Source organism: Candidatus Binatus sp. (assembly GCF_030646925.1).
In the GTDB taxonomy this organism is placed as follows: domain Bacteria; phylum Desulfobacterota; class Binatia; order Binatales; family Binataceae; genus Binatus.
Genome location: NZ_JAUSKL010000102.1, coordinates 1 through 82,287, shown reverse-complemented (window position 1 = coordinate 82,287; position 82,287 = coordinate 1). Strand labels below are relative to the sequence as shown.

Here is an 82,287-nt window from a genome sequence, read left to right as displayed (position 1 = left end):
CGATATCCTCCGATTTGGCAGGCTTTGTCATGCGCTGATTATTATCGGAGCGATCGATCCGGCGAAAGCCCCGCTCCGCCGCCTGATCCGATCCGCTTTCTGTCACTCGCCAGCATTTTCATCCGCGCTGCATGGCAAGAGCGCGCATTCTTTTTCCTCATCCTTTTACTAACAGCGCGTAGCGCGCATCTTTAATCCTAATACGATTCGGCCCTGCGGCCCGAAGTCGGCTTCGCGTCGCCCCAGGAAGTCCGAAACCCGTGAGGGTTTCGCGGGTTGCCTCCTCTCTTTCTACGCGCGCGACAGCGCGGTGATAATCGCGTCGGTGAACTCGCCGGTCGAGGCCTTGCCGCCGACCTCGCGCGTCAGCACCTTGCCCGCGCGCAGCACCGCTCCAGTCGCCGCGCGAATCCGATCGCCTTCACGTTGATAGCCGAGGTAGTCGAGCATCATCGCCGCCGACAAAATCGCCGCGGTCGGATTCGCGACATTCTTGCCCGCGATATCCGGCGCCGTGCCGTGGACCGCCTCGAAGATCGCGCCCTTGTCGCCGTAGTTCGCGCCCGGCACCAGGCCCAATCCGCCGACCAGTCCCGCGCACAAATCGGAAACGATATCGCCGTAGAGATTTTCCAGCAGCAGGATATCGAACGAACCCGGATCGGTGACCAGGCGCATGCACGCCGCATCGACGATTTGCTCGGTGTAGCGAATCTCCGGATAGCCGCGCGCCACCGCTCGCGCGCATTTGAGAAACAGCCCGTCCGATAGCTTCATGATATTCGCTTTGTGGATCGCCGTGATCGATTTCCGGCGATGCGCCCGCGCGTACTCGAACGCGAATTTCGCGATCCGCCGTGACGCGCGCGCCGTGATCACCTTGACGCCTTCGACCACCCCCGGCGCGATTTCATGCTCGATTCCCGAGTACAGATCCTCCGTATTCTCGCGCACCACGACCAGGTTCACGTCGCGAAAGGGCGTCGGCACGCCCGCGAAACTCATCGTCGGCCGAATATTCGCGTACAGGTCGAAGGTGCGCCGGAGATAAACGTTGATCGAGCGCCAGCCCTCTGCCACCTGCGTTTCGAGCGGTCCCTTGAGCGCGATTCGCGTCCGGCGGAGCGAGCGCAGGGTCGGCTCCGGCACCGGCGTCCCGTAGCGCTTGAATGCCGCGGCGCCGGCCTCTTGCCGATCCCAATCGATCGTCACGCCTGACGCCTCGATCACCGCGACCGCCGCCGCGATGACCTCGGGACCGACGCCGTCGCCCGGAATCAGCGTGACCCGCCGCGCCGACGCCGGTTTCACGCGCTTCTTCGACGCCGCCGCCGCTTTTGACCCCTTTCTGCTCATCCTTTCATTGAACAGCGTGTAGCTGCTTATCTTATCGCCATTTTGTCATTCTGAGCGCAGCGAAGAGTCCCGGATCTTCCCTCGCCCGTAAAGCAAGGGCGAGGTATTTTTTTCGATCAATAATTCACCAACCCTATGAAAACGTCGCTGACGTTGGTGCCGCTCGGTCCGGTGAGAAACAAATCGCCAGTCGTCCTGAAAAAATTGTATGCGTCGTTGCGCGCGAGCGAGACGTCGGCGCTGGCGCCCCCGCGCTTTCCGCGCTCGACCGCCGCCGGCGACGCGAACGCGCCGGCAGAGTCGGTCGGCCCGTCGATTCCGTCGGTACCGGCAAAGAGCGCCGCGATTCTGCGATCGCGCGCGACCTTAGCAAGCTCGATACTCATCGCGAGCGCGCACTGCTGCGCGCGTCCGCCCCGTCCGCCGCCGCGCACCGTCACCACCGGCTCGCCGCCCGCGATCACGCAGATACGTTCATCGGTGATCCCGCGCAGATGCTCGGCCAGCTTGCGCCCAACATCGTCGGCCTCGCCCTGCAACTCTTTCCATCGATGAACATGATATCCGAGCCCCGCAGCGGCCTGCTCCGCGCCTTCCAGCGCGAGGCCGTTATCTCCGATGATCACGTTGATCACGCGCTCGCACGCGGGGTCATCGCTTTTGAGCGTTTCTGCCACTTCGCCCGCGGCCGCGCGCTCGAGATAATCGCGCACCGACTCGGGCGCGCGTCCCCAGAGAGCGCGCCGCTTCAGCACCGCGATCGCGTCGCCGAACGTGCTCCAATCGGCCGCCGTCAAACCCGAGCCGATCGTCGCGAGTTCGTTGCCTGGCACGTCTGACAGGATCAGGCCGAGCACGCGCGCACCGTTGCTGAGACCGATAATCCGCCCGCCCTTCAGCGCCGACAGATGCTTGCGCACGACGTTCAGTTCGCGAATCGACGCACCCGCTCGCAGCAGCCCTTGCACGATCGCGATTTTGTCTTCGAGCGCGATGTTCGGCGGCGGCATCGTGCACATCGCCGACGCGCCGCCGCTGAGCGCGACAATCAGCAGGTCGTCCGCGGCGATCGTGCGGAGCATCCCGAGCACCGCGCGCGCCGCCGCCATCGACGATTCGTCGGGCAGCGGATGCGCCCCCGCAACGAATCGAATCCGCGAGCCCGGATTCGCGCCGGATCGGATGGCGGCGTCTGTTTGCGGTACCACCGCCAGCGCATCGACGATACTGGCGCCGATGCGCCGCTCGATCTCGAGCGCCATCGCCGCCGACGCTTTGCCGATCGCGAGCAAAAATACTCGCGGCGCATTGTCGATCAATTGTGGGACAGTACCGTCGATCGCGCCGTCAAGCGCCCGCGCGACGAGGCGCGCAGGATCGACCGCGTCAATCGCCGCGCGATAAATCTTGGCAAGGTCGGCGCGCGCGCCGCGTTCATGCGACGATTCTTCGTTCTTGGATAGTTTTTCCGAAACCACTAACGACGCTGCCCCATCCGTCATCCCGCGCGGAGGCTGCCGGAGTCGAGGGATCTCAATGCTCGCAAGTCCCGTCGCTGGCGTACCGTATTAAACTTCAGCTCATCTCTTCTTTTTCTTGCCCCAACGACGCCTCGACATCCTGCCCTTTCGATTTTCCTTCCCCTGAACCAAAATTCCACCGAAACTTTCCGACGTTTCACGTGAAACATTTTTTCAGCCATCTCGTCCGAAACCAAATATTCCGGGCTTCGCGACGACTCCAGCTTTCGACGCCGGTTTTGACCCTCATCCGCATTCCACGACATTTCACGTGAAACATCCCAGGGGCCTGGATAGCTGCGGATCTAGCGCTTGCGAACGGCGATCTTGCCCGATTTCTCCGCGATCAGCACCGTATCCGCCATCCCGAGGAACAGCCCCGTGCCGACCACGCCCGGAATCGCGTGCAACTCGCGCTCCAGCCGCGCCGGATTGGCGAGCGGTTTCAGCCCGCAATCGAGAATCAGATTGCCGTTGTCGGTCACGAACTCGTTGCCATCTTTTTCGCGGAGCCGCGGCTTCATCCCGAGCGCCTTGATTTTCTTCGTCACCAGCGCGAGTCCGAACGGCACCACCTCGACCGGCAGGCTCCCGCGATGACCCAACTTGGGCACTAACTTCTCCGCGCCGACCAGCACGATAAACCGCCGCGATGACGCCGCCACGATCTTCTCGCGCACCAGCGCACCGCCGTAGCCTTTTATCAGGTTGAGGCGCGAGTCGACTTCGTCGGCGCCGTCGAAATCGATATCGATTTTTTCGGCCTCTGCCAGCGTCACGATCGGTATCCCCACCGACCGCCCGAGATCCTCAGCAAGCCCCGAGGTCGGCACGCCGCGCACCTTGATGTTGCTCGCGCCGAGCGCGCGAATAAAGGCACTCGCCGCGCGGCCGGTGCCAAGCCCGATCGTATGCCCCGGCTTGACGTACCGCAGCGCATACTGGCCGAGCCGGTCGAGCGAATCTTCTTCGTCCGCCATCAATTGCTTTGCCGAGTGCGCGATCAGAGATTGCTCTTGCGCAGCAACTGCATGAACTCCTGGCGGGTTTCCTGATTGGTCCGAAAAACGCCGAGCATCGCCGACGTCGTGACGTAGGAATTCTGCTTTTCGACGCCGCGCATCCGCATGCACATGTGCTCGGCCTCGAGCACCACCGCGACTCCGAGCGGATCGATCTCCGACATGATCGTCTGTGCGATCTGGGTGGTCATCCGCTCCTGCACTTGCAGCCGCCGCGCGAAGATTTCGACCAACCGCGCCAGCTTCGACAGTCCGACGATCTTGCGGTTCGGCAGATACGCGACGTGCGCCTTGCCCATGAACGGCAGCAGATGATGCTCGCACAAGGAGTAGAAATCCAAATCCTTGCACAGGATCATTTCCTGGTAGTCTTCTTCGGTGAAGAGCGCACCGTTGATCGCGTCCTTGGGTTCCTTGCCATAGCCGCTGGTCATGAATTCGTACGCCTTGGCGACCCGCGCCGGCGTGTTGCGCAACCCTTCGCGATTCGGATCCTCGCCGATGTGGCGCAGGATCACGCGCACCGCGCCTTCGAGCGTCGCGCGATCCTTTTCTTTCGCGGGTTCAATCGCCGCGGCCTTACCCGCGCCAGTTTCCGCTTTAGCCGGTTTTTCGGTCTTCTCGGCAGACCTCAGTTTCGCGCCGTTCGAATGAGTCCGGTTCATGAGCGATGCTCCTTACGCCAGTGGCTGAACTGCAGCGCGAGTTCGATCGCGAGCGACGGCCCCCCGCCACTCATTATGTTAAAGCCCGCCACTTCGCCAGCCAACTCTGCCATCAGCGCCATATTCTCTCTGATCGAAAACGCGCGCACTTCCTCTTCACCCATTCCAGCGTAGCGATCGAGATGAGGCCGCGCCCCGCTCAAATCCTTCACCCGTTCGATCAGATAGTTGGCCATCGCTTCCCGTTTGACCGGCAGTATCCCGAGCACTGTCTTGATACCAAACTGGTTGGCCCTGGCAATGAAACGGCGCGCGGTTTCAGGCTCGAAGACCGGCTGCGTGATCACGAATTTCGCACCCGCCGCGGCCTTGCGCTCGAGCAACTCGTATTCGCGCTCGATATTCTTGCGATTCGGATTGGCGACCGCACCCGCCACGATCGAGGGTATCGTCTTGAGCGGCGCCTTGCCTTCGCCGGTGTCACCGCGATTCAACGCCGCGATAATCTTCAGCAGCCCGAATGCGTCGAGGTCATGCGCCGGGATCGTGCGCCCGTTCTCTTCAGGCGGGATCTTGTCGCCAGTGAGCGCCGTGATCGCGTCGATTCCAAGCGCCGCCGCGCCCAGCAAATCCGACGTCAGCGCGAATCGATTGCGATCGCGGCAAGACATGTTGAGCACGACCGGAATTTTGAGTTGCTGCTTGATCGCGGCGCCGAACACCAGCCCCGACATCTTGATCTTGCCGAGCGCGTTGTCGGTCAGGTTGATCGCATCGACATGACCCGATAGCGCCGCCAGCCGCTTCAGCAGCGCCGACGAACTTATTCCGCGCGGCGGCGAAACCTCGAGCCACAGCGACGGCGAGTTCGCATTCAATAGATCGATTAGCGGCGACAAGTGCGCTCCGTGATGCTCTTGGGAACGCGCCCGAATAACGCGCGCTCTCCTGGCTCGGATTGGGGGGCCATCGCGATGACCGTCGCGCGCGATACCGGCGGCTTAAGCCTGGCGGCGCTCGGTCGCCTTCACTTTCTGGTATTTGCGGTAGTCGTAGCCAGTCGCCATCGCCATCAGCAGCGGCTCCATCCCGCCCTCGCGTTCGCGCCTGAGCACCCGCAGGCGATCGAAGAATTCGCGGAAGTCCTTGTTGACCCGCGCCCGCGCATCGACCGGCTGCAGGAAGAAATCATGCAACCGCGTCACCGTGAAGCGCAGCGACGAAAACCGCAACTCGTTGGGAAAGGCGTCCCACTCCGCCAGCGACAGCGTCCGCACCGACTCGTACCCCGACAGCAGATAGCGGAATCGATCGAGCGAGTACGCGCCATCGACAAAGCACAGGGCGTTGACCGCGGTCGCGATATCGAAAATGAATTTGCCGCGGCAGGCCGCCTCGAAATCGAGCATCGCGGTCAGCTTCTCGCCACGAAACAAAAGATTGTCGGCGAAGATATCGCCGTGGATCACGCCCTTGGGCAGCTTGCCCTCGAGATAGCGCGTCAGGTATTCGACTTCGTCGTCGAGCGTCCGGCAAATCTTGCGGAAATAGTTCGGCAGCCGGCTCCGCACCGTCAGATACAAATCCGCGATTCGCTCGAAGCTGAAGCGATTGTCGATTCCCTTCTTGTAGGCCTTGCCGATCACGTGCAAATCGCCGAGCGTGCGCCCGATCGTCTCGAGTTGGCTCGGCCGGATTCGCAGCGGCAACAGCGTCTTGCCCTCGTGATACTTGAACAGCGAGACGCAGCGGCTGTTGAAGCTGCGATAGAAGCGTCCCATCCGATCCTGCATCGGATGCGGGCATGGAAAAGCATGCTTGCGCAAGAACGACAGCAGATCGATCTCGCGCTTGAGTTCGTTCTCGCCCTTCACCTCGTCGATCCGCAGCAGGAATTTTCCCTTGGCCGTCTCGAGCACGTAGTTGCTGTTGACCGACCCCTCCGGGATTCCGACGCTGCTGCTGACCCGGCCCAGACCGTAGTCGTCGGCGAGTTCCTTCAGGAACGGTTTACTTAGCTCGGTATATACGGCCATGGATACGCAATCGGCTGGGAGACTGTCGCGCGCAAGTCTAAGGCGTGCCTGACGCTTCGTCAACTGGGCGGCTCGCATCACCGCAGTTTTTCGCCGCGAGTTGCCTCTGAGCGGATGCGCGGCTAAATCAGTCGCTATGCCTACGACCAAAAAAATTACTCCAAAAGCACCGCTCAAGACTTCCAAAGCATCAAGCGCGTCGATCAAGCCGGCGGCTGCCGCCGGCAATGACAGCCTCGCGCTCGAAGGAAAAAAGGCGCCCAATTTCCAACTCGCCGACGCCGACGGCAAATCCATTGCGCTCAAGGATCTGATCGGGAAGCGCAACCTGGTGCTCTATTTCTATCCCAAGGACATGACGCCCGGATGCACGATCGAGGCGTGCAGCTTCCGCGACAACGACGCGAGCATCCGCGCGATGGGCGCGCAAATCGTGGGCATCAGCGCCGATTCGAGCGCGTCGCACGTCAAGTTCCGCGACAAGCACTCGCTGAACTTCCCGCTGCTCAGCGACCCCGACAATAAAGTCACGCGCGCCTACGGGGTCTATAAAAAGAAAAAGCTCTACGGCCGCGAGTTCATGGGGATCGAACGCACCACCGTCGTGATCGACAAATCGGGAGTCGTGCGCAAGGTCTTTCCGAAGGTCAAGGTCAAGGGCCACACCGACGAAGTGATCGCGGCGCTGAAATCGCTTAGCTGAGATAGAGACTAGGACGCGGCGCGGGCCGCGCCGATCAGATTGTCGCGCAGGAACGCGCGCAACTCCGGCTCGACCCGTTTGCCAAGATCGTGCGACGCCCTCGGGAAATAGCAGGTCGATACCCGCGCGCCGCGCGCCCGCAGCGCCTCGGCCAGCTTCACCGCCTGCGTCACAGGCATCCGATTGTCGCGCTCGCCGTGCATGATCAACACGCTGCAATCGAGCCGCGGCGGCAGGTTCTCGATCACGCTCCGCTGCTTGAGCGCGCGCTTGCTCGGCCACACCTCGCGCAAGATCGCGAGCTTGGTGCGAAGCGGCGCCTGCGGCCACAGGGTCAGCATGTCGTATGCGCCCGATTGCAGGATCAGCGCCCGCGGGCGCGAGTCGTAATCCATCAGGAGGCCCGCCGCGACCGCGCCTTGCCCGAGTCCCCAGACCGCCAGCCGGGACGCATCGACGTCGGGCCGCGCGACCAGCAAATCCAGTCCGCGCCGCGCCGCCAGCACCGACGGCTGCCCGACGAAGCGGCTCGGCCCGGACGACGCGCCGTAGCCGGGGATATCCACGCACGCGACTTGGATTCCCATCGCCGTCACGTGCTGGCTCATCTGCACGCATCGCTCGACGCTCCCGCCTCCGTCGTTCAGCACCAGCAAGGCCGGCAGCTTGCCCGCGTTGGAGCTTCGCGTGAGATAGCCGTCGATATGGAATTGCTTAGGCCCGAGCGCGATATCGAAATTGAACGGCTCGACGTTCTCATAGCGCGACGCCACCGATTTGCCCGGCATCCGGCACGCCGCGAGCGTCCCGACCGTAGCGACCACCGCGAGCATCGCCGCGAGTGCGCGTATCACGAAGCGAAGCGGATTGTGCGTCGAGGCGGGTTCAGGCTCCGAGTCCGATTCAATCGAGCCTTCAGTCATCGCATCGCGATTCATAGCGTCCGTAATTTACACGTCTTTGCAGGGATCGCATACAGCTTGATCACGCGATTGTAAACTCGTGGCGCGGGGTATCGCGTTGAATCCGCTCTGGCTTTGGCCGATACTGGTTGGCTCTCAACTCAACTTTACCCTGGTACCGACATGTCCAACCCAACAGCGGCGGCGGCCTCAGCATTGATCGACTTCGACAAACAGGGCGGCGTAGTGCCTGCGATCGCCGTCGATCACCGGAGCCATCGCGTGCTGACCGTCGCCTTCATGAATCGCGACGCGCTCGATGAAACGATCGCCACCGGGCGCGCCTGCTATTTCTCGCGCTCGCGGAGCAAGCTCTGGCGCAAGGGCGAGGAGTCCGGCAACTTCCAGATCGTTCACGAGATCAGAATCGATTGCGACGCCGATGCGATCGTGATCGCCGTCGAGGCGCGCGGCGACGCCGCCGCCTGCCATCTCGGCTACGAGTCGTGCTTCTTCCGCAAGCTCGACAACGGCGAATGGCAGATCACCGACGATCGCAAAGTCGATCCGACCAAGTATGGACCCGGCTACGGCCATCAGAAAAAATCCGCCGGCTGATGCAGGAGGCGATCTAAATGCCGGCAGACAAGGTCCTGAAATTCGGGATTCCCAAGGGCAGCCTCGAGCAGCAGACCCTCGAGCTGATGCGCAAATCCGGGTGGCGCATCTCGGTCGGCTCGCGCTCCTATATCCCGACCGTCGATGACGCCGCGCTCAGTTGCCGCATCCTGCGCCCGCAGGAGATGCCCCGTTATATCGCCGACGGCTCGCTCGACGCCGGCATCACCGGCAGCGACTGGATCGTCGAGAACAACGTGCAGCTCGAGCAGGTCGAAAGTTTCATTTACGCCAAGGCCACGCTGACGCCCTCGCGATGGGTGCTGTGCGTGCGCGAAAATTCGCCCATCAAGCGGCTCGAAGATCTCGAAGGAAAGCGCGTCGCCACCGAGATCGTCGAGTTCGTCAAGCGCATCCTGGCGGAACGAAAAGTTAAAGCAGAAGTTGAATTTTCGTGGGGCGCCACCGAGGCCAAGGTCGCCGAAGGGATCATCGACGCTGCCGTTGACGTCACCGAAACCGGCTCCTCGATTCGCGCCAATGGGCTCCGCATCGTCGAGGAATTGCTCGTCTCGAATCCGGTCCTGGTCGCCAATCTCACGGCATGGACCGACCCCTGGAAGCAGGCCAAGATTCGCCAGATCGGCGTGCTGATTCGTGGCGCACTCGATGCCGAGAGCCGCGTCGGCATCAAGATGAACGTCGCCAAAGAGAACCTCGAAAAAGTGATCGCACTGTTGCCCTCGATCACCGCGCCGACCGTTTCGCATCTGTACGCCTCGGCCGCGCTCAAGGGCAAGGAATGGCTCGCCGTCGAGACCGTGATCGACGAACACACTGTGCGCGAACTGTTTCCGAGATTGCTCGAAGCGGGCGCGGTCGGAATCGTCGAGTTCCCGCTCAACAAAATAATCGGCTAGCGCACGTTTTCGGCGGGTCGAAATATTCGCGACTTCGTGCTATGTAACAATCTCACGACGCCGCGCGTACGGAGGTAACGAACCATGGGTCTCGCCAACGGAGTTCATCATCTCGCGATTTGCACCAAGGACATCAAGGCGCAGATCGAGTTCTTCACCCAGGTCGTGGGCGCCGAGCTCGAGGCGCTCTACTGGATGCATGGCGTCGATAACACCTTCCACGGATTCATCAAGCTGAGCGACAGTTCGTCGATCGCATTCGTGCAGCATCCGGACATCGCGAAGATCGCTCCGATCAAAGGCGTGTCGCACGCCGGCACCACCGCTGGCAACGTCGCGCCGGGCGTGATGCAGCATCTCGCGCTCAACGTCGATACCGAGGCCGACCTGCTGGCGATTCGCGATCGCGTGCGCTCGCACGGCCACTGGATCATGGGGCCGCTCGATCATGGCTTTTGCAAATCGATTTATCTCGCGGCGCCCGAAGGCATCATGCTCGAGTTCTCGACTTCCGAGGGCAATGCGATCGACGCGGAAGCTTGGATCGATCCCGAAGTGATGGCGCTCGCGGGCATCAGCGTTGAAGAAGTCGAGCGCTTCAAGCATCCGGCGTCATTCGAATCGAAGGGCGGCAAGGTTGCGCAGCCCAAGCCCGATCCGACCAAGCCGCTGATGCAGTTTCCGGCCGACGCCAGGATCTGGACGATGCCCGACGAGGAGGTCACGCGCACCATGAGCGAGACGACCCCGCCGGTGCAGACCAAGAAGAGCAAAGCCGCCTAGGCAGGTTCTTAGACCTCGCCCGCTTCTCTATACCTCTACCGCTTAGTTGCGGGAGAGGTCGCCGACACCGAATACCTCTACCGCTTAGTTGCGGGAGAGGTCGCCGACACCGAACGGAGTGAGGGATCGGCGGGTGAGGGTGCCGGGTCGCCCGTCGGAGCAAAAGACCCGGGATTCTTCGCCTGCGCAGCCTTCGGCTCAGAATGACATCGGTGGTGAAATCGATCATCCGACTAAATCTTCACAACTCTGCGGAGGCTGCCGGAGCCATTGAGCCCGAATCTTTTCCGATCCTGTCTGCGCTGTTGATACCTCACCCACCAGCTCTTCTGTCGTTCCTGAGGATGGACGACGCGGCGATTCGCGCGTAGATAATCAGGCATGCCGGTTCCATCTTCGCTCGTCGGATGCCGTTCCGAAAAAGCCACGACGGAAGTAACGCCGCGATGGTCGATGGCTTACGCGGCGGCGCTCGACGACTCGACGCCCTGCTACTTCGACACGCGCGTCAAAGTCAGTTTCGTCGCGCATCCGATGTTCCCGGTATGCTTCGAGTGGCCCGTGATCGTCGGAATGCGCGATCAGATGGAGCGCGCGGGCCTCAAACTCAGCGAAGCGATGCGCGGCGTACACGCCTCGCACGACCTGGTAATTCATCGCGCGATTCACCCACCCGAACGCTTGACCACCATCGCCGAGATCGTTTCCGCGGAACGCCGCAGCCCCGGCGCGTTTCTCGTTACCCGCCTCGACACAGTTGACGAGAGCAGCGCGCCGGTATGCTCATCGTGGTACGGCTCGCTCTATCGCGGAGTCGATCTGAGCGGTCCCGACTGCTCGCTCTCCGCGGCGCCTGCCCTACCCTCGTCGAAAACTTCGCCGCCATCGCGATCCACGAGCGTCGTGCACGTCAGCGCCGGCCTGGCCCACGTCTATACCGAATGCGCGCAGATCTTTAATCCGATTCATACCGACGCCAGCGTCGCCGAAGCTGCCGGCCTGCCGGCGATCATCCTGCACGGCACCGCAACGCTCGCGCTTGCAGTTTCGCGGATAGTCGCATCGGAGGCGGGCGGTGATCCGCGCCGCGTCGCGCGCGTCGCCGGGCAGTTCCGCGCGATGGTGCCGATGCCCTCCGATATCGCGGTGCGCATCGACGCGCGCGATCGTTCCGGCGACGGCGAGGCGATCTTTTTCGACGTGCTGAACGATCGAGCCGCGCCCGCGATCTCCAATGGCGCGATCGTGCTTCGCTGATAGCCGTCCGCGCGCGGCGCAAATGCGAGCAGGAGCGCTAACCGAAATGGACACGATACTGATGCCGACCACCGTCGTGGGCAGCTACCCGCAGCCCGACTGGCTGATCAATCGCGAGAGCCTCGGCAAGCAGGTGCCGCGGATGCGCGCGCCCGAGCTGTGGCGAATCGCAGAGCCGTGGCTTGAGCAGGCGCAGGACGACGCCACGATCGTCGCGATTCACGAGATGGAAGCCGCCGGAATCGATATCGTCACCGACGGCGAGATGCGCCGCGAGAGTTACTCGAACCGCTTCGCCAACTCGCTGGACGGCATCGATACCACTCGCGCGGGCAAAGGCGCGGGACGCCTCGGCAGCATGACGTTCCCGGTGCCGCTCGTGACGGGACGAATCCGGCGTCCGGGCCCGGTCGAGGTACGCGATCTCAAATTTCTTCGCGCGCACACCGCGCGAAAAATAAAAATCACGCTGCCCGGCCCGTTCACGATGGCGCATCAGAACGACAACCAGTTCTATCCCGACCGGGAACAACTCGCGATGGACCTCGCGCTCGCGGTCAACGAGGAGATCAAGGATTTGTTCGCGGCCGGCGCCGACGTCGTCCAGATCGACGAGCCGTGGATGGAAGCGCGCGCCGAGCAGGCGAAGCAATACGGCGTCAGCGTCGTGAATCGCGCGCTCGAAGGCGTCCGCGGAACGACCGCGCTTCACATGTGTTTCGGCTACGCGCACGTGATGCCCGCGAAGCCATCGGCCTATTCGTTCCTGAGCGAACTCGAAGGCAGCATCGTGCAGCAGATCTCGATTGAAACCGCGCAACCGAAAATCGATCTCGCAGTTCTCAAAGACCTGCCATCGAAAACCATCATCCTCGGCGTGATCGATCTCAAGGACCTCCAGATCGAAACGCCGGAGACGGTCGCCGGCCGAATCGAGAAAGCGCTCAAGTTCGTGGCGCCCGAGCGGCTGGTGATCGCACCCGATTGCGGGATGAAGTATCTGCCGCGCGAGCGCGCATTCGGAAAACTTAAAGCGATGGTTGAAGGCGCGCGCCTGGTGCGCTCCACGTTGTAACGACAGCAAGCACATCGCGATCGCCGTCGCTTGCGGATAGATGTGCCGGCTCTCGCTGGACGCTCCCACCGCTCTGGCATATCGTTTTCTGACCGTGAAGAACGATATCGAGCAGGTTGCAATGCGCGCCGCGCGCGCGGCGGGCAAAATCCATCTCAAGCGGCTCAGCCGAATCACCGTCAATCGCAAGTCGAGCTCGATCGACCTGGTGACCGAGGCCGATCGCGAAGCCGAAGCCGCCGTGATCGAGATCATTCATCGCAGCTTTCCGACCCACGCGATCCTGGCCGAGGAAAGCGGCGCCAGTACGCATCGGAGCGACCATCGCTGGATCGTCGATCCGCTCGACGGCACCACCAACTTCGCGCACGGCTATCCGCAATTCTGCGTATCGATCGCCTACGAACTGCGCGGACGCGTGCAATTCGGCGTGGTGTTCGACGCGCTCAAAAAAGAGTGCTTCGTTGCGCAGCGCGGCAAGGGTGCGCAGCTCAACGGCAAGCCGATTCGCGTCAGCACCACGCCGAGCCTCGGCGCGTCGCTGCTATGCACCGGCTTCCCGTACGATCGGCGCGAGCGGCGGCGGTTCTATCTGAGCTTCTGGGAGGAGTTCATGACCCGCGTGCAGGGCGTCAGGCGGACCGGCTCCGCCGCGCTCGATCTGGTTTACGTCGCGGCGGGGCGCATCGACGGTTTCTGGGAATTCGGCCTCAAGGCGTGGGACGTCGCCGCCGGAGCGCTGATCGTCGAGGAGGCGCGCGGACGCGTGAGCAACATGGACAGCAGCGCGCTGGATCTGAACGGCGCCAACATCCTCGCGACCAACGGACGCGTGCACAACGAGATGGTCGAAGTGATCGCCGGCGTGCGTCCGGAAGCCGAGCGCCGCCACGCCGAGATGCTGCGCACGGAGAAGGCATCCGCGTAGCAGATTTTTGCGGCGTCGAAGGAGCCTCGCATGAAAGTACAGATTCGTCCCGCGACGCAAAACGACGTGACCATCTGCGGGAAGATCGCTTACCTGGCATTCAAATCGATCGCCGATCAGCACAACTTCCCGCCCGATTTTCCATCCGTCGAGGATGCCGTCGGCGTCGTCTCCGCGATGGTTGCGAGCCCGCGCATCTATGGAATCGTCGCCGAGGCGGGCGCTCGCGTGCTCGGCAGCAATTTCATGGACGAACGCGCATCGATCGCGGGCATCGGTCCAATCAGCGTCGATCCCGAAGTTCAGAACAGCGGCGCCGGCCGCCAGATGATGGAACACATGCTCGCCAAAGTCGCGGCCGAGCGGCGGCCGGGTGTCAGGCTGGTGCAGACCGCCTATCACAACCGATCGCTCAGCCTGTACGCGAAACTCGGCTTCGAAATCCGCGAGCCGCTCTCCGTGATGCAGGGCGACGCGCTCGCGGAATCGTTCGCTGGCTATCGAGTACGAGCCGCGACCAGGGACGACGTCGGCGCGTGCAATCGGCTCTGCTTCGACGTGCACGGCTTCGATCGCGGCGGCGAACTGCTCGCGGCAATCGGCTACGGCTCTGCGACCGTCGTCGAGCATCTCGGGCGCATCACGGGATACGCCACGATGCTCGGCATCGGCGGTCACGCCGTCGGCGAATCGAACCACGAATTGAAGGCGCTGATCGCGGCGGCGCGTTCGTTCGGCGGTCCGGGCGTTCTGGTGCCGTCGCGCAACGGTGAGTTGCTCCGATGGTGCTTCAGCAAGGGGCTGCGCCTGACGCAGCAGATGACGCTGATGAGCGTCGGGCTTTACAACGAACCGAAGGCTCCGTTCCTGCCGTCGATTCTGCTGTAGTTGCACCGCATCGATATCGATCCGATTCGGCCTCTATCCAGGTCAGAGTTTGTGAATTTTTAGTAGCGGCGATCCGACGATTTTTGTCATTCTAAGGCGAAGGCTGCGCGGGCGAACAATCCCTGATCCTCTCTTTCCCTCGCCCGCTTGGTTGCGGGAGAGGTCGCCGAAACCGAACGAAGGGAGGGATCGGCGGGTGAGGGTGCCGGATCGCGCGCCAGAGAAGGAGTCTCGATGATCTTTCGACTGCGGCAGCCTGCCCGTTCGACTTCGCTCAGGGCTTCGGCTCAAGATGACGGGAAGGGCAACCACATATTCAGGATGAGAGAAAGAGCGGAGCGGTTCCGTGTCATCCGGAGCAAGCGAAGCGACGAGGCGTGAAACCCGGATCCGGGATTTCTCGCTGCGCTCGAAATGACCCGGAGATAGATCACTCATCGACAAGAAATTCTCAAACTCTCAGTGAAGCGACACGTCGAGCCCACGCGACGGAGCGCGGATCAGACGAAGCTCTCTGGCGCGATGCGAATTTAGCTGCTCTCGAAGCGCGTTCGATTCGTCGATCCTTTCTTGTTCCGCCGGATTGCTTGATATAGTTCTGGTTCTCTACTCGCGCCCCGGTAGTGAAAAGGACATCACGGAGGTCTCCGGAACCTCAAGTCCGGGTTCGATTCCCGGCCGGGGCAGTTTAAGCCCGCCAATGCTACGGTATTTTGCGTTTTCGCCTTGCGATACGGCTTACCTACGGCTATCCGCGCGGCGCCCTCGACGCTCGAGGCCATCACCTGCTCGAAAAAATCGCCGAGATCGAGCCGCGCATTCGCCGGCGTATTCACCCAGCGCCCGTACACCTCATCGATTTTCCGCCCTCCGACATGCCCGAGCTGCGATGCAATCCACTGGATCGGCTTGCCCGCCGCCAGCATGAATGACGTGTAGGTGTGGCGCAGATTCGACAGCTTGCGAAACGGCACCTCGGCGCGCAACAGCGTGCGCCGCCACGGGTCGTCATTCTGCCATCGGATGTTGAACGGCGATCCGTCCCGATTCGCAAATACCAACTCGCCCGCCATCATCGTCGCGGCACGCAAGCCGGCGAGCGCCGCGCTTACCGGCGCGAACATCTCGACTTCCCGCCGCGACCGCCGCGTCTTCAGCCGCTCCGTCAGATGCCCGCTTTCGAGCATCTGCTGGCGCACCGCGATCGCGCCCGTCTCGAAACTCACGTTGGTCCACGCAAGGCCTATCGCCTCGCCCACGCGCATCCCGCCGAGGCCCTGCACCAGGTAGAACCCGCGATGCGCCTCGGTCGCCGCCGCCCGTATCAGCCGGATAAACTCCGCCGGCGCGTCTGCCGCCTGCTCCCGCACGATTTGAAGTACCGCGCTCATACTGCCCTTCCAGTTAGCCTCGCGCCGCGATATGAAATGCCGATGCTAGCAATCGGCGTAGTCTTGTTGCTCTTCTGTGTGCTGCTGATAGTCGCGCTGTCGTCAAAGCGGGAGAGCGCCGCGCCGTCTCTTGCGGAACCATTCCGCAAGATAGACACAGCGCTTGAGCAAATCGAAGAGACCGCCGCGCAACTAGAGAAAGCAATCGCGGAAACCGAACCCTCCGCAGTCGCATCCGCAATCGCCGACCTAGAGCGAGATGGTATCCATGTAACGAGCACGGGAATTGAAATCGACGACCTCGAGCGAGCCGGTATCCACATAAGTAGTGAAGGCTTTATTGGCGACCGTCCATACGAACACCGGCCCACGCACACCATCGAAGTTCGAGCCGGTTGCCCGCCTGGCATGGGCCGCAAGCTTGCGCGGCAAGTAGCTGTCGCTGGCATCTCGCGCCGGCAAGCCTTCGCGGACGGGTTCGTCAGAGGTTTCAAGCAGGGTCTGGTCCTGGCACGCGAACCCGGAAATGTATTTGACCGCAGCGCAATCGCCGTCATCGGCACCTGGGTGGATCGCACGACGGGTGCGCAGTGCCGCGAGCAGCTCGGATACGTTCCCCGCGACACAGCGGCAGAAATCGCTTCAAAGACCTCAGCCGAAGAACCAATCGCCGCCGCATTGCAGGCGGTGTTCATACCTGTACCCGGCAGAGAAACTCCGGGCCTGCGCTTCGACATCTGGGCGCCGAAACGCCCGCGCAAGAAAAAAGCTATCTGAATCACCGCGCTCATCTCACAATCGCCGCGCCTGGAACTTTTCCGCGAACACGATCGCGTCGATTCGCGGCGAGGGCCAGCCTTCCCGCTTGACCAGTCCGTTCGCCTCATTCAGCCGATGATCGTCAACCCATCGATTCAACGTGCTCACCGCGACTCCAGTTGCCGATTCGAATTCCTCGAACGTTAAAACTGTACCAAATCGGCGATTGTTTGCTGAGCGCGGCGTAGTTTCTGCCCGCGCCGTTTGAACTCGACGAAGAATACTTGACCATCTTTAACGGCGATTCGGTCGCAAACGACGGTAGGCGAGAATACCTCGAAGCCACGCGCGCGCATCTCTTGGGCTTGGGATTCCTCGGCAGCGAGTTGGTTTATTCGCCGCCGCGATTGGTTCGCGGATGAGAAAAACCCGGCAGCCACTTTCGCTTGTCCGGATTTTCGACCGTTCAAGCGCATCGTAGTGAGTTGCTTCTCGGTCATGATGTTTTATGAGCCAGGCGAGCTACCCCTGCTCCATCCCGCTGAAAATCTTGTGGCTTACTTGCGGCTAAACGCGCCGCAAAACAGGGCGAAACTATCCCAACGGCGGCAATCATCGCTTGCCACCTCGCACCGATGCGCGTTGGGGTTTATCGCTTTGATTAGCTTGACGTAGCTTGGATAATAAGTCCGGGTTCGATTCCCGGCCGGGGCATTTGATTGCGCGATCACGCCAAGGCGGAGGATAATCGCGGGGGGGGCGAATCCTACTTCTTTCCGCGCGCGATCAGCGCGACAAAGTCGCCCTCCGTGAGGATGCCGACCAGGCGTCCGTGCTCGACCACCGGCAGGCATCCGATCTTCCGCTCCGTCAGGATTCGCGCCGCCTCGACCAGTGACGTATCGGGGCTGGTAGTGATCACGTCGCTGCTCATCACTTCCTTGACCGACAACGTACCGAGGACCGCGCGCTGCGCATGGCGTCCATAGCCGAGCGCATGCGCGAGCGCGTCGCGAAAGAGGTCGCGCTGGCTGACGACGCCGACCAGCGTCTGGCCGTCGTCATCGACCACCGGCAGATGGCGGATTCGCCCCAGGCGCATGATGTCGTCGGCGAGCGTGAGCTTGTCGTTGCGACCGAGGGTAGTGGCGTCCGCAGTCATTACGTCGCGAACTTTCAGATTTTCCATGCCGATTTTCTCCAGCGTCAAAGTTATCACATCGAGCTATTTCAGCGGCAACTGGATGATATCTGCGTGATCGAGGAGTTTCTCGCTGACTGGTGCAAAACTGAATGAGTTTCGAAGAGATCGTTTCGCCTGATCGACCGTGGCGTTGATTATGGTCGCGGATTGATACCACGCGCATCAGCAATGGCAGCGTTTCGATACACTCGGGCGGACGTTTGGCGTGGTTTTACAGTCGAGATCGCTGGTCCGCAGATTGCTCTTTGGCCGGGGCGGACAAGACGAAGGTGCGACGCCAGAAGGTTCGGCGGCGAGCCGTTGGAGGAAACGAGGATGCAGGCCTTTCAAAGGATCCTATGTCCGATTGACTTTGCAGAGCATTCGATGGCGGCTCTCGAGGTGGCGCTGAAGCTCGCGCGGCAAAACGATGCGTCCCTGCATCTGCTGAACGTGGCGCCATTTCCAGCCAATAAGGACGGCTTTCAGCACGGGCCGAAGCTGCCTTTTCCATGCGTCGAGACGGAAAGGTGGGAGCAACTGGCGAGGATTGCGCGCGAGCGGATCCCTCCTCCGATGCGCTACGACACGCTGGTGATGGCCGGCGATCCGGCCCAGCAAGTGCTCGACGCGGCGCGCGACCTCCGCGCCGATCTGATCGTCATGGGCACCCACGGACGTCGAGGCCTCAGTCGTCTGATCATGGGTAGTGTCGCCGAACGGGTCGTGCGCGAATCACCAATCCCGGTACTCACCGCGCATTCGACTGCCCGCGTTCGAAAGGTCACGTGACCGGATGCTCATTCGACGGTGGTTGCTTTGAGCAGATCGCTGGTCGTGATCATTCCGACCAGGCGGCCATCCTCGACCACTGGAAGCCCGTCGATTTTCCGCTCGCGCATGATACGTGCGGCTTCGCGAACGGTGGTGTCGGGTCCGACCGTCACGAGCGCGTGGGTGACGGCTTTGCTGGCCGGTGTATCGTCCAAATGCCCTGCCTGCGCGCGAATGTCTCCCTCGGTGAGTATCGCGACGACGCGATCGTCCTGGACAAGCGGGATGCTCCGAAACGCGCCTTCGACCATCTTTGCGTGAATCGCCGAGAGCATTTCGTCGAGTCGTCCGGTCACTGGATTACGGGTCATCCAGGCGCCCACCTGGTCTTTCTTCGGCGCGAGGCGGCGAACCGTCAGCACCGGACATCGGGCTTCGCGCAGCACAAGTTCGGCCACGCTGCCGAGAAAGAAGCGCGAGAAGCCACGCCGTCCATGCGTGGACATCACCAGCAGGTCCGCGCCGATCCCGCGCTCCGCTTTGAGAATCGAGCCAGCCGGCTCGCCCATATTGACCATGATTTCGTACTTGATTCCGGCCAGATACTTGCGCGCGAGTTCCTGCAGATTCTTGACCGCCGTCTGCTCCTGGCCCTGGTAGAGATCGACATACACCGGCATCGAGGTGGGCGGCACGATCATCGGCACTGTGTGGAGGACGTATAGGGTGGCATCATGATGCCGCGCGAGTTCAGCCGCAGCCTCCAGAGCAGCGATCGAGTTGTCGTCGAAGTCCACGGGGCAGAGAATTTTGCGATACGGCAAAGACATGAGTACTCCTCTACGTGAGCGGACAGCCGCGCCCAAGCCTACTCTTCATTGAGCGTGACTTCGCGGCGCCATTCAAGGTCATCGACGACAATACCTCGATCGCGTATCTCGGCGGTCATCTGAGCTTGTGCCGGCGTTTTCATCGAGACTATCCATTATTGCGTGAACCGCTTTTTGAAATAGAGCGGTATCGTTATGAATTGCCGCCTTATGACCCAAGTCAAATCGCCTTGTAGGCCAAACAGGTATCGTCGGCAAGGGTCAGACCGGCCACGACGCCTGCGTCCACGCCATCTCCCAGAACAGATATTCGTAGCGGCTGCTGGTCAGAAAAAGCGTCTCGAGCAGCGCCAACTCGCGCGCGGGCAATCCCGCGGTGAGATCGTCGAGCAGAGTCCCAAGTTTTTCTGCCCCCGCAAGGAATTCCGGCGAGGAGTACATATCGATCCATTCTGAGTAGTTCGCGTTTTCGCGGCCGCAATTTTCGCGCGCGAGCGCAGTCCCGATTTCCGCGTAGCCAAGCTGGCACGGGATCACCGCCGCCACGATTTCCACGAGCGAGCCGCTGTACGCGACGGTCAGCAGATGCCGCGTGTAAGCGTGAGTGATTGGCGCCGGCGTAGTCGCCTCGAGCTCGGCTTCCGCGATTCCGAGGCGTCGGCAGTAATCGCGATGCAATCGCATCTCGGTGTTCAGCGTCTCGTCGAGCAGCTTCGCAAAAAATCCAATCGTGCCGAGGTCGCGCGCCTTGGCCGCCGCCAGCGCGAACACGCGGCCGTATTCGATCAGGAAGACGTAATCCTGCGCCAGGTAGAAGCGAAATCGATCGAGCGAGAGCGTCCCGTCGCCGAGGCCGCGTACGAACGGGTGCTGCAGTTCGCGATCCCAAATCGGTTGCGCCTTAGCGCGGATCGCCTGCGTGAATGAATTTCGCGTCGTCATCGATCGAGTCCTCACTCCTTCTCTGAATCGATCAACGAGGCTGCCACCGAATGATTGAGCGGACGCGCACCGTGACCGATCCGCGGCGCATTTTCGAGCGCGAGCGTTACGTAGCGCTTGGCGGCGTCAATCGCATTTTCGAGCGACGCACCTCTGGCGAGCGACGCCGCGATCGCCGCCGACAGCGTGCATCCTGCGCCATGCGCGCGTTCGATCGGCACTCGCTTCGCGCTGAATTCGCGGAAGTTGCGCCCGTCGTAAAGAATGTCGATTGCGTCACGATGCTGGGAATCGCGATCGTGCGCGGCATCAGCAAGCCGTCCGCTCTTCACCAGCGCCGCGCGAGCGCCCATCGCCACCAGCGTCCGCGCGGCTTCGCGCATCTCGTCGCGATTCGACACCTCGCGCCCGGTCAGGATGCTCGCCTCGCGCAGATTCGGCGTGACGACGGTCGCCAGCGGGAGCATCGCTTCGCGCATCAGCGCGATCGCGTCGGGCTCGAGCAGGATGTCGCCGCTGGCCGCGACGATCACCGGATCGACGACGAGGTTTGGGATTTTGCGGATGCGGATTCGATCCGCGACGGCGCTGATTATTTCGGCGCGGGAGAGCATCCCGGTTTTCGCCGCCGCGATTGTGAAGTCATCCGCGACCGCGTCGATTTGCGCCGCCACGAATGCCGGTTCCAGGTTCGCGATCGCGCTCACGCCGCGAGTATTCTGCGCGGTGATCGCGGTGATCGCGCTGGCGCCGAAAACCTTGAATGCGGCAAACGTCTTCAAGTCCGCTTGGATGCCCGCGCCGCCGCTCGAATCGGAGCCCGCGATCGTGAGCGCAACTCGATCCATCGAATCGTTCGCGCTCACTTCTTTTTGGCGCGCTCCGCGGTGCGATAGTCCTCGAATTTCGAGTCGCGTTCGTCGAGTGCGCTCTTGACGTCCTGCGCCATCTTCTTCAGGTACTCGCGCGATGAAGGCTGATGGAAGCATAGCGCCTGGATTTCGGTGGCCGAGCGGATTGCAGCGCGCGCACCCATGATTTCCATCGCGCGATGCACCACGCGCTTGTTCAGCGCCTGCAGGTCGCGCGGAATCTTTGCCACGCGCCGCGCGACGTTCAGCACCTCGGCTTCGAGCCGGCCGGCTGGGAACGCGCGATTAGCGAAACCCATCTGCGCCGCCTCGATACCGCTAATCGAATCGCCAGTCAGCATCATTTCCATCGCATTGCGCATTCCCATCAGCCACGGATGGAAGGCACAGTCAGGCGTGGACATCGCGCGCACCGGCGGATAGCCGATTTGCGCATCCTCGGCGCAATACACCAGGTCGCAGGCCGTCGCGAGCTCGCTGCCGCCGGCCAGGCAATAGCCGTGAACCTGCGCGATCACCGGCGTCGCCATGTCCCACATCTCGAACCATCCATCGACCAGATGGCGCGGCCAGATTCCTTCGCCCGGCGAGACGTGACGCGGCAGCGGCGTCCCCGGCGGCTGCGCGAGATCGTAGCCGGCGCTGAAGCATTTGCCGTTGCCCTTGATGATGACAGCACCGATCGCGGGGTCGAGGTCCGCCTTGCGCAGAGCCGCGAACAACTCGCTGCGGAGTGGATTGGAAAGTGCGTTGCGCTTCTCGGGCCGGTTGAGCGCGATGCGGCAGACGCCGGGCTCGACTGCCTCAACCTGGATGAATTGGTATTCGCTCATCGATTTTCTCCTGCGGTCATGAAAGGGAATCGGACGCAGCTACGATACTGCGATGACCGGCAGATCGGCTAGTTGAATGCCGATGGAATCGCGAGCGATGCTTCGAGGAGTCGGCTCAGGTAAAGCTGCCGAGGATCGCGCAGAATACGCCGGCCACTAGCAGGCACGCATCCGAGGAAGATCGCTGCAAGCCGGGCGACTGATCGTCTGCGACGTACACCGACAGCGCGAATATCAAAGTCGCCGCGAAGAGAATGGTGTGCAGGATACTCATTTCAGGATGCCACAGTTGGTGAGCGCCAACGTCATCAGCGTGATCGCGAGCGCGATGCTGAATGCGATCAGGTCGCGCCGGGCATCGTTCGGTGAATAGAGGATGTCCCAATGCGGCTCGGCAGCTTGCCCGACCGGGGCGTTGCGTAGTTCTGTCGTGCAGCGCTTTCCGATCAGGCGTTGGACGATCGTTCCTCTGGCGTAGTGATGCCGCTCGATGACCGAAGGTTTCGCGTTCATGGCTGCTCCCCTGCCGATGAGAGAGCATCTTCCGGGCCACGAACATTTCCGCGCAACCTAGCTAGTATCGAGTCGCGCAGAGTACCGTTCGGCGCCTCAGCAGGGAGCCAATTCTCTTGATATTTCAGCGGCTTCGCGATTGCCGCGATTATTCGCGAGACGCGTTCCGGTGCCCGTCGCGATGTGTGAATTGGTGACTCTGGTTCCGCAAGTGAGCGATCCTGACACAATCCGACCGCGAGGTTTTGCGCTCGCGAAACGAATTACGGCGGCGCGCATCGCCGCTCGCGGCACTGCCGGATTGATGCGATCGGCGCTATAGTCGCGAAGTTCTTAAATCGACAATCGCAGCAATAACTCAAAAGAAGGATTCCCGATGAGACTCAAAGACAAGGTCGCACTGATTTCCGGCTCCGGCTCTGGAATAGGCGAAGCCACCGCCAAACGGCTCGCGGCGGAGGGCGCCGCGGTGGTCGTGGTCGATCTGAATGAGGAGGGCGCGACCCGCGTCGCCGGCGAGATTCGCAGCGCCGGCGGTACCGCCGAAGCGCTGGTGGCGAATGTCGGCAATCCGCCGGAAGTCGAGCACATGATCAAGTTCGCGACCGACAAGTTCGGCCAACTCGACATCCTGCACAACAACGCGATTCGCCTCTACACTGGACGCGTCGGCGAGATGACGCTCGAGCACTTTCGCAAGGCCGTCGAAATCGGGCTGACGGCGTATTGGTACGCGACGCGATGCGCGCTCGGCGTGATGGTGCCGCGGCGCAAGGGCGCGATCATCAATACTGGCTCGGTGTCGGGCCTCGCCGGCGACTACGGCCTCGGCGCTTACAACGCAATCAAGGCAGGGGTGATCAATCTGACGCGCGCGACGGCGATCGAATCCGCGCGCAAGGGACTCCGATGCCACGCGGTGTGTCCGGGAATCATCCTGACGCCGCCGATCCTCAAGTCGCGCCGCGCGTTGCCCGAGATGGCGCAGCGATCGGAGCAGGCCGTCCCGATGGGCCGTTGCGGCGAGCCGATCGAAATCGCCAACGTGGTGTTGTTTCTGGCGTCCGATGAAGCTTCCTATGTCACCGGCACTTGTATCGTCGCGGACGGCGGCCTGATGGCGCACACTGGGATGCCGAGCATTACCGGCGGCGGCGCGGATTGGTGACATCGACTCGGCTGAATCCAGCATCGTGATGCGAAGGGAGATCGTCATGGAATATCGGATAGTGCCGGGCAGGCTCGAAATCGGGAAGTTCTCGCTCTACTACGAACGCGTTGGCAGCGGCCCTGCGCTAGTATTTCTGCACGGCCTCGGCGGCGATCATCTCTCGTGGTGGCAGCAGGCGCCCTACTTCATGCGATCGTATGAATGCATCACGCTCGACCAGCGGAGCTTCGGCCTGTCGCCCGATCCCGACGGCCTTTTCAATCGCGCCCACGCGAGTGATCTCGGCGCGCTGCTCGATCATCTGAAAATCGACAAGGCAGTCCTGGTCGGACAATCGATGGGCGGCTGGACGATCGTCGGCTACGCACTCGAGCATCCCGAGCGCGTGGCTGGGATGGTGCTGGCCGATACGCCGGGCGGAATCTTCACGCCTGACATGAAGTTCGAGTTTGTGGGGCCAATGCCGATCGACGCGACGCCGCCGATTGGGTCGCTGCCGACGTATGCCGCGGATTATTTTGCGCGGCGGCCCGAGCTCGCGTTTCTGTACGACGAGATCCGGATTCTCGGAGCGCGGCCTCCTGCCGACGCAGGCGCGCAAATCTTGGGCCAGAGCTACGATTTGGCCGCGGTTCGCGAACGCTTGCGGATGCCGGTGCTGTGCATGGTGGGTGAGCAGGACACTTTGATTCGGCCCGAGATCGTCAAGTCACTGGCGAACGCGCTGCCCGATGCGCGGCTTCGCACGGTGCCCGATTGCGGGCATTCGATCTATTTCGAGCAGCCGGGTGCCTTCAATCAACTGGTGCGGGATTTCATGCTGGAAATCGGCTACTGAGCATCGCGAGCGAGGCCGCCTGCGCGTTGAAAAACCCGCAATTGTAGGGCGAGTCACGCAGGCATATAATCCATGGCATGAGAAAAGTCCCATCAGCATTGGCCAGCATCGCATTGGCCCTCGCACTGGGATTGGCCGCCTGCGCGCCGATACAAAGTTCGCCGACTACCGGCGGCGTCGATCGATCGTCCTCGGTTGGCGGTTCGGGCGCGTACGGAACGACCTCGCATCCGGCCGCGCCGTCGAGCGCCGGCACCGTCGTCGGCGGGACGATCGATTCGTCGCAAAGCCAGGCATTGTCCGACTATTTGAAGCATCATAGTTTGCCACTGGTGGGGGCGCAGGTCGTGAGCAGTCCGTCGGGTGGCAGACAGGCGATTCTGTTCGGCTTCGTCGCGACCGACTTCGGCAAATCCGACGCCGAGCAGAAGGCGCGCAATTATCTGAAAGATCCCACGCTGGTGGTCGATAACCGAATCAAGGTCAGCCCGGAACTGGCGAACTCAAAGGGCGGATCGACGCCAAATCCCGCGCCTTCCTATCAATCGCCCGACGGCACGGATCCGTACGGCTCGACCGGTTCGGTGCAGGATTATCAAAACAATCTGCCTCCCGACGCCTACGCCTATCAGCAGCAGGGAGCGGGACAGTATCCGTCGTATGGCAGCGCCTACGGTGGTACGGCCGGCTCATCGAGCGGCCTCCTGATGATGATGGGCCTGCTCGGGATGATGGGCGGCGGCGGTATGAGCATGGGTAGCGGCGGTTTCGGTGGCGGCAGCTACGGCGGCTTCAGCTCGGGATATCGGACGTACGGCGGATATCCAAGCTATCCGAGCTATCCTTCCTATCCGCCTCCTTCGTCTTACCGTCCGTAGGCCGAAGCGCTCTTCTTCAACGCATTTCGAATCGTTCGCCAAGAAAGACCTGGCGCACCTGATCGCTCGCGACGATTTCGCGCGGCTTGCCTTCGAACAGGATCTTGCCGGCGTGGATGATATACGCGCGATCGATAATTGAAAGTGTTGCTTGAACATTGTGATCGGACATCAGCACGCCGATTCCGCGCTCCTTCAAGTACGAGACGACGCGCTGAATCTCGACCACGGTGATCGGATCGATTCCCGCGAACGGCTCGTCGAGGCATAGGTAGGTCGGATCGAGCACCAAGGCGCGAGTGATCTCGACGCGGCGGCGCTCGCCGCCAGAAAGCACCCCGGCCTTGGCCTTCGCGAGCTTCGCGATTCCCAACTCGTCGAGCAGCGATTGCAGCCGCGCATGGCGCTCCTCTTCGCTAAGCGGCAGCGTCTCGAGCACCGCGAGCAGATTCTGCTCGACAGTCAGCTTGCGAAATACGCTCGGCTCCTGCGGCAGATAGGAGATTCCGCGCCGCGCTCGCTGATAGAGCGGAAGGCGCGTGATGTCCTCGTCGCCGAACACGATTCGGCCCGAATCGGGCTTGAGCAATCCGACCAGCATGTAGAACGTGGTGGTCTTGCCGGCGCCGTTCGGTCCGAGAAATCCGACGACTTCGCCCGGCTTCACCGTAACGTCCACGTGATCGACGACGGCGCGGCCGCCATACACCTTGGTGAGGCCCAGGCCGCGGAGCGCGAGCGATGGCGCGGGTGCGCCTCCGTTGTTGGCGGATTCGGTCATCTCATTTGACGATCGCGCGGTCGGTCGCCGTCCGCGATCAGGCAAACTCTATCGGCTTTGATGCGCTTGTGAAACGTCAGCGATCAGTGGCGGCTGCGAGATTGCGATCGTCGCTCCGCGCCGCCATCGTGCGTTCCAGCCTGGATACTCGCTCGTCGAAGGAAGCTCGCATTGCCGCCTCCCGCTCCTTACTCGCTTTCAATTGGAGCTTCATTTCGGCGACTTCGCTGGTCTGCTTCTGTAGTTCGTTCAGCAGCATCGAGCTTAGCATCGAGTAGCGCACCGACTCGACCTTACCTTCGGCATTGTGAACCACCAGCTCGGGATAGACTTGCTCTACTTCTTCCGCGACGAGGCCATATTGCTTGGTTGCTTGCGGATCGTCTTTGTAGCGGAATGTTACAGGCCGAAGCTTCATCAACTCGTTCGTAGTAGCACCCATGTCGTTGATGTCGCGCTTGTAGCGCGCAGACGACACTACGACTCCTAGCCGCCCGGCGCCATTAACCACTACGTCGCTACCCGAGACCGCACTACCAGTGATACCGGCGATGTAGGTGGCGGTCTGGGTCCCTTGCACGCCGATGCGAGTAGTATTGGCTTCGGCCGCGAGACCGCGATTGCCGATATCGATGTTGTTGTTGCCGGTGGTTAGAAAAAAGCCTGCCTGGAAACCGATAACAGTATTGTATTGGCCGGTCGTGTTCTTGTACAGGGCTTGGAGGCCGTCCGCCGTGTTGTAATTACCCGTGCTGTTGCTGTACAGCGCTTGCGCGCCGCTCGCGGTATTGAAAATGCCGGCGGTGTTGCTGAAAAGAGTATTGGCTCCCTGAGCGGTATTGTTCCTGCCTGTGGTGTTGTTTAGGAGCGAAAATACTCCGCTGGCGGTGTTGTCGAACCCGGTGGTGTTGAAGGCGAGCGCGTCCAGCCCGGTGCCGGTGTTGTCGTAGCCCGTGGTGTTTTTGTACAGGGCTTGCAATCCAGTAGCCGTATTGTCGTGGCCGGTGGTGTTGTACTTGAGTGCATTCAGTCCGTCAGCGGTATTGTAGTTGCCCGTGGTGTTGCTGAAGAGCGAAAATACTCCGGTGGCGGTGTTGTCGAACCCTGAGCTATTGGAGTAGAGCGCGTACAGCCCGGTGCCGGTGTTGTAATAGCCCGTACTGTTGCTCATGAGAGCTCGGAATCCGGCGGCGGTATTGTCATGTCCCGTGCTGTTAAAGTAGAGGGCATTCTCTCCGGTAGCGGTATTGCTGGAGCCAGTGGTGTTCGAGAAGAGGGCTCTGTATCCGGTAGCGGTATTTGCTTGACCCGAGTTGCTGTTTGACAGCGCAAAGTAACCGAGCCCGGTATTGAAGAAGCCGGTGTTGCTGCTAAGCGCGCCGTCCCCGAGGCCGGTGTTGTTTCCGCCGGATGCGCTGGTCGCGAGCGATAGCGCGAAAACCAAAACCGCCGAGATCGAAAAGAGAAGATTCGTCGCCGTTTTTTTCATGGACTCGCCCTCTTGAAAGTCGGTAGAATCGTTCATCGAGAGTTTGATCCCACACGGCGATCGCCGCGAACGCTATGCGACAACTCTGCTGCGCGATGATGACGCAAGGGTGCGCCGTCGCGCAAACCGGATAGATTGTTACAATCATCGTCTGGGGAGCTAAGAAGGGCCGACTGGCGATCAGAGAATTGGACGGGCCCAGTGGATATGCCCCACTTTTGCGCGGAGCCGAGGAATGGTATTCGATCAACGTGGCCGATGAATACGACAGCGAACGCTTTCCCGGAAATTTCTATCAAGGCATGATCCTGAAGCTCGACCGCTCACGCGGCCGCGGCGTCGTGCGTTCTCATAGCGGCAAGGAGGTTCCTTTTGAATTTCCCTTCGTCACGGTGATAGGCGCGGGGATTGGCGGCTCGATGCCGGGAATCGAGCTGATCAGCGAAGGCGACATCGTCGGCTTCGACGTGGGATGGACGTCGAAGGGGCTGCGCGTGACGACGATCCATCCGCGCGGCGCCAGCAGGATGGAGTAGTAAAGCTCCTTCGCGGTTCAGCGTTTGCGCTGGAACATCCGCCACATTCTCACGCCCAGCGGAAAGATCTCACTTAGCACTTCATAGCCCTTGCCGCTGTAGTAGGCGACGTTGGCCTCGGTCGCGGTCTCGAGATAGACGCCCGCGATGTCAGGCCTCATCGCCGCTTCAAGCTTGAGCCGATCGAGCAGCGCGCCGCCGAAGCGCTTGCCCTGGTACGCCGGATCGACGCCTAGCAACTGCAGATACAGGTGAGGCTCCTTGGGATGGTTCTCCGCGAGCACGCCGAACATCTGCATCGCGCGCACAATTCCACTCCATCCAATCGCGCGCACGAGCCGCGGCATCTCCGGAATCCCGGCCAGCATGAATCCAACCGTCGTCGGATGCGCGATACCTTCGGTCACCGCCGCACCCATCACGCGCCCGCCCTCGATCACGCCGAACGTCGGTTGCCCGTGGCGGCGCTCGATTGCCAGCATCACGCGGAACAGGTCCGCCAGATGCTCGGCGCGCGCGACCGGTTCGTTGATATCCGGCAGAATCGGCTTGAAGGTGGGATCGTCGATGAAGGCGCGCCCGAGCGCGACCGCGGCCTGCTCGTATTGCTCGGGATAAAGCACCGTCACGATGGGCTTACGGTCGTCAGGCATGTGATTCCTCGATTGCGCGCGCATTCGTCGTCAGCACGCGCGAGACCGCATCGTGCCATCCGGCGAGCAATTGCTCGCGTTCCGCGGCTTGCATTTTCGGTTTGAATAGCGCGCTGCCACGATGCAGACGCGTGAGTTGCTGCTGTGATTGCCATATCCCGGCAGCTAGCCCCGCCAGCATCGCCGCACCCATCGCGGTGGTCTCGATCACCTTCGCGCGCCGCACGCGCTTGCCCAGGATGTCAGCTTGAAACTGCATCAGGTAGCGATTCTCGGTCGCGCCGCCGGCGGCGCGTAGTTCGCTCAGCGGATGCCCCGTGTCGGATTCCATCGCGACGATCACGTCGCGCACCTGGTAGGCGATACTGTCGAGCGTCGCGCGCACGATATCCGCGCGTGTCGTGCCGCGAGTGATGCCGAGAATCGCGCCCTTCGCTCCGCTGTCCCAATGCGGCGCGCCGAGCCCGACGAACGCTGGCACTACGTATGGCGTCGAGCGATCCCTGCTGAGGCGCGCGGCGCGTTCGCTATCGGCGGCGTTCCGAATCAGCTTGAGTCCGTCGCGGAGCCATTGCACGGCGGCGCCGGCGATGAAAACCGACCCCTCGAGCGCGTAGCAGGGTTCTCCCTCCGGTCCGAGCGCGGCGGTGGTCAGCAGGCGATTTCTCGAACGCACGATCTTGTCGCCGGTGTTCATCAGCAGGAATGCGCCGGTGCCGTACGTGGCTTTGGAATCGCCGGCGTCAACTGCACCCTGCCCGAACAACGCCGATTGCTGATCGCCGATGACCGCGCCGATCGGGATCGCGCGCGCCGCGATCATGCCGGGCAATGTCTCGGCCAGCGGACCGCGCGAACTAACCGCCGCCGGCAGCATCTCGCGCGGCACCTCGAGCATCGCGAGCATCTCGTCGTCCCATTCCATCCGCGCCAGATTGAACATCATCGTGCGCGACGCGTTGGTGTAGTCGGTGACGAACCCGGCGCCGCGCGTGAGCTTATAGATGAGCCAGGTGTCGATCGTGCCGAAGCATAGCTCGCCGCGCGCGGCGCGCCTGCGCAGTTCAGGCTTTTCGTCGAGCAGCCATTTGAGCTTGGTGCCTGAGAAATAAGGATCGACGATCAGTCCCGTGCGCTCGATCACCTCGGATTCGCGATCGCGAAGCACGTCGCAGATAGCCGCGCTTCGGCGGCATTGCCACACGATCGCGCGATGGATCGGCTTGCCGCTGCGCCGATCCCACACTACGAATGTCTCGCGCTGATTCGTGATGCCGACGGCCTTGATCGCATCAGCTCCGACTTTCGATTGCGCGATCGCTTTTTTCGATAGCGCGATCACTGAGCGGTAGATTTCCTCGGGATCGTGCTCGACCCATCCAGGCTTCGGATAGAACTGGCGAACCTCGGCGTAAGCGCGGCCTCGAATCCGTCCGCGGCCATCGACCACGAACACCGTGGTGCCGGTAGTTCCCTGGTCGATCGCAAGTACGACTTGAGGCATCGATTCCTCCCCTGCTCCTGCCTGCCGAACGCGGCGCGCGCATCGCGCAAGAATCCGGCTCGCGCAGAATCCTATGACGCTGGCGGCGATCGAACAATCGAACAATCGCACCTGGATCGATCGCTAAGTTCAGTTTCGCCGCGGCGCTATCCTCCTGATAGACGACCATTCGCGGCCGCAGCGCACACCTGCTTGCCTCGGATAGCGTCTGGGGCCATGATAGGCGCGCTTGGGGGCGGGCCGCTTAGTCAGGAGCCGCAATTGATGAGCGATCTGCTTGAAAAGAAAGAGGATTTGATCCGCTACTTCGAGGCTGGCGCGAAGCCGCGCGACCAGTGGCGAGTCGGTACCGAATACGAGAAGGTCGCTGTTCGCACTGCCGACGGCAGTGCGTTGCCATTTTCGGGCCCCGGCGGCGTCGAGGAATTACTGCGCCGGATGGCCGACGATTACGGCTTCGAACCCGAGGACGAGCACGGCCGAATCCTCGCGCTGAAGAGCAAACGCGCGGCGATCACGATCGAACCCGGCGGGCAAATCGAGTTGTCCGGCGAGCAGTGCGACACGATCCACTGCGCGCATCACGAGTTCGCCGAGCACGTCGATCAACTGGTCGAAGTAACCGGCAAGATCGGCGCGACGCTGCTAGGTCTTGGGATGCAACCGGTCAGCCGAATCGATCAGATCGAGCTGTTGCCGAAGGCGCGCTATCACATCATGTATCCTTACATGGCGCGCAAGGGCCGGCTCGGCCAGCGGATGATGAAGCAGACCGCCGGCGTGCAGGCCAACCTCGACTACTCCGGCGAGCGCGACGCGATGCGCAAGCTGCGCGTCAGCATGGGAATCGTGCCGATCCTGTACGCGATTTTCGCCAACTCGCCGCTCAGCGACGGCAGCCTCAACGGCTATCAGAGCTTCCGCGGGCACATCTGGACGGACACCGATAACGATCGCAGCGGCACGCTCGAATTTGCGCTGGGCGAGGATTGTTCGTTCGAGGAATACGCCGAGTATGCGCTCGACGTGCCGATGTATTTCCTGGTCCGCAATCACGAATACGTCGATCTGACGCGCCGGCCGGGAATCACGTTTCGCAAATATCTCGAGCAGGGCTTCGGCAAGGAACGCGCGACGGTCGAGGACTGGACCAATCATCTGACGACGATTTTCACCGAGGTCCGCCTGAAGCGATATATCGAAATCCGCACCCCAGACAGCCAGCCGCCCGGCTACATGCTCGCGCTGCCCGCGCTGCTGAAGGGCATCCTCTACTCCGACGATTGTCTCGCGGCGGCGTGGGACCTGGTCAAACGCTGGAGCTTTGGCGAGCGCCTTGAACTGACCGACCAGGCGCACAAGATTGGGCTTGAGGCGCGCGCCGGCCGCATCCGGATGCAGGAACTCGGGACGGAGTTGCTCGCGATCGCGGCGCAAGGACTCGAACGCCAGAAAGCATTGAACAAGCGCGGCGACGATGAGAGCATCTATTTGCTGCGCCTGATGGACCTCGTGCGCAGCGGGCATAGCCAGGCGAGTCTTGTGATCAGCCGATGGAAGGGCGAGTGGAACTACGATGTGAGCCGGCTCGTCGCAGGATGCGCCTATGACGCTGAACCATTCGTCTGACCGGGAGATCCTTTAGCCGATGGAACTCCGATTCACGCAGCATCATGTTACCGCGCTGAATTTCCTGCTGATCGCGGGGCTGGCCTACTTCGCGGCGCAATGCGTCAATGACGTGATCGCACGTCGCGTTATGTCCGACAAAATCGTTGCGCCCGCAGCGATCGCTCAACCGCGTCTCCCGTCCGGACTCAGGCCTCGCCCCTTTTACGAATCGATCGTCAAGCGCGACGTCTTCAACCTCGTGCCGCAGGAAGCTGCGGCTCCGCCGCCAGTGGTGGTCGAGGATCTTCATCTGAAATTGCTCGGCACGTCGATGCTCTCGAAGTCGAAGCCGTACGCCGTGATCGAAGACCAGAACGGCGAGCAGTCGCTCTACAAGGTTGGCGACGATATCCCCGACGCGGGCAAGCTGGTGAGCGTCGAGCGGACGCGCGCGATCGTCGATCATGACGGACGCCGCGTCGCACTCGAGATGCCGGTTAGTGAAATGCCGGCGGTCGAGCCGTCGCAGCTTGGGGGACCGTCGATGCCGGTGCCGCATATGCGACACGGCCCGCGTCCTCCATTCGCGCCGAACGGCGAGGCGACTGAGCCGGAACCCGACGACAACGATGACGACAACACCAGCAGCAAGCTGAACATCAAGAAACTGAGTCCCGGCAATTTCGCGGCCAGCCGCGCCGAAGTCGCCAAGACAATGCAGAACCCGGCGATGCTCTTCACTCAGATGCGCGCGGTTCCGCACGTCGAAAACGGCAAGACCGATGGCTTTGCGATCTCTGAAGTGAAACCCGGCTCGGTGTTCGAACAAATCGGCATGCAGAATGGCGACCTCGTCACCTCGATCGATGGACAGCCGGTGACCAATCCGATGCAGGCGATGAGCTTGATGGGCTCAGTGCAGAACAAACCGTCGATCGACCTGACGGTGAGCCGCGGCGGCAGCCCGATGAACCTGCACCTGGACCTGCACTGAAACGATGGAAGTACGCGCGGCGTATCGCAGCGAGCGCGATGAAGTGCTCGACTTGCTGTCGCTCTGGTACAACGACCGCGAATTTTTCGCCCGCTACAATCAAATCGATCCGGCGTTTCGCGATGAGTTGTGCCTCGTCGCGCGCGATGGCAATCGCCTCGTCTCGACCGTCCAGATTTTCGATCGCGCCATCAATCTCGACCGACAAGCGGCGCCGATGGGCGGCATCGGATCGGTGTTCACGCTCGAGGAGTATCGGCACAAAGGCGTCGCGTCGGCGCTGATGCGGCTCGCGGTCGATACGATGACGCGCGAGGGCTTCGAGGTTTCGCTGCTGTTTGCGGAGCGGCTGACATTCTACAATCAGTTCGGCTGGCGCGAAGTCGAGCGCAAGTTCAGCATCCTGTCGGCCGCCGCAGCAATAAAAGTTCGCGGCAAGTTCACGATCGATGCGTTCGAGCCGTCGCGCGATCTCGGTGCGGTCGCGGAGATTCATCGCGCGTATAGCGGACGCTTCAACGTCACCGCAATCCGCGACGAGGCCGCATGGCGCGCCAATCTCGAATTCGCCGGCAACCAGCCGATGCATCCCGGCGAAGGCTCGAAGGAATATTTCATCCTGTGCCGCGAGGCCGGCCGGATTGCCGCCTACGCGCGCGTCGCGCGCTTTCACGGCGTTTCGATGGTGATGGAGTTCGGCTATCTGCCGGATGCTCCCGACGCGATGCTCGCGTCGTTCAAATATCTCGGCGAGGTTGCGTCGCGTGCTCCGATTTCTTTTCAGCGCGAAGGAGATCATCGCCGCGCCGCGCTTCTCGGCGGCGAAGATGCTCAAGCCGCGGGATTGCTGATAACCCATACCGCGCACGACGCTGAACTCGAGCGCCGCCTGAGCGACGCCGGATGCCCGGTCGCTCACCATATCGATAACAACTACATGTGGCGGATTCTCGCGCCCGGCAAACTTGCGCGTCGATTCGAGACGACCGCCGATGCCGCGTCGGCGTGCGCGTTCGAGGCCTTCCAGGATTCGCGCTCGCTCTTCTGGACCGCCGACCGTTTCTGATTTCCCGCTCGATTGTGCACAGCTTTGTCTTGCCGCGAGATTCATCTTGGCGGATCGTAGTTGGTGGGTAGGCGCGATGCTGTTGGGAGGATGTTTACGATGGATACCCTTTCACGATCGGGCGTTTGTCTCGCCCCGAATTTGATCACTCGATACGTTGGAGCTTTTGTCGCGCTCGCGATGCTGCTTGCGATGCTCGCGCCGCCGAATGCCGACGCCGCGCGTCATCGCCGCGCCAAAGCTGCGCCGGCGGCAAAATCCGCCGCGCCATCTGATGAAGAAGGCGCGACTGACGCCAAAAAAAGCGGATTGATGGGTCCATACGCCGAAGCCGTCGTGATGGAACCGGTCACCGGCACCGTCATTTTCGAGGCCAACGATCATCAGCCGTGGCCAACCGCGTCGCTGGCGAAGATGATGCTGATGCTGATCGTCGCGGAAAAACTTCACGACGGCTCGCTCAAGCCCACCGATCAGGTCACCACCTCGCGCAGCGCCGCGCAGATGGGCGGCTCGCAGGTTTATCTCAAAGAGGGCGAAACCTTCTCGCTCGACGACATGATGAAGGCGATCGTCGTGCACTCCGCCAACGACGCGTCGGCGGCAGTCGCAGAATACATCGGCGGTTCGACCGACGCGTTCGTGATGCTCATGAATCAGAAAGCCGCGGCGCTCGGCATGAAGGACAGCCACTACTACAATGTGCATGGATTGCCGCCGGCGCCGGGCGAACAGGCCGACGTCGCAAGCGCCTACGACCAGGCGTTGCTCGCGCGCGAACTGCTCAAGTATCCCGACGTGCTCAGATGGTCGGCGATCGACACCGCGCCGTTTCGCGGCGGCAGTTTCGTGCTGCGCAACACCAATCACCTGGTGCGCACCTATCAAGGATGCGACGGGCTCAAGACCGGTTTCTACGACAAGGCCGGATTCAACGTCGTCGCAACGGCGAAGCGCGGCGATCTGCGCCTGGTCGCGGTGGTGCTCGGTACTCCGCATAAGCTGACCAATTTCAAGATGGCATCCGAACTGCTGTCGCAGGGCTTCGTCAATTACCAAATTCATTCGGTGGCGAAGAAGGGCTCTCCGATCGCGCAGGTCGTCGCGGTGAGCGGCGGCGAGACGGACGTGATCAAGCCGGTGTGGGGCAGCGACGCGGGCGTGTTTCAGAAACGCGGCGATGCGAAGACCGATCTCAAGGTCGATTACAATTTGCCGCCGTCGGTCGCTGCGCCGGTCAAGGCCGGGCAGCAAATCGGCACCGCGAACGTGCTCGCTGGCGGCAAGCCGGTCGCGACGATCGCATTGCTCGCGCCGGCCGACATTCCGAAGAAAACCTCGATGATCAAACGATTGTTAGGCCGTCTGTAGGCTGATCTCTCGTGCCCTGCAAAATGAAATAATGTACCCGTATCACCAAACCGATTAGGACTTTGCGCGGGATACTGCTAGCCTTTTCGTATCCAGCATGATTCCCAAAGAAAAGTTTTATCGCGCGTACATGGATTTCTTCGAGACCGCGGAGCGCAAGCGCCGCTGGAACATTTTCGAAGACATTCCGTGGGACAAACTCTCGCCCGAAACCAACACCGAGGAACGCGCGATCAGGATCGAGACTTACTGCGCCGAGGAAATGTATCTGCCGGACTACAATCTGGCGGGCGTCGAGATGACGCGCTCGGTGTTCGGCCTGGCGTGGTTTCAAACCTGCTGGAGCCACGAGGAATCGCGCCACGGTCTCGCCTTTCGCGAGTATCTGCTCCGGTCGGGAATGCGCACCGAGGAGCAGTTCAGCAAGTTCGAGGCTGATACGTTTTCGCGCTCGTGGAAGATGCCGTTCAAGACTCTCCGCCAGATGGCCTGCTACGGCGCCCTCCAGGAAACCGCGACTTATCTCGCCTATAAGGCGCAGAAGGATCGCGCCGAACTCGAGAACGACAAAACACTCGAGGCGATTTTCTTCTTCATCGGCCGCGACGAAGCGGCGCACGCCGGCTTTTATCGCGAGATGCTCGCGCTCGAGATAGCCGACGATCGCAGCGGCACGATCGCAGACCTGGCTATGGTGATCGCGAACTTCAGCATGCCCGGCGACGGACTGATTCCCGACTACCAGGAGCATCTCAGGATTGGCGGCGGCGGCATCAGCCCGCGCAAGTTCTTCACGCGCGCCGTACTGCCGACGCTAAAGCAACTCGGCACCAGCCGCGATGAACTGAAAAGCGTCACTGCGCTCGCACTCGGCGCAGCATCCTGACTGCGCATCTCGCTTCAGCAATCTTCGGCCGTGACATAAGATTTCGGCGTGACGAGAAATCGACTCCTGATCATCGGCGGCGCGATCGTCGCGTTGTGGATCGCGCTTAACCTTGCGCTTCACTTCGGCCAGATTCGCCACAACCAGCTCGATTACGATATCGCGGAGCATTTTCCTCCGGGCAAGCCGACGGCGCCCGGCGAGATTTTCGCCTCGACGCTGGCGGCGATCGTCGATCACGAATTGCACACCGCCTTCGGATGGCGTCCCAACGATTTCTTTTTATGGGGTCCGAAGGTTGGCCCCGACAACAACGCCGATCGCCAACTCGGAATTATCCAGGCGGTGCGCGAGACCACGCGCATCTTCAAGGACAACCTGACCAAGGTTTCGTCGAACCAGTACGATCAGAACCTCGTGATTGCCGACACCGATTTTCGCAACGACGCGCTCAAGTGGATTCTGCCCGCGCCCGAAGGCAAGTACGCCGACGGCGTCGCGCATCTGCGGCTATACGTCACCGGGCTGCGTGACAATCCGCCGACCTCGCGCGAGCTTAACGTTCGCGCCGTCGAGTTGATTCGCCTCGTGCAGGCGTGGACCGACCTGCTCGGCGATGCGCACGCGAACCTCTACCGCAGCAAAAAAGATGACGGCAGCGCCGTCCACACCTGGGATTGCGATCACTATTTTTATCACGCCCAAGGTTACGCGCACGTGATGTTTCACATGATCGAGGCGATCGAGCGCGAGTATGTTGTGACTTTCAAAGACGACCCAATCTTGAAGACGATGTTCGACGAAACCGAGGATGCGCTCGGCAAAGCGGCGGTGCTGAAGCCTCTCGTTGTGATGAATGGTTCGCCCGCGGGCCTGTTCGCGAATCATCGCCGCAATCTCGACGCCTACATCAGCGAAGCGCGCCAGAAGATGTACTCGATTCGCGAGGAGCTACAGCGCTCGCCGCTGTAGCGCCGAATTTTAGAGCTCGAGGAACGGACAAAGCAGCATCGCGCCGCCGCGCATCATCATCTCGAGCATCGCCGGCATCCACCTCGCAGGGATTCCCAATGCGCTCGCCGCGGCGCGAATCGCCCACGTCGTCGATACGTCGGGATTGCTCGGCCTGAGTCCCCAGAATCGCGCCGGCGAATGATACCGCACGAGCTGATGCTGCTCATTTTCTTTTATGTGCGCGCGGCTCCGCGCGATTTCGATCGCTTTTGTGAGCCCGCCGATTTCATCGACCAGTCCGCGCTCCTTCGCCGCAAGCCCGCTCCACACGCGCCCGCGCGCAACCTCTTCCGTTTCGGCGGGGCCGAGCCGTCTGCCCTCCGCGACCTTGGCGGTGAAGTTCGCGTACAGATGCCCGATCGTATCGTTCATCTGCGCGAGTTCCGCTTCGGTCATCGCGCGCGAGAACGAAGTTGCGTCCGCGACCGGCGCACTCTTCACGTAATCGAACCGCACGCCTAGATCGCTGAGCAGGCTGCCGAGATTGAACTTCGCATACACCACCCCGATCGAGCCGGTGATCGTCGCCGCCTCCGCCACGATCGCGTCGGCGCCCGCCGCGACGTAATAGCCGCCCGAGCCGGCCACGTCGCCCATCGAAACGACGACGGGCTTGCCGCGTCCCTGCGCCTCGCGAACCGCGCGCCAAACCAGATCGGAGCCGACCGCCGAGCCGCCCGGCGAATTGACGCGAAACACGATTGCGCGCACTCGCTCGTCGCGCGACGCGCGATCGATTTCCGCCGCCGTCGCGATCCCGCTGATATATTCCCCCGCCGCTGACGCGTCGCCCGAGACCACCGGCCCGGTACCGTGGATCAGCGCGATTCGCGCACGGCGTCCGTGCTCGCGAACGTAAACCGCGTGCCGCCAGTAGCGGTTGAAGGTGACGAATTTTTTCTGCTCTTGGTCGGGCTCGAACGCCGCACGGATGTCTTCGATGTATCCTTCGCGATCGATCAGTCCATTTTCGATGGCGAACTTCATGCTCACAAAGCCCGCCGCAATGAGCTCGCGCACCCGCTCCGGAGCGAGCCCTCGCGCCGACGCGATCGCTTCGACCAGGATTTTCTCCCAGTCCGAAACCACCGCTTCCAGGCTTTCGCGCAGCGCCGGCGACATCGCGTCGCGACCGAGCGTCTCCGCCGCGCCCTTGTACTCCTTCCACTGCAGCGTCTGCGCCTGGATTTTCAGTTTGTCGAGCGCGTTCTTGAGGAACACGCCACCGGTCGCGACACCAAGCATCGTCAGCATCGTGTCGGGATTCGCGACGATCTCGCTAGCACCGCACGCCACCAGATAGTCGCGGAGGCCCGCCATGTCGCCTCGAAGCAGCGCGACTACGCGTTTGCCGCCGAGGTGCGCAGCGCGTAACAAGCGATGGATTTCATGCGCGGTCGCGAGTCCGACTTCGATTCCCGCGATTTCAACGACGATCGCGCGCACGGCGGAATCTTTCGCGGCTGCTTCGAGCGCCTCGCGGATGCTATCGAGGCTGAGCGTTCGGCGGCGAATTATCTGATCGATCGGTGAGCGCCCGGTTTCCTCCGGAATCGATCCGGCAAGCCGAATCGTCACCACGGCATCGCGCGGAATCCGCGCCGGCCTTACTACCGCGAGCCAGAAGGCGGCGACCAGCGCCGCTGCGATTCCGAACAGTGCGATTCCGACGATCCAGTGGCCAAACACGCAAGCAACCGCGCCCACCGCGATCAATATCGTCACCAAAATCGCGAGACGCACCTCGCGATCCAACGAAAACTCCCGCAATGGATTCTTCATCACGCAGTTAAATCGCCATCGAGACTCGAAGAATTGTTCAGCACCCTGCTAGACTACCGTTTTTCGATGGCCAGGTCTTTCCTCATCCGGTTTGCCGCGCTCGCCGCCTTGGGCGTGGCGTCGTGTTCCAGCGCCGACCAGCCGCCCGCCGCGGTGCAGCCACCATTCACCGCGCGTTCGACGTCGCTCGAAATTACCAACGGCATCAAAGTCGTGACGAACGTGTCGTTGCCGAATGGATTCGCGCCGATTGCCGGCCGCGCGCCGATGTGGCTCGAAAACAGCGCGGAGATTGGCGTGGTCGGCATGCAGGACGGACATACCGTGGTGTACGGACTCGGCGGTCCGGATTGGCACGCAGGACGCGTGCTCGCCACGGAAATCGGGCCGTCTGCGGCGGCGCGCGGGACGATCGTGGACGTCGCGGCCAGCCCGGAAGGTCTCACGCTGGCGACTGCGATCGTCGCGCCGGATCACAAACGCGTCGATGTAGTCATCCGCGATCTGATCGCGTCGGGCCCCGGCAATGTGATCGCAAGTTTTGACGGCCGCTTCGATTCGATTTCGCTGAGTTGGCTGAACTCCGCGACGATCGCGCTCGCACTTCGCAAGCATCCCGAAGAATCGATCGAACATGCAGACAGCGACGACACCGATCATCCACCGGCGACGCCTATCGACGGCCTCCAGCTAATCGTCGTGACTGGCGCCAGTTCGGTCGCGCCGCTGAAGCTCGGCTGCCCGATGTCGGCGCTCAGTTGGAGCACTCATGGCGTGTACGCCGTCGGCCAGGGTGATTCATCAACCGCGCCAGTCGTGATCGATCGGCGAAAATCGGTCTGCGGCAAATTCGGCAGGAGCACGCCGATCCACGTGCTCGATTGGGATTCGGAAGAGGAAGGAACGTTTCTGTTTGTTGGCGTGGATCCCACCAACAACACGGTCGATGTTTACCGCCACAATATCGAAACCGGCGCGGAGCACGTGGTTGGAGTATCGACCGGCGCCGCGTCGTTCACTCCCGGCGGCGACATCGTCGTGTTGGGGAATCAAAAGCTCACATTTCGAATGGCGACGGAACGTCCGCAACTCGAGATGCTCGCGCAAGTCGCGATCGTGCAGCCCGACGAAAGCCGCACCGACGTAAAATCGCTCGGCTTCAACTCGACGCCCGCGATGCTCGCGCAAAGCTCGATGGCCTACTCGAAGGGCGCCGACGAAGCTGCGATGCAGGTCTTCGCGCCCAGCCAGCCGATTCCGTGGCGCAAAATCGTCAGCTATTCGCTACCGACCGACGCGGCTTTTCTGCTCGCCGCTGGACCGGCGCGCGGCACCGTCACTATGAGCTGGTCGCCCAAGGGCCGCTGGCTCGCGTTTCTCGACGGCGACGCCTCGACGGGCGCCACGCTCACCGTGCTCGCGCCGCCGCGCTGATCGCAGATGGCCTAGTTCGCGATTCTCGTGCGATTTTCCCAGTAGTCGCTGACGACGCGAAACGCCGCCGCGGCCCGCTCGAAGCTATCGAACACCACGAGATTGCGTTGGCGCGCTAACTCCTTGCCATGCGCGACGGCCGCCTCGAGGTGCGCCGGATGCATCACGATTGCGAACGGCTTCGACGATCTGCCGGCGAACGCCGCCAGCTTGTCCAGCAGGCCGGTGACCTCCTCGGGATGCGTGAGCCATCGCGAGGCGCGGAAGCCGGTGCCGATCTCGAGCACCACCGCGTCGATCACCGGGTCGCGTTCCATGATCTCGAGGATGCGATCAAGGTTGCCCTGCTGCACCGCGGCGCCGATCGTGCCACCCGCGTCGAGCGGATTGCGATAACTGCCGCCGATAATGTTGAAAAACGTTTTGAGCTCGTCGTACGACGACTGCGAAAGCGCCGGAATTTCGAGCCCCGCCGACGCGAACGTATCGGTGATCACCACCGACTGTCCGCCGGTCATCGCGACCAGTCCCATCCCCTTGCCGTTGAAGCGCCGCGCCCGCGCAAACAACTCGACCGCATCGAGCATCGCATCCAGGTTCGACACCTCGACCGCCCCACTCTGCCGCACCATCGCGTGCCACGTGGCGGCCGCGGTTGCCAGCGAACCGGTATGCGAGAACGTCGCGCGTGCGCCGGCCTCGGTGATACCGCCCTTCCAAATCACCACCGGATGGCGCGCCGCCGTGTGGCGCACGCTCTCGAAAAAGCGCCGCCCGTCGCGCACGCCTTCGATATACATCCCGATCACGCGCGTGGCGGGATCATTGGCCATCAGATCGAGATAGTCCGCGGCTTCGAGCACGAGCACGTTGCCGATCGACGCCGCCTTGTTGACCTTGATTCCGTGCGACGGCGCCTGCAGGCAAAAGTTGATCGTGTGCGTGCCGCTCTGCGAAATGAAGCACGTGTCGCCGGCTTCGCCGACCACAAGATCGGGAAAATTGCACATCCCCGCGCCCGGACTGTAGAGGCCCATGCAGTTGGGACCGACCAGCGCGATCTCGGAATCGAGCGCCGCGTCGCGGAGTTCATTTTCGAGGCGAATTCCCAGCTCTTCCGTGGTCTCTGAAAATCCCGAGGTGAAAAATCCGATCGAGCCGACCCGATTCGCGATACAGTCCTTCAGGATTCGCGGCGCGACCTGCCGCGGCACGGCGCTGACCGCGTAGTCGATCGGCTCGGTGATCTCGGCCAGGCTCTTGCGATTCTCGACGCCCATCGCTTCGATGCCCGGGATCTCGTTCGGATCGATTTGCACCGAGTAGAGCTTGCTCTTCAAGTTGCGCATCGCCCGCAGCCACATGTAGCCGCCCACCCGCTTGTCGCCGATCACTGCAACTGCGCGCGGATTGAATGCGCGCGCTAGATTCTCGAGTCGCGCCGCGCGATGCGGATCGACGCGATGCGGTTCTCGCGTTTTCGTATCGACCCCGATTCGCGCATCGAGCACCTCCAGGCCGTCCTCGTAGGCGACCACCGGATTCAGATCCATCTCGATAATTTCCGGATGCGCCGCCGCGAAGCCGGAAATCTTCTCGAGCAGCGACGTGATCGCGTCGATATCCGCGCCCGGCTGGCCGCGCACGCCACGCAGGATCGCGTTGCCGCGCAACTCGTCGAGCATCTCGTGCACGTCGCGTCCGCCAATCGGCGCCAGGCGCAGCGCCGTATCCTTCATCACCTCGACCAGCACGCCGCCGAGGCCGACCATCACCAGCGGGCCGAATCGCTCGTCGCGCGTGATTCCCGCGATCAGTTCGATTCCCGCGCGCGCCATTGGCTGCACCGTGACGCCCTCGAATCGCGCGTGGGGAGCCTTGGCCGCAAGATTGCCGCGGATTCTGTCGAAGGCGCCGCGCACTTCCGTTTCGCTGCCCAGGTTCAGTTCGACGCCGCCAACCTCGCTTTTGTGACTCACCTCCGGCGAGAGCACTTTGAGCACGACTGGAAATCCGATCTTCGAGGCCGCCGCCGAGGCCGCGTCGGCGCTGGCCGCAACTTCCGGCAATCGCACAGAGATGCCGAGCGCGTGCAGGATGCGCTTGCTTTCGATTTCAGTTAGTACGGAACGGCCGCTCGATTGAGCCGCGGTGATTATTTCGCGGAGTATAGAGTCGCTCACAACGTGGCGTATAGCAGAGCCCAGCGACTATTTGAACCGACGGGAATTCCGATGCGGACCGCTGCGCGCGATGCGGTTGGCCTGAAAAATCCTGAGGTCAAGCTGCGCCCGTGAAACGGGCGCAACCTGCTCAGGCCTTGAATGCAGCTATCGGATCAATACCGGATTGCCGCGAGCGCCGCGGAAGCCGGCTGGCGGCGGCGTGGCCGACACCAGGCTGTCGGGCACTACGTCGTCGATGTAATAGGCCTGGAATTGTCCATGGCCCAAATCCTGCGCGAGGTACATATGGGCGAAGCCCAGCACCTCCATCATCGTGTTGCCAGTACCTGCCGTGGTCCAATCGACGATCGGCAGCAGAACGACCCGCGAATCATTTTCCGGATGTGTTTGCCACGTCCCCGTCGAACTGCCGGCGTCGATGCGGTCTTCGAATCCCTGATTGGCTGGCCCGACGTTTTGACCGGTCTTGGTCCAGATATACTGTCCCACATTGATCGGTCCGGTGTAACCATAAGCGATATTGTCTCTGAGTACGTCGCCGCCTGGCGCTCCCAACTGAAGAAAGTCCCAGTTACCCGGCGACATTCGTCCTTGCTGTAGCACCACGGATGTTCCGCGGCCTGAATAGAGCACGCTCTTATCGAGGCCGATCGGAACAAGCTGATTCTGGCCGACGCTAGTACCCGGCGTGGCTGGAGTAATAACACTGCCCGGCGCAGGCGGCGTCCCTGTCGGCCCGTAGGGAGCGCAATAAACACAAGTGACACCACCCGGCACCTGCGCGCTGGCTGATACCTGAACCAGCTGATTGGTCAGCCCTACTACTTTTCCAAAATAGTACGGCACGGTGCGGCTCGCGTTCACAGTGATCGTGTCATTGGTCGGACTGTTGAACGTCGGCGAGGCAACTTCACCCGCAGCGAGGCCATTCACCGTGGCATAGGTGGTAGCCTTGGCGCCTGCGGTTGAAGTGTCTTCAGGCAGATAGCTCGCGCCCGCCAGCGCTGCCGCATCGACCGCTCGCTGCATCGACGCCCAGTTGAAGTACATGATGCTCACGTCGGTGCCGAGCGCGATCGCGCCGAGCAGAGCGGTCGCCGCGACGGCATACATCACGAACATCTGGCCCTTTGAATTTGCGAATAGTCGCTTCATGTTGGTCTTCCAAACTCCTTGCGTGTCGATCTGTTGGATCCAGTAACCCGTGCAAGGTCGCGACGATTCATCGAGTGCGAGCCGAACACTCGTCTAACACTCCGCGAATCGACTGACCCGCCAGGACAGGCACGCAATGTGCCAATCCTACAGGTAGTCACTATTTACACTTTTTTAGCGCGCGCGATTTTGAAGATGCTGCGATGACACAAACTGTGGCAGTTCGGCTACATTCTTGTGCGTGTCACCCGGCGATTCGAGCTTTGAACGATGATGCAATCAGGCGCTATCGCGCCGCGGCGACTGCCTGCTCGAGGCTGAAGTTTCCTTCGTACAGCGCCCGGCCGACGATCGCTCCGACGACGCCGTCATCGAAACGCGCGCGCAACGCTACTACGTCGTCGAGCGCGGACACTCCGCCCGACGCAATTATCGGCAGCGCCGCGAGCCTGGCCGTCTCCGCCATGCGGGCCGCATCGACGCCCGCCTGCGCGCCGTCGCGCGAGATGTCGGTGACGATCGCGGCGGCAACGCCAGCGTCGAGGAACCGGCGCGCGGCCGCATCGACACTAAGAGCGCTCGTCTCGACCCATCCCTTGATTGCGAGCATCCCATCGCGCACGTCGAGCGAGCCGAACACGCGCGCCGGATACTCGGCGCACGCTCGGTGCACGAGTTCAGGATTGAGGAACGCGGCCGAGCCGATCGACACGTAGTCGGCGCCCGCGGCAACCGCCGCGCGAACAGATTCGATCATGCGCAACCCGCCACTGACGTCGATCGCGCATCGCACCGCCGCGCGGATTTTTGCGATCGCATCGAGATTGCGCGGCATCCCCGCAATCGCGCCGTCGAGATCGACGACGTGGATCAATCTGGCGCCCTGGTCCTCGAAGCGCTTCGCAACCGCCGCTGGATCGCTTCCGTAAACGGTCGCGCGATTCATGTCGCCATACAGCAGGCGCACGACCTGCCCGCCTTTCAGATCGATCGCCGGAATAACGGTGAACTGCTCGAACACGCGATTTCAGGACAGCGTGCCCTTGGTCGAGAGCACGCCCGAAAGCCGCGGCTCGATCGCGGTCGCCTGATCCATCGCGCGCGCGAGCGCCTTGAACGCCGCCTCGATAATATGATGCGGGTTGCGCCCGCTAACCATGTTCAGATGCAGGTTCATGCCGGCTTCGTCGCTGAACGCCTTCATGAAGTCGTGCACCAGTTCGGTCTGGAAATTGCCGACGCGCTCCTGCGTGATCGTCACGTTGTAGCCGAGGTAGGAGCGCCCGCTGATATCGACAATCGCGGTGCACACCGCTTCGTCCAGCGGCACCGTCGCCTCGCCGAAGCGCTTGATTCCCGCACGCTCGCCGAGCGCCGTGCGAAACGCGCGTCCCAGCACGATTCCCACATCTTCGACCGTGTGATGATCGTCGATCTGCAAATCGCCCTTCGCCGCGACGCGCAGATCGAAAAAACCGTGGCGCGCGAAACTCTCCAGCATGTGATCGAGGAACGCGACTCCCGTTTCCGCGCGTCCGCTCCCGGAGCCATCGAGCTTGAGCGCGACCGTGATCGAAGTCTCGCGCGTCTTGCGCTCGATCTCAGCACTGCGGCTCGCTTTCGCCGCCGCGCCATTGGGTCGCGTGCTCGATTGTTCGCGTTTAAGCTTCTTTTGCATTTCGATGCTCGCCGGTCCGCCTCGCTCCTCGTGCGCGCTTGCTCGCGCCGTTTCTGATTTCGATCGCGCGCGCATGCCCCTCGAAACCTTCCATCCGCGCGAGATGCGCCACGGCTGGCCCGAGCGCTTTCAGCGCGCCGCTCGACGCCTCGATTATACTGGTACGTTTCAGAAAATCGTATGCACCCAGCGGCGACGCAAATCGCGCCGCGCCGCCGGTCGGCAGCACGTGATTGGGGCCGGCCAGGTAATCGCCCAGCGGCGCCGGCGAAAGTCCGCCCAGAAAAACCGCGCCCGCCGCTTTCACGCGCGGCAGCCATCGCGAGGGATTGCGGATCTCCAGTTCCAGATGCTCCGGCGCGATTTCATTCGCTAGATCGAATGCCTCGTTCAGGTCCTTCACGATCACCATCGCGCCGCGCTTGCTGAGCGCCGTCTCGACCTGCCGCGCTCGCGGCAGCGATTCAAGCGCCCGCTCGATCGCGTCTGCAACTTCCTGCGCGATACTCGCCGACGGCGTCAGCAGCACCGCCGCCTCGTCGCCCGAGCCGTGCTCGGCTTGCGCAATCAGGTCCGCGGCGATCCAATCGGGACGCGCGCTGTCGTCCGCGATCACGAGCACCTCGCTCGGCCCCGCCATCTTGTCGATATCGGTGACGCCGTAAACCATCCGTTTGGCGGCCTGCACGTAGGCGTTGCCCGGCCCGACGATTTTGTCCACCGGACGAATCGATTCGGTACCGTATGCCAGCGCCGCTACCGCCTGCGCTCCCCCGATTCGGAAAAACTCATCGACGCCCGCGATCGCTGCCGCCGCCAGTACCGCCAGCCTTTCACCCTCGCGCGACGGCGGCGATACCATCACCACTTCCGCGACGCCTGCGACCTTGGCGGGAATCGCATTCATCAGCACTGACGAAGGATACGCCCCAAGGCCGCCGGGCACGTAGATTCCGACGCGACTCAGCGGCAGCACCATTTGGCCGAGGCGCATGCCAGTGGGATCGCGATAGCTGAACGATTTCTCCATCGTGCGGCGATGGAACTCCGCGATTCGCCGCGCCGCAAGTTCGAGTGTTTTGCGATCCGCAGCCGGAATCTTGTTCAGCGCCGCGCGTCTCTCGGCCCGCGTGACCTGCAAGGTGGATGCTTTCAGTTTCACGCGGTCGAACTTTTGCGTCATCGCGATCAGCGCGCGATCGCCACGCTTGCGCACGTCTTCGATAATCGTGGCCACGCTCCGATCGATATTCGCGCTGTCGCCGCCGCGCCGGTCGAGCAACGCGGCGAGGAACTTCTTGAACTCGGGACTGCGCGATCGCAGCACGCGCGGCTTCATGGCGCGTCGTCCTTGACGCGTTCGATCCGCGCGCCCAGCGCCGACAGCTTCGCATCGAGCGCTTCGTAGCCGCGATCGAGATGATAGACGCGGCTCAGTTCGGTCGCGTGCTCAGCCGCCAGTCCCGCAAGGATTAGTCCCATGCTCGCGCGCAAATCAGTCGCCATCACCGGCGCGCCGCATAGCTCGCTCGGCCCGCGCACGATCGCAGTGTTGCCCTTCATCAAAATATCGGCGCCCATCCGCACAAGTTCCTGCGCATGCATGAAGCGATTCTCAAAAATCGTTTCGGTGATCACGGACGTGCCGCCCGCCTGCGTGAGCAGCGCCATCATTTGCGCCTGCAAGTCGGTCGGAAATCCTGGATACGGCAGGGTGCGCAATTCGATCGAGTCGAGTTTGCCGGGCCCCGCGACGCGCAAGCCGTGCCCGTTCGATTCGACCCGCACGCCCGTCTCGCGCAGTTTCGCGATGACCGCCTCGAGGTCCCCGACCGGCGCGTTCTGAATCTCGACGTCGCCGCCGGTGATCGCGGCTGCGACCATCATCGAGCCCGCCTCGATCCGATCGCAGATAATTTCGTGCTCGGCGCCGTGCAGTTTTTCGACGCCCTCAATTTCCATCACGTGCGAGCCCGCGCCGGAAATCTGCGCGCCCATCTTCACCAGCACTCGCGCCAGATCCTGCACCTCGGGCTCGCGCGCCGCGTTTTCGATCAGTGTGCGCCCGCGCGCCGTCACCGCCGCCATCATGATGTTCTGCGTCGCGCCGACCGACGGCGAATCGAGCCAAATGCGCGCGCCGCTAAGCTTTTCCGCGTGCGCCTCGACGTAGCCGTGCCGAAACTGAATCTTGCTGCCGAGCGCGCGAATCCCGGTGATGTGCAAATTGACCGGCCGCGCGCCGATCGCGCATCCGCCCGGCGTCGAAACGCGCGCTCGGCCGGTGCGCGCGAGCAGCGGCCCCAGCACGACAAACGATGCGCGCATCGTCTTGACCAATTCATACGGCGCTTCGTGCGAGGTGATTTTTTCCGCGTGAAGCTCGACCTCATGCTCGCCGGTCCACCTGACCGCGACGCCAAGCTTGCCGAGCAAATCTATCGCGGTCTTGACGTCGCGCAGGCGCGGAACGTTGCGCAGCTTAAGCGGCTCTGCCGTCAGCAGCGACGCCATCATGATCGGCAGCGCCGCATTCTTGCTGCCGCTCAGCGAGACAATGCCCCGGAGTGGCGCGCCGCCATGAATGATCATTTTTTCCATCGTCGTGAGATCGGCTCTACTCTTCGTGGAACAAGCGCGCATGCACGACGCGTCGATGACCGCCGAAATCGTCTAGCACAGCGACGACCTCAAATGCGTGCTCCGCCAGAACTCTTATCACCTCATCCGCCTGTCCCGCGCCGACTTCCACGATCAATTGCCCCTCAGCAGTAAGATGCGCTCGCGCGCCCGCTGTGATTCGGCGATAGAAATTCAGTTCGTCGCGGCCCGCGCTCAGCGCAATATCTGGTTCATACGAACGAACCTCAGGCTCGAGCCGGGCCAGATCCACTTCTGCAACGTACGGAGGATTCGAAACGATCAGATCGAATCGTCCAAGCTCCTGTTCTCCATCGAGAACTTCGAAGCAATCGGCGCGGCGCAGCGTCACGCGATCGCCGACACTATGCCGAACCACGTTGCGCGTCGCGACCGCGAGCGCATCCGCTGAAATGTCCGTCGCCAGTACCGTCGCCCGCGGCGCATTCGCCGCGTTCGCGATCGCAATCGCGCCGGAACCGGTGCCGATATCGAGCACGCGCGCTTGGCGCATCTTCGCGATCGTAGCGAGCGCCGCACCGACCAGAATCTCAGTCTCCGGCCGCGGAATCAGCACGCTCCGATTCACTTCGAAATCGAGCGAGTAGAATTCCTTGTGACCGACGATGTATGCGATCGGCTCGCGACGCATCCGCCGCTCGATCATCGCGTCGAATCGCGCTAATTGCTCCGCCGACAGCATCCGCGATCCCGCGATAACCTCGGCGCGCGTGACGTCCGCCGCTTCAGCCATCAGGAGTTGCGCGTCGAGGCGACTGCTCTCGACGCCGCACTCCGCGAGCCGCCGCGCAGCCGTTTCGATTAGCTCAACCGCGCGCGCCCGTTCCGCCGCCACCGCGAGCATCTCGGCCTAGGCGCTCAGCGCCTGCGCCTGCTCGTAGGCCGCCAGCGCGTCGATGATTGTATCGATTCCGCCGTCCAGCACGTTGTCGAGTTGATGCAACGTCAGATTGACGCGATGGTCCGTCACCCTCGACTGCGGAAAATTGTAGGTGCGAATTCGCTCCGAGCGATCGCCCGTGCCTATCATCGAGCGCCGCGTCTCCGCGATCTTCTCGTGCTGCTCGTTCTGCGCCTGCTCGAGCAGCCGCGATCGCAGGATCTTCATCGCGCGCGCCTTGTTCTTGTGCTGCGATTTCTCGTCGCGGCAGATGATCACCATCCCGGTCGGCAGATGCGTTATTCGCACCGCCGAGTCGGTGGTGTTGACGCTCTGTCCGCCCGGGCCCGACGCGCGCATCACGTCGATTCGCAGATCCTTCGTCTCGTTGATATTGACTTCGACGTCGTCCGCCTCGGGCATCACCGCGACCGTCACCGCCGATGTATGAATCCGTCCCGAGCCCTCGGTCTGAGGCACGCGCTGTACGCGATGCACCCCGCCTTCATACTTGAGCCGCGAGTACGCGCCGCGTCCATTCACCAGCGCGATCACTTCCTTGATTCCTCCAAGGCCGGTGTCGCTCAAACTAAGCGGCTCGATTCTCCAGCCGTGGAGTTCCGCGTAGCGCGTGTACATCCGATAGAGGTCGCCCGCGAACAGCGATGCTTCTTCGCCGCCGGCGCCGGCGCGAATTTCGAGGATCACGTTGCGTTCGTCGTTCGGATCGCGCGGGGTTAGCAGTTCCTTGAATTTTTCTTCGAGCGCGCCAAGGTTTTTTTGCAGGGTGGGCAGTTCGGCCTTCGCGAGTTCGCGCAAATCCGCATCGTCGCCTTCGAGAATCGCTTTGTGATCGCCGATTTCCTCGAGCACGCGACGATACTCGCGCGCAGTCTGCCCCGCTTCCGCAAGTTGCGCGCGCTCCTTCGCGAGCTTCGCGTATTCGCGCTGATTGCCGAGCGTCGCCGGGTCGGCGAGTCTGCGCTCCAGCTCGGTGACCCGCTCCTCGATCGCGCTAACTTTATCCAGCATTACCCGTCAGATCCCCAACGCTTCGAGTTGAAACAAAAACGGCGCGGCCTGGATGGCCGTGCCGATAATTCTCCCCCGCGCACCCGGATGCTGGCGCATCGCAGGCGGCGGGAGTTGCTATGCTAGTTTTCTGCGGGCTTTTCGACGACCGTTTCGGCCGGCTTCTTGATGCCGTATTTGCGGTTGAAGCGCTCGACGCGGCCTGCGGTATCGACCAGCCGCTGCGTGCCGGTATAAAACGGATGGCACTTCGAACAAACCTCGACGTGCATCTCTTTGGACGTCGAATGCGTTTCGAAAGTGTTGCCACACGCACACGTCACCATGCAGCGGCGGTATTCGGGATGGATTCCAGCTTTCATTTGTACTTCTCGGTTTCGTTCCCTGGTTACTTTATACCTTATCATCGCGCCGGATCGGGCACAATTCGCAGGTCGCGCATGATTATCCACGCGCAACGCCCGCGATGCTACCTGCTCGTTCCCTTCGCCATCTTCGCGATTTTCATTTTCAGCACGATTTGCGGTTCTGCCAGCGCCGCGCCCCCGCGCTCCGATTCAAAGCGCGTCGCACCTCCGACTCATGACGCGAAGCTATCCGCGCCTGAAGCAAGGTCACCTGCCGCGGGTTTCTATCCCGACAACCTCACTTTGTTCGCACCGATCCTGAAACTCGCATCGCCCGGACCCGATCGTGCCGCGCGCGCGCTCGCGATCATGGATCGGCAACTGACCTTCCAGCGCAAATTGTCGTTTCATCCGCAGCTATCGCCCGCGCTTCAGCACGTCGTCGATCTCCTGCCGCCGCGGCAATCGACGATGATTCGCGCCGCCGCGATTTATTCGAACACCGACATCCCGTGGACCGTGATGCCCGACGGCATTCATCAGATCGCCGTCGCCGGCCAACCGCGCGCCGCCGACTATTTGTATTCGCTGACCAAACAGTACACCAGCCCCGAGGAGGCCGAGCGTTTCTCCGGGCTATTCGCACTCAAGCCTGCGCCCGGTTCCTCACCGAACAACGTATCGAACGTGATTGGCTCGCTCAGCGGCGAGGTGATGACCGACACCTACGGTATCGGCGCAATCGTCGATGCGATCGCGGAGGCACTCCGCGAGTCGTACGGCGAGCTGAAACCGCCGTGGGATACCGCGCCCGGAAGTTTCAACCACTTCGACAAGGCCGCGCTCGAGCGATTCCATCGCCAGATGCCGCATCTCGCGGCCAAGTTCGACGAGTATCTGAAATTCAACAACGTGCTCGACGAATTTGAGTCGCCTGCGGGCCCGATCGTGTTGCTCAACGTCGATGCCGAAGTGCATCTCGATGCGCTCAAGCATTTCCCGCATCTGTACGATTTCTATCGCAAGCTCGCGCCGGCAGTGACCGCGAATTCGGCGGTGTACGATTCGCGCGGCAATTACTGGAGCCGCTCATCCTTCGATCGCGGCCATATGCGCGCCTCTGTGATGGGTCGAAACGGCCTGCTCACGCCGTTCGATTCGGCGTTCAAGCCGGCCGGCGAAAGCGTCGCGCTCGACCAGCTCGAGCACGGAGGCTATCGCACGCTCGCGACCGGCCACATCGTCAGCATGGCGATGAACTTCGGCCTCGCCAACGTCGGCTTCACCACCGACTACCGCCGCAACGCTGAGCAGGTGACTATCGACACGCGGATGAACGCGGTGCCCGAGTTGATCGCGCCGCCGGGAATTCACAAGGCGATGGATTTCATCGCGGGGCGATTTCTGCGCGTGATGGCGCAGGGCAACGGCGGGATGCGGACCAGACTTTCCTCGGCGCGCCTCGCCAACGGCATGTATCATTTCTCGGGCGGTGGCGCCGCCGAACTGGATTACTCGCCGACGCTCGAATTTCTCGCGCGCATCGGTGACGCGATCGCCACTCAGCACAACGACGTGGTTCGCACCGAGGAACGCGCGCTGGGCGAGGAACTGTTTGACGCGTTCGTCGCCGACTATAATGACGCGCGCCCGGCAATTCTCGCGCTGGACAAGGATCAGGGAAACGCCAAATGAAATTCGCTCGATTACTTTCACTCAATGCCTGCCTGCTTGCGGCGCTCGCCGTCGGCGGATGCGGCATGACTCCTCCGCCGCCGCCGGCCCCGGTCGCCGGCGCCGATCGGCCGCATCTCGTGACCGACCTCTCGACGCTCTCGACCGAGCCGGTGAATCCCCTGAAAACTGAATTGTCGAAGCAGACCGCGGTGCTGCGCAGTACCGGCGACCCGAACGCACCAGTCACTTACCAGGCCGCGCCGGGACTCGTGCGACAGGCCGGCGACGATCAGCATCCCGGCGATCAACGCCTGCTCAACGACAAAGCCGCCAAGTACGCCAACTTCGCGCAGGTGCTGCTCGATCGCGTGTATGCGCAGGTTGCGCTCGCCGAACGCACCGACGAAATCTCCGGCATCAGGATGTCCACCGACACGCGGGCCGTCATCCTCACTGCGGTCATGGATAAAAACGGCAAGCTCACCGAAATAATCGTCGAGCAACATTCGGGCAAAGCCGCGATCGACAAGATGATGGTCGCCGCGTGCAAGAAAGCGCTCTGGTACAAGAATCCGCCGGTCGGCGCGCTCACCGGTGACGGAAACTACAAACTCACGATCGAAGGCAAGCTCGAGACCTACGCGTCGCTCGACCAGAAGCATTGGAGTTTCATCACCCACATTGGGCTTGGCGTCGAATAACCGTGCCGCGATTTGACTAGCCCGCAGCAGCTTCCGCGCGATTCTGGTAGGATTCTCGCCGTGCAAACACTCGACCAATACATCCCCCGGCCGGGATTGTCGGTGCCGATCGTCACGATTCTCGACGCCCGCGGCCGCGTGCTCGAGTCCGAGCAGCGCGCCGTCGTCCGCTTCGCGATTCAGAACGGCAACGGCGCCGATATCATTTTTGCTCCCGGTACCAACGGCGAATGGGATCGCATCGATAACGCGCAGCGCCAGGCCGTCGCGAGGATCGCGACCGACGAATGCCGCCGTGCCAGCGTGTCAGCCGCAAAGAAAATCGAGGCATGGGCCGGCATCACCGCGCATACTCGCGCCGAGACGCTCGACAATCTGATCCACGCAATCGATTCCGGCGCCGACGCCGCCGTCGTCGCGCCCCTCTCGATCGCTGACGTCGAGCATCCCGCGCCCTTCGTCGAGCGCGACATCGGCGCGGTTTTCGAGCGCGCCGGCCGCGCCATCCCGCTGTTTCTGTACGACAATGCCGACATCGCGGCGCCCGGCAAACCGACGCATCTGCACACCCGCGACGTCAAATTGATGAGCCGCCTGCCTTATGTGCGCGGCATCAAAGTCACCGCCAGCAAGTCCGTCATCGGCAATTACACGCGCGCCGCTTCGCACTTCAAGGCGAGCCACGAATTCGCGATCTATGCCGGCAATGCGCACCTCATCTTCGATCTCTTCGCGCCCCCCGAAGGCATCGCCGACAGCATGCGCCACTACTGGAATCGCTATCTTACCCAACGCACGCGTCCTTACGGCGTCGTCGCCGGGCCGGCCAATGCGATGCCCCGCGAATGGCAGCGCGCGTGGCAGGTCTGCCGCTCTGCCGACAGCGAACTGATGCATCTCTACGCGCAGGTGATCGGCGATTTCCGCTCCGCCTGCACCTTCAAGCGCGGCGGCAAGCCGTATCGGCCGACGATTGCGTGCCTCAAACTCGCGCTCAAACAACTCGGCGTCATCACCAGCGACGTGCTCGGCGACGGCACTCCTTCGCTCAATGACGAGGAACGCCACGAGTTCATGATTCGATTTAGCAAGCTGCGCGACAACAGCGCCGCGGTGCTCGAGCGCGGATGGGTCAGCGAGCCCGATGCGCGCGCCGTCCGCACGCCCGCGCTCAAAATGGCTCATCGCAATGGCTGACCACAAACTCGACGTCGTCGGATGCGGCAGCATGGTCGTGGACCTGTTCTATCGCACCCCCCGCATCATCCGCGCCGACGAAAAAATCCTGCTGCACGCGCACAGCGCGAGCGCCGCGATCGAGCGCACCCAGGTCGGCGGCCTGGTGCTGAATCATCTCGGCTGGGCGCGCGTGCTCGGCCTGCGGACCGGCATCTTCGGCAAGCTCGGCGACGATCGCCACGGCGTGTTTCTACGCGACGGGATGGAGCATCTCGGCATCCGCCATCATCTTACTTTCGACGGCAGCGCGAGCGCGTTCGCGACGATCTTCGTCGATACCGCTGGCGATCGCGCAATCTATATGTCGCGCGGCGCTACCGGCGAACTCACGCCGACCGAAGTCCGTAGCCGCCACGGTGCATTCATTCGCCGCGCCAATTTGATCTCGACCGAAATTTCGCAGTTACCTCTCCGCACCGTGCTCGCGATTCTGCTGTTTGCGCGCACTCATTCGATTCCGACGATTCTCGACGTCGATGTACCCCCGTCCGACGCGATCGGATCGCTCGGTACGCGCGCGGAACTCGAACGCGTGCTGAAGCTCGCGACTTACCTCAAGCCCGCCAAAGCGGCGGCGCGCGAACTGATCGCCGGCAACGGCCGCGATCCGCTGAAACTCGCCGAATCGATTCGCGCGAAATACGGCAGTCGCGCCGTGATAATCACCGAAGGCGACAAAGGATGCTCGATCGCCGCCGACGGCGCCAGCGTGCGCGTGCCCGCCTTCAAGGTGAAGCAAGTCGATTCGACCGGCGCCGGCGACGCGTTCCTCGCGGGCATCTTCGCCGGCATCCGGATGAATCTGCCGTGGGAGCAAACGGGCCGGTTGGCAAATGCCGCCGGCGCAATTTGCGTCACTCGTCTCGGCGCTTTTCCCTCGGGCTTCGAAGTCCGCGACGAAATTGTCGATCTGTATGGCGCAGCGCTCACGCTGCCACGCCCGCGCGCAGAAGCCGATCAGCACGAATCGGGCAACGAGGTTTCGACCGTCGAGGTTGAAGAATTTTTCGACATCGCTCTCGCCGAACTCGCAACATTGCGCGCCGGGATCAACTTCGCCGCGATCGCGCGCGCCGTCGAGATCATCCGCACCGCGCTCGGCCGCGGCGGACGCGTGCACGTGACCGGCGTCGGCAAGCCGGAGCACGTCGCGCGCTATGCCGCGAGCCTCCTTTGTTCGGTCGGCACGCCCGCCACTTTTTTGCATGCGACGGAAACGCTGCACGGCAGCCTCGGCCAGGTGCATCCGCGCGACGTCGTCATCGCGATCTCCAACAGCGGCAACACCGACGAACTGCTTGCGACCGCGACCGCCATCCGCGAACAAGGCGCGCAACTGATCGCGATCACCGGCAACAAGGAATCGGGCCTCACGCAACTCGCCGACCTCGTAATCCACGCGCCCGTCAGCCAGGAGGGCGGCGGACTCGGCCTCGCGCCGCGCATCAGCGTGCTCGGCGAAGTGTTCGTAATCGCGGGACTGTCAGTCGCGCTTGAAGTCGCACACGGCTTGACCGTCGAGGAATACAGCCGATGGCATCGCGCCGGCACGATCGGCGAGACCGCCCGCCGCATCGCCAACGCCCGCTCCTCCCTCCCCCGCCCCTGACTGATTGTGCCCCGGCGTTTTAACACATCCCACCGACCTCTTACTCGCCGTTAGTTAGAGCTAACAACCGAGACGACCGGAGGACTCGATGATAGTTCCACGTAGTCGCCGCAATAGGAAGCGCCGCGAGTCTCGGATAAGATAGAACAAAATGGGCGAGCGGAAAGCGGATTTTCTGATCATCACGGCGCTTGAAGAGGAAACGCAAGCGCTGCTCATGAGGCTGCGGCCGGTCAGCAAGTTGCCGCCCGAAGAAGATGACGTTCGAGTCTACTACTCGGCTGAAATACGCACCACATTTTCCGACCGAAGCAAGGGAACATATAGCCTCATAATAGTTCCGCTACTCGGAATGGGCAGGATCGATGCTGCCACTGCTACCACAGACGCGATCCGGAAATGGAAACCCCGATACGTCCTATTAGTGGGGATAGCGGGCGGGGTTCTCAAGAATGGGGTGCATTTGGGCGACCTTATCGTTGCCGATCAGATCGTCGACTATGAGCTACAGAAACTAAAGGAAAGCGGTCCGGAAATTCGTCCGAAGACTCACAATGTAGATCCGCGACTGTTCGGTGCCGCGAGGAATCTGGGAGGCAGTCGATGGCAAAGGACGGCGACCAGGCGACCGAGTAGTGGCGCGCCGAAGCGTCGTATGGGCCCCATCGCAAGCGGCGACAAAGTGTTAGCAGACGAAGCCGAAGTGCTCAGACTCTGCGAACTCATCCCCAAGCTGGTGGCTATCGAGATGGAAGCGGCCGGCGTTGCAACCGCGGCATTCCAAGCGGCCTCACCACCAGGCGTTCTCGTGATTCGTGCCATTTCCGACCTTGCCGACAGCCGCAAGGACTCAGCTGATGTGCGTCGTTGGCGGACATACGCATGCGAACTGGCCGCTTCGTATGCGGTGCACCTGCTGAAGAACGGGCCAGTACCCCTTCCCAAGGATTCGGACGCGGTGCCGTCGGGCGCGAGCGGGGCGATACCAAAAGCTGACCCGCAGCGTTTTGCCGTTGCGCTCGCGCATCTCGTGAATGACAACAATCACGAGATAGAGAGTCTGATGATTGAAGCGTTGAGAGATATCGAGGGCGTTCAGATCCTTCGGTTCGATCGCGTGATCTCACCTGAAGGGCCGATCCCAGAGGAAAGCGAGCGCGTCGGGCACGACAGGGCGCGAGAACTCCTGCAAGAATCGTCAGCACATGTACTCATTTGGGGTACCGTTCTCTCGCACGACGATCGTACCGCACCGCGACTCTATTGGACTACAGCTGTATCCAGCATGCGGTCACGAGGACCATACCTTCCAGCGAATTTTCAGCTACCCGAAGTCTTCTGGGAAGATTTGGTTGATATCCTTAGATTAGTGGTAATTACTCAAAGTGCCGAGCTTTTCGCTCGCCGCGGACAGTACATTGCAAAAGACCTCGCACCGTTCGTGGTCAAGGTCCGAAGGCTCGTTGAGGGTAGTCATAGCCGCCCAGGATGGACCCCCGAACGACGCGCCCGAGTTATGTTCATTTATGCGATGGCGCTTGAAACGCTGGGCGAACAGACCAGTCAAACTGATTATCTTGCCGAATCCATTCGGTACTACCGTGAAGTTGTCGACCAATGGCCGCGCACGCAAGTTCCGATGGACTGGGCGGCCGCGCAAAACAATCTAGGTGTAGCGTTGGGCGCGCTCGGAACCCTTGAAGCCGATCCCACTCACCTTAGAGAAGCCGTCGAGATCTTTCAGAAGTTATTGGAGCAAATCGCTTTGCAAGAACTTCCTCCGGACCTCTTGGGATCGACGCGGTCTAATTTAGGAAGCGCACTGCTCAAGATGGGCGAACGAGAATCAGGGACGGACAAGCTCAGACAAGCGGCGGACTCGTACCGCGCAGCGTTGAAGGACTGGACGAGAGAACGATTCCCTTTGGACTGGGGAACGGTACAGAACAACTTGGGCTACGCACTACAGGTTATCGGAAATCGAGAATCTGATGCTGAAACTCTGGCGGCTGCTATAGCTGCACATCGCCTTTCTTTGAAGGAATGGACCCGAAAGCGAGTACCTATGGATTGGGCTCAGGCGCAGAGCAATCTTGGAAATGCGTTGAAGAGTCTTGGGGAAACAGTGTTGGGGACCGAGCTTCTGGAGGAAGCCGCAAGCGCCTACCGGCTTGCACTCGAAGAACGAGCTTTCGAGCAAGATCCTCTCGGTTGGGGAGAGACCCAGAATAACTTGGGGACAGTATTGACGCTTATTGCCAATCGAAACGGTAATTCCGACGGTCTGAACGAAGCCATCGATGTTTTACACAAGTCACTTCAAGTGCGAACGCGCGAAAATTTGGCTATGGCCTTTGCGTCCTCGAAGAACAATCTGGCGTATGCACTCATTAGGCTCGGTGAGTACAAGAACGCCCCGCGTTATTTCGACAAAGCTATAAGTGCCTTACGAGACGCATTACAAATTTGGACCCGGGAGACTGTGCCTTTCCGGTGGTCAGTTGCAAAGCAAAACCTGGGAGACGCTCTCGCCGGTCTCGGTAGGCGAGAAACGAGCGCGGCACACTTGGAGGAAGCGGCAACGGCCTATCGCGAAGCTCTCACCGAACGGAATCGTGACCGCGAACCGCTTCTCTGGGCTGCGAGTCAGGGAGCTCTCGCACTCGTGGAGCAAATCTTGGGCGAGCGGGAATCTGGGACGGAGTCTCTCGAGAGAGCAGTGCTCCGCTACAGGCAGGTATTGAAGGAATACAGCTCGCGTTCAGTCCCGTTTGCCACGAACGGAGCGCAGTTCAATCTCGGTAACGCACTGCGACTACTTGGCGAGCGGAAGAAAGAAGTTGGTTTGATCCTTGATGCTTTGGAGAATCACTCTAGCGTATGTCGGAACTGCCTGCCGGACACTCCTTACTGGGCGTTCAGAGCGGGAAATGCCACCATCGACGATATGAACGCTCTCAAAGCGGGCTTCGACCAATCACTATATGGGACAACTCTTGCGAAGCATGAGTGGGTTTCAAAGCTTTTGGCCAAGCACGAGGGGCACCGAATTTCGCTGATGCCCTTCTTTAAGTGCGTCGTTTCCGGAACGAGCGGGAGTACGAAGCCTGATTTCGACTCGGCTCCTCGAAAAGGCGACACGATCAAGGAGGGGAGCATCATCTGGGAAAATGGCGGCAAGTATTCCTACTGTTTGGAATGTCAGGAGTATCTCGTCCCTTTGACTCCCGATCCGGACGGCCCCACCTGATCTGACGCTGGAATACTGCCAGTGCGCGGGGTTACATTTGGGTTATGGATTGGTTCAGCAAGCGCAATGACGGCGCGCCCCGGCCCTCGCGCGGCGACCGCCGTCCCTCGGTTAGCGTGATCTCGCCGGAATTGCTGGTCGGCGAGTACCCGCATCACGACGATATCGAGTGGCTCAAAAACACCTACGGCGTCACCGCGGTTCACAATCTTCAGGATGACGAAGATCTTCGCCTGAACGGACTCGACCACCAACGCCTGCGCGAGGAATACCAGGAGCACGGGATCGATTTCGTGCGTACTCCAATCCAGGATGGCAGCGCCGACGCGATGGCCGAACGGCTCGAGGCCGCCCTGCACGATCTCCGCGATCTGATCGGCGCCGGCGGTCGCGTTTACCTGCATTGTAACGCCGGGATGAATCGCGCGCCGACGCTCGCGATCGCTTTCCTCCGCGCTTATCGCCAGATGTCGCTCGATGAGGCCATGGCGACGGTGAAAAAGCAGCGCGCGTGCGGCCCCTTCATGACGGTGCTGGAAGAGTACTTCGGGCCGCGCGATTTCAAGCCGGACAAATGAGGTGACCTCGCGAGCCGCAGCCGACGATTTCAAGCCCGCAACTCCGCGGCAGCGGCTGCTCACCATCTGCGCGTGGGGTGTACATCTGTACACCGCCCTCGGCGCCGCGCTGGGCTTGATCGCGATCTACTCCGCCGCCATCCATGATTTCCGCGCATCCTTCCTCGCGATGGGCGCCGCAACCATCATCGATTCCAGCGACGGTCCGCTCGCGCGCCTGCTGATGGTCAAAACGCGGATTCCCACCTTCGACGGCGCACTGCTCGACAATATCGTGGATTACCTGACCTACACCGTCGCCCCGGTCTTCCTGATGCTCGAGGCCGGCCTCATCCCGGGGAGTCGCCTCGGCCTCCTGCTCGCCTGCTTCGTGATGCTCGCGAGCGTTTACGGCTTCTGCCGGACCAACGCCAAGACTGCCGATAATTATTTCCTCGGCTTCCCCAACTACTGGAACCTCGTCGCCTTCTATCTCTTCTGTCTCGGCCTCGGCACCATCTTCAACGTCGCGGTCCTCTTGATTCTTAGCGTGATGGTGTTCGTTCCGCTGAAGTACATCTATCCGAATCGCACCGTGCCGCTGCGTCCGCTCACGCTCACGCTCGGAATCATCTGGGCCGCAGTGACTTTCGTGATGCTGCCGATGCTCCCCGCGGTGAACTCCCTGATGCTTGCAGTCTCGCTCAGCTTCATCGTCTATTACTTGGTCGCGTCGTTCGCGCTTCACGCTCGCGCCATGCTGAGGATCGCGCGTTAGCGCGTTGCACGATGCCCGAAGCCCTACTTCCCGCGATCGCGCCCGCCGAGTCATGGCTCGAGGCGATCGATTCCGATTCGCCGATTCTCCTGATCGCTCCGCACGGCGGCCGCGCCGAACCGCGCACCCGCTCGATGCTGAATCCGAAGGTCAACGACCTTCACACCGCCGACATCACTCGCGACCTGGCCGCGCGCCTCGGCGCATCCGCGCTCATCAACTCCGCGATGGATCGCAACCGCCTCGACTGCAACCGCATCGCGCAGATCGTCGAGCGCGCACCGTGGCTGCTCGAGCTGATCGCGGATCGCATCGGCGCGATCGTCACGCGCCACGGCCGCGCTGTCGTGTTGCTGGTCCACGGATGGAACATCATCGAGCCGCGCGTCGATTTCGGCCTCGGGCTGCGCACGATTGCCGGCGAACTGCGTCCGGCCGGCGCCGCGTGTGTCTCCGCCAGCGACGATTTCATCAACGGCCCGTTGACTCATCTCGCCGAATCGCTCGTCCAGCACGGGATCAAGCCGACCTATGGGATGCGCTATCCCGGCGGCGGCTTGCAGAATTTGCTCCAGGCGTTTACCGCGCGCCATCGCGAGAGTCAGGTCGCTTCGTTGCGCGCGATTTCAGATATTGCCGCCACCGGCGCGATCGAGGCCGCGCAACTCGAGTTGTCCGTCGCACTGCGGATGCCCGGCGAATTGCGCGCTCGATGTGAGGACGCGCTCGCCGCGACCTTCTCGCTCGCATCGAATGGAACTTCCGTCGCCACCTCGCGCAAAGCGATCGTCGTGAATCGCGCGCCGCGCGAAGCGATTCCCAAACGCGACGCCGCGCCCAGCGCCGGGCCCGCCTCCACCCGCGTCGGAATCGAGTTCTACGATCCGAGCGCGCGCATCGGTGCGATGGCCAGCTTCGACGTCGGCCAGGGCGGCATCGGCGCGCGCATCATGGTTCTGTTCGACCGCAATCGCGTCGGACTATTCACCGCCGAAGGCCGGCCCGCCCGCTCCGAAACCGACGTCCGCCACGGACCACTCTCGCTCACGCGCGACGGCAACTCGATCCTGCTCGCATTTCGCGGCCCCGCCGTGATCGTTCCCGACGCCACCGCTTATCTCAGCATCGAGCGCGCGCTGGCCTCGGGCCGCCTCGACGGCTCGATGGAAGTCGGCGTGCGGCTCGATTTGCCCGACGGCGAATTTGACTTCGCTCGGATCCTGACGCCGAATCAGCCCGCCGACAACGCGCCCAATGCGATCGCCGCGTTCGGCCGCGCCGCAGGGACGGTTCGCATCAACGGCGCGTCGCGCCAGGTCGGCGGATACGCGCGCGCGGGCATCTCGTTCACCGGACTCGGCCCGCAAAATTTCGTCACGCGCCGGATGATTTGGGCCTGCTTCGACGATGACGATGCGCCCTCCGCGCTCGAAGTGCGCTCGATTGCGAGCGCCGACCCGGAGCCGCATCGCAGTGCGCGTGCGATGCTCGCGAACCGATGGCGCCAGTGCGACCTGCGCGATCTCATCATCGATACCGACGCGGTCGAGGAACCGCCGCATATCGTTGCCGCGTCAATCGCTTATCCCGACGGCCGAACATTCACCTTCGACGGACGCGCCGAATGCTTCATCCCGCTGTCGCGCCCCGGCCCCGACCAATCGCGCATCTACACCTCACTCGGCTTCGCGAGCTTTCAGTCAGGGACTAAGCGCGGCGCCGGGATGTTCGAATTTTCGCGCCGCGCCGATTCGGTCCTCACCAATCTCGACGAAACCGACGACTCCGATTCTGAATAAAATATGAATGGTGCTAATCGCGGGCGTATCCGCGACCGTGACAGCTAGGCGGCGGATTCGACCGCGCGCGGATGCGCCAAAAGAATCGTCTCGAGCCGCGACGCCAAATCGTTGAGCGCCTTGCCGGTCGGCGTCGCCGCGTATTCGCGCACGAACAGCGTGCCGCGATCGCCGCTATCGGCCAGCCGCGGCTCGAATCCCAGCCGCGCCAGAATCGGCACTCCGCTCTCGCGCGCCATGCCGTGCAAATCGCCTTCCGGAAACAGCGGCCGTACCGAGCGGCAGCCGTCGCAATTGAAACCCACCATGTTCTCGACGATTCCGAGCACCGGCGCGTTGCACTTTGCGACCTCGAGCGTGTGGCGCGCCGCTAGCGCATCGAGGCCCGATGGATGACTCAGCAGCAGCACCCCGTCGAGCTGGATCATCGACGCGATCGTATGCAGGCGGTCGAGTCCCGACGCGGCGTCGATGATCATCAAATCGACCGTGCCGAATTGCGTCTGCGCTAAAATCCGCTGCAGCGCCTCGCCATAACTCATTCGCACCAGCGCTGGTTGCGCCGGCGGCGAAAGTTCGCCGTCGTCGGCGAGAAACGTCATCGGCGCGGGCTCGCCGCCGGGAAAGACGTCGCTCGAAATCACCCGCAGTCCGTGCGGACCCGCAGCCGGCTCGATTCCTTCGATCATCGGGAAATGGCGCGGCGCTTTCATGCCCAGCATGAACGGTACGCTCGGCGAATTCAGATCGGCGTCGAAGATCGCCACCTTGCGCCCCTTGAGTGCGAACGCGACCGCCATGTTCACCGCGATCATGCTCTTGCCGACGCCGCCGCGCGCACTGCCGACGGCGAAAATCGTGCCGACTCCCGCGAGGTTAGCGCGGATGCGCTCGCTTGATGCGGTTGCCTCGCCGGCAGCAGCTTCGGCGCGGACTCCGAAGTCCGTGAACACTCTCATTTGTCGGTCACTGCGTGGCTGTTTTCCTTCGCTCCGATGATGACGTCCTCGCGCGGTTTCCCCTTTTGTACAGCATCGCGCCGCCGACGTTCCGATGCTCAGAAACACGGCGTTCGCGTTCTCCGCGATGCTCTCCCTCGATGCTATCTTTTGCGTGGGTGATCAGACAATGCCCCGCGATTTCGCCCCGCAGAATCGCTGCTCCTGGCAGCGTCGAAACTGCGCGGCGCTCCTCCTCGCCCATCGTCGAAAGCCGGCGCCGGCGATTCGCCGCTATTTCAACCGCCGCCGTCCGCGCGTTATAAGCTCGTATGAAACTCTCCGAGTTCAAGGACCTCGATCTGAGCGTCGCGCGCGCCCGCATCGCGCTCTCGATCGTCGCGATGCTCTCCCTGTACGTCGACCCCAGCACCTCCGGCGGCCTCTTTCATCTCAATACCCACGAACTCATCATCCTGCTCTGCCATCTGTCGTACAGCGTCGCGATTTATTTCACCTTGAGCCGCAACTTCGCTCGCGCGAGTCTCCAGTTGATCTCGATTTTCCTCGACCTGTTCTTCGCGACCGCGATCGCTTTCCTCACCGAGGGCCAGACCAGCGCATCCTATGTATTCTTCCTGTTCGCGATTATCGCGGTCGGCATCCGCACCAGTCTGACGCCGACTATCGCGGTGACGCTCGTGAGCGTAGCCCTCTACCTGCTGGTGATCGTAACCACCGGCGGAATTTCCAGCTTCTACATGATGCGCGCAGTATACCTCGCGATCGCCGGCTATCTGATCGGATTCTTCTCCCAGCAGCGCGCGCTGTTCGAAGACCAGGCGCACGAACTCGAGGCCCGCGCCGAGCGCCTCTCGATCGCCCGCTCCCTGCACGACGGTTACGTTCAGGCGCTGGCGGGCGTTAACCTGCGGCTCGAGACTTGCCGCGCGCTGCTCAGTCGCGATCGCGCGCGCGATTGCCTCGCCGAATTGACCGATCTGCAGACCGGCGTCGCGCGCGAATACGACGACGTGCGCAAGTACCTGCGCTCGCTCGCCGGCGTCGAGCAGGGTCTGGCGTCGAATTTTTCAACCCCGGTTTCCGACCCGCGCTTCGACGTTCGCGCGAGTTTCAGCGGACGCGGTTTGCTTGGCGAGCATATTCTGCAAATTATGCTCGAAGGTTTGCGCAACGCGCGCCGCCACGGGATGGCCAACCTGGTTAAAATCGACGTCCGCGGAATCGGCGACAAGGTTTCGATCGTCATCGAGGACGACGGCGTCGGGATGTCCGCCTCCGCAAGCCAGCCTTGGGCGATCGCATCGCGCGTCGCGGAATTGGGCGGGCATCTCAACATGCACAGCAACGGCTCGACCCAACTCGACATCGAAATCCCCAACGCCTGACCATGCAAACTTCCATCCGCCTGATAATCGCCGACGATCACGCCCTATTTCGCCAGGGCTTGAAGTCGCTGCTCCTCCTCGAGCCGGATATCAAGGTCGTCGCCGAAGTCGAACGCGCGTCCGACGTCCAGGCCGTCGTCGCCGCCAACCCCTGCGATATCCTGCTGCTCGATCTGCAGATGGAGCGCTGGTCGATGCAGGATATTCCGCAACTCGCGCGCCTCACCAAAGTCGTCGTCCTCACCGCCAGCGAGAGCGCCGAAAACGGCGTCAGCGCTTTGCGCCTCGGCGCCCGCGGCATCATCCAGAAACGCTTCGCGATCGAAACCCTGATGACCGCGCTCCGCACCGTCGCCGACGGCCTCGTCTGGATGCCTACCAACGTCCAGACCGAGTTCGCCCGCCAGGAGACCTCGACCGGCCGCCAACTCACCCCGCGCGAATCCGAGATCATTCGCTACGTCGCCTCCGGCCTCAGAAACGCCGAAGTCGGCGAGCGCCTCGCGATCAGCGAAAGCACCGTCAAGACTCATCTCAACAATATTTTTCAGAAACTCGGGCTGCGCGATCGCCTCGAACTGACCCACTACGCGATCAAGACCGGCATCGTTCCCGTGCTGAATCGCGATCGCTGACCCATACCTTCCACCAGCCCGCCTATCTACCTATCCATCTTAGGTTCTAGGTCCGGCTCCATCGCCTGCACGATATGGCGATTTCCCCGCTGATGCATAATGACCCAAGTGGCGAGGCTCCGCGCTGAAGCCTAGCTCAAGTCAGTTTGAAGCAATTTTGCAGGAATAACAGTTGTGCCGATTGAATTGGTGAAGGATTCCCGCGACGAATCCAACCGGGGAAAGCGAACCCTCACTAAAGTCCTGATTGGTCCGGCGCGCGACGTCCGCGACCCGCAGACCTTTCACAGCCTCTCGCTGATCGCATTTCTCGCCTGGGTCGGCCTCGGCTCCGACGGCCTCAGCTCGTCGTGCTACGGCCCCGAGGAAGCATTCCTTGCCCTCGGCTCCCATCAATATCTCGCAGTCTTCCTCGCGCTCCTGATGGCGCTCACGGTTTTCATCATTTCGGCATCCTATTCGCAAACAATCGATCAATTTCCGACCGGCGGTGGCGGATACCTGGTAGCTACCAAGCTATTAGGTACTTATCCAGGACTAGTCTCGGGATGCGCTCTCATAGTTGACTATGTACTGACTGTAGCCATTTCAATAGCCAGTGGCGCCGACGCTATATTCAGTTTTCTCCCCGTAGCATGGCTGCCATACAAATTCTGGCTCGCCTTCGGCGTCGTAGTCGTGATGGTCGCGATGAATCTCCGCGGCGTCAAGGAGTCAGTGCTGGCGCTGGTTCCGATTTTTCTGGCCTTCGTCGGATTGCACTCCATACTCATTGTCTATGCATTTCTTAGTCATGCCGGCGATCTGCCGGTAATCGGGCGCGACGCGATGCAACAAGCGCGCCAGGGATTCGATACGCTCGGAATCGTTGGCCTCGCAATAGTATTCTTCAGAGCATACAGCATGGGCGCCGGTACCTATACCGGAATCGAGGCAGTGAGTAATGGACTGCCTATCTTGCGCGAGCCTCGAGCCGTCACCGGCAAGCGCACGATGCTCTACATGGCGCTCTCGCTCGCGTTCATCGCGGGCGGAATCCTGGTCGCGTACCTGCTCGCCGGCGTCGAACCCCAGCACGGCAAAACCCTGAATGCTGTGCTCTTCGAGCGCCTGACTGAACACTGGACCATCGGAGGCCTCTCGCTCGGGATGCCGATCGTCACGATGACCCTCCTCACCGAAGGCGCCCTGCTCTTCGTCGCGGCTCAGACCGGATTCGTCGGTGGTCCGCAAGTACTCGCCACGATGGCGACCGATCGATGGGTGCCGCGCCGCTTTGCGAACCTCAGCGAACGCCTCGTCACCCAGGACGGCGTCGTCGCGATGGGTCTCGCCGCCCTGCTCGTTCTGATCGGCACCCGCGCCAGCGTCAGAATCCTCGTCATCCTCTACGCCATCAACGTCTTCGTCACCTTCACTCTTTCGCAGCTCGGCATGAGCGCGCTTTGGTGGCGCGAGCGCGCGACGCAGCCGCAATGGATTCGCAAGCTGCTGATCAACGGCGTCGGATGCATCTTCACCGCCCTCATCCTGTTCCTCACCGTCACGCTTAAATTCGACGAAGGCGGTTGGGTCACCGTCGCGATCACCAGCGCCGTGGTCGCCTTCTGCTACATGGTCCGCCGCCACTACGCGAAAGTCTCCAAGGCGATCGAACAACTCGAGGCCGACGTGCTGCCCGACATTTTCGCCGCCAAGGCCAAGAAGCCGTATGCCCGCGATCCACGCGCGCCCACTGCGGTGCTGCTGGTCAACGGATTCAACGGTCTCGGCCTCGCGACGCTGCTTAAAATCCCGCGCCTGTTCGAAGGACAGTTTCACAATGTCGTCTTCATCAGCGTCGGCGAGTTCGATTCGTCGCTGCTCAAGGGCCACGACGAAGTCAATCAGCTCGAAGAGCAAATCAACAGCGACGCGCTCGAGTATTGCCAACTCGCCGCCGACCTCGGCTTCCACGCGGAAGTCAAAACCGGCCTCGGCGCCGACGTCGTCACCGAGCTCCGCCGCCTCTGTCTCGAGGTCGCCGAAATATTTCCCAATTCGGTTTTCTTCGCCGGCCAGTTGGTTTTCAACGAGGAACTCGACGGCTTCTTCAGCCGCTTTCTCCACAACCACACCGCGTTCGAATTGCTCCGATGGCTCCAGTTGCAAGGCCTGAGTCTCGTGATCCTTCCGGTCCGCGTCGCCGGTCCGCCGCCCCGGCTATCGCGCAACCGAGCTCCCTCCCCCGCCTAGCAGAGCTTTTACCTCGCCCGCTTCGTGTCGCGAGCGAGCGCTCACCCGCGGCGAGCACCGGTTTTTTACCTCTCCCGTTACTTTACGGGAGAGGAGGCCCGCCGCTCAGCGGCGGGTAGGTGAGGGTGCCGGATCGCACGCCGGTCTCGCTCATATCAAGCGCCTCGCCCGAACCGCATTCGAAAAGCCGCTCGTCGAAGGCCTTCGCCTCGGACGCAACCTGTTCATGGATCTGATGACCACCGACGAAGCGCTTACCCTGATGAAGGCTTACGTTCGCACGCTCGAACATTAGCCGCGCGCCGCGCTCTGCGTTAAAAAAGAGAAGGGGGCTTTCGATTGAAAGCCCCCTCCATCGCAATTCCCTCTGCCAGTTACGATGCGCTCGCGTGCGCCTCGGCCGGCTGCCGCCGCTCCGTTGCATCCAGCATCGGCGCCGTGTCCCACTTCTTCAGTTCCGGCAGCACGTATTTCGCGAAGCACTTGAGACTGCGCTCGGCGTCGTCAAACGGCATCCCCGCGAAACTGAAATTGAAAAACACTCCGTTCGTATCGATCGTATCCCTGATGAACGCGACCTTCTCGATCACCTGCTCCGGCGTCCCCCACGGCATCAGCAACGCAAAGTCCCGCGCCGCGCCATCGACGCCGTGCTTCTTGATGAACTTGCCGACGTTGCTGTAGAACTCGTAGCTCTTCTGCGAGCCGAATTTCTCCGACGTCATCTCGTAGTGCTTCATCACGGTTTGATAGTTCGCCGCGATCCACTTCATCGCCATCGCTTCGGCGCGATCCTTGTTCTCATCGACGAAGCAGAACCCGCCCGAGAGCGGCTTCGTCGCCGGTGTCGCGCCGTTAACCTCGCGCCACACCTTGTGATAGACCTCGAAATCTTTTTTCACCGCTTCCCACGGCTTCTGCGGGATCACCAGCAAGCCCGCGCCCAGCTTCGCCATGATCGGCATCGATTCCGGCGACACCGCCGCCGCATAAGTCCGCCCCTTGAACGATCGCGCCGGGAACGGACGAATCTCGCGCCGCGGCTGCCGCGTGTAGCGGCCGCCTTCCATGTACCCCGTCTCGAGCGCATTCAACACCAGTTCCGCGTACTCGACGAACAAGTTGCGCCCTTCATTCTGATCGATCCGAAAGCCCTCGTACTCGATTCGCGCGAGTCCGCGTCCGAGCCCCAGGATCACGCGCCCGTTCGATACATGATCGAGCAACGACACCTGCTCCGCCACGCGAATCGGATCGTGCCACGGCAGCACCACCACTCCCGTGCCCAGCTTGATGTGGCTCGTTCTGCCCGCGATATAGGAAAGGAACTGCAGAACGTCGGGGCACATCGTGTAATCGTCGAAGTGATGCTCGACGCCCCAAATCGAATCGAACCCGAGCGGCTCCGCCATCTCGGCGAGCCGGAGTTCGTTGCGATACACCTCCGCGTCCGAAAGAGCGTTGTTCGGATTTTGAAATGCTGTTCCATATCCTACGTGCATGATGTTCTCGCCTCCTGCGCTGTCTCCAAAATCTGAACGTGGTCTCTTTCATAGACCGGTAAGGCCTCGGCGGTCCACCCCGCCGATACCGCGATTGAACAAAACAAAACCCCCGGAGATCTCTCTCCGAGGGTTCGATGCCGATTCGGCTAGATCCGCTCGCCCAGATTAGTCGTCATCGTGGTCGTGGTGCCTTCGAGGCTCAGGGTAAACTCCACCGTGAGGGGTTTCGCACTCCGTGTCCTCATTCCGCGAATGCCGGCATCACCTCTTTGACGAAGATGTCCAGTGACCGGCGCGATTGCTCGTGGGTCAGACTCCCCCACGCGAACGACAGCACCAAATAGTTGCAGCCCGTCTCCTTGAAGTATCGCGCGACCTTCTCCCGCGCCGTCGCGCCCGATCCGACAATCGCGGCGTCATGATCGCACGCCAACTCGACGTCGTCCGTGAACATCGTCGGCACCGTACCGTGATCGCGCCACAACTTCACGATATTCGCGTAGTAGGTCTTATAAGACGGCCGCGCGATTTCCATCGCTTCGGCATCGGTGCCAGCCGCAAAGAAATGGCGCACCGCGCCTACCATCGGCACTTTCACCTGCGGATTCAGATTGTCGGCGCTGTCGCGATGACGCTCGCGATGCTCGCGGTAAACCTGCGCCGCTCCCGCCACCACCTGGTTCGGGCCGCCCGCGACGATATTCATTCCATGCCGCGCCGCGAACTCAAGTCCCTCCGGAGTCGAAGTCCCGTACCAGAACGGCGGATTCGGTTCCTGCCGCGGATGAATCTCGATCGGCGCTGCGTTGAATCGATAGTGCTCACCCTTATGCGTGAGCCGCCGCTCGCGCAGGCCCTCGACGATCACCTTGAGCGATTCCTCGAAGATGTCGCGCGCGGCCAGGAAATTAACGTTGAAGTGCGCCAGTTCGAACGGCGAGATTCCGCGCCCCACGCCGATCTCGAACCGCCCGCCGCTCATCTGATCGAGCATGCAAATCTCCTCGACCAGTCTCAGCGGATGATACAGCGGCAGCAGATACACCAACGGCCCCAGATGGATTCGGCGCGTGCGCTGCGCGACCGCGGAGAGAAAAATGCCCGGCGACGGCGCGCATCCGAGCGGCGTCGAGTGATGCTCCGCCAAGTGATAGCAGTAGATTCCCGCCGCGTCGGCGGCCGCGATCAATTGCAGCCGCTCCTCGTACAGCGTCGCCAGCGGAACGTCGCGCCGCTCGAGATGATCGAAGATGCCGAATTTGACCGCCATCTTGCCCCCTCGCTAAATCAAACCCAGTTCCTTCAGCGGACCGCGATCCGACACCGGTATCCGCGCGGTGCCCGAGGTCAGCTTTACCGAGCCGGGCGGTTTCTCGAGTGCATCGGGTAGATCGTTCGCCTTGGCATGCTCGCGCAGCGCCGGGATGACCTCCTGCGCGATCAGCCGCATGCTGGTCTGCCGATCTTCATTCGTCACCGGTCCTTGCACGTTGAACACCACCACCGCGCCGGGACGCAGCACGCTCAGGATGCTCTTCAGTTTCGATGTCACTTGCTTTGGCGTTCCGATGATCAGTTGCAACTGATGCTGCGCCTTCTTATAGCCCGGCTCGAGCCTTGCCCTGACCGCTTCCGGATCGATCTTCTGCTCTTCGGAATGCCCGCGCAGTTTGTCGCCGCTCACGCCGAGCCAGCTTCCCTGCGGCTGCTTGGACATCCTGCGAATCGCGTCCTGCGAGTTGTAGCCGGGAGGCAGGGTATGCTCGACGCGCGCGAACGAGTTCTGCCCGCCGCCGAACAGGAAGCCCTTGCCTAGTTCCTGCGCGCGCGCTTCGGTCTCGGCGACGAAGGTCGGTATCACGTAGCCAAAATTCTCCGGCCCGGCCTGATAGCCGTGCTTGGCGGCTTCGTCCGCATAGTATTCCCACAAGTCGCAGGTCGGCCCCAGCGAAGTGCCAAGTCCAAAATATGGATAGTTATGCTCGGCGCACCACTTCACCGTCTCGGGGCTGATGACTCCGGGAATCCACATCGGCGGATGCGGCTTCTGATATGGCAGCGCCCACGGATTCACGTGCCGATAGTGAAAATGCTTGCCCTCGTAGCGCCACGGGCCGGGCCTGGTCCACGCCTGCACGATGAAATCGTGCGCCTCTTCGAACAGTTCGCGATTGTAGGCCGGATTCGCATTGTTGAAGAACTGCTCGCTGCCCGCACCGCGCACCCATCCGGTGATGAGTCGCCCGCGCGAGATGAGATCGATCTCGGCCAGCTCTTCCGCCATGCGCAGCGGATGCTTCAGCACCGGCAGCGGGTTGCCGATCAAAAGAATCCGCGCCTTTTTCGAGAGCCGCGCCAGAATCGCCGCCTCGACGTTCATCACGCTGCCCATGCAAAACGGATTGCCGTGATGCTCATTCAGCGCGATTATGTCGAAGCCCAATTCTTCCGCGTAAAGGTTCTCGTCGATGAAATAGTTATAGTCATCGGCCGCCTTCTCGCGATCGAAGTAGCTATTCGACACCCCAAAGTGTCCGCCGTTGCGCAGAATCACTTCCTCGGGAACGTATCGCACCGGCCGTTCCGTGAAATAGCCAATTTTCATCTTGACCGCTCCTGTACATTGATGTTGCTATTCTCGCAAATCCAAGTAGCTATTGCTCTGAGCGTTATATTTTTGCGCTCACCAGCTATCGATGTAGCTATGTTTCTTTCCCGTTCGTGGTTTTAGCGGCGGCATCGCACGCATCCCGTTCATGATCCAGCGCCGCGTCTCGGCCGGATCGATGCGCGCCTAGACCTATCGAACATCAATTGATTGTGCAACGCACCCTGCAAGAATGGTTTTCGCCCACACAGAGCGTTCAAGGGTTGGACGTTTCTTTGCCCTGAAATTGTTCACCCTTACGGCTACGGGCAGATCGTGTCATTTCGAGAGCAATCGAGAATCGGTCTAATGCGCTCGATTTGGTTTTAGGGGCTGCTCGATTCTCTAGCAGGTTGCGGAAAAACCCGGCGAAAGACGATTTCGGCGAAGAGTAAGCATTACTACGATTGCGAGAGTGCGTCTTGGATCAATGTTGTCAGGGGTTAAAAACACTTTTTCCGCAACCTGCTAGGAAGGAGACAAACCAGATGAGACCTCTGAGTCTGACCAGACCACATATGCGCGGATCTGACGTTGTCAGATGGCAACAATTCCTTGACTCGAGGGGATTTTATGACGGCTCGATCGACGGCGATTTCGGCGAAGAGACAGAGGAAGCGACCGAGGTTTACCAGAAGGAATCGTGGCTCAAGGTAACCGGCATCGTCGATCCTGCCACCATCGAGCGAGCAATCCGAGACGGTTTCAGCCCGCCTTCCGATAGCAGCCGCCGGCCCCACTACACGATCGAAGCAGACATTGAGCTTACATCGGAAGCGCGGTCGTTTATGGAAAACCTTGCCGAGCGATACTATCTAGAGACGGGAATGGACCTAACTGTCACCAGCGGTACTCGCACAGCGAGATCTCAAGCCGAAGCGATGTACACAAATATGCGGAACGGCCAGGATCCTCGCAATCTGTACAGCAACTATGAGGCTGCCGATGAGATTTGGACGGCCTACAACCATCAGCAGACGACGGGGGCGAGCCGGTATGATGCGGTCGATGCGATTACGCGCGTAATCGAAGGGCAGGTGTCCAGAGGCGTTCTTATCTCACAGCATCTGCGGGCGCGGGCGGTGGACGTGCGAAACCGCACGATGACGTCAGAGCAGCGCGATACTTTCGAACGCTTGGCGAGAGATGCGGGCGCGAGGGCGTCGAGAGAAAACGAACATCGGGACCACATTATCATGTACAGTTTTGACGATCGAAACCATTTGGCCATTAAGTGTTTGGCATTCGCGATCTCAGTCGCGTCAGTCGTTTTTGCTGCGATACAACCTGTGACCGCCATCGAGGACAGCCTGCACTGCTCGCCCAAGGTTTTGTATCGTGGCGACACCTTGACGGTGGACCTTCCAGAGCCGCACGGAGGTCTAGATTTTGCCATCATGCACATAGACACATTCCTGATTTCATTTGAACCTAATGCGGGCGGCAAATATCCCGACACGATTGCCCCAGTAATCCCGGACCCCGAATTTGCCAGAATGAAGCAGATCAAGATTCTTACCACCTCTGCGCGCGGCTCCTTGTGGAATTCATGGGGATGGAACAGCCCTCATACCTTGAAACCGCCGCAGCTTATCTTCACGAAATCAGGTTCGTACGAAGTCCTGATGGGTACGCCTCGCGGGCCGGAATTCGAGGAGTTCGATGGCTGCTGGGTGACGTATTTCGATTATCCGAAGCCCAACTACAGCGCCAAGAATCCCACCAATTAGTGAAAGAATCAGCGCGGAGAAAAAGAAAATCTCGGCTACGAATTCTTGCGCGCGATGATCACCGTGTGCACCGAGATCGGCCCATCCAGCCCTTGCGCTCGAGCGTAATCGGATGACCCTTCCGCACTTCCTGCTTGCGGATCATCAGTATATCCGCGTTTCGTCCTAAATAAACGTCCTGTTTCAGCAGGATGCGCCGGAATTTTCGCACCATCAGCTACGCACACGGCGGACGGGATGGGTGATAGGAATGTTGCACGTGAAACATTCCTTAAGTCAGTCCTGCTAACCGCGCAGCGCTCATCTCATCAACCTCTGAAGCGCCTGTTCGAGGCTCAAGGTAAATTCCACGCATGAGGGTTTTCGCACTCCGCCGTTCCCCTCCTTGCGCGCGCAGGCGACCGCTCAAGAGTGAGCGTGAGCCTTAGCATACGCGGACGTATCGACCCGGATGCCCGGTCCCGACGGCATTTCAAACGCGGTGAGCGTTCCTGTCGCCGGCTTGATCGTACCGTTCGCGTCGATCGATTCGGCGTTGATTCGAAGCTGGATCGCGAAGCCGCGCGGCTTCGCAATTTCATTTTGCCCTGGACCGATTTCCTGCAGCGACGTTTTGCCCGCGAGTTTCAACTCGGTTTTGACCAGGTCGATGCTGAGAATTTCCTCGGTCACGGGGTGCTCAGGCTGAAGTCCGGGCTTCGCGTTGACGAACGCGAATCCATCGTCGTCGCCAGCGTTTTCGATGATGAGAAACTCAAACGTGGCGAGGCCGTCGAGACTCACTTCTTTCGCGAGACGCATCGCCGCGTCGAGGCTCGGACATGGCGCGACTGCGACGATCGCTTGATCGACTAGCTGGATACTGGTTTCGCGTTCGAAGAGATGGCATACGCTCGCGCCATCGCCGACGATTTGCACTTCGATGCGGCGCGAGCGCGGCGGCGTCGATGCATCGTGCACAATCGGGACGCCGCATCGCTCGGCCAATACTCGCGCTTGCTGCTCGTCGCTGAACAGATCGAAGATTTCGGCGCGCGGCCCTACAAATGTGATTCCGGCGTCGCCGCATCGCCGCGCGAATTGCGCGCTCTCACTCCGAAAGCCGCAACCCGGATGAATCGCGTCGCATCCGGCCGCTTTTGCAATCGAAAGGATCTGCTCGATATCCGCATATGCCGCAGCCCCGACGCCATTCAGCGGAATCGCCTGGTCGGCTTTGCGAATGTGAAGCGAGAGCGAATCGTCTTCGGAAAAAATCGCGACGGTCGGGACGCCAAGTTCCGACGCAGCGCGCAGGATGCGAATCGCGATCTCGCCGCGGGTGGCTACCAGCAGTTTCTTCGGAATCATTGGCGGAAAGGATCTACTTTCATTCTGACAGGACTCTCGCGCTTGATGATCGGTGCGGCAACTCGGAGCTGCGCACGAACATATCCTTAGCGAGTCATGTCGAAGAAGGCTAACCGCTCGAAGAGATCGATTTTGCGCCAGCGCAAGCTGGACGCTTTAACGTCTAGCGGCGGCGCGCGCGGAACGCTCGTCGTACAGCGATTGCAGCAAACCCAGCACTGGCGCGGGCGCGCGGCTGGCGCATCCGTCGAACGGCGGCTGCGGATCGTACTCGATACCGACCTGGATCGCCTGCGCGTAAGTATCGCCGGCGACGCGGCGCGCGAGATGCAGCGCCATGTCGATTCCCGCTGACACGCCCGCCGCAGTGATGATCTTGCCCTGTTCGACGACGCGCTCGGAGCGCGGCTCCGCGCCGAACTCGCGCAACTTCTCGCGCCACGCCCAATGCGTGGTTGCCGGTAGTCCCTTGAGAAGGCCAGCGGCGCCGAGCACCAGCGCGCCGGTGCATACCGAGGTGGTCCATTGGGTCGTTTCGTGGATGCGGCGAACCCAATCGAGCATGTGCGGTTTGGCGCGCACCTTTTCTTCGCCGATTCCGCCGGGCACAACGAGGATGTCGGTGCTATCGACCTCGTCGATCGAACGATCGGCGACGAGGCCGAGCGAACGCGGGTCGGTGCGCATGATGCCGGCGGTCTCGCCGACAAAGGTGACCTCGGCTTGGGGCAAGCGGCACAGCACTTCGTAGGGGCCGATCGCATCGAGCGCGGTGAGGTCATCGAAAATCAGAAAAGTGATTCGCATATCGATCTCCTTGTGCGTCATGCACTTAGTTTCTGGTTGAAGCGGCTACGATACGCGGATGGCGGAACGTGAAGGTTGCGCACGAACGCGCGGCGCATCGATTCGCGCGTGCCGAAGCCGGATTCCGCCGCGATCAGATCGACGCCGTCGGCGGATTCCTCGAGTCGGCGGCGCGCGGTTTCGAGCCGCAGGTTTTCGACGAACTCGCCAGGCGTCTGGCCGACTTCGCGGGTAAAGACGCGGGCGAAATTACGCTGGCTCATCGCGGTGCGGCGCGCGAGCGCTTCGATCGAGAGGTCCTTGCCGGGATTGTTCGCGATCCAGTTCTGAAGTTCGCGCAGCGGCTCGCGGTCCGCCGTTTGCGCCCTCAACTGCACGGAGAATTGCGATTGGCCGCCGGGGCGGCGCAGGAACATCACGAGTTCGCGCGCGACGGCGAGCGCGATGTCGCGGCCGTGATCGTGCTCGACCAGCGCCAGCGCGAGATCGATTCCGGCGGTGACACCGGCGGAAGTAAAAACGTTGCCGTCACGCACAAAGATCGGATCGGTCTCGACTTTGATGCCGGGATAGCGCCGCGCGAGCGCCTCGCATTGGCGCCAATGTGTCGTGGCGGAGCGCCCTTCGAGCAATCCCGCTTCTGCGAGCAGGAACGCGCCGGTGCATACGGAGCAGAGCCGCCGCACGCGGGAAGCCAGGCGGCGAATCGAGCCGATCAACGCGCGATCGTCAAGCGCCGCGATGGCGCCGCGCCCACCGGCGACGATCAGCGTGTCGATTGGTCCGCGCACCTCGGCGATCGCGCGATCGGCGAGCAGTCGCAGACCGGACGAAGTGGTGATCGCGCCAGACTTGCTGGCGACGAGTTCGATCGCATAGGCGGGCGTGCGCGATCGGCGTTCATCGTCGAGCAATCGCGCGGTGCGGCCGAACACCTCGAGCGGTCCGGTGATATCGAGCACCTGGGCGTCGTCGAACGCGACCATCACGACGCGCCGGCTGATGGACTTGCGGTGCAGATCAAGATGGGGTAGGGCCGTGGGCCGGAGCGGGATCGGGGAATTGCGCCGCGGCTTCTTCATGCAGGCAGTATCGCTGCGAATGGTGATGGCTGCAATATACATGCGGCCACAGTTACTGCCATCGAGGGCAACCGGCAGGACAAACGGCTTCGAGCGCGGGAATCGGGACGGCGGCGCGGTCGTTTGGCGGTCGCGGCGGCGGTTGGAAAAGCGAAATGCATGTGCCACAAGAGACTTTAACAGCATCGCCGGTCAAAACGGCGTCGTGCCGAACAATCCTTCGGAGGCGCAGGCAAATGGAAAACGCGAAGTACGAGGTTAAAGTCGAGCGCAACCTCTTGATCCCGCTGAGCGACGGCGCGACGCTGGCGGCCGACTTGTATGGCCCGAACGCCGAGGGCAGCTTTCCCGCGCTGCTCAGTTTTTACCCGTACCACAAGGACGATCTGATCGGCGCCTCGAACGAATATCCGCGCCGCTATTTCGCCGCGCGCGGCTACAACGTGCTGCTGATCGATTTTCGCGGGCTCGGCAGTTCCGACGGCATCCCGCATCGCGCGATGGATCGCGGCGAGGGTCGCGACGGCGCCGAAGCCGTGGAATGGATCGCGGCGCAACCGTGGTGCGACGGCAACGTCGGCATGTTCGGCATGTCGTACGGCGGCATCTCGTCGTTGAAGGTGGCGTACGAGCAGCCGCCGCATCTGAGAGCGATCGTGCCGATCATGGGCACCGACGACATCTATATCGATTACCTGTACTCCGGCGGATGCTTGAGTTGCCTGCCGTCGTTCGGCGCCTGGGGCTCGTTTATGCTCGCGATGAACCTGATGCCGCCGACGCTGATCGATCCGGCGGGCCGTTGGTACAAGGTCTGGCAGCAGCGGCTCGAGCATGCGATGCCGTACATCTATCCGTGGCAGGATCATCCTTCGCACGACGAGTTCTGGCAGTCGGGCGCGGTCGATTGCTCGCAAATCAAGATTCCCGCGTTTGTGATCGGCGGATGGCGCGACATTTTTCCCGAGGCGATGCCGCGCGTGTACGAACAGCTTGGCAGCGCGAACAAGAAACTGCTGATGGGGCCGTGGATGCATACGCTGCCCGATCTCTCGCCGCGCGAGCCGCTCGACTATCTGCCGGAGATGGTTCGCTTCTTCGATCGATGGGTGAAGAACGAGCAGAACGGCCTCGAGAACGAACCGGCGGTGACGTATTTCGTGCAGGGCAGCGCGAATCGTTGGCGCAGCGAGCGCAAGTGGCCGGTCTCGCGCACGACGTTCAGCAACTTTTATCTCGGTGCGAAGCGCGCGCTGGCGACCGATCCGGCGGGCGAGGACGGCAGCGAGCAGTACGAGGCGCGGCCGTCGGTCGGCACGCTGGCGGGACTGTGGGATCCGACCGCGCTCGGTATAGGTTTGCCGCTCGACCAGGGCCCCGACGATCTTGCGTCGGTGGCATTCACCAGCGCTGCGATGCAGGCGGACACGGAGATCAGCGGTTCGCCCGAGGCGACGATCAAAATCGCGGTCGAGCGCGGCGACGACGCGAACCTGGTGGTAAAGCTGTGCGACGTCGCGCCGGATGGCAGCTCGTCGCTGATCAGTACCGGGTGGCTGAAGGCGGCGTATCGCAACGGACTCGAAAATCCCGAGGCGGTGCCGCTCGAACAAGTTATCGAGATGCGGGTGCCGATGGTCGCGACGTCATACATGGTCGGACGGCGGCATCGATTGCGCGTCAGCGTGTCGTGTTCGGATTTTCCGCGCATCTTTCCGACGCGGACCAATCCGGCGATTCGCGTGTATTTCGGCGGGCGGCGCGGGTCGCACGTCAGGATTCCGATCGTGCCGCCGCCGAAAAACAACGGCAACTACGCCGAGGTGCGGCGGCCCGATCCGTCGGTGCAGCGCTCGCCATTTTTCGTTTCGATGACGCCGCGATGGACGATCGAACGCGATCTGGCGAGCGGCCGCACCAGCGTCGTCACGGGATCGCATCAGCAGAGCAACATGATTAATGGCGGCGCGTTCGACATGAATCACGTCGCGCGCGCGTCGGTGACGGACTCGAATCCGCAAGGTGCGGCGGTCCACGGCGATACGCAGATAACGCTCGAGTTGCCGTCAGTCGGCCAGATGATAGTGAAGACGACGAGCTGGATCGGTCAGGATGGGCTATCGCTCACCGGACAGATCAGCCTCAACGGCACCGTGGTGTTCGAGAAGCATTGGCGCAAGTAACGCTCGCTTGAATCGGTAAGAACTTTCGCTTGGAGGATCGTTATGGACCAGAGCAATGTCGTGATTCCATCGGAAATGAAAAGTCTCTACGACAATTTTCACTTCGCGCCGGCGGTGAAGGATGGCGACCGCCTCTACTGTTCCGGCGTGATCGGGATGGGGCCCGACGGCAAGGCGTCGAAGGAGCCGGAGACGCAGTTCACGCAGGCGTTCGAGTCGCTGAAATCGGTGCTCACGGCGGCGGGCGTCACGTTCGCGGACATCGTCGAGATGACGACTTTTCATGTTGGACTGCAGGCGAACATGGGGACGTTCATGAAGGTCAAGGATCGATTCATGACGGCGCCGTATCCGTCCTGGACGGCGATCGGAATCACGGAACTCGCGGTGCCGGGCGGCCTGGTCGAGATCAAAGTGATCGCGCGGCTCAAGCGCTAAAGGAGGCAAAGATTGATGGGGGCGATCGACGGAGATAGCCACTTTATCGAGCCGCTCGATCTGTTCGAGCGATACATCGATCCGAAGTTTCGCGATCGCGCGCTGCGAGTTATCCGCGATCCGGCGACTGGCGCGCACGAGATGCTGGTCGATGGGCAGCCGCTTCGATTGGGCGATGTCGATCAATTGCTCGGCGCTGTGGTCGGCTACGGCGAGAAAGAAAAGGGCAAAACCCTGCGAGACTTCGACGCGTATCAGTTCGAGAGCGCGCGATGGCAGGACATGGACGGACGGGTGAAGTTTCTTGACGCGGAGGGTTTCGAGGCGCAGGTGATTTACCCGACCATGGGCATCCTCTGGCAGGGCACGGTCAACGATCCGATGCTCGCCGACGCACTCTGCCGCGCGTACAACACCTGGGCGTTCGAAGTTTGCGCGTCGCATCGCGATCGGCTGGTGCCGGCGGCGCATATCTCCCTGCTCGACGCGGAGCTCGCGGCGCGCGAGATGAATCGAGTCGCAAAACTTGGCTGCAAGACGATCTTCGTCGCGTCGGCGCCAATCAACGGCCACAGTTTTGGCCATCCGGAGGTCGATCCCGCGTGGGCAGCCGCCCAGGAACTCGATCTGTCGATCGGAATCCATCTGGTTGGACATACTGAATACACCGGCAGCCAGTGGTATCGCGGCGTCGATCCCGGTTTCATGTTCATCACGATGAACGTGATTCAGGATCCGCGCATGGCGCTCACTACGATGGTGTACGACGGCGTGCTCGAGCGTTTTCCGAAGCTGCGGGTCGCGACGATCGAGGCGGCCTCGGGATGGGTCGGCGAATGGCTCGAGCGGCTCGATTATCGCTTCTCCTATATGGGGCATACCTCGAAGATGAAGCGGCCGGCCAGCGAATATTTTGCGCGCAACATCTGGATCAGCGCTGATCCGGAAGAGCGGATGCTGCCGTTGATGGTCGAGTTCGCGGGTGACGACAAATTTTTCGTGGGCTCGGACTATCCTCACGCGGAGGGCTTCGTGCGGCCAGTCGAAAAGACGCGCGAACGGCTGGCGCGGCTGCCCGAAAAGTCAATCCAAAAAGTTCTGCGCGACAACGCCAAGGCATTCTACAGGATTTGAAATGGCGACCATCGAAGAATTGGAATCGCGGTTGCGGCGACTCGAAGATATCGAGCAGATCAAAAAGCTGAAAGCGCGGTACTGCGCTTACTGCGACGACAACTACGACGCCGACGGGATCGCGTCGTTGTTCACGGAAGACGGTGTGTGGGACGGCGGCGCGTTGGGCAAAGGCGTGGGTCACGAGGGCATCAAGAAGTTTTTCCTTCGAGCGCCGTCGGCGTTTACCTTCGCGATCCACAACGTCATGAATCCCATTATCGAGGTGGATGGCGACATGGCGACCGGACGCTGGTATTTGGTTCAGCCGCTCACGCGTCGCGAAAACGATGCGGAATCGGCGATGTGGCTCGCAGGCCGCTATGAAGACGACTATGTGCGCGTCGGCGCCGAGTGGAAATTCAAGCGGCTCCGTTTCATCACGATTTTTTTGGCGCCATACGCAGAAGGTTGGGCGACGAAATCATCCGCGTGATCGCGATCCCGATCCATCGGAATTGCAAATCTGCTTTGATGGGCGAGAGGTAACGAATTAACGATGTCCAGCCACTCGATGAACGAGATGCTCTCGGGCCTCGACGATATGCGTCCGCGGCTCACCGATTTCTATCAGGATTTGCATCGTCACCCCGAATTGTCGATGCAGGAAAATCGCACTGCCGCCGAAGCCGCCGAGCACCTGCACGGCGAGGGATACGAAGTCACCACCGGCGTTGGCAAAACCGGCGTGGTCGCGATTCTCGACAACGGTCCCGGCCCGATGGTGATGCTGCGCGCGGATATGGATGCGCTGCCGCTCCGCGAGCAGACCGAATTGCCGTACGCCAGCAGTGCAACCGGCACCGATCCCGACGGTATCGAGGTGCCGGTGATGCACGCGTGCGGGCATGACATGCACGTCGCGTGTATGTGGGGCGCTGCATCGATGCTGGCAGTGAATCGCAATCGTTGGTCCGGGCGCCTCATGATGGTCGTTCAGCCCGGTGAGGAAATCGCCGCCGGCGCGCGCGCGATGATCGAGGATCGGATTTTCGATCGCTTCGGCAAGCCGACGGTGATCCTCGGCCAGCACGTAACGCCGGCGCCGGCGGGCACGCTGCATTGGCGCTCGGGCGTGACGATGGCGGCGGCCGACAGTATCGAGATTCGGCTCTTCGGGCGCGGCGCGCATGGCTCGCGTCCGCAATCGAGCATCGATCCGGTGGTGATGGCGGCGTCACTCGTGATGCGCCTGCAAACCATCGTCGCGCGCGAAGTCTCGCCGACCGAACAGGTCGTCGTCACAGTCGGAAGCATCCGCGCGGGAACCAAGGAGAACATCATCCCCGACGAAGCGTTTCTGAAACTCAACGTGCGCACGTTTTCGACCGCGGTTCGCGAGCACGTGCTCGATTCGATCAGGCGGATTGCCAACGCTGAAGCGAGCGCCTCAAACGCCCCGCGACCGCCGGAGTTCCGGCCGCTCAACAGTTTTCCGATCCTGTCGAACGATCACGACGCAACGACGCATCTGGCGTCAGCGTTGAGCGCGCATTTCGGCAGAGAGCGAGTGCATCAGACGCCCGCGGTGAACGCCAGCGAGGATTTCGGCGAGTTCGGGACTGCGGCGGGCGTGCCCTCGGTGTTCTGGTATTTCGGCGGGCTCGATTACGGATTGATTCGCGCCGCCGAACGCGCAGGCGGCATGGACGCAATCCCCGGCAATCACTCGCCGCTGTTCGCGCCAGTGATCGAACCAACGCTTTCGACTGGAGTTGAGGCGCTGGTCGCCGGCGCGCTCGCGTGCCTGCCCGCGACGTGAGTCAGCCTAGTACGTGAACGGCTAGAGACGCCGAGGAGAGTTGAACGGTGATTGAAAAAACTGTTT

76 protein-coding genes, 1 tRNA gene and 1 pseudogene are annotated in these 82,287 nt (G+C 61.7%); 39 read left to right on the top strand and 39 right to left on the bottom strand.

The window, feature by feature from the left end; genetic code table 11:
- The coding region (locus Q7S58_RS17860) for a hypothetical protein (protein ID WP_304829050.1) at nucleotides 1-195 on the top strand (195 nt) is incomplete at its 5' end.
- Between the two features lie 96 nt (nucleotides 196-291).
- Here the strand turns inward: Q7S58_RS17860 and Q7S58_RS17855 are convergent.
- The 6 genes from Q7S58_RS17855 to Q7S58_RS17830 form a co-directional block, all read right to left on the bottom strand.
- A complete protein-coding gene (locus tag Q7S58_RS17855; RefSeq protein ID WP_304829047.1) occupies nucleotides 292-1,356 on the bottom strand; it encodes an isocitrate/isopropylmalate dehydrogenase family protein in 1,065 nt (354 codons plus the stop codon).
- Between the two features lie 116 nt (nucleotides 1,357-1,472).
- Nucleotides 1,473-2,858 carry a glycerate kinase gene (locus Q7S58_RS17850; protein ID WP_304829044.1) on the bottom strand — a complete coding sequence of 462 codons (1,386 nt, stop codon included), beginning with the start codon at nucleotides 2,856-2,858 and terminating at the stop codon, nucleotides 1,473-1,475.
- 323 nt (nucleotides 2,859-3,181) lie between these two features.
- On the bottom strand, nucleotides 3,182-3,856 hold the full coding sequence (gene rpiA, locus Q7S58_RS17845; RefSeq protein WP_304829041.1) for a ribose-5-phosphate isomerase RpiA: 675 nt from the start codon (nucleotides 3,854-3,856) through the stop codon (nucleotides 3,182-3,184).
- A gap of 23 nt (nucleotides 3,857-3,879) precedes the next feature.
- A complete protein-coding gene (gene folE / locus Q7S58_RS17840; protein WP_304829038.1) occupies nucleotides 3,880-4,563 on the bottom strand; it encodes a GTP cyclohydrolase I FolE in 684 nt (227 codons plus the stop codon).
- On the bottom strand, nucleotides 4,560-5,462 hold the full coding sequence (locus tag Q7S58_RS17835) for a methylenetetrahydrofolate reductase (RefSeq protein WP_304829035.1): 903 nt from the start codon (nucleotides 5,460-5,462) through the stop codon (nucleotides 4,560-4,562). Before Q7S58_RS17835 ends, folE begins: the two co-directional genes overlap by 4 nt.
- 102 nt (nucleotides 5,463-5,564) lie before the next feature.
- A complete protein-coding gene (locus Q7S58_RS17830; protein WP_304829032.1) occupies nucleotides 5,565-6,599 on the bottom strand; it encodes a homoserine kinase in 1,035 nt (344 codons plus the stop codon).
- A gap of 136 nt (nucleotides 6,600-6,735) precedes the next feature.
- Between Q7S58_RS17830 and bcp the strand changes: the two genes are divergently transcribed.
- Entirely contained in the window at nucleotides 6,736-7,302 is a 567-nt protein-coding gene (bcp, locus tag Q7S58_RS17825) for a thioredoxin-dependent thiol peroxidase (RefSeq protein WP_304829029.1), read from the top strand.
- Between the two features lie 8 nt (nucleotides 7,303-7,310).
- Here the strand turns inward: bcp and Q7S58_RS17820 are convergent, their stop codons facing one another.
- Nucleotides 7,311-8,240, bottom strand: a complete 930-nt coding sequence (locus Q7S58_RS17820; protein ID WP_304829026.1) for a S9 family peptidase — start codon at nucleotides 8,238-8,240, stop codon at nucleotides 7,311-7,313.
- 147 nt (nucleotides 8,241-8,387) lie between these two features.
- Between Q7S58_RS17820 and hisI the strand changes: the two genes are divergently transcribed.
- The 8 genes from hisI to Q7S58_RS17780 all read left to right on the top strand — a co-directional run bounded on the left by hisI (nucleotide 8,388) and on the right by Q7S58_RS17780 (nucleotide 15,359).
- Nucleotides 8,388-8,822, top strand: a complete 435-nt coding sequence (gene hisI, locus Q7S58_RS17815) for a phosphoribosyl-AMP cyclohydrolase (protein WP_304829023.1) — start codon at nucleotides 8,388-8,390, stop codon at nucleotides 8,820-8,822.
- 17 nt (nucleotides 8,823-8,839) lie between these two features.
- Nucleotides 8,840-9,742 carry an ATP phosphoribosyltransferase gene (gene hisG, locus Q7S58_RS17810; RefSeq protein ID WP_304829021.1) on the top strand — a complete coding sequence of 301 codons (903 nt, stop codon included), beginning with the start codon at nucleotides 8,840-8,842 and terminating at the stop codon, nucleotides 9,740-9,742.
- A gap of 84 nt (nucleotides 9,743-9,826) precedes the next feature.
- Complete coding sequence (locus Q7S58_RS17805) at nucleotides 9,827-10,525, top strand: VOC family protein (RefSeq protein ID WP_304829019.1); 699 nt, start codon at nucleotides 9,827-9,829, stop codon at nucleotides 10,523-10,525.
- Between the two features lie 381 nt (nucleotides 10,526-10,906).
- Entirely contained in the window at nucleotides 10,907-11,782 is an 876-nt protein-coding gene (locus Q7S58_RS17800) for a MaoC/PaaZ C-terminal domain-containing protein (RefSeq protein ID WP_304829017.1), read from the top strand.
- A gap of 46 nt (nucleotides 11,783-11,828) precedes the next feature.
- Nucleotides 11,829-12,857, top strand: coding sequence for a cobalamin-independent methionine synthase II family protein (locus Q7S58_RS17795; RefSeq protein WP_304829014.1), 1,029 nt, complete (start codon nucleotides 11,829-11,831; stop codon nucleotides 12,855-12,857).
- Nucleotides 12,858-12,951: 94 nt separating this feature from the next.
- Complete coding sequence (locus tag Q7S58_RS17790; RefSeq protein ID WP_304829011.1) at nucleotides 12,952-13,785, top strand: inositol monophosphatase family protein; 834 nt, start codon at nucleotides 12,952-12,954, stop codon at nucleotides 13,783-13,785.
- A 30-nt stretch (nucleotides 13,786-13,815) separates the two neighbouring features.
- On the top strand, nucleotides 13,816-14,673 hold the full coding sequence (locus Q7S58_RS17785; RefSeq protein ID WP_304829008.1) for a GNAT family N-acetyltransferase: 858 nt from the start codon (nucleotides 13,816-13,818) through the stop codon (nucleotides 14,671-14,673).
- Between the two features lie 614 nt (nucleotides 14,674-15,287).
- Nucleotides 15,288-15,359 (top strand) — tRNA-Arg (locus Q7S58_RS17780).
- Nucleotides 15,360-15,590: 231 nt separating this feature from the next.
- On the opposite strand, the pseudogene Q7S58_RS22305 reads toward Q7S58_RS17780, so the two are convergent.
- The 4 genes and pseudogenes from Q7S58_RS22305 to Q7S58_RS17760 form a co-directional block, all read right to left on the bottom strand.
- Nucleotides 15,591-15,938 (bottom strand): annotated as a pseudogene (locus Q7S58_RS22305) (hypothetical protein); the annotation flags it as partial.
- Nucleotides 15,939-16,856: 918 nt separating this feature from the next.
- On the bottom strand, nucleotides 16,857-16,991 hold the full coding sequence (locus tag Q7S58_RS17770) for a hypothetical protein (protein WP_304829004.1): 135 nt from the start codon (nucleotides 16,989-16,991) through the stop codon (nucleotides 16,857-16,859).
- Nucleotides 16,992-17,026: 35 nt separating this feature from the next.
- Nucleotides 17,027-17,323, bottom strand: a complete 297-nt coding sequence (locus tag Q7S58_RS17765) for a hypothetical protein (RefSeq protein WP_304829002.1) — start codon at nucleotides 17,321-17,323, stop codon at nucleotides 17,027-17,029.
- 266 nt (nucleotides 17,324-17,589) lie between these two features.
- On the bottom strand, nucleotides 17,590-18,012 hold the full coding sequence (locus Q7S58_RS17760; RefSeq protein ID WP_304828999.1) for a CBS domain-containing protein: 423 nt from the start codon (nucleotides 18,010-18,012) through the stop codon (nucleotides 17,590-17,592).
- A gap of 183 nt (nucleotides 18,013-18,195) precedes the next feature.
- Here Q7S58_RS17760 and Q7S58_RS17755 point away from each other — a divergent pair, with 183 nt between their 5' ends.
- Nucleotides 18,196-18,798: a universal stress protein gene (locus tag Q7S58_RS17755; RefSeq protein ID WP_370655538.1), complete on the top strand. Its 603-nt coding sequence runs from the start codon at nucleotides 18,196-18,198 to the stop codon at nucleotides 18,796-18,798.
- Between the two features lie 8 nt (nucleotides 18,799-18,806).
- Here the strand turns inward: Q7S58_RS17755 and Q7S58_RS17750 are convergent, their stop codons facing one another.
- The 6 genes from Q7S58_RS17750 to Q7S58_RS17725 all read right to left on the bottom strand — a co-directional run bounded on the left by Q7S58_RS17750 (nucleotide 18,807) and on the right by Q7S58_RS17725 (nucleotide 22,770).
- Nucleotides 18,807-19,610 carry a universal stress protein gene (locus Q7S58_RS17750; RefSeq protein ID WP_304828993.1) on the bottom strand — a complete coding sequence of 268 codons (804 nt, stop codon included), beginning with the start codon at nucleotides 19,608-19,610 and terminating at the stop codon, nucleotides 18,807-18,809.
- 261 nt (nucleotides 19,611-19,871) lie between these two features.
- On the bottom strand, nucleotides 19,872-20,552 hold the full coding sequence (gene tenA, locus Q7S58_RS17745; RefSeq protein WP_304828990.1) for a thiaminase II: 681 nt from the start codon (nucleotides 20,550-20,552) through the stop codon (nucleotides 19,872-19,874).
- An 11-nt stretch (nucleotides 20,553-20,563) separates the two neighbouring features.
- On the bottom strand, nucleotides 20,564-21,418 hold the full coding sequence (gene thiD, locus Q7S58_RS17740; protein WP_304828987.1) for a bifunctional hydroxymethylpyrimidine kinase/phosphomethylpyrimidine kinase: 855 nt from the start codon (nucleotides 21,416-21,418) through the stop codon (nucleotides 20,564-20,566).
- Nucleotides 21,415-22,257 carry an enoyl-CoA hydratase-related protein gene (locus tag Q7S58_RS17735; RefSeq protein WP_304828983.1) on the bottom strand — a complete coding sequence of 281 codons (843 nt, stop codon included), beginning with the start codon at nucleotides 22,255-22,257 and terminating at the stop codon, nucleotides 21,415-21,417. Before Q7S58_RS17735 ends, thiD begins: the two co-directional genes overlap by 4 nt.
- A 115-nt stretch (nucleotides 22,258-22,372) precedes the next feature.
- Entirely contained in the window at nucleotides 22,373-22,531 is a 159-nt protein-coding gene (locus Q7S58_RS17730) for a hypothetical protein (protein ID WP_304828980.1), read from the bottom strand.
- Nucleotides 22,528-22,770, bottom strand: a complete 243-nt coding sequence (locus tag Q7S58_RS17725) for a hypothetical protein (protein WP_304828977.1) — start codon at nucleotides 22,768-22,770, stop codon at nucleotides 22,528-22,530. The genes Q7S58_RS17730 and Q7S58_RS17725 overlap by 4 nt, the downstream gene beginning before the upstream one ends.
- A 376-nt stretch (nucleotides 22,771-23,146) precedes the next feature.
- On the opposite strand from Q7S58_RS17725, the gene Q7S58_RS17720 reads away from it, so the two are divergent.
- The 3 genes from Q7S58_RS17720 (at nucleotide 23,147) to Q7S58_RS17710 (ending at nucleotide 25,657) form a co-directional block, all read left to right on the top strand.
- Entirely contained in the window at nucleotides 23,147-23,938 is a 792-nt protein-coding gene (locus Q7S58_RS17720) for an SDR family NAD(P)-dependent oxidoreductase (protein WP_304828975.1), read from the top strand.
- A 46-nt stretch (nucleotides 23,939-23,984) separates the two neighbouring features.
- Complete coding sequence (locus tag Q7S58_RS17715; RefSeq protein WP_304828971.1) at nucleotides 23,985-24,779, top strand: alpha/beta fold hydrolase; 795 nt, start codon at nucleotides 23,985-23,987, stop codon at nucleotides 24,777-24,779.
- 77 nt (nucleotides 24,780-24,856) lie between these two features.
- Nucleotides 24,857-25,657 carry a hypothetical protein gene (locus Q7S58_RS17710; RefSeq protein ID WP_304828968.1) on the top strand — a complete coding sequence of 267 codons (801 nt, stop codon included), beginning with the start codon at nucleotides 24,857-24,859 and terminating at the stop codon, nucleotides 25,655-25,657.
- A gap of 16 nt (nucleotides 25,658-25,673) precedes the next feature.
- Here the strand turns inward: Q7S58_RS17710 and lptB are convergent, their stop codons facing one another.
- Complete coding sequence (gene lptB / locus Q7S58_RS17705) at nucleotides 25,674-26,438, bottom strand: LPS export ABC transporter ATP-binding protein (protein ID WP_304828965.1); 765 nt, start codon at nucleotides 26,436-26,438, stop codon at nucleotides 25,674-25,676.
- A gap of 76 nt (nucleotides 26,439-26,514) precedes the next feature.
- On the bottom strand, nucleotides 26,515-27,963 hold the full coding sequence (locus Q7S58_RS17700) for a tail fiber domain-containing protein (protein ID WP_304828962.1): 1,449 nt from the start codon (nucleotides 27,961-27,963) through the stop codon (nucleotides 26,515-26,517).
- 215 nt (nucleotides 27,964-28,178) lie between these two features.
- On the opposite strand from Q7S58_RS17700, the gene Q7S58_RS17695 reads away from it, so the two are divergent.
- Nucleotides 28,179-28,463, top strand: a complete 285-nt coding sequence (locus tag Q7S58_RS17695; RefSeq protein WP_304828960.1) for a hypothetical protein — start codon at nucleotides 28,179-28,181, stop codon at nucleotides 28,461-28,463.
- A 17-nt stretch (nucleotides 28,464-28,480) separates the two neighbouring features.
- Here the strand turns inward: Q7S58_RS17695 and Q7S58_RS17690 are convergent, their stop codons facing one another.
- Together Q7S58_RS17690 and glpK are read right to left on the bottom strand one after the other, a co-directional pair.
- On the bottom strand, nucleotides 28,481-29,116 hold the full coding sequence (locus Q7S58_RS17690) for an N-acetyltransferase (protein WP_304828957.1): 636 nt from the start codon (nucleotides 29,114-29,116) through the stop codon (nucleotides 28,481-28,483).
- Nucleotides 29,109-30,620 carry a glycerol kinase GlpK gene (gene glpK / locus Q7S58_RS17685; protein WP_304828954.1) on the bottom strand — a complete coding sequence of 504 codons (1,512 nt, stop codon included), beginning with the start codon at nucleotides 30,618-30,620 and terminating at the stop codon, nucleotides 29,109-29,111. The genes Q7S58_RS17690 and glpK overlap by 8 nt, the downstream gene beginning before the upstream one ends.
- A gap of 264 nt (nucleotides 30,621-30,884) precedes the next feature.
- Here glpK and Q7S58_RS17680 point away from each other — a divergent pair, with 264 nt between their 5' ends.
- The 6 genes from Q7S58_RS17680 to Q7S58_RS17655 all read left to right on the top strand — a co-directional run bounded on the left by Q7S58_RS17680 (nucleotide 30,885) and on the right by Q7S58_RS17655 (nucleotide 37,520).
- A complete protein-coding gene (locus Q7S58_RS17680) occupies nucleotides 30,885-32,249 on the top strand; it encodes a glutamate--cysteine ligase (RefSeq protein WP_304828952.1) in 1,365 nt (454 codons plus the stop codon).
- Between the two features lie 19 nt (nucleotides 32,250-32,268).
- Entirely contained in the window at nucleotides 32,269-33,225 is a 957-nt protein-coding gene (gspC, locus tag Q7S58_RS17675; RefSeq protein ID WP_304828949.1) for a type II secretion system protein GspC, read from the top strand.
- Nucleotides 33,226-33,229: 4 nt separating this feature from the next.
- Nucleotides 33,230-34,291, top strand: coding sequence for a GNAT family N-acetyltransferase (locus Q7S58_RS17670; protein ID WP_304828946.1), 1,062 nt, complete (start codon nucleotides 33,230-33,232; stop codon nucleotides 34,289-34,291).
- A 99-nt stretch (nucleotides 34,292-34,390) separates the two neighbouring features.
- Nucleotides 34,391-35,662 carry a D-alanyl-D-alanine carboxypeptidase family protein gene (locus Q7S58_RS17665; RefSeq protein ID WP_304828943.1) on the top strand — a complete coding sequence of 424 codons (1,272 nt, stop codon included), beginning with the start codon at nucleotides 34,391-34,393 and terminating at the stop codon, nucleotides 35,660-35,662.
- Nucleotides 35,663-35,759: 97 nt separating this feature from the next.
- Nucleotides 35,760-36,548 (top strand): acyl-ACP desaturase, encoded by a 789-nt coding sequence (locus tag Q7S58_RS17660; RefSeq protein WP_304828939.1) that lies wholly within the window; start codon nucleotides 35,760-35,762, stop codon nucleotides 36,546-36,548.
- A gap of 48 nt (nucleotides 36,549-36,596) precedes the next feature.
- Nucleotides 36,597-37,520: a DUF2333 family protein gene (locus tag Q7S58_RS17655; protein ID WP_304828935.1), complete on the top strand. Its 924-nt coding sequence runs from the start codon at nucleotides 36,597-36,599 to the stop codon at nucleotides 37,518-37,520.
- A 9-nt stretch (nucleotides 37,521-37,529) separates the two neighbouring features.
- On the opposite strand, the gene sppA is transcribed toward Q7S58_RS17655, so the two are convergent.
- Nucleotides 37,530-39,344 (bottom strand): signal peptide peptidase SppA, encoded by a 1,815-nt coding sequence (gene sppA / locus Q7S58_RS17650; RefSeq protein ID WP_304828932.1) that lies wholly within the window; start codon nucleotides 39,342-39,344, stop codon nucleotides 37,530-37,532.
- Between the two features lie 66 nt (nucleotides 39,345-39,410).
- On the opposite strand from sppA, the gene Q7S58_RS17645 reads away from it, so the two are divergent.
- On the top strand, nucleotides 39,411-40,778 hold the full coding sequence (locus Q7S58_RS17645; protein ID WP_304828929.1) for a hypothetical protein: 1,368 nt from the start codon (nucleotides 39,411-39,413) through the stop codon (nucleotides 40,776-40,778).
- A gap of 11 nt (nucleotides 40,779-40,789) precedes the next feature.
- Here the strand turns inward: Q7S58_RS17645 and Q7S58_RS17640 are convergent, their stop codons facing one another.
- The 9 genes from Q7S58_RS17640 to rpmE all read right to left on the bottom strand — a co-directional run bounded on the left by Q7S58_RS17640 (nucleotide 40,790) and on the right by rpmE (nucleotide 50,732).
- Nucleotides 40,790-42,961: an acetate--CoA ligase family protein gene (locus tag Q7S58_RS17640; RefSeq protein ID WP_304828926.1), complete on the bottom strand. Its 2,172-nt coding sequence runs from the start codon at nucleotides 42,959-42,961 to the stop codon at nucleotides 40,790-40,792.
- A 147-nt stretch (nucleotides 42,962-43,108) separates the two neighbouring features.
- On the bottom strand, nucleotides 43,109-44,119 hold the full coding sequence (locus Q7S58_RS17635; protein ID WP_304828923.1) for a pilus assembly protein TadG-related protein: 1,011 nt from the start codon (nucleotides 44,117-44,119) through the stop codon (nucleotides 43,109-43,111).
- A 286-nt stretch (nucleotides 44,120-44,405) separates the two neighbouring features.
- The gene (locus tag Q7S58_RS17630; protein WP_304828920.1) at nucleotides 44,406-45,140 is read right to left on the bottom strand and encodes a HisA/HisF-related TIM barrel protein; all 735 of its coding nucleotides are present in this window, start codon (nucleotides 45,138-45,140) and stop codon (nucleotides 44,406-44,408) included.
- Between the two features lie 6 nt (nucleotides 45,141-45,146).
- On the bottom strand, nucleotides 45,147-45,797 hold the full coding sequence (gene hisB, locus Q7S58_RS17625; protein ID WP_304828918.1) for an imidazoleglycerol-phosphate dehydratase HisB: 651 nt from the start codon (nucleotides 45,795-45,797) through the stop codon (nucleotides 45,147-45,149).
- Nucleotides 45,781-47,136 carry a histidinol dehydrogenase gene (hisD, locus tag Q7S58_RS17620; RefSeq protein WP_304828915.1) on the bottom strand — a complete coding sequence of 452 codons (1,356 nt, stop codon included), beginning with the start codon at nucleotides 47,134-47,136 and terminating at the stop codon, nucleotides 45,781-45,783. The genes hisB and hisD overlap by 17 nt, the downstream gene beginning before the upstream one ends.
- On the bottom strand, nucleotides 47,133-48,398 hold the full coding sequence (gene murA, locus Q7S58_RS17615) for a UDP-N-acetylglucosamine 1-carboxyvinyltransferase (RefSeq protein ID WP_304828912.1): 1,266 nt from the start codon (nucleotides 48,396-48,398) through the stop codon (nucleotides 47,133-47,135). The genes hisD and murA overlap by 4 nt, the downstream gene beginning before the upstream one ends.
- 16 nt (nucleotides 48,399-48,414) lie before the next feature.
- On the bottom strand, nucleotides 48,415-49,293 hold the full coding sequence (gene prmC / locus Q7S58_RS17610; protein ID WP_304828909.1) for a peptide chain release factor N(5)-glutamine methyltransferase: 879 nt from the start codon (nucleotides 49,291-49,293) through the stop codon (nucleotides 48,415-48,417).
- A 15-nt stretch (nucleotides 49,294-49,308) separates the two neighbouring features.
- Nucleotides 49,309-50,370, bottom strand: coding sequence for a peptide chain release factor 1 (gene prfA / locus Q7S58_RS17605; protein ID WP_304828906.1), 1,062 nt, complete (start codon nucleotides 50,368-50,370; stop codon nucleotides 49,309-49,311).
- Between the two features lie 122 nt (nucleotides 50,371-50,492).
- Complete coding sequence (rpmE, locus tag Q7S58_RS17600) at nucleotides 50,493-50,732, bottom strand: 50S ribosomal protein L31 (RefSeq protein ID WP_304828903.1); 240 nt, start codon at nucleotides 50,730-50,732, stop codon at nucleotides 50,493-50,495.
- A 78-nt stretch (nucleotides 50,733-50,810) separates the two neighbouring features.
- Between rpmE and Q7S58_RS17595 the strand changes: the two genes are divergently transcribed.
- The 8 genes from Q7S58_RS17595 to Q7S58_RS17560 all read left to right on the top strand — a co-directional run bounded on the left by Q7S58_RS17595 (nucleotide 50,811) and on the right by Q7S58_RS17560 (nucleotide 62,327).
- The gene (locus tag Q7S58_RS17595; RefSeq protein WP_304828900.1) at nucleotides 50,811-52,412 is read left to right on the top strand and encodes a hypothetical protein; all 1,602 of its coding nucleotides are present in this window, start codon (nucleotides 50,811-50,813) and stop codon (nucleotides 52,410-52,412) included.
- Complete coding sequence (locus Q7S58_RS17590) at nucleotides 52,409-53,095, top strand: energy transducer TonB (protein ID WP_304828897.1); 687 nt, start codon at nucleotides 52,409-52,411, stop codon at nucleotides 53,093-53,095. The genes Q7S58_RS17595 and Q7S58_RS17590 overlap by 4 nt, the downstream gene beginning before the upstream one ends.
- A 60-nt stretch (nucleotides 53,096-53,155) precedes the next feature.
- Entirely contained in the window at nucleotides 53,156-54,292 is a 1,137-nt protein-coding gene (locus Q7S58_RS17585) for a dihydrodipicolinate synthase family protein (protein ID WP_304828894.1), read from the top strand.
- The gene (locus Q7S58_RS17580; protein WP_304828891.1) at nucleotides 54,285-55,943 is read left to right on the top strand and encodes a PfkB family carbohydrate kinase; all 1,659 of its coding nucleotides are present in this window, start codon (nucleotides 54,285-54,287) and stop codon (nucleotides 55,941-55,943) included. Before Q7S58_RS17585 ends, Q7S58_RS17580 begins: the two co-directional genes overlap by 8 nt.
- Nucleotides 55,944-56,094: 151 nt before the next feature.
- Nucleotides 56,095-59,193 (top strand): tetratricopeptide repeat protein, encoded by a 3,099-nt coding sequence (locus Q7S58_RS17575; RefSeq protein WP_304828888.1) that lies wholly within the window; start codon nucleotides 56,095-56,097, stop codon nucleotides 59,191-59,193.
- 44 nt (nucleotides 59,194-59,237) lie between these two features.
- Nucleotides 59,238-59,771, top strand: a complete 534-nt coding sequence (locus Q7S58_RS17570; protein ID WP_304828885.1) for a dual specificity protein phosphatase family protein — start codon at nucleotides 59,238-59,240, stop codon at nucleotides 59,769-59,771.
- 1 nt (nucleotide 59,772) lies between these two features.
- Nucleotides 59,773-60,528 (top strand): phosphatidylcholine/phosphatidylserine synthase, encoded by a 756-nt coding sequence (locus Q7S58_RS17565; RefSeq protein WP_304828882.1) that lies wholly within the window; start codon nucleotides 59,773-59,775, stop codon nucleotides 60,526-60,528.
- A gap of 11 nt (nucleotides 60,529-60,539) precedes the next feature.
- Nucleotides 60,540-62,327 carry a hypothetical protein gene (locus tag Q7S58_RS17560; protein WP_304828879.1) on the top strand — a complete coding sequence of 596 codons (1,788 nt, stop codon included), beginning with the start codon at nucleotides 60,540-60,542 and terminating at the stop codon, nucleotides 62,325-62,327.
- Between the two features lie 44 nt (nucleotides 62,328-62,371).
- Here Q7S58_RS17560 and Q7S58_RS17555 read toward each other — a convergent pair whose 3' ends face one another.
- Nucleotides 62,372-63,286, bottom strand: coding sequence for a P-loop NTPase (locus Q7S58_RS17555; RefSeq protein ID WP_304828875.1), 915 nt, complete (start codon nucleotides 63,284-63,286; stop codon nucleotides 62,372-62,374).
- A 311-nt stretch (nucleotides 63,287-63,597) separates the two neighbouring features.
- On the opposite strand from Q7S58_RS17555, the gene Q7S58_RS17550 reads away from it, so the two are divergent.
- The 3 genes from Q7S58_RS17550 to Q7S58_RS17540 all read left to right on the top strand — a co-directional run bounded on the left by Q7S58_RS17550 (nucleotide 63,598) and on the right by Q7S58_RS17540 (nucleotide 67,544).
- A complete protein-coding gene (locus Q7S58_RS17550) occupies nucleotides 63,598-64,674 on the top strand; it encodes a sensor histidine kinase (RefSeq protein ID WP_304828872.1) in 1,077 nt (358 codons plus the stop codon).
- 2 nt (nucleotides 64,675-64,676) lie between these two features.
- Complete coding sequence (locus Q7S58_RS17545) at nucleotides 64,677-65,309, top strand: response regulator transcription factor (protein ID WP_304828869.1); 633 nt, start codon at nucleotides 64,677-64,679, stop codon at nucleotides 65,307-65,309.
- A 174-nt stretch (nucleotides 65,310-65,483) separates the two neighbouring features.
- Nucleotides 65,484-67,544: an APC family permease gene (locus Q7S58_RS17540; protein ID WP_304828866.1), complete on the top strand. Its 2,061-nt coding sequence runs from the start codon at nucleotides 65,484-65,486 to the stop codon at nucleotides 67,542-67,544.
- Between the two features lie 82 nt (nucleotides 67,545-67,626).
- On the opposite strand, the gene Q7S58_RS17535 is transcribed toward Q7S58_RS17540, so the two are convergent.
- The 4 genes from Q7S58_RS17535 to Q7S58_RS17520 all read right to left on the bottom strand — a co-directional run bounded on the left by Q7S58_RS17535 (nucleotide 67,627) and on the right by Q7S58_RS17520 (nucleotide 71,654).
- Complete coding sequence (locus tag Q7S58_RS17535) at nucleotides 67,627-67,836, bottom strand: hypothetical protein (protein WP_304828863.1); 210 nt, start codon at nucleotides 67,834-67,836, stop codon at nucleotides 67,627-67,629.
- An 82-nt stretch (nucleotides 67,837-67,918) separates the two neighbouring features.
- Nucleotides 67,919-69,046 carry an LLM class flavin-dependent oxidoreductase gene (locus tag Q7S58_RS17530; RefSeq protein ID WP_304828860.1) on the bottom strand — a complete coding sequence of 376 codons (1,128 nt, stop codon included), beginning with the start codon at nucleotides 69,044-69,046 and terminating at the stop codon, nucleotides 67,919-67,921.
- Between the two features lie 244 nt (nucleotides 69,047-69,290).
- Nucleotides 69,291-70,319, bottom strand: coding sequence for an LLM class flavin-dependent oxidoreductase (locus Q7S58_RS17525; protein WP_304828857.1), 1,029 nt, complete (start codon nucleotides 70,317-70,319; stop codon nucleotides 69,291-69,293).
- A 12-nt stretch (nucleotides 70,320-70,331) separates the two neighbouring features.
- Nucleotides 70,332-71,654, bottom strand: coding sequence for an LLM class flavin-dependent oxidoreductase (locus Q7S58_RS17520; RefSeq protein ID WP_304828854.1), 1,323 nt, complete (start codon nucleotides 71,652-71,654; stop codon nucleotides 70,332-70,334).
- A 530-nt stretch (nucleotides 71,655-72,184) separates the two neighbouring features.
- On the opposite strand from Q7S58_RS17520, the gene Q7S58_RS17515 reads away from it, so the two are divergent.
- The gene (locus tag Q7S58_RS17515) at nucleotides 72,185-73,426 is read left to right on the top strand and encodes a peptidoglycan-binding protein (RefSeq protein WP_304828851.1); all 1,242 of its coding nucleotides are present in this window, start codon (nucleotides 72,185-72,187) and stop codon (nucleotides 73,424-73,426) included.
- A gap of 405 nt (nucleotides 73,427-73,831) precedes the next feature.
- On the opposite strand, the gene Q7S58_RS17510 is transcribed toward Q7S58_RS17515, so the two are convergent.
- The 3 genes from Q7S58_RS17510 to Q7S58_RS17500 form a co-directional block, all read right to left on the bottom strand.
- Nucleotides 73,832-74,776 carry a biotin carboxylase N-terminal domain-containing protein gene (locus tag Q7S58_RS17510; RefSeq protein WP_304828848.1) on the bottom strand — a complete coding sequence of 315 codons (945 nt, stop codon included), beginning with the start codon at nucleotides 74,774-74,776 and terminating at the stop codon, nucleotides 73,832-73,834.
- Between the two features lie 156 nt (nucleotides 74,777-74,932).
- The gene (locus Q7S58_RS17505; protein WP_304828845.1) at nucleotides 74,933-75,604 is read right to left on the bottom strand and encodes a DJ-1/PfpI family protein; all 672 of its coding nucleotides are present in this window, start codon (nucleotides 75,602-75,604) and stop codon (nucleotides 74,933-74,935) included.
- Nucleotides 75,601-76,707, bottom strand: a complete 1,107-nt coding sequence (locus Q7S58_RS17500) for a GlxA family transcriptional regulator (RefSeq protein ID WP_304828842.1) — start codon at nucleotides 76,705-76,707, stop codon at nucleotides 75,601-75,603. Before Q7S58_RS17500 ends, Q7S58_RS17505 begins: the two co-directional genes overlap by 4 nt.
- A 113-nt stretch (nucleotides 76,708-76,820) precedes the next feature.
- Between Q7S58_RS17500 and Q7S58_RS17495 the strand changes: the two genes are divergently transcribed.
- From Q7S58_RS17495 to Q7S58_RS17475, 5 genes are all read left to right on the top strand, one after another.
- Nucleotides 76,821-78,848, top strand: a complete 2,028-nt coding sequence (locus Q7S58_RS17495; protein ID WP_304828839.1) for a CocE/NonD family hydrolase — start codon at nucleotides 76,821-76,823, stop codon at nucleotides 78,846-78,848.
- A gap of 42 nt (nucleotides 78,849-78,890) precedes the next feature.
- Complete coding sequence (locus Q7S58_RS17490; protein WP_304828835.1) at nucleotides 78,891-79,286, top strand: RidA family protein; 396 nt, start codon at nucleotides 78,891-78,893, stop codon at nucleotides 79,284-79,286.
- A 15-nt stretch (nucleotides 79,287-79,301) separates the two neighbouring features.
- Nucleotides 79,302-80,420, top strand: coding sequence for an amidohydrolase family protein (locus tag Q7S58_RS17485; RefSeq protein WP_304828832.1), 1,119 nt, complete (start codon nucleotides 79,302-79,304; stop codon nucleotides 80,418-80,420).
- Nucleotide 80,421: 1 nt separating this feature from the next.
- The gene (locus Q7S58_RS17480; RefSeq protein ID WP_304828829.1) at nucleotides 80,422-80,895 is read left to right on the top strand and encodes a nuclear transport factor 2 family protein; all 474 of its coding nucleotides are present in this window, start codon (nucleotides 80,422-80,424) and stop codon (nucleotides 80,893-80,895) included.
- Between the two features lie 63 nt (nucleotides 80,896-80,958).
- Nucleotides 80,959-82,221 carry an amidohydrolase gene (locus Q7S58_RS17475; protein ID WP_304828826.1) on the top strand — a complete coding sequence of 421 codons (1,263 nt, stop codon included), beginning with the start codon at nucleotides 80,959-80,961 and terminating at the stop codon, nucleotides 82,219-82,221.
- Nucleotides 82,222-82,287 lie beyond the last annotated feature (66 nt).

Bases quoted from the DNA above. Each gene is read 5' to 3' on its own strand.
- Q7S58_RS17855 (WP_304829047.1), bottom strand. From the start codon at position 1,356: ATGAGCAGAAAGGGGTCAAAAGCGGCGGCGGCGTCGAAGAAGCGCGTG.
- Q7S58_RS17850 (WP_304829044.1), bottom strand. From the start codon at position 2,858: ATGACGGATGGGGCAGCGTCGTTAGTGGTTTCGGAAAAACTATCCAAG.
- rpiA (WP_304829041.1), bottom strand. From the start codon at position 3,856: ATGGCGGACGAAGAAGATTCGCTCGACCGGCTCGGCCAGTATGCGCTG.
- folE (WP_304829038.1), bottom strand. From the start codon at position 4,563: ATGAACCGGACTCATTCGAACGGCGCGAAACTGAGGTCTGCCGAGAAG.
- Q7S58_RS17830 (WP_304829032.1), bottom strand. From the start codon at position 6,599: ATGGCCGTATATACCGAGCTAAGTAAACCGTTCCTGAAGGAACTCGCC.
- bcp (WP_304829029.1), top strand. From the start codon at position 6,736: ATGCCTACGACCAAAAAAATTACTCCAAAAGCACCGCTCAAGACTTCC.
- Q7S58_RS17820 (WP_304829026.1), bottom strand. From the start codon at position 8,240: ATGAATCGCGATGCGATGACTGAAGGCTCGATTGAATCGGACTCGGAG.
- hisI (WP_304829023.1), top strand. From the start codon at position 8,388: ATGTCCAACCCAACAGCGGCGGCGGCCTCAGCATTGATCGACTTCGAC.
- hisG (WP_304829021.1), top strand. From the start codon at position 8,840: ATGCCGGCAGACAAGGTCCTGAAATTCGGGATTCCCAAGGGCAGCCTC.
- Q7S58_RS17805 (WP_304829019.1), top strand. From the start codon at position 9,827: ATGGGTCTCGCCAACGGAGTTCATCATCTCGCGATTTGCACCAAGGAC.
- Q7S58_RS17800 (WP_304829017.1), top strand. From the start codon at position 10,907: ATGCCGGTTCCATCTTCGCTCGTCGGATGCCGTTCCGAAAAAGCCACG.
- Q7S58_RS17795 (WP_304829014.1), top strand. From the start codon at position 11,829: ATGGACACGATACTGATGCCGACCACCGTCGTGGGCAGCTACCCGCAG.
- Q7S58_RS17785 (WP_304829008.1), top strand. From the start codon at position 13,816: ATGAAAGTACAGATTCGTCCCGCGACGCAAAACGACGTGACCATCTGC.
- Q7S58_RS17765 (WP_304829002.1), bottom strand. From the start codon at position 17,323: ATGACCGAGAAGCAACTCACTACGATGCGCTTGAACGGTCGAAAATCC.
- Q7S58_RS17760 (WP_304828999.1), bottom strand. From the start codon at position 18,012: ATGGAAAATCTGAAAGTTCGCGACGTAATGACTGCGGACGCCACTACC.
- Q7S58_RS17755 (WP_370655538.1), top strand. From the start codon at position 18,196: ATGGCAGCGTTTCGATACACTCGGGCGGACGTTTGGCGTGGTTTTACA.
- Q7S58_RS17750 (WP_304828993.1), bottom strand. From the start codon at position 19,610: ATGTCTTTGCCGTATCGCAAAATTCTCTGCCCCGTGGACTTCGACGAC.
- tenA (WP_304828990.1), bottom strand. From the start codon at position 20,552: ATGACGACGCGAAATTCATTCACGCAGGCGATCCGCGCTAAGGCGCAA.
- Q7S58_RS17735 (WP_304828983.1), bottom strand. From the start codon at position 22,257: ATGAGCGAATACCAATTCATCCAGGTTGAGGCAGTCGAGCCCGGCGTC.
- Q7S58_RS17730 (WP_304828980.1), bottom strand. From the start codon at position 22,531: ATGAGTATCCTGCACACCATTCTCTTCGCGGCGACTTTGATATTCGCG.
- Q7S58_RS17725 (WP_304828977.1), bottom strand. From the start codon at position 22,770: ATGAACGCGAAACCTTCGGTCATCGAGCGGCATCACTACGCCAGAGGA.
- Q7S58_RS17720 (WP_304828975.1), top strand. From the start codon at position 23,147: ATGAGACTCAAAGACAAGGTCGCACTGATTTCCGGCTCCGGCTCTGGA.
- Q7S58_RS17715 (WP_304828971.1), top strand. From the start codon at position 23,985: ATGGAATATCGGATAGTGCCGGGCAGGCTCGAAATCGGGAAGTTCTCG.
- Q7S58_RS17710 (WP_304828968.1), top strand. From the start codon at position 24,857: ATGAGAAAAGTCCCATCAGCATTGGCCAGCATCGCATTGGCCCTCGCA.
- lptB (WP_304828965.1), bottom strand. From the start codon at position 26,438: ATGACCGAATCCGCCAACAACGGAGGCGCACCCGCGCCATCGCTCGCG.
- Q7S58_RS17700 (WP_304828962.1), bottom strand. From the start codon at position 27,963: ATGAACGATTCTACCGACTTTCAAGAGGGCGAGTCCATGAAAAAAACG.
- Q7S58_RS17690 (WP_304828957.1), bottom strand. From the start codon at position 29,116: ATGCCTGACGACCGTAAGCCCATCGTGACGGTGCTTTATCCCGAGCAA.
- glpK (WP_304828954.1), bottom strand. From the start codon at position 30,620: ATGCCTCAAGTCGTACTTGCGATCGACCAGGGAACTACCGGCACCACG.
- Q7S58_RS17680 (WP_304828952.1), top strand. From the start codon at position 30,885: ATGAGCGATCTGCTTGAAAAGAAAGAGGATTTGATCCGCTACTTCGAG.
- gspC (WP_304828949.1), top strand. From the start codon at position 32,269: ATGGAACTCCGATTCACGCAGCATCATGTTACCGCGCTGAATTTCCTG.
- Q7S58_RS17670 (WP_304828946.1), top strand. From the start codon at position 33,230: ATGGAAGTACGCGCGGCGTATCGCAGCGAGCGCGATGAAGTGCTCGAC.
- Q7S58_RS17665 (WP_304828943.1), top strand. From the start codon at position 34,391: ATGGATACCCTTTCACGATCGGGCGTTTGTCTCGCCCCGAATTTGATC.
- Q7S58_RS17660 (WP_304828939.1), top strand. From the start codon at position 35,760: ATGATTCCCAAAGAAAAGTTTTATCGCGCGTACATGGATTTCTTCGAG.
- sppA (WP_304828932.1), bottom strand. From the start codon at position 39,344: ATGAAGAATCCATTGCGGGAGTTTTCGTTGGATCGCGAGGTGCGTCTC.
- Q7S58_RS17645 (WP_304828929.1), top strand. From the start codon at position 39,411: ATGGCCAGGTCTTTCCTCATCCGGTTTGCCGCGCTCGCCGCCTTGGGC.
- Q7S58_RS17635 (WP_304828923.1), bottom strand. From the start codon at position 44,119: ATGAAGCGACTATTCGCAAATTCAAAGGGCCAGATGTTCGTGATGTAT.
- hisB (WP_304828918.1), bottom strand. From the start codon at position 45,797: ATGCAAAAGAAGCTTAAACGCGAACAATCGAGCACGCGACCCAATGGC.
- hisD (WP_304828915.1), bottom strand. From the start codon at position 47,136: ATGAAGCCGCGCGTGCTGCGATCGCGCAGTCCCGAGTTCAAGAAGTTC.
- murA (WP_304828912.1), bottom strand. From the start codon at position 48,398: ATGGAAAAAATGATCATTCATGGCGGCGCGCCACTCCGGGGCATTGTC.
- prfA (WP_304828906.1), bottom strand. From the start codon at position 50,370: ATGCTGGATAAAGTTAGCGCGATCGAGGAGCGGGTCACCGAGCTGGAG.
- rpmE (WP_304828903.1), bottom strand. From the start codon at position 50,732: ATGAAAGCTGGAATCCATCCCGAATACCGCCGCTGCATGGTGACGTGT.
- Q7S58_RS17595 (WP_304828900.1), top strand. From the start codon at position 50,811: ATGATTATCCACGCGCAACGCCCGCGATGCTACCTGCTCGTTCCCTTC.
- Q7S58_RS17590 (WP_304828897.1), top strand. From the start codon at position 52,409: ATGAAATTCGCTCGATTACTTTCACTCAATGCCTGCCTGCTTGCGGCG.
- Q7S58_RS17580 (WP_304828891.1), top strand. From the start codon at position 54,285: ATGGCTGACCACAAACTCGACGTCGTCGGATGCGGCAGCATGGTCGTG.
- Q7S58_RS17575 (WP_304828888.1), top strand. From the start codon at position 56,095: ATGGGCGAGCGGAAAGCGGATTTTCTGATCATCACGGCGCTTGAAGAG.
- Q7S58_RS17570 (WP_304828885.1), top strand. From the start codon at position 59,238: ATGGATTGGTTCAGCAAGCGCAATGACGGCGCGCCCCGGCCCTCGCGC.
- Q7S58_RS17560 (WP_304828879.1), top strand. From the start codon at position 60,540: ATGCCCGAAGCCCTACTTCCCGCGATCGCGCCCGCCGAGTCATGGCTC.
- Q7S58_RS17555 (WP_304828875.1), bottom strand. From the start codon at position 63,286: ATGAGAGTGTTCACGGACTTCGGAGTCCGCGCCGAAGCTGCTGCCGGC.
- Q7S58_RS17550 (WP_304828872.1), top strand. From the start codon at position 63,598: ATGAAACTCTCCGAGTTCAAGGACCTCGATCTGAGCGTCGCGCGCGCC.
- Q7S58_RS17545 (WP_304828869.1), top strand. From the start codon at position 64,677: ATGCAAACTTCCATCCGCCTGATAATCGCCGACGATCACGCCCTATTT.
- Q7S58_RS17535 (WP_304828863.1), bottom strand. From the start codon at position 67,836: ATGTTCGAGCGTGCGAACGTAAGCCTTCATCAGGGTAAGCGCTTCGTC.
- Q7S58_RS17530 (WP_304828860.1), bottom strand. From the start codon at position 69,046: ATGCACGTAGGATATGGAACAGCATTTCAAAATCCGAACAACGCTCTT.
- Q7S58_RS17525 (WP_304828857.1), bottom strand. From the start codon at position 70,319: ATGGCGGTCAAATTCGGCATCTTCGATCATCTCGAGCGGCGCGACGTT.
- Q7S58_RS17520 (WP_304828854.1), bottom strand. From the start codon at position 71,654: ATGAAAATTGGCTATTTCACGGAACGGCCGGTGCGATACGTTCCCGAG.
- Q7S58_RS17515 (WP_304828851.1), top strand. From the start codon at position 72,185: ATGAGACCTCTGAGTCTGACCAGACCACATATGCGCGGATCTGACGTT.
- Q7S58_RS17510 (WP_304828848.1), bottom strand. From the start codon at position 74,776: ATGATTCCGAAGAAACTGCTGGTAGCCACCCGCGGCGAGATCGCGATT.
- Q7S58_RS17505 (WP_304828845.1), bottom strand. From the start codon at position 75,604: ATGACGCACAAGGAGATCGATATGCGAATCACTTTTCTGATTTTCGAT.
- Q7S58_RS17500 (WP_304828842.1), bottom strand. From the start codon at position 76,707: ATGTATATTGCAGCCATCACCATTCGCAGCGATACTGCCTGCATGAAG.
- Q7S58_RS17495 (WP_304828839.1), top strand. From the start codon at position 76,821: ATGCATGTGCCACAAGAGACTTTAACAGCATCGCCGGTCAAAACGGCG.
- Q7S58_RS17490 (WP_304828835.1), top strand. From the start codon at position 78,891: ATGGACCAGAGCAATGTCGTGATTCCATCGGAAATGAAAAGTCTCTAC.
- Q7S58_RS17485 (WP_304828832.1), top strand. From the start codon at position 79,302: ATGGGGGCGATCGACGGAGATAGCCACTTTATCGAGCCGCTCGATCTG.
- Q7S58_RS17480 (WP_304828829.1), top strand. From the start codon at position 80,422: ATGGCGACCATCGAAGAATTGGAATCGCGGTTGCGGCGACTCGAAGAT.
- Q7S58_RS17475 (WP_304828826.1), top strand. From the start codon at position 80,959: ATGTCCAGCCACTCGATGAACGAGATGCTCTCGGGCCTCGACGATATG.